We start from the raw sequence: 112,857 nt of genomic DNA, 5'->3' as shown, positions 1-112,857 counted from the left end.
GGTGAAGAACGCGCAGGAGGCGCACGAGGCGATCCGTCCGGCGGGCGACACGTTCCGGACGCCGGGTGAGACGGGCCTTTCGGGCGACCAGTTCCGGCTGTACGAGCTGATCTGGAAGCGGACGATCGCGAGCCAGATGAAGGACGCGGCCGGGCAGTCGGTGTCGATCCGGGTGACCGGGGAGTCGACGCGGGGCGAGACGGCCGAGTTCGGCGCGACCGGCAAGACGATCACGTTCCACGGGTTCCTGAAGGCGTACGTGGAGAGCGCCGACGACCCGTCGACCGACCGGGACGACCAGGAGCGGCGGCTGCCGAACCTGGCCGAGGGCGACCGGCTGAGCGGACGGGACGTCGAGGCCGAGGGGCATTCGACGCGTCCGCCCGCCCGCTACACCGAGGCGTCGCTGGTCAAGGAGCTGGAGGAGCGGGAGATCGGTCGCCCGTCGACGTACGCGTCGATCATCGGGACGATCCTCGACCGCGGCTACGTGTTCAAGAAGGGCACCGCGCTCGTCCCGTCGTTCCTGGCGTTCGCGTGGTGAACCTGCTGGAGCAGCACTTCGGGAACCTGGTCGACTACGACTTCACCGCCCACATGGAGGACGGTCTCGACGAGATCGCGAACGGGAACGCCCAGCGCGTCCCGTGGCTGAACCGGTTCTACTTCGGCGACAACGGCGCCGAGGGCCTGAAGGAGCTGGTGGGCGAGAGCGGCGACATCGACGCCAAGGGGATCAGTTCGTTCCCGCTCAAGGGCACCGACATCATGATCCGGGTCGGGCGTTACGGGCCATATCTGGACAGGGACGGCAACCGGGTCAACATCCCCGAGGACATCGCGCCGGACGAGCTGACCGCCGAGAAGGCGGAAGAGCTGTTCGCGCAGCCGAGCGGTGACCGGGAACTGGGCGTCGACCCAGAGACCGGGCACACGATCGTGGCCAAGAGCGGACGGTTCGGCCCGTACGTCACCGAGGTGCTGCCAGAGTCGCCCGCACCCGCGGAAGGCGAGAAGAAGAAGCGCACCAAGAAGGCGGACGAGCCCAAGGCGCGGACGGGTTCGTTGTTCAAGTCGATGTCGCTCGACACCGTCACCTTGGACGACGCCCTGAAGCTTCTGTCTCTGCCCAGGACGGTCGGTGAACTGGACGGCGAACCGGTCACGGCCCAGAACGGACGGTTCGGTCCGTACATCAAGAAGGGCACCGACAGCCGTTCCCTTGGGGCGGAGGACGAACTCTTCACCGTCACCCTTGAGCAGGCGAAGGAGCTGTTCGCGCAGCCGAAGCAGCGGGGCCGCCGGGCCGCCGCCGCGCCGCCGCTGCGCGAGCTGGGCAAGGACCCGGCGAGCGACAAGCCGGTGGTGGTCAAGGAGGGCCGGTTCGGCCCGTACGTGACCGACGGCGAGACGAACGCGAGCCTGCGCAAGGGCGACGAGGTCGAGTCGATCACCATCCAGCGCGCCGCCGAGCTGCTCGCGGAGCGCCGTGAGAAGGTCGCCGCGGGGGGCGGGAAGAAGAAGCCCGCGCCGCGGAAGCGGGCGCCCGCGAAGTCGTCCGCGAAGCCCGCCGCGAAGTCGTCCACGAAGTCCTCGACGAAGTCGGGGTCATAGCGACAAGGACGCCGATACTCTGACGGACATGACCAGAACGGACGCCACCCGGCCGTACCCCGCCGCGCCGCAGCCGGGCGTTTCGTCGCTCCCGGAGCCAAGGGCGTACCGGCGGCTCAGGCCGGCACTGTCGCTGTCCGCCGCCGGGCAATGGCTCACCGTGCCCGCCCTGACGGCTTCGGCCGTCGCGCTGACCCAGGGCGAGGACGTCGCCGCGCGCGCGCAGGCCGTCGGCTGCGTCCTCGGGCTGCTGCTGCTCCCGGCGGTGCTCCTCGCGCCGCTCGCGGGCCTGCTCGCCGCCCGCGTCGACCGCCGCGTCGTGCTGCTCGCGGCGGACGCGCTGCGGTTCGTGATCGTCCTGACCGTGCCGCTGCTCGACATGCTCCCCTGGACGCTCGCCGCCGCGTTCCTCGTGGGCCTGCTGGGCGCCGTGTGGACGCCGGTCGCGCTCGCGTCGCCGCCCGCGCTCGTCCCGGACGGCCTGCCGGACGACGGACCGGACGGCCCGGACGGCGGGACGAGCGGGCTGCGGGCCGCCGCGCGCCGTTCGGCCCTGCGCACGGTGTCGTCGCGGGCCCGGTCGCCGCCGCGCTGTTCACCGTCCTCGCGCTCATCGGCGCGGGGATCTTCGACGGCACCGGCGAGCGCACCGACCTCGTCCTGTACGTGACGCCGCGGTGTCCTGCTCGCGGCCGTCGCCGTCGCGCCTGCTCCAAGGCGTCCCGCGCCGCCGAGCCCGTGCACGTCCCCGTCCCCGCTCGCGCTGATGCTTCCGGGGCGGCGCGGCGGACGGACGGGCGCGCCGCACGGCCTCGGCGCCGCGACCACCGGCGCCGCCCTGGCCGCCGGTGCGGTCGTCGGCGCGGCCCGGCTGCACGCGGCCGGTCTCGGCGGCGGCGACGCCGGGTACGGCGCCGTCCTGCTCGCGCTGACCGCCGGGCTCGGCTTCGGGATCTTCCTCGGCCCGCGCGTCCTCGGCCCGTTCAGCCGCCGCCGGCTGCTGGGCCTCGCGGTCGTCGCGAGCTCGGCCTCGCGCTGATCGTGACCGCGCTGGTCGCCAACCTCCCGGTCGCGGTGTTCGCGACCGCGTTCGTGGGCGTCGCGGCGGGCGCCGCGTGGGCGTGCGGCACGTCCGTCCTGGCGCCGCCGCCCGCCGATGACGAAGAGGCCGAAGAGGCCGTCGAGGCGCCGAGCCCCGCGTACCCGCGCGCGGTCGCGCTCGTCACCGCGTTGGTCGCGGTCGCGGCCGTCCCGCCGCTGGCCGGGGCGCTCGGCGACACCCGCATCGACCTCGGCGGCGGCGTCTACGACCTCGCCGGGACGGGCGCGGCGCTGCTGATCGCGGCCGTCGTCGCGCTCCTCGCGGGCCTGCTGGCGTACCGCCGGGCGGACGACCGGCGCGGCGTCCCGCTCGTCCCGGACCTGCGGGCCGCGCTGCGCGGCGAGGTGTACGTCCCGCCGGGCGAGGAACCGGTCGAGCCGGAACAGCCCGCGGCGACCGTCCGCAACCGCGGCGTGTTCATCGCGTTCGAGGGCGGCGAGGGCGCCGGGAAGACCACCCAGGCCCGGCTCGCCGCGATCTGGCTGCGCGACCACGGCTACGACGTCGTCACCACCCAGGAACCGGGCGCCACCAAGATCGGCATGCGGCTGCGCGCGATGCTGCTGGACCGCGAGACGACCGGCCTGTCGATCCGCGCCGAGAGCCTGCTGTACGCCGCCGACCGCGCCGACCACGTCACGAACGTGATCGCCCCCGCGCTGGAGCGCGGCGCGATCGTCGTCAGCGACCGGTACATCGACTCGTCCCTCGCCTACCAGGGGTTCGGGCGGGAGCAGCCGGTCGACGAGATCGCCCGCGTCAACGAGTGGGCCACCGGCGGGCTCGTCCCGGACCTGACCGTCCTGCTGGAGGTGCCGCCGCGCACCGGCCTGAACCGGCTGTCGGCGCCCGCCGACCGCATCGAGTCCGAGCCGCAGGACTTCCACGAGCGGGTCCGCGGCGGCTTCCGGGCGCTCGCCGACGCCGAACCGGACCGCTACCTCGTGCTCGACGCGTCCCGTCCGCAGGCCGAGCTGAGCCGCGAGATCCAGTACCGCATCCGCGAGATCCTGCCCGACCCGATCCCGCTCGGCACCGAGGACGCGACGCACACCTTCCCCGCGATCAGGGACGTTTGAGCCCCGCCGGGCCCGTAGCCTTGACGCCATGAGCGTCTGGAACGACCTGGTGGGCCAGGATCCGGTCGTCGAGCAGCTGTCCGGTGCCGCGGACGGCTCCGGCGGCGTGGCGCACGCGTGGCTGTTCACCGGCCCGCCCGGTTCCGGACGGTCCGCGGCGGCGCGGGCGTCGCGGCGGCGCTGCAGTGCACCGAGATCCCGCGCGGCTGCGGGCACTGCGCGGCGTGCCACCAGGTCTTGCAGGGCACGCACGCCGATCTCGAGGTCGTCCGGCCGCAGGGCCTGTCGTACGGGATCAAGGAGACGCGGGCGCTGGTGCTGCGGGCGGGGTCGTCGCCGAGCGTGGGCCGCTGGCAGATCGTCCTGTTCGAGGACGCCGACCGGGCCACCGAGGCGCCGCGAACGCGCTGCTCAAGGCGATCGAGGAGCCGCCGCCGCGCACGCTGTGGCTGCTGTGCACGCCCGCCCCGGACGACCTGCTGATCACCATCCGGTCCCGCTGCCGGCTGGTGACGCTGCGGACGCCGCCGATCGGCGCGGTCGCGGACGTGCTCGTCCAGCGCGACGGCGTGGACCGCGAGACGGCCGACATCGTCGCGCGCGCCGCGCAGGGGCACATCGGCCGCGCGCGGCGCCTCGCCGCCCGACCCGGACGCGCGGCGCGCCGCGCGCAGGTGCTCGCCGTGCCGCGCCGCCTGACGTCCGTCGGCCCGGCCGCGATGGCGGCGGACGCGCTGGTCAAGGCCGCCGAGGCGGAGGCGAAGGCGACGACCGAGGAGCTGAACGCGCAGGAGACCGCCGAGCTGCGGCAGGCCCTCGGGGAGAGCGCGAAGGGCCGGATGCCGCGCGGCACCGCCGGCGCGCTCAAGGAACTCGAAGACCGGCAGAAATCCCGGGCGACCCGGGTGAAACGGGACTCGCTGGACCGCACGCTGCTCGACCTCGCGTCCTACTACCGGGACGTCCTCACCCTCCAGTTCGGCTCGGGCGGCGAGCTCGTCAACACCGAGCTGGGCCCCGAGCTGCGGACGGCCGCCGCCGAGACCCGTCCCGAGGGCACCCTCCGGCGCCTCGACGCGATCATGGAGTGCCGGGAACGCCTCGACGCGAACGTCAACCCGCTCCTGGCCGTCGAGGCCCTCACCATGGCGCTCCGCACCGGCTGCGCCCGGCGCGGCCGGTCGCGCGGCGGCGCCGGGCGGGAAATCGCCGGGCGCGAGCAACCCGAAGGGGCCCGCGGTGTCTCTGGGACATGAACGCTGACACGGCGCTCGCCGAGCCACGGGCGAGCACACGGGCGGACACGGCCGACGAAACGGACGCGTCCGCCGCGGTCACCGAGCTGTACCGGGGGCACGCGCTCGGGCTGACCCGCCTCGCCCTGATCATGGTCGGGGACCGCGGCACCGCCGAGGACGTCGTCCAGGACGCCTTCGCGGGCCTCTACGCGGCCTGGCCGCGGCTGCGCGACCGCGACAAGGCGCTGACCTACGTCCGGTCCGCCGTCCTCAACCGGTCGCGGACGGCGGTGCGGCGCCGCCGCCGGCCGTTCCGCACGCTCCACCAGCCCCCGGTCTGGTCCGCCGAGTCGGCGGCGATGATCGGCGAGGACCGCCGGGAGGTCCTCGCCGCGGTGCACCGGCTGCCGCGCCGCCAGCGCGAGGCGCTCGTCCTGCGCTACTACGGCGACCTGTCCGAAGCCGAGATCGCGCAGGCGATGGGCGTCAGCCTCGGCACCGTCAAGTCGACCACGTCCCGGGCGCTCGCGGCGCTCGGCCGGATCCTGGAGGAGGACAAGTGAACGGGACCGAGGAGCGCCTCAAGGACGCGCTGGACGCAGTGGCCGAGACCCTGCAGCCCGGGGACGTCCCCCCGCCCAGGTTCGCCGAGGCGCGCCGGGCCCGGACGGTCCGCCGGTTCGTCCCGATGGCGGCCGCCGGGGCGCTCGGCGCCGCGGCGTCGGCGGCGTCCTCGCGGGCGGCGTCCTCGGCGGGACGGACGGGACGGACCGGACCGCCGCACCGCTGACCGCGCCGTCGCCGTCCGCGTCCCCGCCCCAGACGGCGGCGCAGATCCACGTGTACTTCTGCATCCGCACATCGACCCGCGAACCGTGCGATGGGCGACCTGCGACGGTGCGGCAGAGGATGCTGGTCGAGAAGCGAGTGGAGACCATCCGAGGGGTGGAGCGCGTCGAGTACGAGACGAAGCGGGAGGCGTACGAGAGGTTCAAGAAGCGCTTCGAGGACTTCCCCCAGTTCGAGAAGAGCAGCGAGGTGGGCGACATTCCGGACGGGTACCGCGTCTGGTTGCGGCCCGCGGCGAACGATGCCGCCCAAGAGAAGAACGCCGCCGCCGTACAGCGGATCGTGCAGGACCTCCCCGGCGTCCAGAGGGTGACCATCGAGGTCAAGGACTGACGTCGGGCATCATGGGGGCATGCCGTACCGAGTGACGTTCGTCTGCACGGGCAACATCTGCCGGTCCCCGATGGCGGAGTCCGTGCTGCGCCACCACGTCGAGGAGGAGGGCCTGGACGTCGAGGTCGACAGTTCCGGCACGGGCAACTGGCACGTCGGGGACCCCGCCGACGACCGGACGATCGCGGCGCTGCGGCGCGCCGGATACCGTTCGGCGCACGCCGCCCGCCAGTTCGAGCCCGTCTGGTTCGCCCGCTACGACCTGATCCTCGCGCTCGACGAGGGCCACGCGCGGGCGCTCCGGTCGATGGCGCCGAGCGAGGAGGCGCGCGCGAAGGTCCGGCTGCTGCGCGAGTTCGACCCGGCCGCCCGCGGCGACCTCGACGTCCCCGACCCGTACTACGGCGGCCGCGCCGACTTCGACCTCGTCCTCGAACAGGTCGAGGCCGCGCTGCCCGGCCTGCTCGACGAGATCCGCTCCGGGCTCAAGGCCGCCTGACCGGTGCGCGCACGTCTCGAACGCCTGCTCGGGACGGACGTGGCGCGCGTCCACGACCTCGGTTCGAGCCACGCGTGGACGCTGCACCGCGCGTCCCTCGGCGACGGCCGCGAGGTGTTCGTGAGGCCGCTGCCCCGCCGTCGCCGCCGGGCCGCCGTCCGCCGGGGTGTTCGCGGCGGAGGCGGCCGGGCTCCGGTGGCTCGCCCCCGGCCCGGTGCCCGAGGTCGTCGCGTCCGACGAACACCTGATCGTCCTGCCGTGGCTGCCGTCCGCGCCGCCCGCCCCGGACGCCGCCGAACGCCTCGGCCGCGACCTCGCCGCCCTGCACACCACGGACCGTCCGGACGTCTTCGGGGCGCCGTGGGACGGGTACATCGCCGACCTCCCCCTCGACAACACGCCCGACGCCGCGCCTGGCCCCGCTGGTACGCCGAACGCCGCCTCGCCCCGTTCCTCCGCCGCGCCGCCCCGCACCTGACGGACGGCGACGTCCGGCTCGTCGAGCGGATCATGGACGCGGCCGAGGCGCTCGCCGGACCGTCCGAACCGCCCGCCCGGATCCACGGCGACCTGTGGTCGGGGAACGTCCGGTGGACCGGCGACCGCGCCCTGCTGATCGACCCGGCCGCGCACGGCGGGCACCGCGAGACCGACCTGGCGATGCTGGCGCTGTTCGGCACCCCGCTGCTCGACCGGATCCTCGCCGCCTACGACGAGGCCGCGCCGCTCGCGGACGGCTGGCGCGCCCGCGTCCCGCTGCACCAGCTGCACCCGCTGCTCGTCCACGTGGCGCTGTTCGGCGGCTCGTACCGGGCGTCCCTGCTGGACGCCGCCCGCGCCGCCGCCGCGGCCCTCGGCTGAACGCCGAAGTTCGGCCTCGAAGCGGTAACACCGCATTCCCGGCGTATTGCGCTCCGGTACATGAGATAGAAACGAGAAGTTCGTACGGAGCGGAGAGGCAGGTGCGGGTCACCCCCATGGACGGCAGGCACGAGACGCGCGAGGAACCGGCACGGGGCTCATGGCTGCGCGGGCTCGTCCCGATCGCGGTCGCCGCGGGCCTGGTGGCGGTCATCGGCGGCGGCTTCGACGTGCTCGAACGGCGGTACGGCGCCGAGCAGGCCCGCAGCGCGAAGGCCGCGTCGGACGCCGAGCAGACCGCCCCGCGCTTCGCCGTCGGCGTCGTCGCGGACGGCTCCGCGCTGGTCGTCCGCGACACCGGCACCGGTGCCGACACCGCCCTGCCCGTCGCGCCGCCGCCCGGCCGCCGCTTCACGTCCGTCGAGTCCGCCCCGGACGGCACGTACATCGTCGCGTCGTCCGGTGGCGGGACGGCGACGTTCCAGCGCCTCCGCCTCGACGACGACGGCCGTCCCGAGGAGCTCGCCCCGATCCCGAAGGCGACGATCCCGGTGGCCGACGCCCGTCCGTCCGCCCGCCTGCGGCCCGCGCTCGCCGTGACCCCGGAGGGCGACCGCCTCGCCTACGTGAGCTTCGACGGCGGCCGCGCCCGCGTCGACGTCCTCGCCCTGGACACCGGCGCGCGCAAGCGGTGGACGACCACGCTGACCGGCGTCGTCGGCAGCCCTTCCTGGTCGGGCGACACCCTCGCGTTCGTCTGGACCGGTTCCGCCGCCCGCGAAAGCCAGGTCCGGACGATCGACACCGCCGCCCCCGTCGCCGACCTCAAGCACAGCAAGGCCCTGCTGAAGCTGCCGTCCGGCGTGAGCACCGCGATCCTGCGCCCGGACGGCACCACGATCGTCACCGGCGCCGTGCGGCAGACGCGGCTCACGATCCAGACCTACGCCTCCACCGGCAAACCACAACAAACCCTCTGGGAACACCAGACCCAGGGACAATCCCAGCTCACAGCCCTCGATCCCGCCGAAAACGGTGCGCTGATCGCCCTCGCCGGGGCCTCCACACCCGCGACGGCGACCCGCTCCCCGGGAAGGACCTCGCCGACGTCGCCTGGTGACGCCTAAGGTGGACGCACGGAACCGGGCGAACGGAGCGAAACCGTGGGCATGGTGATGGCAGTCAGTTTCACCCGGTACGGACGCCTCTACTACCTCGATCCCGGCTCGCACAGCCCCAAGGTCGGCGACAAGGTGCTCGTCCCCACCGACTCCGGCCCCGAGGTCGCCGAATGCGTGTGGGCCCCGCAGTGGGTCTCCGAGGACATCGACGGCCTCCCCGAATGCGCCGGACCCGCCACCGACGAGCACCTCGCCCGCGACGAGACGAACCGCCGCCGCCGCGCCGAGGGACGCACCGTCGCCAAGCGCCTCATCCGCCGCCACGAACTCCCGATGAAGGTCATCGGCGTCGACTTCCTCGACGCCGACAACGTCGTCAAGATCTACTTCACCGCCCCGCACCGCGTCGACTTCCGGGCGCTCGTCCGCGACCTCGCCCGCACCCTCAGGCCCGCGTCGAACTCCGCCAGGTCGGCCCCCGCGACGAGGCCCGCCTGCAGGGCGGCATCGGCCCCTGCGGCCGAGACCTGTGCTGCGCCACCTTCCTCAAGGACTTCGAGCCCGTCTCCGTCCGCATGGCCAAGGAACAGGACCTCCCCGTCAACCCGCTCCGCATCGCCGGTGCCTGCGGCCGCTCATGTGCTGCCTGAAATACGAGCACCCGCTGTACATGGAGTTCAAGGAGAAGGCGCCGCGGCTCGGCTCCCGCGTCGACACCCCGGAGGGCGAGGGCCAGGTCATCGGCTACAACGTCCCCGGCGACCGCGTCACCGTGAAGGTCGGCTCCCGCCGCTGCTCCTGCCCGTCCGCCTCCGTCTGCTCCCCCCGCAAACAGCACGACGAACGCTACGGCGACGGCCTCGACGAACGCCCGTCCTGAAGAGGATTCCCGGCGCCGGTTCCCACTGAGCGAGACACCACGGTGCCGTCGGACGCCGCCGTCGTGCAGATTCCGTTGATCGGCACCTGCACCGGAGGGACCACGGCATGGCCGGCTGGAGTCATCGGTACGCGCGCATCAACGACCTCGACGTCCACTACGTGGAGCAGGGGAAAGGGCCGCTGGTCGTCCTGCTGCACGGGTTCCCGCACCTCTGGTTCAGCTGGCGCCACCAGATCGGCCCGCTCGCCGACGCCGGGTTCCGCGTCGTCGCCCCCGACATGCGCGGCATGGGCCGGACGAGCGGTCCCGCCGACCACCGCGAATACGGCGTCGACCGCATCGTGGGCGACCTCGTCGGCCTCCTCGACCACCTCGGGGAGGAGAAGGCGGTCTTCAGCGGCCTGGACTTCGGCCTGTTCGCCGCCTACGACCTCGCCCACCACCACCCGGAACGCGTCGCGGGGCTCATCGCGCTCGAGAACCCGTTCTTCACGCCGTCCAGGGAGAGTCGCCGCTGACGCTCGCCGCCCGGCAGGCCGAACGGCACTTCAACCACATCCACTACTTCGCCGCGCCCGGCGTCGCCGACCACGATCTCGCCGCCGCGCCCCGCGAGTTCCTGCGCAAGGTGTTCTACGCGCTCTCCAGCGACTACCACTACCTCGACGTGTGGAAGCGGCCCGCCGGGACGTCCTACATCGACGCCCTGCCGGAGACGCCGCCGCTCCCGTGGACGTGGCTGACGGAGACGGAACTGGAGTTCTACGTCGCCGAGTACAGCCACAGCGGCTTCACCGGCGGCCTCAACTGGTACCGCGCCATGGACCTCTCCTGGGAGCACCGCAAGTCGTACGGGAACGAGCGGACCACCGTTCCGTACTACTTCATCGGCAGCGAGCAGGACGCCGACCTCGAAGGCTGGCACGGCGACGACCCGCTGACCAAGCTCGGCGACCACCACGCCGACGTCCGCGACGTCCGGATGCTCAAGGCGGCGGGACACATGATGCAGATGGAGAAACCCGCGGAGACCACCGCGACGATGCTGGAATTCCTCAGGAGGAACGGCGAATGACCGAGAACCGGGTGGCGGTCGTCACCGGCGCCAGCCGCGGCGCCGGCAAGGGCATCGCGCTCGCGCTGGGCGCGGCGGGCATGACCGTGTACGTGACCGGACGGACCCGCGCCGAGGGCGGCGCGGACCTGCCGGGCACCGTCTCCGGCACCGCCGAGGAGATCGACGCGCGCGGCGGCACCGGCGTCCCGGTGATCTGCGACCATTCCGACGACGCCCAGGTGCGCGCGCTCTTCGAGCGGGTCGAACGCGAACACGGCGCGCTGGACGTCCTCGTCAACAACGCGTTCACGATCCCCGACGGCCTCACCGACAAGGGACCGTTCTGGGAGAAGCCCCTCGCGCTGCAGAGCATGTTCGACGTCGGCATGCGCTCGGCCTACGTGGCGAGCTACTACGCGGCGCCGCTGCTGATCGAGCGGGACACGGCACTGGTCGTCAACACCTCCTCCTTCGGCGGTCGCTGCTACATGCACGGACCCGCCTACGGCGCGGGCAAAGCGGCCGTCGACAAGATGGCCCACGACATGGCCGAGGACTTCCGCCCCCACAACGTCGCCGTGATCTCCCTCTGGATGGGGCTGCTGAAGACCGAACGCAACCGAGCCCTCTTCGACGGCGTCCCCGACCGGTACGAGTCGTTCGCCGCCGGAGCCGAAACGCCCGAGTTCAGCGGCCGGCTGATCGACGCCCTCGCCCGCTCCGCGGACCCCATGAAGTGGACGGGCCAGGTGCTGATCGGCGCCGAACTCGGTGCGGAACTCGGCGTCACCGACATCGACGGCAGCCGTCCCCGATCCCACCGCGGCATGCTCGGCGACCCGCCCACGTTCAGCGCCGCCGTCGTCAAGTAGCCGGCAGCGCGTACCGGAGGATCTTCTTCCACGTAGAGGTGACCTGCCGCGACAGCGGACCGGAGTGGTACGGCAGCCCGTACTTCTCGCACAGCGCCCGCACCCGCGGCGCGACCTCCGCGAGCCGGTTGCTCGGCATGTCCGGGAAGAGGTGGTGCTCGATCTGGTGGCTCAGATTGCCGGACATCAGATGGAGGAACCGTCCGCCGGTGATGTTCGCCGAACCCTTGATCTGCCGCACGTACCACTCGCCCCGCGACTCGCCGTCCAGCCGGTCCTCCTCGAACACCTCGACGTCCCCGGGGAAGTGCCCGCAGAAGATGATCGTGTGCGCCCACACGTTCCGGACGACGTTCGCGGTGAAGTTCGCGGCCAGCGTCGACAGGAACTGCGGGCCGCTGAGCAGCGGGAACACCAGGTAGTCCTTGCCCCACTGCCGCCCTGCCTTCTTGCCGATCTCCCGCAGCTTCCGCCGCGTCTCCTCCCGGTCGTGCGTCCCGGCCCGCACCTTGTCGATCTCCAGGTCGTGCAGCGCCACCCCGTACTCGAAGAACATCGCGAGCAGCACGTTGTACAGCGGCTGCGGCAGATAGGCCCAGTGCCACGCCTGCTCGGGCGCGACGCGCAGGATGCCGTAACCCACGTCGTTGTCCTTGCCCACGACGTTCGTGAACGTGTGGTGCACGAAGTTGTGCGAGTGCTTCCACTGTTCGGCGGGCGACACGTTGTCCCACTCCCACACCGTCGAGTGGATCTCCGGATCGCGCATCCAGTCCCACTGGCCGTGCATGACGTTGTGCCCGATCTCCATGTTCTCGAGGATCTTCGCGGCCGCCAGCGCCGCCGTCCCCGCGATCCACGCGGGCGGCAGCGCCGACGCCAGCAGCATCGCCCGTCCGCCGATCTCCAGTCCCCGCTGCCACCGGATCACCCGCCGGATGTAGCCCGCGTCGTCCTCCCCGAGCCCCTCCATGACCTCCGCCCCGATCGCGTCGAGCTCCCGGGCGATCGCTTCGAACTCCGCAGTCATCGGCGTGCTCCTCACAGTTCGATCTCCACCGGCCCGGCGGCCGCGTTCACGCACGTCTGGACGATCTCGCCCTCGTCCCCGTGCACCCGTCCCGTCCGCAGATCGCGCACCCGTCCGGCGGCGAGCCGCCCGACGCAGCCGTGGCAGATGCCCATCCGGCAGCCGCTCGGCAGCAGCGCGCCCGCGCCCTCCCCGGCGGCCAGCAACGTCGTCGCGCCGTCGGCCGCCACCTCGACGCCGCTCCGCGTGAAGCGGACGACCCCGCCGTCGCCGCCCGCCGCGGACAGCGCGGGCCGGAACCGCTCCACCCGGAGCCGCTCCGGAACACCGGCGTCGCGCCAGAGCCCCGCGAGACGCTCCAGCAGCCCCTCGGGGCCGCACGCCCAGGCGTCCCGCTCGGCCCAGTCGCCGGGAAGATCGTCCGGCGTGAACCGGCCCTCCACCAGCGTGTGCCGCTCGCGGAACCGCACCCCGGGCAGCCGCCGCAACTCGGCCCCGAAGATCACGTCGTCGGCCGTCCGCGCCGAATGCAGGAGCACGACGTCCGCCCTCGCCCCCCGCTCGGCGAGGTGCCGCAGCATGGACATCACCGGCGTGATCCCGCTGCCCGCGGTGACGAACAGCAGCCGTTCCGGCACCACCCGCGGCAGCACGAAGCCGCCCTCCGCCGCCCCCAGCCGGACGACCGCGCCCGGCCGGATCCGGTGCACCAGATGGCTCGACACGAACCCGTCCGGTGCGGCCTTCACCGTCACGGTGATCCGCCCGTCCGCGCGCGGCGGCGACGACAGCGAGAACGTCCGCCGGTGCAGCACACCGCCGATGTCCACCCCGACGCGGACCCACTGCCCCGGACGGTGCCCCCGCCACGCCCGTCCGGGCTTGATCACGAGCGTCGCCGCCCCGGGCGCCTCGTGCCGCACCGCCTCGACCCGTCCCCGCGGTTCGGCGGTGCTCCAGAGCGGATTGAGCAGCCCCAGGTAGTCGTCCGGCAGCAGCGGCGTCGTCAGCAGCCGCGTCGCTCGAAGCATGGTCACGTCGCCTCCCGAACCGGAACCTACTAGCGCGTAACCTACGGTCGCGTAACCAGGCGTCGCCCCACAAGACGCCGCCGCCGAAAGCGATCGGCATCACACCATCGCCCACCGTCCCATCGTTCAATGTAAACCTCGTCGCGGCCGTCGACCCGACCCGCCGGAAACGGGCATTCGCGAAACGGAGGGCTTCGAGCAGGGGATTCAGCGGCTCCCGGACGGCATAGAACGCCGATGCGCATCGTCGAAGTGGTGGTCCCGGCCCACCGGTAGACGTAGCGTAGGCACCGGCATACGAGCCGCAACGACGAGACGGGGGCCGGAGTGCGGGCAGCGAAGACCATCGGTGCGACGATCGCCTTGATGCTCACCGCGGTCACCGGATGTGACGGCGGGGGCGACGAGGCGACGATGGCGAGCCGCGTCCCGGAGGGCCTCGGCACCTTCTACGACCAGCGGCCCGACTGGCGCGACTGCGGCGGCGGCTTCCAGTGCGCGACCGTCCAGGTCCCGCTCGACTACGCCAAGCCCCAGAGCGAGAAGGTCGGCATCTCGGTGATCCGGCTCCCCGCCCGCGACAAGTCCGAACGCATCGGCTCGCTGTTCACGAACCCCGGCGGGCCCGGCGGTTCCGGCGTCGACTTCGTCCGCCAGGCCGCCGCCGCGTTCGGCGGCGACCTGCGCGCGCGCTTCGACATCGTCGGCTTCGACCCCCGCGGCGTCGGCGAGAGCGGCCCCGTCCGCTGCAACACCACGGACCAGCTCGACCGGTTCTTCGCCACCGACTCGTCCCCGGACGACCCGGACGAACGCAAAACCCTCGCCACACGCAGCGAACAGTTCGCGGACAACTGCGAAGCCAAGGAGAAGACCTCCCTCCCGCACGTCGGCACCGCCGACGCCGCCCGCGACATGGACGTCCTCCGCGCCGCCCTCGGCGACGACAAGCTCACCTACTACGGCGCGTCCTACGGCACCTACCTCGGCGCCTTCTACGCCGAACAGTTCCCGAAGAACGTCCGCGCGCTCGTCCTCGACGGCGCCGTCGACCCCCGCCTTTCCTCGACCGACATCCTGGTCGAGCAGGCCAAGGGCTTCGAGACCGCCTTCCGCGCCTTCGCCGAGGACTGCACCGCCCAGCCGGGCTGCCCCCTCGGCACGTCCACCGACGCGGCCGTCCAGAACCTCGAGAAGTTCCTCGCCGACACCGACCGGAAGCCCCTCACCGCCCGCGGCGACAGCCGCAAGGTCACCGAGTCCCTCGCCACGATGGGCATCGCGGCCGCCCTGTACGCCAAGGAGTACTGGCCGACCCTCCGCCAAGGTCTCACCCAGGCCATGCAGCGCGACGACGGAACCATCCTCCTCACGCTCGCCGACCAGATGGTCGACCGCGAGAACGGCTCCTACAGCAACCAGACGGACGCGAACATGGCCGTGAACTGCGTCGACAAGCCCAACCCGCCGGACGTCGACGCCTACGCCGAGGCCGTCGGGAAGGCCGAGAAGTCCGCGCCCCTCTTCGGCGAGTTCGTCGTCTGGGGCGGCCTCCCGTGCGTGTACTGGCCGACCCAGACCGACAAGGCGCCCGCCCCCGTGACCGCGAAGGGCTCCGCCCCCATCCTCGTCATCGGCACCACCCGCGACCCCGCGACCCCCTACTCGTGGGCCCAGAGCCTCGCCAGCCAGCTGCAGTCCGGCGTCCTGCTCACCCTGGACGGCGACGGCCACACCGCCTACCTGCAGGCCGATCCCTGCATCAGCCGGGCCACCGACCGGTACCTCGTCACCACCGAGCCGCCGAAGGACGGAACCGTGTGCCTCTGAAACCGGGTACGCAAGCACCCGCGAGACCCGGTAGACTTCATCCCGCCGTGCCTCGCACGGCGCGCCGCCTTAGCTCAGTCGGCAGAGCGATTCACTCGTAATGAATAGGTCATCGGTTCGATTCCGATAGGCGGCTCCACCTCAAAGCCCCCTTGCGATCACCGCAAGGGGGCTTTTGCGTGGCAGCACTCACATGCCCGGGGCGGTCGCGTCGATGGCATCCGGAAGCAGCGGACGAGGTTCGGCGCCTCCCGGATGGTGGAGGCGAGTTTCGAACTCAACTCAACGAAGGCCGATCGAGAATCTCGACGTACTGAATCTCGCCGAGGACGACGTCGAGAATGATCATTCCGCTGTCCGGCAGCAAGGCCACGCAACGATGGTGGGGACCGTACTTACCCTGCGGTGGCGGAGCCGTATAGAAGCTCTTACAGAAAGAGTCCTGGCATTCGCACCACTGCGTCAGCCGTAGGAACGGTACGGAGGCGGCGAGATCGTTCTCCCCTTCTGCGTGGAGAAGGTCAACGAGTTCACCGGTCAGCTCCGGAAACAGTTCGCCGATTCTTGGGGGCTCGTGGCTCATCGCAACGCTGTCTTCACCGCCTCACGTATGGACGTTCGGGCCGTCCTTGAGTTCGTAACCGCGTCGGTGCAGCAGTTGCATGGCGCGCAGGAGGTCTGTTTCTCCGGGCCACCAGTCCACCTTTTTCCAGTCTTCGCCGTGGTCGCGGTAAGCCCGCAGCAGGACCCCATCGGAGCGGAGTTTGAACCGTCCGAACACGAATCCGCCCGGCGGGTCTTCGTCGTAGTCGTACACCCACGTCCAGCGGGCGATTACCTCTTCCCTGTCCGCCATGACGGCGAGTTTACGCTCACGACCGTTCCGGTGCCGATGAACCGAATCCCCGAGGAAGCGACGACTTCATCGGGTCCTGATATCGCCCATCCGGGGTCGGAGAACCGCGACTTCACAGGGTGCCGTTCTCGGGGCCGGACGATCGTTCGGGCTCGGTGTCAGCGGACCGGCTCGGGTTCGAGGTGCTCGGCGAGGATCTTCAGGTGGGTGCCGCGGGCGGCGGTGTGGCGTTCGCGACCCTCTGCGGTGAGGCGGACGAACACGCCGCGGCGGTCGTCCGTGCAGATGGCGCGCTCCACCAGGCCGTGCTTCTCGAGACGGGCGACCGTGCGCGAGAGAGCGCTCTGGCTGAGGTACATGTCCGCGGCGATGTCCTGCATGCGGCGCTTCTCGCAGTTCGCCTCGACGAGCCGGTCCAGCGTCTCGTACTCGCTCATGCTGAGGCCGTGCGCCTCCTGCAAGACCCGATCGAGGTTGCACGCGACGGTGTTGTAGCAGGTCGCCAGCGTGCGCCAGCGGCTGATGAGAGCGGCCTCCGACTCCATGGCGCGCATCATACCATGCACATGCATTAGATGCGCAGGAATTTAATGCGTGGACATTGGATGCGTGTGCATGTACTGTCCTGCGGCGTGACTATCACCGACACCTCACCTGCCTCAGCCGTCCGCACACCACCCGAACAGACCTGGACTCCCCGGCTGTGGGGCGTCCTCGCCGTCCTGTGCGCCGTGCTGTTCCTCGACGGGCTCGACGTGTCCATGGTGGGCGTGGCGCTGCCTTCGATCGGCGCCGAACTCGGGCTGACCACCACATCGCTGCAGTGGATCGTGAACGGTTACGTCCTCGGGTACGGCGGCCTCCTGCTGCTGGGCGGACGGACGGCCGACCTGCTGGGCCGTCGCCGGGTCTTCCTCATCGCGCTGGCCGTCTTCGCCGTCGCGTCTTTGGTGGGCGGCCTGGTCGACAACGGCGCGCTGCTCATCGCCACCCGTTTCGTCAAGGGCCTCGCGGCGGCGTTCACCGCACCGACCGCACTGTCGATCCTGACCACCACGTTCCACGAGGGACCCGCGCGCAACCGGGCACTGTCGGTGTTCTCGGTGTTCGGCGCCAGTGGCTACTCGTCCGGATTGATCCTCGGCGGGCTGCTGACCAGCTTCGGCTGGCGCTGGACGTTCCTGACCCCGGTCCCGCTCGCCTTGGTGGCACTCGTCGCGGGCATCGCGCTGATCCCCCGTGACCGGCCCGCGGCGAACGGCGGACACGACCTCGTCGGCGCGGTGACGCTGACCGGCGGGATGCTGCTCGCCGTCTACACCGTGGTGTCGGCGCCCGAGCGCGGCTGGCTGGACCCGCTCACCGTCGTGTCCATCGTGGCGGCCGTGGCGCTGCTGGTCGGTTTCGTCGTCACCGAGAACCGGGTCCGGCACCCGCTGATCCGTCTCGGGATCCTGCGGGTCGGGACGATCGTCCGCGCGAACCTGAGCATCGTCGCGCTGTTCGGGTCATACCTGAGCTTCCAGTTCATGATGACGCTGTACCTGCAGGACGTTCTCGACTGGTCGCCGCTCAAGATGGCGATGGGGCTGCTGCCGGCCGGGCTCATCGTCGCGTTCGGCTCCCCCTTCGTCGGCCGCCTGATCGACCGGTACGGCACCGCGCCGCTGATCATCAGCTCGATGACGTCGCTGAGCCTCGGCTACGTCTGGTTCCTCGCGACCGCCGGGAACACCCCGCACTACACGTTCACCGTGCTCCCGACGATGATCCTGCTGGGCGGCGGGTTCGCGTTCGGATTCAGCTCCATCATGGGGCAGGCGACGGACGGCATCGACGACTCCGAGCAGGGACTCGCCTCCGGCCTCGTGCAGACGTCCGGACAGGTCGGCGCCGCCCTCGTCCTGGCGGGCGTCACCGCCCTGGTGGCGGGCGCCGCGCACGAGGGCGGCGACTTCGGCGGATTCCACGCCGGCGTCAACCTCGTCAGCGGGGTGGCCGTCGTCGGCCTCGCCCTCAACCTGATCCCCCTGTTCCGCGCCGCCCGAACCGCGCGCGCCTGACCGGACGAGCCCGTCGGTGCGGGTCCGGGCGAGCCCGGCCCCGCACGACGCACGCCAAGCCCGTCCCCGCCCCGACTGCAGGCGCGTCCCCGCACCGATGCCAGGCGCGTCCCGGCACCGATGCCAGGCGCGTCCCGGCACCGATGCCAGGCGCGTCCCCGCACCGATGCCAGGCGCGTCCCGGCACCGACCGCCGCACTCACGTAGCCGTCCGGCGCTCTCACCGTCTTCGCCCGATGGCCGACCGGCGCCGTGGCGAGGCCCACCCTGCCGCGAGGACGGCCGGTTCTGCGCGGCTGTCCCCAAGGCGTCCCGGCAACGCGACCGCCTCTCCACCGGCGCCCATACACGGCGCCGAGCTACCGAAGTGTCGGGCCGCGATTCGAGATGCGTCTTGCGCGGTGTCGATTCCGCAGGGGAGGCCCACCAGCGCGTTCGCGGTTTCGTTGTGGTTGTCGGCCTTTCGCTGCGGGTGCTGGTTCGGATGGAGTGTGTGGCTGCCGACTCGGGGACGGACGGTCATCGCCTGCCGCGTTTCCAGAAGGGGCGTCGAGGGGCGACGAAGTCGGAGAGGGTCTGGACGGTCCGGTCCCAGAGGGTTCGGACCTCTTCCTCGGTCGACGTGGGAGTGAGGGACTGCAGGGCGTCGCGGAGGGCGGCGAGGGGGCCGGTCTCCTGCGATTGCGCCTCCATTCGACGGACGATCGAGTCGAGCGCGGGGAGGAGTCGGTCGCGGAGGTGGGTGAGGCGGTCGTCGTGGGTTTCGGGGACGGTGCGGAGCCGTTCGAGCGCCTTGTCGATCTCCTCCCGCGGGGTGGGCGGGCGTTGGGCGAAGGCGGCGCGGGCGTCCGCCGGGGCGGGCCGGCCGGTGCGGCGTACGCCATGGGCGCAGGCGGGGCAGAGCCGGGGGCGGCCGGTGCGGGGAGTGACATCGGGGCGGCGGCCTGCAGGGTCTCGCCGCGGAGGAAGTCGGGGACGTCCATGGCGTCGCCGTGTTCCCATCCCGACGGCGATTCCACCGGCTGGACGACCTTGTGGGGTGCGCCGGCCTCCGTTACCTGGGTGTCGACGGCGACGAACGCCGTGAAGCGGCAGAGGACGCCGAACCGTAGGGATGTGTCGACGATGCGTTTTTCCAGGTTCTCGCCGACGGTGTAGCGGTCTTCGAGGTCGCGGAGGTGCGCGCGGGCCCAGAGGGCCGTGGCCGCGCGATCGGCGGTGGGGACGGCGGTCGCTCGCTGACTCCACGTTGTTCCGTCGGCGGTGTCGCCGCGGACGGTGAGGGAACCGGACGGGGCGCCGCGGTAGCGGCCCGAGATCACGAGGGGGACGCCGGGGAAGAGCGCGCCGAGTCGTGCGGGGGTCACCGAGCCGGAGACGATGTCGAGTTCGGATTCGAGGGAGAGGTTCGTCGCGATCGGGGCGGCGATCCGGTTGTGGAGGTTTTCCATCGCCTCGTCCAGGCGGTCCTCGGATTCGACCAGTTCGCAGTGGCCGCCGCCGATGGCGGCGAGGCGGTTGAGGAAGCCGGCGTTGACGGCCCGGTCGATGCCGATGGTGTGCACCCGGACCCCGCCCAGGCTCGGGGCGAGGCGGGCGATGATCTGGTCTTCGTTGCCGACCTGCCCGTCGGTGACCAGGACGAGGACGCGGTCGCGGGCGGGGTCGTCGAGCAGGGCGCCGGCCTTGGCGAGCGGTGCGAGCATCTCGGTGCCGCCGCGGGCGTCGAGGGACGCGAGGTGTTCGACGGCGCGGAACCGGTTGCGGTCGGTTCCCGCGGCGAGTGCGAGGTCGAGGCCGCGGGGGTGCTCGATGACGTTGTCGAAGGACAGGACGGCGAATCTGTCCTCGGTGCGGAGGGTGTCGACGATCCGGGCGGCGGCGCGGCGGGCGGCGACGATCTTCCAGCCCCGCATGCTGCCCGAACGGTCGAGGACGAGGACGACGTCGCGGGGTCGGGGACGGGCTTCGCCGGAGGGGAGCACGGTGAGGGTGAAGGTTCCCTCGTCGCCGGACTCGTCCGGGGCGGCGGCCAGGGCGGCGCTCTCCTGCTCGGCGTAGCGAAGGCGGAGGACGAAGTCGCGGTTCAGGCGTTCGCCGGGCCGCAGCCGGACCGTCGTTCGGCCGTTCTCGGTTTCCTCGGACACGACGTGCATGGCGGAGCCGATCTCGGTGAGTGGCAGGCCGACGGGGTCGATGTCGACGGCGATCGACAGGCGGACCGGGTTCGGGAAGCCGGGCAGGAGGACCGGCGGGCTGATCCGGGAGGCGTCCGGAACGGCGTCGGTGTCGTCGGACGTGCCGGGGCCGGCGCGTTCGTCGTCGAGCGGCGTGCCCGGGATGTAGCGGGGGGCCACCACGAGCGGGAAGCGGAAGGTCGAGTCGGTGGCGGAGTCGCGGGTGAGCGGCTGGTTCAGCCGGAGTTCGATCCTGACGCGTTCGCCCGGCTGTATGTTGCCGACCCGCATCGCGAAGACGTCGGGACGGTCCTCCTCGGCGATCGCGGCCCTGCGGCCGGAGGCGATCGCGGTGTCGTAGTCGCGTCTGGCCTGCCCGCGCTCCTTCAGGACTCCCTCGACGACCCGGCCGGCCGTTTCCATCCGCAGTGCGGTGACGGCCGCGCGGTCCGGCAGGGGGAAGATGTAGGTCGCCTCCAGCGGCACGTCGAACGGGTTGTGGAAACCCTGGGTGACGTCGATGCCGACGGCCGGGCCGGTGACGGTCGCGTGCACGTCGACACTGTCGAGCGGCAGGTTGCCCTTGCCGGTGCTGAGCGCGCCGAGCCCGCCGTCGTGGGCGTCTTGCTCGGCGGAATCGGGAAGCCGGTTGATTCGCACTGTCACTGGGACCTCCGGGGAGGAGTGGCGGATTCGGGGGACGCGATGAGGCCGCGGCGGCGCAGTTCGTCCAAGAGCGGCCGGGCGGCCGATTCGATGGCGGCGAGGTCGGCGGCGGAGAGGTCGGTCGACTCCAGTAGAAGGGTGAGGTCGGGGGCGAGGCGGACGCCTTGGACGATCGCCGGCCGGGGCGTGCGGCGGGCCGTCACGGTGGCGGGGCGGTGGGAGACGTCGGGGCGCCGACGCCAGAAGTTTTCCCGGGCCTCGCCTTCTTCGCCGGGCGCGGCGGAGGGCAGGGCGGCGATCCGTTCCAGCGCCTCGTCGGTGGCGGCGGCAGTTCGACCTGGATCTCGGCGATCGACCGCCCCGTGGCCTGGCGGCGTTTCACCGCGACGAGTTGGAGCAGGTGCCGGCGGCCGTAGAGGGCGGTGCGGCCGCGGCGGCCCAGGGGAGGGTCGATGAGGCCGATCGTGGTGTACCAGCGGATGAGCCGCTCGTTCGGCAGGTCGCGGACCCGGCCGTTGACCGGTGGGGAGTCGTGGTCGGCGAGGGCCGCGGTGGCGCGGTCCGCCAGCTCGCCGATCGTCCAGGTGCCGTCCATGTGACGATGATGACACTGTCATCGTGACAGTGTCAACTCGATCTTCGGGTCGCCCGTCACCAGTGGACAAAGTGGGTTAATTGTTACTTCCTTCGTAAAAGGAATAATGGGCTTCGAATGGAGTTCGGCACCCGGTCTGATCTAGTGAAATCGCCGGTAAAAGGACGTTGGAGCCCCTACCTTTCAGTCATGGACGACCAAGAACTGGTCGAGGCGCTGCGGGTGCGGGAACCGGACGCGCCGGCCTCGGTCTACGGCGCCTATGCCGACCGGCTGTACGCCTACTGCTGGTTCCGTACGCAGGCGCGGGACGATGCTCAGGTCGCTCTGCGCGACACTTTCGTCGCGGCGGAAGCGCACATCGACAAACTCCGTGACCCCGCACGGTTCGGGCCCTGGCTGTACGCCATTGCGCGCCTGCAGTGCGCGCGCAGGCCGCCTTCGGAAGACCGCACGCCCGATCCTCCCGTTGCGAGCCATGACCAGGAAGATGTCGATCAGCGGCTCATCTCCTGGAATGCCGTGCAGGCACTTTCGCCGATCTCGCAAGACGTTCTGGATCTGCATGTACGGCACGGGCTCCCGATCCCGGAACTGGCGGCCGTGCTGGGGCTCACGCCCGGCAACGTGCATGCGGCGCTCGTTCGCGCGCATACGGAACTCGAACAGACGCTGACGGCGGAGATGCTGGAGGGGCAAGGCCCTTACGGCTGTGCAGAGCGCGCTGCATTGCTGAAGGAAAGAAGCGGCGGGGCGGACGTGGACGGCCGTCTGCTGCGGCACGCGGAGGAGTGCTCGCAGTGTCAGGCGTTCCGTCCGCGCACCGTGTCGGCGTCCAAGGTGTTCGGCTTGCTGCCGGACGTCGCTCCGCCGGACGAACTGCAACTCCGGGTCGTGAGCTGCTTCACGGACCCCGAACTCGTCGGTTACCGGTTGTTCGTCGCGGCGGGCCTCACCGGCTTCACGGTGGCGGGCTTTCCCGTTCAGGGCGCCCAGCCCGATCGGACGTACCGTGCCGCCGCCTCGCGAAGAGCATGGAGGCGAGTCGCGTTGGTCGCCGCCACGGTCGTCGTGCTCGGAGGCGGGGGATTCGTATGGGTGTCTGCCAATGGAAGCGACCGGGACGCAGAGAGAGTCGAGACGGTCGTGGGGCCGAAACCCAGTCCCCAGCCGGGCAACAGCCGAGGGGCATCGCTTCCGGACGGCGACCCGGGGAACGCACCCGCACCGGGGCAGGAGTCACCCGAGACACCGATTCCAGGGCAGGACCCGGGTACGGACAACCGGGCTCTGGCCGGAAGCGGGTCGCCACCACCCTCCGGAGCCGGTCAAGAAGCGTCGCCACGCCCTCCCGCCGGTTCCTCGCACGTTCCCGTACCGCCGCGCCCACGCCCGTCCCCGGCCGGTCCGGCGTCGCCGTCGAAACCTCCGCCGTCCGGCGGAGACCCGCCCGTCACGACTCCGCCGCCGTCGCCCACGGACGAGCCGACGTCCCCGCCCGCGACCGGGCAGAGCCCGACACCGGCCGGTTGACGCCCGGACGACCGATTCCTGCGACGGCCGCCCACGGCACGTCCACCGCCGATGCGAGGACCCTCCCGCCGGGCGTCCCGTACGGAAGGGTCCTCATGTGCCCGGGCCGGACGATGCCGGACTGGGGAAGCAGACGGTGGGGAGTGGACGGCGGGGAGCGGATCGCGCCGTTCAGCGGCTCCCGTGCCCCTGGTGAGGCTCAGTGCTCGCCCTGCTCCACCGCGCGCTTGCGGGACCGCTCGATCTCGGCCTCGGCCTCGACGCGTCCGACCCAGCTGGCGCCCTCGACGGACTTGCCGGGCTCCAGGTCCTTGTAGACCTCGAAGAAGTGCTGGATCTCCAGGCGGTCGAACTCGGCGACGTGGTGGATGTCGCGCAGGTGCTCCATGCGGGGGTCGGTCGCGGGGACGCACAGGACCTTGTCGTCACCACCGGCCTCGTCCGTCATCCGGAACATGCCGACGGCGCGGCAGCGGATGAGGCAGCCGGGGAAGGTCGGCTCCTGCAGCAGGACGAGCGCGTCCAGGGGGTCCCCGTCCTCACCGAGGGTGTCCTCGATGAACCCGTAGTCGGCGGGATACTTGCGTCGACGTGAAGAGCATGCGGTCGAGACGGATGCGACCGCTCTCGTGGTCGATCTCGTACTTGTTCCGCTGACCCTTCGGGATCTCAATGGTGACGTCGAAATCCAAGATGTCCTCCGCTCCCTGCGCGTCGCAGTGATTAGTCTTTCGGGGGTCTGTGCGGGCGAGGCCGGCCCCCACGTTGGTGGGTGTTCCCTTATATAAGGATGTCGCACGTTGGTGAGTGCTGAGTGGGAGAGGGGTGGCGACGTGCCCGGACGGGGCCGTGCCCTCGTCTTGCTGTCACTGTCCCTCCTTAATGTTTTCGCCGTCACCGCGGCGCTCGCAGTGGTGAAACTCACACCGCCCCGGCATCTGTCGCCGCAGCCGCCGAGTGTGGCGGCGCGGGACGTCGTCCGGGTCTCGGCGGAGGTTCCCACCGAGGTCCCCGCCGCCGAGCCGGGCACGGGCCGCCCGCCGGACGCCTCCGTCCTGGCGGGACGGCTGTCCGGGGCGATCGGCGGCGCCGACACCGAGATCAGCGCCGTCGTGGTCGACGTGGCGACCGGGCAGGCGCTGTTCCGGCATCACGGCGACCGGCCGGCCACGCCCGCGTCGACGACGAAGCTGGCGACGTCGGTGGCGGCACTGGCCTCCGCCGGGCCGCGGCACCGGATCACCACCCGCGTCGTGCGCGGCGAAGGCGGCGGCATCGTACTGGTCGGAGGCGGGGATCCTACCCTGACCGCGTTCCCCGCGAGCCCAGAGGACGGCTCTCCGCGGTTCGCGTCCCTTATCGACCTGGCGCGGCAGACTGCGGCGTCGCTGAAGAAGACCGGGGACGCAGGCCAGGTTCGGGTGGACTATGACGTGTCCGCTTATCAGGGGTCGGGAGCCGCGCCTACCTGGAAGCCCAACTACATACCCGACGGTGAGGTCGCCCCCGTGTCGGCCCTGACCGTGGACAAGGGGAAGGTCGCTCCACAGGACCCGACCAAGCGGGCCCGGGTCTCCGATCCGGCGGCAGTGGCCACGGCGAAGTTCGCGAAGCTGCTCGCCGAGAACGGGGTGTCCGCCAAGGCGGGACGCAAGACGACCGCGACGGACGGGGCCGAACAGTTGGCGGCCGTGCAGTCGCCTCCTCTTTCGGTGCTCGTGGAATACCTGTTGACCGAGAGCGACAACGACGTGGCCGAGGCCGTGGCACGGCAGGTTGCGATCGACAAGGGGCTTCCTGCGTCGTTCCAAGGCGCGGCGCAGGCTGTCCAGCAGGTCTTGACCGAACTCGGCGTCGGCCAGGGCGTCACCGTCAACGACGGGAGCGGACTGTCGCCGAAGAACCGCATCGCGCCGGTCGCGCTGGCCCGGATCGTCTCGCTCGCCGCCGACGCGACCGTCCTGACCTGCGCGCCACCATCACGGGCATGCCCGTGGCCGGCTTCTCGGGCACGCTCAGCCCGCCCCGGTACACCGGACGGGCGAGCCGTGCGGGCGCCGGGGTCGTCCGCGCCAAGACGGGGACGCTCGCGGGCGTCAGCACCCTCGCGGGCCTCGTGCGCGACGCGGACGGCCGGTTGCTGGCTTTCGCGTTCATGCTGGGGGACGGGAAGGGCTACGTGAACCCGCTGACGCTCGACCGGCTGGCCGCCGAAGTCGCGCGCTGCGGCTGCTGAACGCGCGGCCGTCCGCGTGTGGGGAGTGCGCCACGGGAGATAACCAGAACGGTTGTTCGTTGAACGATCGTGCAGAGGCGCTTCGGCGCCGCGTCGAAACGTACGGTGGAGTACATGAGCGCCTCAATGATCGACTGGAACCTGGCGGTCCAGGCGGGGACCCGGCTCGTCCGTCCGGGCCCGCAGGTCAGCCACGCGGAGGCCCGTGAGGTCGTGGCGGAACTGCGCGAACTGTCCAAGCTGGCGCACGGGCACGTGCGGGAGTTCACCGGCATGTCCTCCGAACTCGACCCCGACCCGGCCACGATCGTGGACCGCCCCGGCTGGATCCGGGCGAACGTGGACGGCTTCAAGGTGGTGCTCGAACCGCTCATGGAGCAGATGTCGGAACGGCGCGGGCCGGGGCCGCTCGGGGGCGCGGGCAACCTGGTCGTGGACGCGGTCGGGTCGCGCGTGACCGGGATGCAGGTCGGCGCGATCCTCGCCTACATGGCGAGCCGTGTACTGGGACAGTACGAGCTGTTCCTCCCGCCTGACCCGGACGGACGCGCTCCCACGGGGCGGCTCACGCTCGTCGCGCCCAACATCGTCCACGTGGAACAGGAACTTCGCGTAGACCCGCGCGACTTCCGCCTGTGGGTCTGCCTCCACGAGGAGACGCACCGTGCGCAGTTCACCGCCGTGCCCTGGCTGCGCGAGTACGTGCAGAACCAGATGACCCAGTTCCTCTTGGCGTCCGACCTGGACCCGGGCGCGATGCTGGACCGGATCAAGGACGCCGCGGAGGCCGTCGCGGACGCCGTCCGGGGCGGGGAATCCAACCTCATCGACGCCATCCAGAGCCCGGAGCAGCGCGAGATCCTCGACCGGCTCACCGCCGTGATGACGCTCGCCGAGGGGCACGGCGACTACGTGATGGACGCGGTCGGCCCGGAGGTCGTGCCGTCCGTGCAGCAGATCCGGAACCGCTTCCAGGGGCGGCGCGAGGGCGGCAGCCGGATGGACAAGACGATCCGTCGCCTCCTCGGCCTCGACATGAAGATGAAGCAGTACGCGGAGGGCTCGCGGTTCGTCCGCCGGGTGGTCACCGAGGTGGGCATGACCGGTTTCAACAAGGTGTGGGACTCGCCGGAGAGCCTGCCGACCCACGTGGAGATCAAGGAACCCGACCTGTGGATCGCACGGGTCGTCGGCCCGCGCGCCATCGACGCGGTCCCGCCGGAGGCGAACGAGGCTTGAGTGGGTCCTGATCCGGCCGTCGCGACGGTACGTCTCGCGGTTCGGCGGATGCTGGCGGACCTGCCGCCGTCCCTGCCGCCGTCCCCGGGCGGACCCGCGGGAAAACCTGCGGGAGAACCCGCGGGGGCGGGTGCCGGACGGGCGACGGGACGGCCTGCGGGGATGGTGCTCGCCGCGTGCAGCGGAGGCGCGGACTCGCTGGCGCTCGCGGGGGCGCTGGCGTTCGTCGCGCCGCGGCTGGGGATTCCGGCAGGGGCCGTGACGATCGACCACGGCCTCCAGGAAGGATCCGGCGCGCGCGCTGATGCCGTCGTGCGCACGCTCGCCGACCTTGGGCTGGACCCGGTCGGGTCCGTCGCCGTCACAGTAGGAACACAGGGCGGCATGGAGAATGCGGCTCGTGACGCTCGGTACGCGGCGCTGGACGATGCTGCACTTCGTTTAGGCGCCACCGCGGTTCTTCTGGGGCACACGCTGAACGATCAGGCGGAGACCGTTCTGCTCGGGTTGGCGCGGGGTTCGGGCGCGCGGTCGCTGTCCGGTATGCCGCCCGAGTTCACGCGCCGTGCCGCCGCACCGTCCGCCGCACCGTCCGGCGAACAGGACGGCTCGGACGTCCGTTACCTGCGCCCCCTGCTCGAACTGGACCGGGCGACCACACGCCGTGCCTGCCTGGCGATGGGCCTCGAACCCTGGGACGACCCCCACAACGACGATCCCGCCTACACACGCGTGCGGGTCCGGAACGAGGCTTTGCCATCGCTGGAGAAGGCTCTGGGGCCGGGTGTCACGGAGGCGCTGGCCCGTACCGCACGGATGCTCCGTGAGGACGCGGACGTCCTGGACGATCTGGCGGCGCGCGCCTACGCGGATCTGCAGGCCCCGGAGGAGGGGTATGCCGTGGCCGTTCGCCTGGACGGGCTCGCGGGACTGCCCAGAGCCGTCCGGACGCGGGTACTGAGGGCGGCGGCGGTCAAAGCGGGCAGCCCACCGGGTACGCTCGCGGCCGTCCATATCGATGCGGTGGACCGGCTGGTCACGGCCTGGCGCGGCCAGCGGCACGTCGACCTGCCCGGGGGACTGATGGCCTGCAGGCGGTGTGGGAAGCTGCTGTTCGGCCCGGTTTGACGCCCGGTTCGCCGCGCCGCGGCGTCCGTTTTCCGCATTCTGCGGTACGTCGGCGGGTGCGCCGGACGTGCGCGATCACGACGATGAGGGTGGGGTTGTGGACGAGAAGGACCTGGGCGACGACCTGGCGAAGGTGCTGATCCCGGAGGCCGACCTGCAGGCCAAGGTGCGGGAGCTCGCCGCGCAGATCGACGCCGACTACGCGGGCCGGGACCTGCTCCTCGTCGGCGTCCTCAAGGGAGCCGTCATGATCATGGCGGACCTGGCGCGGGAGCTGCACACGCCCGCGTCGATGGACTGGATGGCGGTGTCGTCGTACGGGTCGGGCACGAAGTCGTCCGGCGTCGTGCGGATTCTGAAGGACCTGGACACCGACATCCTCGACCGCCACGTTCTGATCGTGGAGGACATCGTCGACTCGGGGCTGACGCTGTCGTGGCTGGTCAGCAACCTGCTTTCGCGTCGGCCGGCCTCCCTGGAGATCTGTGCGCTGCTGCGCAAGCCGGAGGCGGTCCAGGCCGACCTGGACGTGAAGTACATCGGGTTCGACATTCCGAACGAGTTCGTCATCGGATACGGGCTCGACTATGCGGAGCGATACCGGAATCTTCCGTTCGTCGGGACGCTCGCGCCGCACGTCTACGGCGGCGACGGGGCCTGAGCCGGACCGGGTGAACCGGCAGGAACGAGACGTCGGGGAACAAGCGGCCGTGGCGGATCGTTGCAAAGGTCGTTGACGGGTATAGGCGAAGGGCCAGGAGACAGCGCTGGCTGCGTCTGCCGCGCCCAGCGGTGTACCGTCGATGTCCCGGGCCCGTAAGGCCGGGGAGCCGAAGAAGGGGGACCGCCACGGTGGTCCGAAGCCACGGCGGGACCGTCGTTGGTCGCAGTGGCGTCCGTCCTCCGGGGCGGGCGAGGATCGCACACAGACGTTGGTCAGGAGGGACGGGCCCCGAAGGGGTAACCGGATAAATGGACGTGAAGCGCTACTTTCGCGGGCCGCTGCTGTGGATCCTGCTGTTCGGCCTCTTGATCGCCCTCGTCATGTGGGGGGTCAACCCCGGCCGCTCGTACGAGAAGGTCGACACCTCCAAGGTGGTCCAGGAGATCGCCCAGGGCAAGGTGAAGTCCGCAAAGATCATCGACAAGGATCAGCGGATCGAGATCACGCTCAAGAGCGGTGAGCAGCAGCAGGCTTCCTGGGTCAGCGGCCAGGGGCTCGAGCTCCAGAACCAGCTGCAGAAGCAGGCCGCCGCCGGCACCATGCCGGGCGGCTACGACATCGAGGTTCCGCAGCAGAGCATGTTCGTCAGCCTGCTGTTCAGCCTGTTGCCGATCGTCATCATCGTGCTGATCTTCCTGTTCATCATGAACCAGATGCAGGGCGGCGGCTCGCGGGTGATGAACTTCGGCAAGTCGAAGGCCAAACTCATCACCAAGGACACCCCGAAGACGACGTTCGCCGACGTCGCCGGGGCCGAGGAGGCCCTCGAAGAACTCGAGGAGATCAAAGACTTCCTGCAGAACCCGGCGAAGTTCCAGTCGATCGGGGCGAAGATCCCCAAGGGCGTCCTGCTGTACGGCCCGCCCGGTACCGGCAAGACGCTGCTGGCGCGCGCCGTGGCCGGTGAGGCGGGCGTGCCCTTCTACTCGATCTCCGGTTCGGACTTCGTCGAGATGTTCGTCGGCGTCGGCGCGTCCCGCGTCCGCGACCTGTTCGAGCAGGCCAAGACCAACGCCCCGTCGATCATCTTCATCGACGAGATCGACGCCGTCGGACGGCACCGCGGTGCGGGCCTCGGCGGCGGCCACGACGAGCGGGAGCAGACCCTCAACCAGCTGCTCGTCGAGATGGACGGCTTCGACGTCAAGGGCGGCGTCATCCTGATCGCCGCCACGAACCGTCCCGACATCCTGGACCCGGCGCTGCTGCGTCCCGGCCGGTTCGACCGCCAGGTCACCGTCGACCGTCCCGACCTGGAGGGCCGCAAGGGCATCCTGCGGGTGCACGGGCGCGGCAAGCCGTTCGCGCCGGACGTCGACCTCGACGTCATCGCGCGGCGCACCCCCGGGTTCACCGGCGCCGACCTGTCCAACGTGATCAACGAGGCGGCGCTGCTGACCGCGCGGTTCGACCGCAAGCTGATCGACATGGACACCCTTGAGGAGTCCATCGACCGCGTCATGGCCGGGCCGGAGCGCAAGACCCGGGTGATGTCGGAGAAGGAAAAGAAGATCATCGCCTACCACGAGGGCGGGCACGCGCTGGTGGCGCACGCGCTGCCGAACTCCGACCCCGTGCACAAGGTGACGATTCTGCCGCGCGGCCGGGCCCTGGGCTACACCATGACCCTGCCGATGGAGGACAAGTTCCTCACGACGCGTTCGGAGATGACCGACCAGCTCGCGATGCTGCTGGGCGGCCGTACCGCCGAGGAGCTCGTGTTCCACGAGCCCACGACCGGCGCGTCCAACGACATCGAGAAGGCCAGCTCGATCGCCCGCAACATGGTGACCGAGTACGGCATGAGCGAGCGTCTGGGCGCCCGTAAGTTCGGCTCGGGTCAGGGCGAGGTCTTCCTCGGCCGCGACATGGGCCACGAGCGCGACTACTCCGAGGACATCGCGTCCGCGATCGACGACGAGGTCCGCCGTTACATCGAGACGGCCCACGACACCGCCTGGGAGATCCTCACCGAGTATCGGGACGTCCTGGACGAGCTCGTGGTGAACCTCATGGAGAAGGAGACCCTCTCCAAGGACCAGGTGCTGCAGGTCTTCGCGCCGATCCAGAAGCGGCCGCACCAGAACTCCTACACCGGGTACGGCAAGCGCCTCCCGTCGGACCGCCCGCCGGTGCTGACGGCCAAGGAGCTCGCCCTGCTCGGCCCGCAGGAGGTCACCGACCTCACCAAGGGGAACGGTCAGGGCAACGGGCAGAGCAGTGTTCCGGGGCCGGAGACGACCGACCCGCTCAAGGGCGAAGGCTGACCCAGGTGACCGATCCCTTCGATGACGCTCCGCTGCCCGACGCGCCCCCAGGGTTCGATCAGGGCAGGATCGAGAAGGCCGTCCGCGAGATCCTGTTCGCGATCGGGGAGAACCCCGATCGCGACGGGCTCCGCGACACCCCGGCGCGCGTCGCGCGTGCGTACGCCGAGCAGTTCGCGGGCCTGCGGCAGCGTCCGGAAGAGGCGCTCACCACGGTGTTCGACGCTGGCCATGAGGAAATGGTCCTGGTGAAGGACATCGGGGTGTACAGCGTCTGCGAACACCACCTCGTCCCGTTCCACGGCGTGGCCCACGTCGGGTACACGCCGAACGAGAAGGGTCAGATCACCGGCCTGTCGAAGCTGGCCCGGCTGGTGGACGTGTACGCGCGTCGCCCGCAGGTGCAGGAGCGTCTGACGAGCCAGGTCGCCGACGCGCTCATGAACGTCCTGGAGCCGCGCGGCGCGATCGTGGTGATCGAGGCCGAGCATCTGTGCATGACGATGCGCGGGGTGCGCAAGCCCGGTGCGCGGACGGTGACGTCCGCCGTCCGCGGCGACTTCCGCGATCACGCCGAGACGCGCGCCGAGGCGATGAGCTTGATTCTGGGCCGCTCCTGATCTCGACTCCACTCCGAGTACCCGAACACGCCGGAACGGGCCTCAGCGACGAACTGAGGCCGTTCCGGCGTGTTCGGGGAGTGTGAGGGGCGCGGGTCGGGCGGTGGCCGGTGCGGTTCCCGGGGACTGCGCGCCGGGGGACGGCGCGTGCGGAGGGCGAGATCGAGACACCGAGACCACGACATAGGGTTGATGCCATGACCGCTGCCGACGTTCCAGGACTGCCCGCACCGGGGCGGTGCCTCGTCATGGGTGTGGTCAACGTGACCCCCGACTCCTTCTCGGACGGCGGCGCCTGGTTCGACCACGAGAAGGCGATCCACCACGGGCTGAACCTGGTCGCGGAGGGCGCCGACATCATCGACGTGGGCGGCGAGTCGACGCGTCCGGGCGCGCAGCGCGTGTCCCGCGAGGAGGAGCTGCGCCGCGTCGTCCCCGTCATCGAGGCGCTCACCGCCGAGGGCGTCCCGGTCAGCGTGGACACCATGCGCGCGGAGGTCGCCGAAGCCGCGATCGGCGCGGGCGCCCGGATCGTCAACGACGTGAGCGGCGGCCTGGCCGACCCCGACATGCCCCGTGCGGTCGCCCGGGCCGGCATCCCGTACGTCGTGATGCACTGGCGGGGCCACAGTCACGACATGCAGACCCGAGCCCTGTACCAGGACGTCGTCCGTGAAGTACGGGACGAGCTGCTGCAGAGAGTCGAGGTCGTCCTGAACGAAGGACTCGACCCGTCCAAAGTGATCCTTGATCCGGGCCTCGGTTTCGCGAAGAACCCGACGGCCGGGCACAACTGGTCCCTGCTCGCCCATCTGGACGCGTTCACGAGCACCGGCTACCCGGTTCTGGTGGGGGCATCCCGTAAGAGCTTCCTGGGACGGCTCCTCACGGACGCGGACGGAACGCCGCGTCCGTTCGGCGAATGCGACGACGCCACAGTCGCGATCACGTCGCTGGTGGCGGCCGCAGGCGGGTGGTGCGTGCGCGTGCACCGCGTCCGCCCGACCGCGACGCCGTCCGCATCGGCGGCCGCCGTGCGCGCGGCCGGGGGAACGGCGGCGGGATCAGGCAAGACCGACCGTGACGCGGCCGATGGCCGCGCCGACTCCGGGAGCGACCGACCATGAACCCTGCGGTGAACCGCGCGGACGTCGGTGAGGTGCACGCGGAGTTCTACGCCGCGTTCGAGGCCGGCGACTACGACCGGATGGCGGCCGTCTGGGCGGACGGCGAGTACGCCCCCGGCGTCTCGTGCGTCCACCCCGGCTGGACCATGCTGCGCGGACGGGAAGAGGTGCTGCGGTCGTGGGCCCTCATCATGGCCAACACCGCCTACATCCAGTTCGTCCTGACCGACGTAGAGACGGACGTCTACGGGGACCACGCGGTAGTCACCTGCAAGGAGAACGTCCTCACCGCCGACGATGAGACGGAAGCGGGATTCCTCGCAGGGGGAAGCATCGTCGCCACCAACGTGTTCGTACGGGTCGAAGAAGAATGGCGGCTTCTGCTTCATCATGGTTCGCCCGTGTTGAACGTCGCTGATACAGAGGAAGAATGAGTCTCGACCGCATCGAACTGCGCGGCCTGCGGGCCAGGGGCAGGCACGGCTGCCTCCCGGCGGAACGCGAACTCGGGCAGGAGTTCGTGGTGGACGCCGTCCTCGGCCTGGACACCCGCCCGGCGGCGGCGGGGGACGACCTGTCCCTGACCGTCGACTACGGGTCCCTCGCCGACCGTCTGGTCGCCGCGGTTTCGGGCGAGCCCGTCGACCTGATCGAAACGCTGGCCGACCGGCTGGCGAAAATATGTCTGGAAGACGCGGCGGTCTCGGAGGTCGAGATCACCGTCCACAAGCCGAACGCCCCGGTGCCGCACCCCTTCACGGACGTGGCCGTGAAGATCCAGAGGAGTCGCCCATGACCGCGCCCGACCGCATGCCCGACCGCACCGCGACCGGCGGGCACATGCTCGTCCACCACCGGGTCGTGTTCTCCCTCGGCAGCAACCTCGGCGACCGCCTGGACAACATCCAGGAGGCCGTGGACGCGCTGTTCGACGCCCCCGGACTCGACTTCGTAGCGTTCTCCCCGGTGTACGAGACCGCGCCGTACGCTCCCCCCGGCGAGACGATCCCGTCCCAGGACGACTACCTCAACATCGTGCTCGTGGCCGACACCCGGCTCCCCCCGGAGACCCTCCTGGAACGGGTGCTCAACATCGAGAACTCCATGCAGCGCGTGCGGGAGGTGCGGTGGGGGCCCCGCACTCTCGACATCGACATCGTGGTCTTCGGTGACGTCGTCTCCGACGACCCCGACCTGACGCTCCCGCACCCGCGCGCGCACGAGCGCGCGTTCGTCCTCGTCCCCTGGGCCGACATCGAGCCGGACGTGCTGCTGCCCGGGCACGGCCGTGTCGGCGACCTCGCCGAGGCGAAAGCCGCAGAGGGCGGTCCGTCGGCCGTGCACCGCCGGACGGATCTGACGCTGCAGCAGCCTGCATGAAGCCGTCGCGCCCGCTCTTCCTCGTCGGCCTGCTGGTCGTCGTCGCGGTGATCACCTGGGCGGTGCTGCGCACGGCCTACCTGTCGCTGCCGCCGGTGCCCTGGACCACGGTGCCGACGCTGCTGCTGCTGGCCCTCGCCGAGGGGATCAGCGGCTTCAACGTGCTGCGCCGCATCCGCCGCAAACCGGGCACGCGGCCGGTCGAGCCGCTCGCCGTCGCGCGGCTGGCGGCCCTCGGCAAGGCCAGCGCGCACGCCGCCGCGGTGATCGCGGGCGTGTTCGGCGGGTTCGCGATCAGCGTCGTCAACGCCCTCGACAAGCCGACGCCCCGGCACGACTTCTTCGCGAGCGGAGCGACGTTCCTGGCCGCGGCCGTCCTGGTGGGCGCCGCTTTCTTCCTTGAGTACGCCTGCCGGGTGCCCGGCGGCCCGGACGACGAGGAGGAGCGCCGCAACGGCGCCTCCCGAGCCTGAACGGCCACCGTCCCGTTGCTGCGAGCGATGGTCGCCCGCCCGTAAGGGCGCCGCACCGGCCGCCCGACGGGGCGCGCCCGTAGGGCACCCACGCCATCGTGCGCGTGGGTCGGCCTTCGGCGGGGCCCGGTAGGTGCGCCCGCTCGGATGTCCTCGGTCGGGCCTTTACGGGTGGTGTGGCGGTTACCTGGCGGCCCCTGGCGGGCCCGCCCTGCGGGGAGGGCGGGCTCCTTCGCGCGCGGCCGCAGGGCGCCCTGCGCCCGGAGGCCGTGCGGGGCGGTCCCCGGTCACTTGTCGATGTCGCCGACCACGAAGAACGTCGACCCGAGGATCGCGATCATGTCGGCGACGAGGTTGCCGGGCAGCAACTCGGCCAGCACCTGGACGTTGTTGAACGACGCGGAGCGCAACTTCAACCGCCACGGCGTCTTCTCCCCACGCGACACCAGGTAGTAGCCGTTGATGCCGAGCGGGTTTTCCGTCCACGCGTAAGTGTGGCCCTCCGGAACCTTCAAGACCTTCGGCAGGCGCTGGTTGATCGGGCCTTTGGGCAGATCGGCGAGGCGATCCAGGCACGCGTCGGCGAGGTCCAGCGACGCGTACACCTGGTCGAGGAGGCACTCGAAACGTGCCAGCGCGTCGCCCTCCGAGCGGGTCACCACGCGGACGTCCAGTTCCTCATAGGCGAGGTACGGTTCGTCCCTGCGAAGGTCGAAGTCCACACCGGACGCGCGTGCGATCGGGCCAGAGACGCCGTACTGCAGGATCTGCTCCCGGGTGAGCACCCCAACGCCCCGTGTGCGCGCGCGGAAGATCTCGTTGTCCATGATGAGGTCCGCGATGTCGCTCATCCGACCCCGCACGACCGAGACCGCGTGGCGCGCACGTCCCGTCCAGCCGGCGGGCAGGTCGTCCTTGAGCCCGCCCACCCGGTTGAACATGTAGTGCATACGGCCGCCGGAGATTTCCTCCATCACCCGTTGCAGTTCTTCACGCTCACGGAACGCGTAGAAGATGGGTGTCATCGCGCCCACTTCCAAGGGGTACGACCCAAGGAACATGAGGTGGTTGAGGATCCGGTTCAACTCGGCGAGCAGCGTCCTGGCCCATACGGCCCGGACCGGCACCTCCATGCCCAGCATCCGCTCCACCGCCAGGACGACCCCGAGTTCGCTGGAGAACGCCGACAGCCAGTCGTGCCGGTTGGCGAGCACGATGATCTGCCGGAAGTCGCGGACCTCGAACAGCTTCTCCGCACCCCGGTGCATGTATCCGATGATGGGTTCGGCCGCCGAGATCCGCTCGCCGTCCAGGGTCAGGCGGAGCCGGAGCACACCGTGCGTGGACGGGTGCTGCGGCCCGATGTTCAAGGTCATGTCCTCGGTGGCGAGCTCCTTGCCCAGGGAGTTCGAGCCCGCACCGATCCCGACGATCCGTTCCGTGGTCATGGTCGCGTCTCCGCCGCTCCGGTCACCGTGCCATGCTCCCATGGCGGCGGATGCCCGTTTCCGGTTGACTAGGGTCCGATGAACCCGAACCACGGCGGACAGCCGTACGACCCCGCCGCGCAGCCGCAGCCGCAGCCGCCGCAGGGTCCCGCGCAGGGCGAGGCCGGGCAGGCCGCGCCGGTGGACGGGCCGTATCCGCCGCCCGGAGCGGTCGCCGCACCACCCCAGTACCGTCCGGACGAGGCGTTCGCGCCCGGCGGCGGGCTCGTGTGGCGTCCCATATCCGGACGCCACACCGGGCAGCGGGCCCTCACGGCCTTGCTCTGGGCGATTCCGGTGGGCGCACTGGGCGTCTTCCTGCTGGGACGCGACGGCGGGCTGGCCCCCGCGGCCATGTGGGTGTTCGCGGTCCTGCTGGCGGCCGTCGTCGTCGGGATCGTGGCCGAACTCGATCGCCGCTCCTTCGGCTACGCCGAGCGCGCCGACGACCTCATCGTGACGCACGGCGTGTTCGTCAAGCGCCTCATCGTCGTGCCGTACGGACGGATGCAGTTCGTCGACGTGACCGCGGGGCTGCTGCAGCGCTGGATGGGCATCGCGACCGTCCGCATGCACACCGCGGCGGCCGCCACGGACGCGACCGTCCCGGGCCTGCCCGCCGCGGAGGCCGCGCTGCTGCGCGACCGTCTCGCGCAGAAGGGCGAGGAGAGGAGCATGGGCCTGTGAGCGGCCCCTACGGCCCGCCGCCCGGTGGCCCCGGCCCGTACGGTGCCTACGGGCCGCCCGGTCCGCCTGGGCCGCCCGGGCCGCCTGGACCGCAGGGACGGCCCGGGCCCTACGGCCAACCTGGTCCGTACGGCCCGCAGGGCCAGCAGCCACATCCTCCCTACGGTCCGCCCGGCCCGTACCAAGGGCCGCCTTACGGCCCGCCCCGACCGCCGTACGGCTACCCCATGCAACGCCCTCCGGTGCGGTTTTCTGTGGGCACACACAGGTTGCACTGGGCGACGGTGCCGCTGCGCGCGTTCGTGTTCCTGATCGTGTACTTCGTCTTGCTGGGCTTTCCGCTCCTGCTGACCCAGACCGAGGAAGGCATCGTCCTCGCCCTCACCCCCGAGGTGATCGCGAGGTTCTTGATCGTGTCGGTGCCCATGGCCGTGATCGCGGTCGGAACCGGCCTGTGGACGTGGCTGGCGCTGCGCTTCCGGGTCGACGGCGACGATCTCGTCGTGGAGACGGGCCTGCTGCGCAAGCGCAAACGCCGCATCCCGCTGTCGCGCATCCAGGCCGTCGACATCGTCCGCCCGCTCGTCACCCGCGTTTTCGCCCTCGCCGAGGTCCGCGTGGAGTTGGCGGGCGGCGAGCAGAGCGAGATCGTCCTGCGCTATCTGGGACGTCACTCCGCCCAGCAGTTGCGCGCGGAACTCCTCGCCCTCGCCGCCGGACTGCCCGGGCACACCCCGGAGGCTCCCGAACGGCACGTGTGGCGCGTCCCCTTCGGAGCGCTCTTCTCGTCGCTCTTCCTGCGCTGGCCCGTTATGGGGACGATCCTGCTTTTCCTGGGCTCGCTGGTGTTCATGGTGGTGTACGCAGAGGGCGGCATCCTTGCCGTCACCGTGCCGATCCTGCTCGGGCTCATCCGCGCCGTGGTCGCACCCCTGGTGATGTACGCGAACTTCCGTGTCGCCTTGTCACCGGACGGGATCAGGCTGCGATACGGGCTTCTCGAAACTCGAATGCAGACGCTCCCTCCTGGCCGTGTGCAGGCGGTCGGCATCGTCGAACCGGCGATCTGGCGGAGCCTCGGCTGGGTCCGGGTCGAGATCACCGTGGCGGGGTACGCGGGCGAACGGCAGGCCCTGTCCTCGACGCTCCTGCCGGTAGCCCCGCGTCATGTCGCGATGCACCTGGTTTCGCAGGTGTTCCCGGGGACGCACGTGGACGCCGTCCCGCTCCTCCCGGCGTCCGCGAAGGCCCTGACGATCGACCGTCCGGACGGCGCCGGGACCGACGACGTCATCTTCGTGACACGGCACGGCTGGCCCTGCCGCCGGACCGATGTGATCGCCCACGCGCGCGCGCAAAGCGTCCGTCTGACCGTGAACCCGTTCCAACGGCTCCTGGGGTTGGCGACCGTTCACGTCGACGCGCCGCCGGGATCGGTTCAGGTCGCCGCGGCCGACCGTGACCTGGGAGAGGCGCGCGCGATCGTCGAGTCGACGGCGCGCAGGGCCCGCGCGGCCCGCAAGGCGGGCGGCGACCCGTCCCATTGGGCGGCCCGCTGACACCCGCCTAGGGTTCACCCGGGTCGTTCGGAACCGGCCCCCCGTCCCTGCCGGGCGTGTACGGCGCCGGTGGCGCAGGCGATCACGGCGATCCCGCCGAGGACGGTGGTCCAAGCGAGCCGCTCGTGGAGGAACAGCGCCGCCCAGCAGAGGGTCATCACGGGCTGGACGAGCTGGACTTGACCGACGCGCGCCATCGGGCCGATCGCCAGCCCGCGATACCAGGCGAAGAAGCCGAGGAACATGCTCACGACCCCGAGATACGCGAACGCGGCCCACTCGGCCGGGCCGCCGGTCACGGGCTGCCGGGCGAGCGATGCCGCGCTGACCAGCACCATCAACGGTGCGGAGACCACGAGCGCCCAGGACACGGTCTGCCACGCGCCGAGTTCACGGGCGAGGAGGCCGCCCTCCGCGTAGCCGATCGCGGCCGCGAGCACGGCGCCGAACAGCAGCAGGTCGGAACGGTGGAGTCCGCCGAGCCCGCCGCCCTGCGACGACGCGAACGCGATCGCGGCGACGGCACCGACGGCCGCCATGATCCAGAACGGGACGGGCTGCCGTTCGTGGCCGCGGAGCGCGGCCGTCACCGCGGTCGCCGCGGGCAGCAGCGCGATCACGATCGCCCCGTGGCTCGCCGGTGCGGTGGTGAGGGCGAACGAGGTCAGCAGCGGGAAGCCGGCGACCACCCCGCCCGCGACGACCGCCACCCGCACCCACTGGGCCCCGCACGGGGGCCGTTGCCGGGTGATCGCCAGCGCGGCGGTCGCGAGTAGCGCGGCGACGACCGCGCGGCCGGAGCCGACGAACAGCGGAGACATCCCGCCGCCCGCGACGGTGACACGGGTGAACGGAACGGTGAACGAGAACGCCGCGACACCGATCAGACCCCAGTAGAGCCCGACCGTCGATAGCGGGGTGGTCTTCTGATGAGTAGCGCTACTATTAGCTGACATGTATGACGATAGCAGTGCCCGTATCGTGGCAGGGCTCCGCGAGTGGATCGCCGAGGCGGCGCCGGGCGCGAAGCTCCCGTCCACTCGGGCGCTGGTCGCCCAGTACGGCGCGAGCCCGGTCACGGTGCAGAAGGCACTGCGGACTTTGGCGTCCCAAGGGTTGGTCGAAGCGCGACCCGGTGTGGGCACGTTCGTCCGTGCCGTACGTGTCGTACGCCCGAACGACTACGGATGGCAGACCGCTGCGCTGGGGGCGCCCCAGAGCACCATGCCGCGGACTTCCACGGCGTTGCGGACGGCCCCCAACGATGTGATCGCCCTGCACTCGGGCTACCCGGACCGCGAGTTGCTGCCCGAACGCCTGGTCAAGTCGGCGTTCGCCCGCGCGGCCCGCACCGACGCCGCCGTCGCCCGTCCGCCGTCCGCCGGGCTGCCGGAGTTGCAGGCATGGTTCGCCGCCGAACTCGGCGCCGCGACCCCCGCGTGGGGTGCGCCACCGGCGCCGAGCGACGTCATCGTCTTCCCCGGCAGCCAGAGCGGGCTCGGCAGCGTGTTCCGCGCGCTCGTCGGCGCGGACCGTCCGCTGCTGGCGGAGTCCCCGACGTACTGGGGTGCGATCCTCGCCGCGGCGCAGGTCGGCGTACAGGTCGTGCCGATCCCCAGCGGACCCGGCGGACCCGATCCGGACGAACTGGCGCGCGCGTTCGAGCGGACCGGGGCCCGCGCGTTCTACGCCCAGCCGAACTTCGCCAATCCGACCGGCGCCCGATGGTCTCCCGACCTGGCCGATCGAGTGCTCGATATCGTCCGGCGGCACGGCGCGTTCCTCGTCGAAGACGACTGGGCGCACGACTTCGGCATCTCCGCGGACCCGGCTCCGGTCGCGGCCCGGGACGACGCGGGGCACGTCGTGTACCTGCGGTCGCTGACCAAGAGCGTCTCCTCCGCCGTGCGCATCGCCGGAGTCGTCGCCCGCGGTCCCGCCCGTGAACGCGTTCTCGCCGCCGCCCAGGCCGAATCGATGTACGTCAGCGGCATGTTGCAGGCCGTCGCGCTGGACGTCGTCACCCAGCCCGCCTGGCGCACGCACCTGCGCGGCGTGCGCCGCCGGCTCGCCGCCCGCCGTGACCTCCTGATCGGTGCGCTGCGGGAGCACGTCCCCGCCGCCGTCCTGGAAACCGTGCCGCAGGGAGGGCTGAACCTGTGGATACGGCTGCCCGACGCCACCGACCTCGTACGTCTGGCCCGGGACTGCGAAACCTCGGGAGTCGTCATCGCTTCGGGCGACGAGTGGTTTCCCGCCGAGCCGACCGGTGCCTTCCTGCGGCTCAACTACTCCGGCCCGAATCCCGGCGCCTTCCCGGAAGGGGCCCGTGTCATCGGCGAGATGCTCGCACGGCAGCGATCCGCATAGCGCGGAAGGTCTCGGCGGCTCGGCCGGGCGAGTCGCCGTCGATCGAGTTATCCACAGAACGAGTTTCTAGTTACTCCGGGCGCCGGCTTCACCGAGCATGAAATCGGCCGGTCCGCCCACTGGGGGGATGGGCGGGCCGGTCCCGTCGAAGAGCACGCCATCGAGCACGGAGGTGTCTGATGAGGCAGCCCGAACACGCGGCGCCCGCAGGAACGGAACGGGCATATCGTTCGAGGATGAGCGTGAAGTCCTACGATCCCTGGTCGCCCGATTTCGTGGCGGACCCCTACCCGGTGTTCGAACGGCTCCGGGAAGAACGGCCGGTGTTCTTCCACGAGCCGACGGAACAGTGGGTGATCAGCAGATACGAGGACGTCGATGCGCTCCTGCGCGACCGTCGGCTCGGACGCTCGTATCTGCACGTGGCGAGCCACGCGGAGTTCGGCAGAGAACCGGAGGCCGAGTTCCTCGAACCGTTCTGGAATCTCGTCCGGGCCGGAATGCTGGACGTCGAACCGCCCACGCACACCCGGCTGCGGCGGCTGGTGTCCAAGGCGTTCACCGCACGGATGGTCGAGGGGCTGCGCCCGACCATCGGACGGCTGGCCGGGGAACTGGCCGAGGGGCTCGCGGCCAGAGGCGGCGGCGACCTGCTCGCGGAGGTCGCCGAACCGCTCCCGGTGAACGTCATCGCCGAAATGCTCGGCGTCCCTACCGAAGACCGGCCCCTGCTGCGGCCCTGGTCGGCCGACATCTGCGGGATGTACGAACTGAACCCGTCGGAGGAGACCCAGCGGACGGCCGTCCGTGCCGCCGTCGAGTTCTCCGACTACCTGCGCGGCCTGGCTCGCTCCCGCCGCGACGAGCCGCGCGACGACCTGATCAGCGCGCTCGCACAGGTGGTCGACGATGGCGACCGGCTCACCGAGGACGAACTGATCGGCACGTGCGTCCTGCTGCTCAACGCCGGGCACGAGGCCACGGTGAACGCCACCGGCAACGGATGGTGGTCGTTGTTCCGCAACCCGGACGAGCTCGAACGGCTCCGCGCGGATCCCTCGCTCGTCCCGACGGCCGTCGAGGAGCTGCTGCGCTACGACACCCCGGCGCCGATGTTCGAACGCTGGGTGCTGGAGGACATCACCGTTGCCGGAACCGACATCCCGCGCGGCGCCGAGGTCGCACTGCTGTTCGCGTCCGCCAACCGTGATCCCGCGGTGTTCACCGACCCGAACCGTCTCGACCTGAGCAGAGACCCGAACCCGCACATCACGTTCGGGCTCGGCATCCACTACTGCCTGGGCGCACCGCTCGGCCGCATCGAAATGGCGGAGTCCTTCGGCGCCCTGCTGAGAACCGCACCGGGAATGCGACTGACCGCCGAGCCCAAGTGGAAGCCCGGCTTCGTCCTGCGCGGCTTGGAGGCCCTCCACGTCGAATGCTGAGCCGCCACGAGGCCCCCTCCGCGAACCGGCGAACGCGGCCTGAATCGGACGCCGCCGCGAACCCGCGAACCCGCGAACCCGCGAACCCGCGAACCCGCGGGCCACGTCGGGCCACGTCGGGCCACGTCGGGCCACGTGGCGCCGCGTGGTGCCACCGGCGCTCGTGCGGAACCATGGGCGTCCGTGCGGAACCACCAGCGCTCGTGCGGGACAACCGGCGCCCGTACGCGGGACAACCGGCGCCCGTGCGCGAAACCACCGGCGCCCGGGCATGTCTGTTCCGTCCGTACCTTCATGGGATCCATGCATCGTGTTTCGGTTCACGAGGCGGACGGGCCGCGAGGCCGCCGGTGCATGGGGGCTTGGTTCTGCTGGAGCCGCACCGGGCCGGGGCCTCGGCCGCCGAGGGCGTCGTCGGGATTGAGGAGGAGACACGCCTTCATCGACAGGCAGCCGCAGCCGATGCACCCGGTGAGTTCGTGTTCGAGACCTTCGATGACGCGGCGGCGTTCCTCCAGCTGTCTCTTCCACCGCCGGGAGACCCGCTGCCAGTCCTTGTGGGTGGGAGCACGATCGGTGGGCAGCCCGGCGAAGACCTCGGCGACGTCCGACAGCGGAATATGGAGGCGCTTGGCCACGATGATCAGAGAGATGCGACGGAGCATGTGCCGGGAGAAGATGCGCTGGTTGCCGCTGCTGCGCTCACTGAAGATCAGTCCTTTGCTTTCGTAGAAGTGCAGAGCGGAGGCGGGCACCCCGGTTCGGCGAATGACCTCGCCGATCGTGAGCTGGTCGTCTGGACTGGCACGCACGGATCATTCCTTGCCGATTCGGACGCCGATGGTCAGGTGGTGCGGCGCAGCGCCGCGGTGCGGCCGTAGATCAGCACGGCCACGACGATCGACAGGAGGAGACAGAGCAGGCCGACGCCCAGCTGGGTCATCTGCCACGACCAGGTGAAGGCGTTCAACTCGGCGGCTTCCGCACCGGCGGTGAGACGTCCGGCGGCGACCTCGGCGGCGCGGGACGTGCCGTCGAGCCTGGCCGAGAGGAGACCGACGAGGGACGCGCTGTACGCGGCGATCACGAGAGCCTCCGCCGCTCCCCGCAGCGTGTTGAGGAAACCGGCGGCCATGCCGACGGCATCGGCCCGGACCAGCGCCATGGCCTGGCCGTCGGTGATGCCGAAGGACGCTCCCATGCCGATGGCCCGATCAGCACGAGGGCGCCGCGACGGTTCTCACGGCGTCGTCGGCGCCGAGGGTCATCAGCCACAGGTTCCCGGCCACGACCAGCAGCAGCGCGACGAGGATCAGCGGGCGGGCCGGGACGCCCTTGTTCACGAGGGCGACGGCGGCCATCGGCATGAACAGCACGGGAGCGGTCAGCAGCAGCATCGCCATCCCCGCCGCCGCGGGGGACAGATCTGCCGCCGACTGCAGGTAGGTGGGCAGGAAGACCAGAACACCCAGGAAACCGATGGAGGTGGTCAGAGTCGCCAGGCTCCACCCCATGAAACCGCGGTCGGCGAGGAGGGCCGGCGCGAGCACCGGGGCGGCGCTGCGCCGCTGGACGACGCCGAAGACGACCAGCACCGCCAGGCCCGCGATGCCGGTGAACAGGACGACCGGATGCGCCCAGCCGAGCGCGGGTGCTTCAAGCAACGCGAACATCAGGAGCGTCAGTGCCGCGACGAACAGGACGCTGCCCGCCCAATCGGTTCGGCCGACGCCGGTCGCGCGGGACTCACGGGCACGGGTTCCGCCCGAGGCGACCAGCAGGCCGACTCCGGCGAAGACCGCGAAGCCCTCCCGCCACCCGGTGGCGCTGATCAGCAGCCCCGACAGGGTCGGGCCGATGGCGATGCCGACACCGGCCATGGTGCCCATCAGGGCGAAGGCGCGATTGCGGGCCGCGCCGTCGTAACCGGCGGCGAGGATGGCGCCGCCGGCCGCCATGATCCCGGCGCCGCCCGCGCCGGAGACGACACGGGCGATGTCGGTGACGACGATCGTCGGGCTCAGCGCCGTCCCGAGGAATCCGGCGGTGAAGACCAGTGAGGAGAGGACGAAGACCCGGCGGCGGCCGATCCGGTCGGCCGTCGAGCCCGCGATGAGCGTCATGGCCGCGAAGGTCAGGTTGTAACCGGCGACGACCCAGTTCAAGGGGGATCCGGAGGCGTCGAGATCACGACCGATGCTCGGCAGCGCCACCGCCGTGCCCGAGATGGACATCGCCACAAGGACGACACCGACCAGGATTACCGGAAGCGTCAGCCGGGACGGCCGATCCGCCGGAACCGGCGGCGGAGGAGGGGGATCGGTCGTCGTGCTGTCGGTGCTGTTCGCCATGGCTTTTCGCTTTCTGTCGTCCCGAGGCAGACGGCGAACAGCCCACCAGCTCAACTGAAGTTGAGGTCAAATGCCCTGGTCAGGACACCTCTGTACGCATCCGTCAAGGACACCGCACAGCTGCGGTCAACCGAGAGCCGGTAACGGCGTCGTCGCATCGGCGCCCGAATGCGGGCCCTGAAGCGTGCGCGAAGTGCGCGGAAGCCTGCGGGCGTGTGTGGGAGACGGTGCCATGCGAAGTGCGTGCGCGTGCGCGTAGGGGCGTACGGGGCCCGGGAAGGTGCCGTGGTGTCCGCAGGAGAGCGCGTGCGTCGTTGTGGTGATCTGCTGGGGGCCGGGTTGGAGAGGGGTGGCGCGCTGGGGCGGTCGCCTTGGAATGGCGATTCGAGGTGTCCCGGGTGGGGCTTAGCGGGGCGGGGTCGTTAGGAGGTCGGGGAGGGGGATGTGCTTGGTCTGTGTCAGCCAGCCGAAGCCGCCGAGGCCGTGCGGATCGGTGAGTTCGGCGTCCTCGCCCGCGTGGCAGAGGGCGGCGACGTAGGCGCGGGGATCGCGGTGGGCGAGGTCCAGCGGGGGGCGGGCACCGGTGAGGCCGAGGGCGCGCAGGGCGGCGCGCTGGGTGGTGAGGACGGTCGCGGTGGCGCCCGCGCGTTCGCCCTCGACGGCGCAGGCGTCCAGGGCGACGTGCGCGGTGACGTCGCAGGAGCGTCGGGGACGGCGGGGACCGTCGAGCCGTCGCGGTAGCCGGCCAGGGTGCCGTACGGGGGGCGGGAGCCCCGGGAGTGGGCGTAGTCGACGGCGATCGCGAGGCCGCGGTCCAGGCGGCGCAGGACGGCGCCCCAGGCCGCGCAGCGGGGGCGGCCGACCTCGGCGCGGTCGCCGGCCTCGGTGAGCGGCCACCAGCGGTCGAGCCAGGCGCGGTCGTCGGCGGACGGTTCCGGGCCGGGGCGTTCGGCGCCGCTGGCGGGGTCGACGAGCATCGTCCGGACACCGTCGGGGGTCTGTTCGACCACGTCGAGGGGGATGTTGTCGAGCCACTCGTTGGCTATGGCGAGGCCGGTGAAGGAGCGGGGGATGTCGGGACGCCAGGTCATGTCGGCGGGGAGGCCGGGCGGGCGGGGCGCGATCTCCACGGCGGTGGGGGCGAGGCGGGCGCGCAGATCGGAGGAGATACAGGTCAGGACGTTCGTGAGGAGGGCGCCGGACCCGGCGCCGACGTCCACCAGGTCGAGGCGGGAGGGGTGATCGAGTGCCGAGTCCACGTCGGTGAGGAGCCGGGCGATGGCGGCGGCGAAACGAGGTGACGCGTGCACCGAGGTCCGGAAGTGCTCGGCGGGGCGCTCGCCGCGCCGGTAGAACCCCTGCTCCCCGTACAGCGCGCGCTCCATCGCGGTGCGCCAGGGCAGCCACTCGGTGACCAATGCCTCCACGGGGGCGACGTTACCGTGAGCGGCCCTCTCCCGGACCATCCTCGCGGCGGAGCACCGTCAGACTTCCGGCTGATCCGATGCTGACCTGGCGGTACATAGCCTGTCCGCATGGTCGGGAGGATGTGGGAGTGGCTTCGGGGTAAGACGCCGCTGGTCGACGCGTTCCTCGCGGCGCCCCTCGTACTGTTCTCGTTGCCGGGGTTCCTCAGCGGCGCGTACGGCATGTCCATGGTCTTGTACATAGTGCTGACGGCCGCGCTGCTGCTGCCGCTGGTGCTGCGGCGGACCTACCCGCGGGCGGTCTTCGCCGTGGTCGCGTTGATCTCGGGCGTGCAGTGCGCGCTGGGGGGCATGCCGGTGCCCGCGAATTTCGCGGTCTTCATGGGGTTGTACACGGTGACGGCCGGGTTCACGCTGCGGTGGGGCGTCGCCGCGGCGCTGGTCGCGGAGGTCGGCGCGGTGATGGCGACGTTCCGATACACGGGCGGGACGGGGGATCGCCGGTACTCGTTCACGATGCTGACGGTGATCATCGCGGGGGTCTGGCTGCTGGGGCTGCACATGCGGACGCGCCGCGCGTACCTGCGCTCGCTGGAGGAGCGGGCGGAACGGCTGGAGCGGGAGCGCGACGCCGAGGTGAAGGTGGCGATGGCCGCGGAGCGGGCGGGCATCGCGCGCGAGCTGCACGACGTCGTGGCGCACAACGTCAGCGTGATCGTGGTCCAGGCGGACGGCGCGTCCTACGCGATCGAGCACGATGTGGCCCGGGCCCGGCAGGCGCTGGAGGCGATCTCCACGACCGGACGGTACGCGCTGGGCGAGATGCGGCGGCTGCTGGGCGTCCTGCGGGAGGACGACGACGCGGGGGCGTACGCGCCGCAGCCGGGGGTGGCGGAACTCGACGACCTGGTGGGTCAGGTCCGCGCGTCGGGCCTGCCGGTGACGTTCGAGGTGGCGGGCACGCCGCCGGACCTTTCGCAGGGCCGTCAGCTCACGGTCTTCCGGATCGTCCAGGAGGCGCTGACCAATACGCTCAAGCACGGCGGGCCGCGGGTGTCGGCGATGGTGCGGCTCGATTACGGACGGGACTCCGTCGAGGTCCGGGTGGACGACGATGGTCGCGGGGCCGCGGCGTCCGACGACGGGCGCGGCCACGGCCTGATGGGGATGCGGGAGCGCGCGGCGGTGTATGGCGGCACGGTGCGGGCCGCGCCCCGGCCGGGCGGTGGTTTCGAGGTGCTTGCCCGCATTCCTACCGGTGATGATGAATGACGTCGCATATCGCGACCATTCCGACGTGTTCTGGACGCCCCGCCGCATCGCGAACACGCAGAACATTGGATGAGCGGTACTAACGGAATAGAGGGGAGTTTTCGGGATGGATGCGGAGAGCGGGGCGATCAGGGTCGTTCTGGTGGACGATCAGGAACTGGTGCGGGCGGGGTTCGCGATGGTCCTGGACGCCCAGCCGGACATCGAGGTGGTGGGGGAGGCCGGTGACGGCCTCCAGGTGCTGGAGTTGCTGCGCGCCACGCGAGCGGACGTGGTGCTGATGGACGTCCGGATGCCGCGGATGGACGGGATCGAGGCGACCCGCCGGATCGTGGCGGCCGGGGAGAAGCCGAAGGTCGTCATCCTGACCACGTTCGATCTGGACGAGTACGCGTTCGCGGCGATCAAGGCGGGGGCGGGCGGGTTCCTGCTCAAGGACGCGGGGCCGGCGCATCTGATCGAGGCGATCAAGGCGGTGCACTCGGGAGACGCGGTGGTGGCGCCGAGCACGACGAAGCGGCTGCTGGACCGGTTCGCGGTGCACCTGCCCGACGCGGGGCGGGCCGTGAGCGGGGCGCTGGAGAGCCTGACCGAGCGGGAGGGGGAGGTGCTGCGGCTGGTCGCGCGGGGGATGTCGAACGCGGAGATCGCCGACCGCCTCTATGTGTCGGAGGCGACGGTAAAAACGCATATGGGGCGGATTCTGACCAAGCTTCAGTTGCGGGATCGAGTTCAGGCGGTGGTCTTCGCCTATGAGACAGGTCTGGTGAAAAGCGGTCAAAATGGTAACTGACTGTAACGACTAGATCACCCCATGATGACTTTTTGCCTTCATCGGGGCGGCTTCGATTGGCATACCCGAAAGTAGCTGAGTAACTACCGTATGCGACGCCGTCCTCCCGGGGCGGCGTCGGGCAACGTCAGCTCGGGCCCACAAAGCCCACGTACGGGAGGACTCTCGTGATCAAGAAGCTCGCCGCCACCGGCGTTCTCGGCTTCGCCGTCACCGCCTCGGCCCTCGCCGCCGCACCCGCCGCCTACGCGGGCGGCGGGCACGACGGCGGCCCGTTCTCGGGCAACGAGACGAGCGGCAACTTCAGCATCCTGGGCGGCAACCAGGTCATCGCGCCGATCTCGGTATCGGTCAACGTCTGCGGCAACGCCGTCGCGGTCGTCGGCATCGCGGCGGCCCAGTGCGAGGGCGGCTCCGAGGTCGAATTCGACTGATCCGTACGGCACCGAACGCCGGGGGTCCCGCGGGGGCCTCCGGCGTTCGCCTTTCCCTGGATCTTCCAGGGGTTTCTCCGGAGGGTTTCCCGGGGGTCGGCGGGAGGGCTGATCAAGACGTACGACTCAGGTCGTACACGGCGGCCCGAGACAGCCTCAATGCCGATGCGGAGCGTGGCCGTGAGGGCGATGGCACGGCGGCCGCGGATTCCTAGCGTGGTCAGTGGTCGTAACCGCCCATGAAGGAGTCACCGTGACCAGCACGTTCACCGGCCCCACCGGAGGGTCTCCCGCCGCAGCCGTGCCGCCGGCCGTCGTCGCCGCGGAGGTGTCGAAGGTGTACGGCTCCGGTGACGCGGCCGTGCACGCGCTGCGCGGCGTCAGCGTCGGGTTCGCCCGCGGCGCGTTCACCGCGATCATGGGTCCCTCGGGGTCCGGGAAGTCGACGCTGATGCACTGCCTCGCCGGGCTCGACACGGTGAGCGGCGGGCGGATCACCCTCGGGGACGCGGAGATCACCCGGCTCAACGACCGGCAGCTGACGATGCTGCGGCGCGAGCGGGTCGGGTTCGTCTTCCAGGCGTTCAACCTGCTGCCCACGCTCACCGCCGAGCAGAACATCCTGCTCCCGATGGACCTCGCGGGCCGCAAACCGGACCGCCAGTGGTTCGACCAGGTCGTCGATGTCGTCGGCCTGCGAGACCGGCTCGGGCACCGCCCGAACGAACTGTCCGGCGGCCAGCAGCAGCGCGTGGCGTGCGCGCGCGCACTCGTCGCCCGTCCCGAGGTCATCTTCGCCGACGAGCCCACCGGCAACCTCGACTCCCGTGCGGGCGCCGAGGTGCTGGAGTTCCTGCGCTCGTCCGTCCGGGAGATGGGGCAGACGATCGTCATGGTCACCCACGACCCGGTGGCGGCCTCGTACGCCGACCGGGTGGTGTTCCTGCGCGACGGCGAGATCGTGAGCGAGATCGCGGAGCCGACGCCGGAGACGGTGCTGGACCGGCTGAAGAGCCTGGGGGCCTGATGCTGAAGACGACGCTGGCGGGCCTGCGGGCCCACAAGCTGCGGCTCGTGCTGACGGCCGTCGCGATCACTCTCGGGGTCGGGTTCATCGCCGGGACGTTCGTTCTGACCGACACGGTCGACAAGGCGTTCGGCCAGACGTTCGCGAAGTCCGCGGGGAAGATCGACGTCGCGGTACTACCGGGGGAGGGCGCCGAGGGCGAAGGCGCCGACGGCGAGAGCGGCATTCCGCAGGACGTCCTCGAGAAGGTGCAGGCCGTTCCCGGGGTCACGAAGGCCGCCGGGCTGGTGCGGGGCGACGCCGCCCTGGTCGGCGAGGACGGCAAGGCGATCGGCGACATGCCGACGGTCGGGCTGTCGGTGCCGTCCGAGGAGCTGCTGCGGTACGGGGTCGACGAGGGGCGCGCTCCGCGCGGCGGCGGCGAGGTCGTGATCCACACGGACCTGGCCGAACGGGAGGGCTTCGAGGTCGGCGAGGCCGCGACGGTCCTGGACGCGGGAAACCGGCCGCACCGGTTCACCGTCGTCGGCCTGGTCGACTTCGGCATCGACCAGGAGGCCAGTTACCGGGGCGCCGTCGGGTTCGACACCGCGACGGCGCTGCGGATGACGGGCGAGAAGACCTATCAGGAACTGAACGTGCTCGGCGGCGACGAGGCCGCGATCGCCACGGCCGTCGGCGGCTCGCACGAGGTGCTCACCGGCGAGGAACTGGGCGCGAGGCTCGCCGAGGCGGCGGGCGCCGACACCGAGATCATCCGGACGGGGCTGCTGCTGTTCGGCATGGTCGCGATGCTGGTCTCCGCCCTCGTCATCTACAACACGTTCTCGATCCTGATCGCGCAGCGGATGCGGGAGATGGCGCTGCTGCGCTGCGTCGGCGCGACCCGCCGGCAGGTGTTCGGCAGCGTGGTGACCGAGTCGGTCGTCGTGGGGTTCGTCGGGTCGCTGCTGGGGCTGGCCGCCGGGCTCGGCCTCGGCTGGGGACTGCTGGCGCTGGTGCACCGGTTCAACGACGCCATCCCGGTGGCCGCGCCGACGCTGGCCGTCCGGACGATCGTCTTCGGGCTCGCGGTCGGCGTCGTGGTGACCGTGGTGTCCGCGCTGCTGCCGGCCCGCGCCGCCACCCGCGTCTCACCGGTGACGGCGCTGCGCGCGGAACTGGAGCCGGGCAGCGGCCGGTTCCGCCTGGGCGTCGTCCGGACGCTGTTCGCCGTCCTGTTCTGCGCGCTGGGCCTGGCCGTCGGCGGCTACGCCTCGCTCGTGATGGAGAAGGGCGAGACCGCGATGTACATGGTCGCGGGGGGCGGCTCCCTGTTCTTCTGCGGGGTGATCGCGGCGATGCCGGCGCTGGTGCGGCCGCTCGGCCGATTCGCGGGGGCGGTCCCGGCGCGGGTCGCCGGGGTCCCGGGCCGACTGGCGGTGGCGAACGCGCGGCGCTCCCCGCGCCGGACGGCGACGACGACGATCGCCCTGACGGTCGGCGTCGGGCTGATGAGCCTGTTCGCGGTCATCGCGGCGAGCGGGAAGGCGACGTCGGTCGCGCAGATCGACGAGCAGTTCCCGGTCGAGTTCCAGGTCAACACCCAGTTCGGCGGCGAGGACCAGCGGGTCCCGCACGCGCTGGCCGGGACGCTGCGGCAGCGTCCGGAGTTCTCCCACGTCATCGAGATGCGGGACGCGGAGGCGGCGGTCGGCGGCGACGAGTCGACGGTCTCGACGGTGACCGCGTCGGCCCTCGGGGCCGTGCTGAAGCCGGTGATCACGCAGGGGTCGCTGGCAGACCTGGGGCCGGGCACCGCGCTGGTGGACAAGTTCTACGTGGAGAACCACGGTCTGGCCGTCGGCGACACCACGGAGATCACCTCGAAGCGCGGCACCGCGCAGGTGAAGATCGTCGGGGTGCACGACACGCCCGCGCTCGGCGGAGTGCTCGTCCCCGAGGCCGACTTCGACCGCTACTTCAACGTCCGCGACTCCTCGACGCTCATGATCGAGATGGCCGACGGGGTGGACGCGAACACCGCCCGCAAGGCGATCGAGGACGCCGCCAAGCCGTACCCGACGGTCCGCGTCATGTCCGTCGCGGAGTTCAAGGACACCTTGAGCGACTCCGTGAACACCATGCTGATGATCTTCGGCGGGCTGCTCGGGCTGGCGATCATCATCGCGCTGTTCGGCATCGCGAACACGCTGACGCTGTCGGTGGTCGAGCGCACCCGCGAGTCGGCGCTGCTGCGCGCCCTCGGGATCACCAAGCGGCAACTGCGCCGGATGCTCTCGATCGAGGCACTGGTGATGGCGGTGATCGGCGCGCTGACCGGGGTCGTCCTCGGCGTCGCGTTCGGCTGGGCGGCGACGGAGGCGATGGGCGAAAGCTCGGTGTTCGCGCTCCCGTACGGACAGGTGGCGGCGTTCATCGTCCTCGCCGCGGTGGCCGGGGTGCTGGCCGCCGTCATGCCCGCCCGGCGCGCGGCGAAGGCGTCCATCGTCGAGTCGCTCTCCACGGAGTAAGCCGACCCCGCCCCCGGCCGGTGCGGCCCCGCCGATCGGTCGCCGCACCGGCCGGGGCCGCACGACGGCCGCGCACCCCGGACATTCCCGGGCGCGCGGCCCGTCGCCGTCCCGCCGGTGTCGTGCCCCGGTCACGCGCATGCCAGTGGCCCCGGGCATGCCAGTGGCCCCGGGCATGCCAGTGGCCCCGGGCATGTCGGTGGCCTCGGGCATGGCGGTGGTGCGGGCATGTCGGTGGCCTCGGGCATGGCGGCGGTCGTGGGTGTGGTTGTTGGAGGATGGTCGCTCAGTGGTTTGAGACCGGGGCGCCGCAAGCGGACGCAGTGGCGATTGTGTTGTGGCGTTCGGTGAAAGAAGGTCCCTGGGCCTGAGGTCGAGAGGGACGCGAAGCAAGCATGACCCGGCGGCGGACGTGGCTGGAGTTCGTGGGTACTCTGGGGCCCGCACGTCCGGTACCTACGTTTTGAGGACTGGAACGAACGATGGATTCGCACGCCATGCCTTCTGCCGCGCCCGGAAACGAGCAGCCCGCTCCGGAAGATCGTCCCGCCCGGCTCACGGTCGGGGTCGTGGGCGCGGGCCGTGTCGGTTCGGCGCTCGGTTCGGCGCTCGAACTGGCCGGGCACCGGGTCGTCGCCGCGACGGCGGTGTCGGCGCGGTCGCGGGAGCGGGCGGCCGCACGGCTGCCCGGCGCCGCCCTCACCGACCCGCAGGAAGCGGTGGCCGCCGCCGACCTGGTGCTGCTGACCGTTCCCGACGACCAGTTGCCCGATCTGGCCGCGGGGTTCGTCGCGGCGGGCGTCCAGGTCGCGGGCAAGCTGGTCGTGCACACCAGCGGCCGGTTCGGGACCGCCGTGCTGGACCCGCTGACCCGGGCGGGGGCGCTGCCGCTGGCGCTGCACCCGGTGATGACGTTCACCGGGCGTCCGGACGACGTGGACCGGCTCGCCGGGATCTCGTTCGGCGTCACGGCGCCGGAGCCGCTGCGGCCGGTCGCCGAGGCGCTCGTCGTCGAGATGGCCGGGGAGCCGGTGTGGATCCCCGAGGAGCGGCGGCCGCTGTACCACGCGGCGCTCGCCGGTGGCGCGAACCACCTGGTCACGCTGGTCGTCGAGTCGATGGATCTGCTGCGGACGGCCGGGGTGGACGAGCCGGGCGCGATGCTCGGACCGCTGCTGGGCGCCGCGCTCGACAACGCGCTGCGGCTCGGCATCGACGGGTTGACCGGGCCGGTCGCGCGCGGCGACGCCGGAACGGTCGTCGATCACGTCGCCGAGCTCGGCAAGGTGTCGCCGGAGAGCCGCCGCGCCTACATCGCGCTGGCCCGCCTCACCGCCGACCGGGCGCTCGGCGCCGGGATGCTCAAGCCGGAGGACGCCGAGCGGCTCCTCGAGGCCCTGGCGGACTGACCGCCTTGGACGAGCACGGACCCATGGCAGCAGACCGGAGTGAGTCGAGGGGAGCGTCGTGACGCCCGTCATCGTGAGGACGCGGGAGGAACTGGCCGCCGCCCGGAAGGGCGTGCCGGGCACGTTGGCGCTCGTCCCGACCATGGGGGCGCTGCACGAAGGGCACTTGTCCCTGATGCGGCAGGCGCGCGCATGTGCGGACGGTGTGGCCGTCAGCATCTTCGTGAACCCGCTGCAGTTCGCGCCCGGTGAGGACTTCGACCGGTATCCGCGCACGTTCGAGGACGACGTCGCGGCGTGCGCGCGCGCGGGCGTGGACGTGGTGTTCGCCCCGACCCGCGACGTGATGTATCCGGCGGAGCCGCAGGTGACGTTGAAGTCGGGGCCGATGGGGGCCGTGGTCGAGGGCGCCGCCCGTCCCGGCCACTTCGATGGAATGCTCACGGTCGTCCTGAAGTTGTTGAACCTGGTACGTCCCGATGTGGCCGTTTTCGGGGAGAAGGACGCACAGCAGCTCGCCCTGATCCGCCGGATGGTCGCGGACCTGAACGTGCCCGTCGAGATCGTCGGCGCGCCGACCGTCCGGGAGCCGGACGGGCTGGCGCTGTCGAGCCGGAACCGCTACCTGTCGCCGGACGAGCGCCGCACCGCGCTCGCGCTGTCGCGGGCGTTGCGGGCGGGCACGGACGCCGCCGCGGCGGGGGACGGGCCGGACGCGGTGCTCGGTGCGGCCCGCGCGGAGCTGGCCGCGGCCGTGTCCGCCGAGCCGCCGCTGGACCTGGACTACCTCGTGCTCGTCGACCCTGCGACGTTCACCGAGGTCGACGCCGACCATGCCGGGCCGGCCGTGCTCGCCGTCGCGGGCCGCGTCGGCGCCACCCACCTGATCGACAACCTTCCCCTCCAGCTCGGTAAGGAGCGCTGATGTTCCGGACGATGTTCAAGTCGAAGATCCACCGCGCCACGGTGACTCAGGCGGACCTGCACTACGTGGGGTCGCTGACCATCGACCAGGACCTGATGGACGCCGCCGATCTGCTGCCAGGTGAGCAGGTCCACATCGTCGACATCGACAACGGGGCCCGGCTGGAGACGTACCTGATCGCGGGCGAGCGCGGCTCCGGCGTGATCGGGATCAACGGGGCCGCGGCGCGCCTGGTGCAGCCCGGCGACCTGGTGATCATCATCAGCTACGCGCAGCTCAGCGATGCCGAGGCGCGCGAGTTCGTCCCGCAGGTGGTGCACGTCGACCGGTCGAACAGGATCATCTCGCTGGGCAGCGACCCGGCCGAGCCGGTCCCCGGCGGGGACGACGTCCGCGGGGACCTCGTGCAGCGCTGAGTTCGCACGCGTGGCCGGGCCCTGATCGTTGTTTCCCCGGCCACGCACCCTCGCCCGTACTGCTGCGCCACTGCGATCGCGGGCGAACGGCATGGGTCGGGAATAGTCCGCTTCGGGGTTAGTGTCACAATGACGAGAACCGAACCCCGGAGGAGGGCTCATGATCCCTTCCGCGCTGACCGCCCCCGATCCCGGCTGGACCGCCCGCACCGACGTCGTCGTCATCGGCTCCGGTATCGCCGGTCTCGTCGCCGCGCTCCGCTGCCGCGCGCACGGGCGCGTGCTGCTCGTCACGAAGGCGCTGCTGGACGCCGGGTCCACGCGCTGGGCGCAGGGCGGGATCGCCGCCGCCCTCGCCCCCGACGACACCCCGGGCGAGCACCTGACCGACACGCTCGTCGCCGGGGTCGGGCTGTGCGACGAGGACGCCGTCCGCACCCTGGTCGACGAGGGGCCGGACGCCGTCCGCGCGCTCATCGACCTCGGTGCGGCGTTCGACCGGGCCGACGGCGGCGACATCGCGCTGACCCGGGAGGGCGGGCACCGGCGGCGCCGCATCGCCGCACGCGGTGCGACGCGACGGGCGCGGAGATCAGCCGGGCGCTGCTCGCCGCGCTCAAGGACTCCGGTGTCGAGGTGATCGAGCACGCGCTGGTCCTCGATCTGCTCAAGGACGCGGACGGGCGCGCCACCGGGGTCACGCTGCACGTGATGGGGGAGGGCCAGCCCGCGGGTGTGGGTGCCGTCCGCGCGCGCGCCGTCGTGCTCGCGACCGGGGGGTTGGGGCAGGTGTTCTCCGCTACGACCAATCCCGAAGTTTCTACGGGTGATGGCGTAGCACTCGCGTTGCGTGCAGGAGCCGAGGTCACCGATCTGGAGTTCGTCCAGTTCCACCCCACGGTTCTTTGGCTCGGGGAGGGCGCGCGCGGGCAGCAGCCCCTCATCTCGGAGGCCGTGCGCGGCGAAGGGGCCCACCTGATCGACCACGCGGGCGAACGGTTCATGGTCGGACGACACGAACTGGCCGAACTCGCGCCGCGCGACGTCGTCGCCAAGGGGATCACGAACCGGATGCGGGAGACCGGCGCGTCCTGCATGCTCCTGGACGGGCGGCATTTCGGCGCCGCGATGTGGGAGGCGCGGTTCCCGACGATCCTCGCGGCGTGCAGGCACCACGGAATCGATCCGGTCACCGAGCCGATCCCGGTCGTGCCCGCCGCGCACTACGCGAGCGGCGGCGTCCGCACCGACCTGGCGGGGCGCACGTCCGTCCCCGGCCTGTACGCGTGCGGCGAGGTCGCCTGCACGGGCGTGCACGGCGCGAACCGGCTCGCGTCCAACTCACTGCTGGAGGGGCTCGTGTTCGCCGCGCGGATCGCCGACGCCCTCCCAGGCGACCTGGCGGGCGTCCCCGCGGGGGCCGACCCCGCCGACGCCGCGCCGACGCCGCCCGAGCCGGGCGGGGGCGCAGGTGTCCTGCTCGACCCGGCGCGGCGGGCGGACGTCCAGCGGATCATGACCGGGCACGCGGGCGTCCTGCGCGGCGCGGACGGCCTGGCGGCCGCCGCCCGCGAGCTGGCCGCACTGCCCGGCGCGTCCCCGACCCCGGGCGTGGACGCGTGGGAGGCCACGAACCTGCACACGGTCGCGTCCGCGATCGTCGCCGCCGCCCGGCACCGCGAGGAGACCCGCGGAAGCCACTGGCGCGAGGACTTCCCGGAACGTTCCGACGCCCGCTGGGGCGGCCACCTGGTCACCCGGCTCGTCCGGACGGCCGGGGGGCATGATCGCATCGAACTGGTCACCACCTACGAACCAGCGAAGGGGACGGACGAATGACACCCGAAACGGAGACGGCGCTGCGCGCCGCCGGGCTCGATCCACAGGCTGTGGAAAACCTGGTGCGGACGGCGCTGGCCGAGGACGGCGAGGCCGACGTCACCAGCGAGCCGATCTTCGCACCGGACGACGCCGCGGCCGGGAACTTCACCGCCCGCGAGGAGGGCGTCGTCGCGGGCGTCCCGGTCGCCGCGGTCGTGTTCGACCTCCTCGGCGTGGCGCACGAGGCGACGGCGGCCGACGGCGACCGGGTCGTCCCCGGCCAGGTGATCATGTCGGTGAGCGGGCCGACGCGGGCGGTGCTGCGCGCCGAGCGGACGGCGCTGAACCTGGTCACGCACCTGTCCGGAATCGCGACCGCGACGCGGCGGTGGGCGGACGCGATCGACGGCACCAAGGCGCGGGTCCGCGACACCCGCAAGACGCTGCCCGGCCTGCGTGCCCTGCAGAAATACGCGGTGCGGTGCGGCGGCGGCGTCAACCACCGGATGGGCCTGCACGACGCCGCGCTCATCAAGGACAACCACGTCGCCGCGGCCGGATCGGTCACCCGCGCCTTCCGGTCCGTCCGGGACGTGTACCCGGCGTTGCACGTCCAGGTGGAGTGCGACACCCTCGCACAGGTGGAGGAGGCACTTGCCGCGGGCGCGCGCGCGATCCTGCTCGACAACATGTCGGACGCCGAAATGTCGGAAGCCGTCCGTCTTGTGGCGGGGCGGGCGGAACTGGAAGCGAGCGGTGGCCTTACCCTGGAGCGGGCCCGAGACGTCGCCGTGACCGGAGTGGACTACCTTGCCGTCGGCGCGCTGACGCACTCGGCGCGCGTGTTCGACATCGGCCTTGACTTTACCTGACCAGCGGGGACCGGATGCTGCTCACCATCGACGTCGGTAACACCCAGACCGTTCTCGGCCTGTTCGAGGGCGAGGAGGTGATCGAGCACTGGCGGATCAACACCGATCCGCGGCGCACCGCCGACGAGATCGCGGTGGTGCTGCAGGGCCTGGTGCAGCAGAGCCCGCTGCTCGCCGAGACCGACATCAGCGGTATCGCCCTGTGCTCGACCGTCCCGTCCGTTCTGCACGAGATGCGGGAGATGTGTCGCCGTTACTACGGCGACGTCCAGGCGGTGATCGTCGAGCCGGGCGTCAAGACCGGGGTGCCGGTCCGGATGGACAACCCCAAGGAGGTCGGCGCCGACCGGGTGGTGAACGCGCTCGCCGCCGTGCACACCCACGGCGGTCCCGCGATCGTCGTCGACTTCGGCACCGCGACCACGTTCGACGCCGTCTCCGCCAAGGGCGAGTACGTGGGCGGCGCGATCGCCCCCGGCATCGAGATCTCGATCGACGCGCTGTCGTCGCGCGGCGCGCAGCTCCACAAGATCGAACTGGTGCGGCCGCGCAACGTGATCGCCAAGAACACCGTCGAGGCGCTGCAGTCCGGGATCATCTTCGGGTTCGCCGGCCAGGTCGACGGGATCGTCGAGCGGATGGCCGACGAACTCGCCGCCGACCCCGACGAGGTCACGGTCATCGCGACGGGCGGGCTCGCGCCGCTCGTCCTGGAGGAGTCCCGCAGCATCGACGTGTTCGAGCCGTGGCTCACCCTCATCGGGCTCCGGCTGATCTACGAGCGCAACACCGCCTGACGCGTCGCGCGCAGCAGGCATAGTGCGGCGAGCCCGGACAGGACGGTCAGGAGCAGTGCCATCGGGACGACCTCGGCCAGAACGGTCAGCAGCAGCGGCGTGAACATCCCCGCGTAGATCACCGCGTACGCGACGGCCGTGAGGCCCGCCAGCTCGTCCGGCGCGGCGATGCGGGCGGTCTCGCCCAGGCTGTAGGTCAGCACGAACCCGTAGCCGAGGCCCAGCGGGACGGCCGCGGCCGCGTTCAGCGCGGGCTCGCGCAGCACGACCGTCAGCGCGGCGGCCAGCATCCCGGCCGTCACCGCGGCCAGCCCGGCCCGCGCGACCAGCCGCGGATGCCGCGCCTCCAGCCGCCGCGCGATCGGCTGCGCCGCCATCCCCGACCCGAGGGTGACGCGCGTGATCCCGCGAGTGGACGATCGGCGCGTGCTGCACCGGGACGATCGTCGGCAGCAGCGCGAACGCGCTCGTCGGGGCGGCGAACGTCCAGATCGCCACCGGCGCGATCGCCCTGCGGAACTCGGGCCGCCGGAACCCGTCGAGCCGCAGGCCGCCTGCGGCCCCGCGCCCGCCGCCCGGCGCGCGCCGCACGTCCCGCACGTCCCGCACGTCCGGGACCCGCATCGCCGCGGGCACCGTCAACGCCATGATCACCAGATGCGGCAGGTAGGCGGTGACCAGCGGGAACGGCGCCCACTGCGCCACCAGCGCCGCCGCCAGCGGACCGGCGCCGAACCCGGCCGAGACCGCCAGCGCGGTGGCCCGCACGCCCGGCCCCGGCGCCAGCTCCTTGACCCACGCGGTGCCCGCCGCGAGGACCGCGCCCGTCACGACGCCCGCGAGCAGCCGTCCCGCGTACAGCAGCTCCGGGACCGCCGAACCGGCCATCAGGACGAGCGTGACCGGCGCGGACGCGCACGCGGACGGCAGCGCGACACGGCGGCGCCCGAACCGGTCGGACGCCGGGCCGCCGAGCGCGAGACCGGGCACGAGCCCGAGCGCGTACACGCCGAACATGGCCTGTGCGGCGCCGCCGCCGAGGTGCAGCCGCTCGGTGTAGAGGCCGAGCAGCGAGGCGAACTGGTTGGCGCCCCAGCCCACCCCGAACATGATCAGCGCCACGGGGAGCCAGCGCCCGGGGGACGCGCCCGACTTGTCCATGATCTCTGTCTATGGGGAGGACGGGCGCGCCGCCGCCCCCCTTCACGTTTCGCGAACCCCTGCGGACGGCCGCCCTTGACTCGAAGCTCAAGCGCCGCGACCGCCGCCGCTGGAGCCGGCGTGGCGGGTGGGGCGAGGCCGGATGCCGGCCGTGCCCGTCGCGGCGCGCTCGTCCGCCTCCGGCCGAGCCGCAAACGGCCGGTGCTGCTGACGCCCTAGCGTCCTTCGCCAGCGACTACCGCGGCTACGCCTACATCCCCCAGGTCTGGCGCGTCGGCCCGTTCAACGTCGCGGTCGCCCTCGCCGAAGCCCGCTGGCCGCCGCGAATGGGGGGCCGACTGACCCCGCCACCCTGCCGTTGCCGTTGGCGCTGGCGTCGGATTCGTCGGGGTTCGTGTGATGCGTGTCGCCTGGTCTCCACGTTCGCGTTCCGGGCGATTAACGTGACCGGTATGGAACTGCGTGAACTGGCGTCGTTCCTCGCGGTGGTGGAGGAAGGACGGTTCGCGCGTGCGGCCGCGCGGTTGTTCCTGTCGCCGCCCGCCGTGACCGCGCACGTGCAGCGACTCGAACGCGACCTCGGCGTCCGGTTGCTGGAACGTTCCCCGCTGCGGCTGACCGAGGCCGGGGAACGGTTCGTGCCGCACGCCCGGGCCGCGCTCGCCGCCGCGAACGCGGCGGTCGCGGCGGTCGCGGACGTCGCGGCGGACTCCGTCGAGCCGGTGTTGCGCGTCGGGGTGATGGGGCACGGGTCCGCGGAGCTGACGCCCACGATCGTGCGGGCGTTCCGCCGCGCCCGTCCGGACGTCCGCGTCACGATCGGGCCGCTCGACTTCACCGAACACGTCTCCGCGCTCGTCGAGAACCGTGTGGACGTCGCGTTCGTGCGGCCCGCGCCGGACGACGAGCGCGTCGCCGTCGACGTCCTGACGGCCGAGTCGCGCATCGTGTGCGTGCCGGCCGACGGGCCGTTCGGGGACGCGGCGGCGCTGCGTCTCGCGGACGTCCTCGACCTGCCGATCGCCCGGATACCGGACGTGACGCCGGCCGTCTTCGCCGACTACCTGTACTTCACCCGGGCGGTGAACGGCGAGCGCGGGCGGCGCGGTCCCGACCTTGTCCGCAACCCGCAGGACGTGCTGCTCAGCGTCGCCGCCGGACGCGGCGTCGGTTCGGCGCTGGAGTCGTTCGCCCGCTTCTACCCGTGGCCCGGTGTCCGGTACGTCCCGATCGTGGACGCGCCGTGGGACAGCAGCGTCCTCGCGACGCGCCGCGGCGACCCGAGCGGGCCGGTGCGGGCGTTCCGGTCCCTGGCCGCCGCGCTGGCCCGCGACGTGGGCCCCGCGCTCCTCGGACGTCCCCGGGCGGGGCGCCCGGTTCCGGACGAGTCCGGTCAAGCGGTTCGCGGGGCACTGAGCGGGATCGATAGCCTTGAGGCGTGAGTGACGAGACCCTCGATGACCTTCCGGAGCAGATGCGCGTTCGCCGGGAGAAGCTCGACCGGCTGCGCGAAAGCGGGATCGACCCCTATCCGGTGACCTTCCCGCGCACGGCGACCATCACCGAGGTCCGCGAGAAACACCCGGTCCTGGAGCCGGGCACCGAGACGGGGGAGCGGGTCGGCGTCACCGGGCGCGTCATGCTCGTCCGCAACGGCGGCAAGCTGTGCTTCGCCACGATCCGCGACGGCGGCGGCGAGATCCAGGTGATGCTGTCGCTGGCGAACGTCGGGCAGGAGCAGCTCGACTTCTGGAAGCGCGAGGTCGACCTCGGCGACCACATCGGCGTCGAGGGCGAGGTGATCACGTCCCGGCGCGGCGAGCTGTCGATCATGGCGGACCGGTTCGCGATCACGTCCAAGTGCCTGCGCCCGCTGCCGGACAAGCACGCGGGCCTGACCGATCCCGAGGCGCGGGTGCGGCAGCGGTACGTCGACCTGATCGTCAACGACGAGGCCCGCCGGATGGCGCGGATCCGCAGCGCGACCGTGCGCGCCGTCCGCGACTTCTGGCACGACGAGGGCTACCTAGAGGTCGAGACGCCGATGCTGCAGCCGGTCCACGGCGGGGCGACGGCGCGTCCGTTCAGCACGCACATCAACGCCTACGACATGGACCTCTACCTGCGGATCGCGATCGAGCTGTACCTGAAGCGGCTCGTCGTCGGCGGGATCGAGAAGGTCTTCGAGATCAACCGGAACTTCCGGAACGAAGGCGCGGATTCCACCCACAACCCCGAGTTCACGATGCTCGAGGCGTACGGGACGTATCTCGACTACAACGACATGGCCGACCTGACCCAGCGGATGTACCAGAAAGCGGTCGTCGCGGCGCTGGACACCACGGTCGTCGTCCACGACGGGCGGGAGATCGACCTCGGCGTCGCCGAGTGGCCGCGGATCACCCTGTACGGGTCGGTGTCGGAGGCGCTCGGCGAGGAGATCACCCCGCACACGCCCATCGAGGCCGTCCGCAGCTCGCGGACGCGCGGGGCGTGAGCTGGGACCCCAAGTGGGGGCAGGGCAAGCTCGTCCAGGAGATCTTCGAGGAGCTGATCGAGCACACGCTCGTCCAGCCGACGTTCGTCATGGACTTCCCGCTGGAGACCTCGCCGCTGACCCGCCAGCACCGCGAGGAGCCGCTGCTCACCGAGAAGTGGGACCTCATCGGGTTCGGCACGGAACTCGGCACCGCCTACTCGGAGCTGGTCGACCCGATCGAGCAGCGCCGCAGGCTCACCGAGCAGTCGCTGCTCGCCGCGGGCGGTGACCCCGAGGCCATGCAGCTGGACGAGGACTTCCTGCGGGCGCTCGAGTACGCGATGCCGCCGACCGGCGGGATGGGCGCCGGCATCGACCGGATGATCATGGCCTTCACCGGCAAGGGCATCCGCGAGACGATCTTGTTCCCGCTGGTCAAGCCGGAGTAGCCGGGAGAGCCGACGCCGCCCCGGCCGGGGCGGCGTCGCTTCGGGCGCCCGTCCTCAGGCGGAGTCGCGGACGACGAGCTCGGGCCGCAGGACGACCTGCCGGTGCTGGTGCGAGGAGCCCTCGCGGATCTCGGCGAGCGCCAGTTCGGCGGCCTCCCAGCCGAGTTCCCGGCGCGGCTGCCGGATCGTGGTGATCGGGACGGCCGCGCTGGCGGCGAGCTCGATGTCGTCGTAGCCGATGACCGCGATGTCGGCGGGCACCCGGACGCCCAGCCGCGTCAGCTCGTTGATCAGGCCGATCGCGAGCAGGTCGTTGGCGCAGAACACGCCGTCCGGGCGCGGCGACATGGCGAGGATCCGCTGCGCCGCGGCCCGTCCCTCGGTGATGCTCAGCGCCTCCTGCACCAGCACTGGCGGCTCGTCGAGCCCGGCCTCGACGAGCGTGCGGGACGCGCCGTCCCGGCGGTGGACGCACGGGTCGGGCTCGGGCCGTCCGGTCACGAACGTCACCCGGGTGCAGCCGGCGCCGAGCAGGTGCGCGGCCGCGATCTCGCCGCCCGCGACGTGGTCGACGCGCGCGGTGCACGCGTCCGTGACGTCCCGGTCGATCAGGACGACGCTGAGCCCGGCGGCGCGCAGTTCGGCGATGCGGCGGGGGCCGAGCCCGACCGGGATGATGAGCGCGCCCGCGACCCGGTGCTCCTCCAGCAGGTCCAGGGAGCGGCGCTCCTTCACCGACGAGTGGTCGCTGGAGATCCACAGGGCGTCGTGCCCGGCCTCGTTGAGCGCGAGCTCGGCGCCGCGCGCGACGTCGCTCGCGTACGGGTTCGTCAGGTCCTCGACGATGACGCCGAACGCCAGGCGGTTCTCGCGGCGTCCGGTGGGGGACGCCCGGCGGGCGGGATCACCGGCGGAGCCGTCCCCGGAGCCGTCCCCCGAGCCGTCCCCGGACCCGTCCACGGCGGTCGCCGCACCGGGCCGGGCGGCCGGGCGCGGGCCCTGGCGCAGCCGGCGGGCCGACTCGTTGCGGACGAAGCCGAGCTCGTCGATCGCCGCGCGTACACGGTCACGGGTGGCTTCGGCCACGAGGTCTGGCCGGTTTAGGACATTCGAAACGGTCCCAACTGAGACCCCGGCTCGCTTCGCCACCTCACGAATACTGGTCTGTGGCAACTCGCTCCTCATCCGCCCCCGGCGACGTTCTCCCAGGTAGCGGCATTCTCTATAGCGCGGGCTCGAACGGCCCGTCACACATGGCGACCATACGAGCACACAAGGCATTTGACCAGCGCTTGACGGGCCGGATCCGGCCGCCTAGCGTTCCGAGCCGAAGCGTAGCTTGAAACGATTCATGATCTTCGCCTGCGGCGGGATCACGGCGGCTCCGAGGAAGGGACGGGCGCGGATGGCTGGCGACCAAAGCCCGTGTCGTCCGGATGGCCAACGACTGAATCGTCACCCGGAGTTCCCCCGCGCATCCCCGCAATCGGCCTTTCGGCCACCTCCGGCCAAGCTCGTGAGACAGCAAGGGAACCTGATGATCTAGTCCGGAGGGCTCCGGACCCGGCAACCCGACGCGCGTACACGGCCGACGACCCGTGCCCGTGCAGCGGACGGCTGCATCCCCGCGGTCATCACCAGGGACGAGGGAGGACGGAGTGGAACAGGCCACACTCGCACGTCGTGCCACCGACGACTTCGGGCTGAACGAGGAGGAGATCCGACTGCTGGCCCAGATCGCGACCGGTGTCACCGCCGATGTGGCGGCACGCAAGCTGGAACTGAGCGCGCGGACCCTGCGCCGCCGGTTGCGCACCATCTGCGACCGGCTGGAGGTCGGGACCCCTATCGAGGCCGTGGTGTGGGCGGCCCGCAGGCAGCTCATCTAGCGGTGCTCACGACGGCGTCCGTCCGGGGAAGACGGGCGTCACCGGCAAGACCAGGCGGCATGCTCAACCGACGCGAACTCCGTCCGACCCCGCTGCGGCGCGCCGGCGTCCCGATAGGTAGGTCCCTGCGGGAGGCGCCGCCGCGGACGTTGTTCACGGCATCCGTGGCGCACGCCGCCGTTCCCCTGATCGGCCATGCCCTCGTTCAGGCCGCGGCCGTTCTTCGCGCGCCCCGCATCCCGCGAATGTTCCGCATGTTCCGAATGGCCGTCCGAGCCGGTCACGCGACGCGCACCCCGCCCGCGAACGGCCGTCCCGCCATGGGCGCGATCCGGACGACGTCGCCGGTGTGCGGCGCGTGGATCATCTTGCCGTCGCCGATGTACATGCCCATGTGGTGCAGGTCGGAGTGGAAGAAAACGAGGTCTCCGGGCTGCAGTTCGTTCCTGGACACGTGCACGCCCGAGCCGAACTGGCTGCCGGTGTAGTGCGGCAGGTTGACGCCGACCTGCCCGTAGGCCCACATCGTCAGGCCCGAGCAGTCGAACGTGCTGGGACCGGCCGCGCCCCACACGTACGGACGTCCCAGCTTGCTCATCGCGTACTGCAGCGCGCGCGCCGCCTTACCGGTGCCGACCACCGGAAGCTCGGCGAGTTTCTCGGGGGCCTGCTTGATGACCTTGCCGCGGATCTTTTCGTACTCCGCGGTGACCTTTTTGCGTTGCGCCTCGACTTTCTTCTCCAGCGCGGTCACCTGCTCTGCACGCTGCTCCGCCGCTTTTCGCGCGCGCTCAGCGGACTGCATCGCCCGCATGTACTGGACGACCTTCGTGCTCTCCTGCTTGGCGAAGTAGTTGAGGGTCGCCGCCCGGTCGAGGACGGCCTGCGGGTCCTGGGAAGCGACGAACGTGACGGTCGGGTCGCTGCCGCCCTGCATGTATCGGGTGGCGGCGAGGCGTCCGATCCGGTCGCGCAGCGCCTCGAACGCCGCGCGCTGACGGTCGGCGTCCGCCTTCGAGACCTCGGCGGCCTTCTCCGACCGCTCCAGATTCACGCGGAGGCCGTTGTACTTCTCGGTGAGCCGCTCGAATTCGTCGGCCAGCCGGAACGCCTCGGAGGTCAGGTCCCCCGTGGACGGCCCGGTGGACGGTCCCGTGGACGGCCCCGGGTCGGCGAGCACCACCGCGTTCCGTCCGGACGCGGCGACGTGCGGGGCGATCGAGACGACGGCGAGCGCCGCGGCGACCGTCGCCGTCCGGCCGAGGATGCGGGTCACGGGCCGCGCGGACTTCATGCGAACTCCTCTCCTCGTCGCCTGCCGGGGCGGCCGTCCGCGACGCTCGCGGAACGGTCCACGCGGTCTGCGGAATCACCCTGACGGTGCGGCGCCTCCGGGAACACGACCCCGGGCGCTCCCGAATTCGGAAACCCGGCCGTCCGGGCCGGTGAACGGGCCTCGGACGCGGCGGGCGGCCCGTTCTGCGGGCGGGCCGACATCAGCGCAGGACACTAACGGAACCCGTATCGGATTCCAACAAGAACATGCGAAGTCGCAGGTCAGAGCCGTGTCTTGGGCCGGACGAGCGCGGCCGGGCGCGGCCGTCGAGTGGCGGAGATCACCCCGGACGGGCCGGACGAGACGGGCGGCGCGGCCGATCCGGTCCCGCGGAGTCCGAAGCTGGGTGCGGCGTTCGGTAATGTCGCCTGTTTGTGGAAGTCGTGATCCGGCGTGCGCGCACCGCCGATGTCAAGGAGATCCGCGGGCTGGTCGACATGTACGCCGGGTCGGGCCGACGCCTGCTCAAGAAGACCGCGGTGACGCTCTATGAGGACGTCCAGGAGTTCTGGGTCGCCGAGGACGCGCAGGCGGGCGGCCGCGTCGTCGCCTGCGGGGCGCTGCACGTGATGTGGGAGGACCTCGCGGAGGTGCGGTCTGTCGCCGTGGCGCAGGGCTACGGGGGACGCGGAATCGGCCACCGGATCGTCGTCAGGTTGCTCGAAACCGCGCGGGAACTCGGCGTCCGGCGGGTGTTCTGCCTTACCTTCGAAGTGGAGTTCTTCGCCCGTCACGGTTTCCGGCAGCTTCTGGGGACTCCGGTGTCGCCAGAGGTGTACGAGGAGCTTCTCCGTTCCTACGACGAAGGCGTGGCCGAGTTCCTGGACCTCGACAGGGTGAAGCCGAATACGTTGGGCAACACCCGGATGTTGCTTCGCCTGGAGGACTGACCGAATGAGCGATTCCCCCCACCGCGGTCGCCGGTACGAGCCGCCGCAGGGACAGGGGTCCTACGGACCGCCGCCCTCGTACCAAGGTCCCCAGTGGCAGCAACCGCAGCAGCCCCAGCAGCCCGCGCGCCCCCCGGCGCGGCAGCAATGGCAGCAGCAGCCCCAGCAACAGCAGCAGTGGCAGCAGCCTGCCTATGACCCCGCCTACGGCGGTGGCTACGACTCGGGCTATGACCCCGGGTACGGGCAGCAGGGGGCGCCGTCCCAAGGAGGCTCCTACGGAGGCGTGCCGCTCGCCCCGATTCTCCGGCGCGCCGGAGCGCGAGTCATCGACAACTCGGTCGTCGCGGTGTTCGGGTTCGCGGTCGTCCTGCCGGTCGTCATCGGCACGGTCGGGCTGGACCGGGCGGGCAGTTCGGCCGAGGACGAAGGCGGAATCTGGAACTGGCCCATCATCTTCACGCTGTTCTGCGTGCTGTCGGTGCTGCCGTTCATTTATGAGGCCGTGCAACTGTCCATGTGGGGACGGACGTGGGGCAAGCGGCTCCTCGGCATCGGCGTCGTCCAGGCGCAACCGGAAGGGGAACCGCTGACGACGACGCAGGGAGTGTGGCGCGCGGGCGTCACGCACATCGCGTATCAGCTGGGCGTTTTCTTCTTCCTCGTGCTCGCCGTCATGGTGTGGAGCTACTTCGCCTACGGGATGCTGCTCGTCTGGGTGGGCATGCTCATGGCCCACCTCTGGGCGATCTGGGACCAGCCCCTGCACCAGGCCCTGCACGACCGCTTCTCCAACACCCTGGTCATCGACGAGCGCGCGCTGTACGGCGGCGGCGACCAGGGGCACGACGACCACGGGCACGGCGAGACCACCGAATTCGCGCGGTAGAACGGGAGACGACGGCGGTGGAGACGTCGCAGCCGGCCCCCGAGGAACCGAACGAGAAAGCGGCCGAGGCACCGGCGTCCGGGGGTGCGGCGGCCGGGGGCGCGCCGGTGCGGCTGCTCGCCGAACCGGGTCAGCGCCTCCTCGCCCGCATCGTCGACACGCTGATCGTCGGCCTGCCCGTCATCGTCGTCGCCCGCGAGACGGTGTCCGCCGCCGCCTTCGATCTCGTCGCACCGCCCGCGGTCGCGGGCTGCCTCCTCGTCTACGAGGCCGTCCAGCTCGCCCTCTGGGGCCGGACGCCCGGCAAGCGCTTCGCCGGGATCGAGGTCGTCCGCGCCGAGGACGTGCGGGCCGAGGCCGTCCTCGACCGCCACGACGAGGACGCCCCGCCCGATTCCCCACCGGACGCCCCGCCCGACCCGGCCCGGCTCGGCGCCCTGCGCGGCGCGCTCCGCGCGGCGATCTACGCGGTGCCGATCGTGGCGCGTCCCGTCCCCGTGGCCGGTCTCCTGGCGGGCGTGTTCTGGGTCGCGAACGCCGGCCTGCTGTTCGAGGGACGGAGCCGCCAGGCCCTCCACGACAGGCTCGCGGGCACCGTTGTGGTGAAAAGTCCGGACGCCCGTTCCGCGACGTTCTGACGGTCCCCTCGGGCGTTCGCGGGCGTTCGCGGGCGCACTCCCGCGGCGTCCGGCCGTCCGCCTTCCCGCAAGGCCTTCAGCGGCCCGCTCTCGGCCCGCTCCAGGGTCGCTGTCGGGCCCGTTCTCGCCCGGCTCTCGCCCCGCTCTTGATCTTCTCTCGATCGCCTCTCGACCTGATGCGCGCGCGTTCCCACACGTTCCCGAGCGCGCTCGCAGGCCCTGTTCCGGAGCCTCCGGTCGCACAACTACGGACGTCCCGGGGTTTTGGGGAGTGGCCCCTAGCGTTTCGGACGCCTCCGTTCGGCGGGCGAATCCCAGCTCGTTCCGGTTACGGCCGCGAATCGCGGAGGATCTGTCCCATCCCGGATGAGCCCTCCGGTTTGGGATGGGTTCGCCGGGGCACTCCAGCCGTCCATGGAACTGGGGCGGCGGGCGGGTTTGTGTCGCTTATCAACCGATTTCGGGATGCGGTGCCGGTCGCGCGCTTCGGTGTCGTCGTGGCACACCGACTTCACGCCCGCACGGAGGCAACCGATTTTCGCCTGCGGGTCGCGCGCCGTTATCGAGCGACATGCGCCGGTGACGGCCCGTACGTCCCGCCGTGCAGGGCCTCCGGGGCTTCGGGCTTTCCTGGCGGAGCGCGGTTAGTGTCGTTACGCCAGGGTTAATCGGTGCTGGGCGATGTTGGAGCGCCGTACCTGTTAAGGTCCCCCGCGGACCCTTTTTCACCTCCGCGTCCACCGCGTCCTGGGCCCGGGTCGTCCGTGAACGTTCCGCTAACGGCCCAGGTAGGCGCGGGTGGGCAGTGACGTCGGTCACGCCCGAAATCCGCCGAGCCGTACGGCCGCGCGCAAATTCATACCGTCCGGCCCGTCGCGCGACGGGCCGCCGCGGCGTGCCGTCCGGGATTCGTCTAGGGCGATTACGAAGAGTTACCAGGGGGGAAGGGGAGTTCATCGCGAGTGTTGAATTGTCATCCGCGCACATCGCGGTATATCTTTGTCAGCCAATGCAGTTTGCTCCAGCGAAAGGTCTGTCCTCATGGCACAGAAGGTTCAGGTGCTTCTCCTCGACGACCTCGACGGTGGTGAGGCGGACGAGACCGTGACGTTCTCGCTCGACGGCGCCTCGTACGAGATCGATCTGAGTGACACCAACGCAAAGAAGCTGCGGGATTCCCTGCAGCCGTTCGTGGTGAAGGCGCGCAAGGCGGGGACCGTCAGCCGCAACAAGCGGCGGCAGCGCGGCGCGTCCAGCCGCGAGCGCAGCGCCGAGATCCGGACCTGGGCCAAGAACAATGGCATCAAGGTCAATGAGCGCGGCCGCATCCCCGCGCACGTGATCGAGAAGTACGAGGCGGCCCACTGACCCGGCCGGCCGGCGGCCCGCCTCCGTCCGCGGGGCGGGCCGTTCGCGTTCCGTCCGGGAAGGGCGGAGATGCCCGTTCGCTTTTGGCGTAGCGCCGACGACGTTTCGCGACGCGCGCGGCGAGGTAGACCCGGCCGTCAAGGCACACCTTCTCCGGACTCGGCCGCGCCCTGACCGACCTGCGGAAAGCCCCCGTTCGCTTGGGGCGTAGCGGGAACATGACGCGTCGATGCGGTAGTTGGATGAGACTGAACAGCGCTTAGCTGGGGAACGTCTCCTGGTGGGAGTGCACCGGGTGGCCTCCTCGGGGCGGGCTAGCATGCGGAAGGACAGTTCCGGACGTTCCGGACTCTGCCCAACCGCTCTGTGAGGAGCGACGAGATGTTCGAGAGGTTCACCGACCGCGCGCGGCGGGTTGTCGTCTTGGCCCAAGAAGAGGCCAGGATGCTCAACCACAACTACATCGGCACCGAGCACATCCTCCTGGGTCTGATCCACGAGGGTGAGGGTGTCGCCGCAAAGGCTCTGGAGAGCCTGGGGATCAGCCTTGAGGCGGTGCGCCAGCAGGTCGAGGAGATCATCGGCCAGGGCCAGCAGCGCCGTCGGGCCACATCCCGTTCACTCCGCGCGCCAAGAAGGTCCTTGAGCTGTCACTGCGCGAGGCGCTGCAGCTGGGCCACAACTACATCGGCACCGAGCACATCCTGCTCGGCCTGATCCGCGAAGGCGAAGGCGTCGCGGCGCAGGTCCTGGTGAAGCTGGGCGCCGACCTGAACCGGGTGCGGCAGCAGGTCATCCAGTTGCTGCACGGTTACCAGGGCAAGGAGCCGGCCGCTTCGGGCGGCCCTTCGGAGGCTGCCCCCTCCACTTCCCTCGTGCTCGACCAGTTCGGCCGCAACCTGACGCAGGCCGCGCGGGAGGGCAAGCTCGACCCGGTCATCGGCCGGGACAAGGAGATCGAGCGGGTCATGCAGGTGCTGTCCCGCCGCACCAAGAACAACCCCGTCCTGGTGGGCGAGCCCGGCGTCGGTAAAACGGCCGTCGTCGAGGGCCTCTCCCAGAAGATCGTCAAGGGCGAGGTCCCGGAGACGCTGAAGGACAAGCAGCTGTACACCCTCGACCTCGGCGCCCTGGTCGCCGGGTCCCGCTACCGCGGTGACTTCGAGGAACGGCTGAAGAAGGTCCTGAAGGAGATCCGCACCCGCGGCGACATCATCCTGTTCATCGACGAGCTGCACACGCTCGTCGGGGCGGGCGCCGCCGAGGGCGCCATCGACGCCGCCAGCATCCTCAAGCCGATGCTGGCCCGCGGCGAGCTCCAGACGATCGGCGCCACCACCCTCGACGAGTACCGCAAGCACCTGGAGAAGGACGCCGCGCTCGAACGCCGGTTCCAGCCGATCCAGGTCGCCGAGCCGTCGCTGGCGCACACCATCGAGATCCTCAAGGGCCTGCGGGACCGCTACGAGGCGCACCACCGCGTGTCGATCACCGACGGCGCGCTCGTCTCGGCCGCGCAGCTCGCCGACCGCTACATCAGCGACCGGTTCCTGCCCGACAAGGCGATCGACCTCATCGACGAGGCCGGTTCGCGGATGCGGATCCGCCGCATGACCGCGCCGCCGGACCTGCGCGAGTACGACGAGAAGATCGCCGACGTCCGCCGGGACAAGGAGTCCGCGATCGACGCGCAGGACTTCGAGAAGGCCGCCGCGCTGCGCGACTCCGAGAAGCAGCTGCTCGGCTCGAAGGCGCAGCGGGAGAAGGAGTGGAAGGCCGGCGACATGGACGTCGTCGCCGAGGTCACCGACGAGCTCATCGCCGAGGTCCTCGCCACCGCCACCGGCATCCCGGTGTTCAAGCTGACCGAGGAGGAGTCCTCGCGCCTCCTGCGCATGGAGGACGAGCTCCACAAGCGGGTCATCGGCCAGGAGGACGCCATCAAGGCGCTCTCCCAGTCGATCCGCCGCACCCGCGCCGGCCTGAAGGACCCGAAGCGTCCCGGCGGCTCGTTCATCTTCGCCGGCCCGTCCGGTGTCGGTAAGACCGAGCTGTCCAAGACGCTCGCCGAGTTCCTGTTCGGCGACGAGGACGCGCTGATCCAGCTCGACATGTCCGAGTTCATGGAGAAGCACACGGTCTCCCGCCTGTTCGGCTCCCCGCCCGGCTACGTCGGGTACGAGGAGGGCGGCCAGCTGACGGAGAAGGTCCGCCGCAAGCCGTTCTCGGTCGTCCTGTTCGACGAGATCGAGAAGGCCCACCAGGACATCTTCAACAGCCTCCTGCAGATCCTGGAGGACGGCCGCCTCACCGACGCGCAGGGCCGTGTCGTGGACTTCAAGAACACCGTCATCATCATGACGACGAACCTCGGGTCCAAGGACATCTCCAAGGGCGTCTCGATGGGCTTCGCCCGCCAGAACGACGAGCAGGGCTCGTACGAGCGGATGAAGGCCAAGGTCTCCGAAGAGCTCAAGCAGCACTTCCGGCCCGAGTTCCTCAACCGTGTCGACGACACGGTCGTGTTCCACCAGCTCACCCCGAAGGAGATCATCCAGATCGTCGATCTGATGATCGCCAAGGTGGACGAGCGGCTCCGCGACCGCGACATGGGCATCGAGCTCCGCCAGGAGGCCAAGGACCTGCTCGCCGAGCGCGGCTACGACCCCGTGCTGGGCGCCCGGCCGCTGCGCCGCACGATCCAGCGCGAGATCGAGGACCAGCTGTCGGAGAAGATCCTGTACAGCGAGCTCAAGGCCGGCCAGATCGTGATCGTGGGCGTCGAGGGCACCGGCGAGGACGCGAAGTTCACCTTCAAGGGCGTCCCGAAGCCGACCACCGTCCCCGACAGCCCGCCCCCGATCGAGGGCGCGGTCAACTTCAACAAGGACTGACCGGCCCGCCGACCGGCTGACCGGCCGTCCTGCCACAGAGGCCCGCACCGCGAGGTGCGGGCCTTTTTGGTTTCCCTTGGCCAACACGTGGAGTAACCGGCCGGTAGCGTTTAGTATTCGAACATGCCATCGATCGACCACGAGCTCCCGCTGGAGATGGTGCGCAACCAGCCGAGCTTCATCGGTAGCCCGAAAACTCCTGGAGGAACACATGCAGGCCAGCGATTACGAGCTGCAGTCGGAGTTCGCCGAGTGGCGTGGTCGGGCGACAGCCGGCATGCTGACGGGCTTTTTGTAGCAGCGGAATACCCTCGTACCGAGGACGCAGGTCAAACGCATCAGTGAGTGCGAGAACCGCGAGCATCGACTACGCCGACGAGCGGTTCGTCGATGACGATCTTCAGTAGAGGAACGGCAGCCGTACCCCGGCGGCGCCCGTGAGGCCGGTGCCGTCGGTGCGGCCGGTGAGCCAGGCCAGGAGCGCCGTTGCCGGGCCGGTGACCGTGGGGGCGTCCGGGGCGCCGAAGCGGTCGCCGGTGTCGGACGCCCGCAGGTGCAGGGACGGTCCGTCCGTGCGGCTCGCGAAGGACGCCACGACGGCCCGCAGGCTTCGGGACGTCCAGTCCGCGGGCCAGTCGTCCGGTGCGAAGCCCGCGTCGAGATCGACGTGGTGCATGAGGACTTCGGTGCGGCGTGCGTCGGTCGCGCGGGCCACGGGGTGCGCGGCGCCGGACGTCCACCGCACCACCCGGTCCCAGGCGTCCGCGGGCATGAGCGTGTACGCGGCCGCGAACCGGTCGGCGCTCTCGCGCACGTCGGCGCGGAGGGCGGCCGCGCCGCGTGCGGCACCGGCCTCGATCTCGGCGGCCCGCGCCGCCATGCTCGGGTATTCGTGGGACGGGACGCCGGTGCGGGCCCACGTGAGGAGGCGGGTGCCGCCGTCGGCGTTGCGGGCGAGGTGGGTGAGGACGTGGCCGCGCGTCCAGCCGGGGAGCAGGGACGGGCGGCGCACGTCCGCGTCGTCGAGCCGGGCCGCGGTGGCGAGGAGGTCGTCGGTCGCGGCGGTGATCCTTTCGAGGGGTTCGACCGGTGTCAGGTCCACGGCAGGGGTTCCCCGGTTTCGAGCAGCGTCTTGAGGCCGGAGAGCAGTTCGGGCCAGCCTTCGCTGACCATGCCGAGCATGACGCCGTCCGGCTCGAAGCCGTCGTGGACGACGGTGAGCTTGACCTTGTCGCCGCGCGGTTCGATCTCGAACGTGACTCGGGTGCGGCGCTCGTCGCGGAGCTTGGCGAGGACGTCCCCGCCCAGCCCGGCGCCCTCGGCCCATTCGGCGGTCGGGGTGTGCCAGGTGTAGGAGAGGCGGCGGGGCGGGTCGGATTCCAGGACGACCTGTTCGGGGTCGACGATTTTCCGGCCGTTCTCCTCCCAGATCATGGTCGATCCGGGCGTCCAGTCGGTTTCGAAGGTCACGCCCCAGTAGCGGCGGGTGAAGGCGGGGTCGGTGAGGGCCTGCCAGAGGCGTTCCGGTGTGGTTTCGATGTAGGTCGTGTAGACGAAGGTGTCGCTCATGGGGTTTTCCTCCAATGCGGTTTTGAGGTCGGTGAGCGTCTGCGCGCGCGCCCGGTCGTACTGACGGATCCACCGTTCCGCGATGGCGTTGATGGGCGCGGAGTTGAGGTAGTGCAGTTTTTCCCGCCCGCGCCGGACGGGCGTGACCAGTTCGGCGTCCTCCAGTAGGGCCAGGTGCTTGCTGACCGACTGGCGGGTCATGTCCAGCCCGGCGCACAGTTCCCGCAGCGTCTGCCCGTTGCGTGTGTTGAGGCTGTCGAGCAGGCGCCGCCGGGTTGGGTCGGCCAGTGCCTTGAACACGGCGTCCATCGCGCCTCCCGGAGACATGCAACCATCTAGGTGCCTAACGATAGGCAGCCGATCGGCTGCATGTCAACGGACGCCGCGTCGCGGCACGTCCGGTGGCGGGGAGTCCGGGGGCGGGGCGTCAGCCGGGGACGTCGTCGGGGGAGAGGGTGGAGAGCTGCTCGCGGGTCGGCTCGGTTCCGGCGTTCGCGAGCTGTTCGGTGCGGCGGGCGTGGGCGGTGACGGCGGCGCGGAACAGCTTGTCGATCTCGCGGCCGTTGCCGTCCCGGTACCGGTCGCGGTGCGCGTTCAGGTGCGCCGCGAGGGCTTTGCGGGTGTTCTGCGGGACGCTGAAGTCGCCGCTCGCGCCTTGGCCAGGAAGATCGACATGAGGCCGGGGACGTCGTAGGGACGGAACTCCAGGGTGCGGGCGAACCGGGAGGCCAGGCCCGGGTTGGCGGCGATGAACCCGTCCATCTCGGCGGTGTAGCCCGCGGCGATGACCACGACCTCGTCGCGGTGGTCCTCCATGAGCTTGACGAGGGTGTCGATGGCCTCCTGCCCGAAGTCGTTGCCGCCGCCGGCGGTACGGGAGAGGGTGTACGCCTCGTCGATGAACAGGACGCCGCCGCGCGCCTGCTGGAACACGTCCGCGGTCTTCTGCGCGGTGTGCCCGACGTACTGGCCGACGAGGTCGACGCGGGCCGCCTCGACGACCTGGCCCTGGGCGAGGACGCCGAGGGCGGCGAGGAGTTCGCCGTAGAGCCGGGCCACGGTGGTCTTGCCGGTGCCCGGCGGTCCCGCGAAGACGAGATGCCCGGTGAAGGGTTCGACCTCAAGCCCGGCGGCGCGGCGGCGGCGCGCGGCGCTGAGGACGTCCAGCAGGTCGCGGATCTCGCGTTTGACGTCGTCGAGCCCGGTCATCGCCTCCAGCCGGTCGAGGACGCCGCGGACCTGCGCGGAGTCGCGGGCCTCCCCGAACCGGACGCCGAGTCCGGTCTCGACGTCGAGGTCATCGGCGCGCAGCTCGGACAGTTCGTCGCCGGACGGCAGGTCGTCGCGGTCGGCGAGGCGCTGCGCCTGCCGTTCGACCGCGGCCTCGAAGACCCGCCGAGCCGCGCGCCCGTTACCGAAGCCGGAGTCGCGCTTCACCGACGTGAAGTGCGCGAGGACCGCGTCGCGAGCGTCGCCCGACAGCCGGTAGCCGTCCCGGCTCGCGTGCAGCTCGACGATTTCGAGGAGTTCGGACGGGCTGTAGTGCTCGAAGTCGACCGTGCGGGAGATCCGGGAGGCGAGGCCGGGGTTGGCGGCCATGAACTCGCGCATCTCCGCCGAGTACCCGGCCGCGATCACGACGACCTCGTCGCGGTGGTCCTCCATCAGCTTGACGAGGGTGTCGATGGCCTCCCGCCCGAAGTCGGTGCCGGTGGTCGTGCGCGACAGCGCGTACGCCTCGTCGATGAACAGCACGCCGCCGCGCGCCTCGTTGAACATCTGCGTCGTCTTCAGCGCGGTGCCGCCGACGTTCTCGGAGACGAGCTGCGAGCGCCCGACCTCGACGAGCTGCCCGGTGGAGACGACGCCGAGCGCCGCCAGAAGCCGTCCGTAAAGTCGTGCGACGGTCGTTTTGCCGGTTCCGGGCGGTCCGGCGAACACCATGTGCCGCCCGATCGCGGGACCGGGCGGCAGGCCCGCCCGCAGCCGCTGCTCGGCGACCTTCTGCAGGTTGCGGATCTTGAGGATCTCGGCCTTGACGCCCGCGAGGCCGATCATCGCCTCCAGCTCGGCGATCAGCTCGGCCTCGATCTCCTCCCGCCGCCGCGCCTCCTCCGCTTCGGCCCCGCCCGCCTCCGGCCCCGGCTCGTCCGCCGATCCTTCGCCGGACGCCGGTGCGGTCGCCTGCTCCTCGTCGAAGCCGAACAGGTCGGGGCGTCCGTTCCGCTCGCTCGTCAGCCCCTCGATCCGGACGCGCGCGAGGTGCGACGTCGCGACGCCCGCGCCCGCCGCGTCCACGATGGTGCAGTTGCGCAGCGTCAGCTCGGCCCCCGCGCCCGCGAGCGCGCCGTCCTTGCCGCTGCCGGTGACGGTCGTCCCGTCGAACAGTCCGTTGCCGCCGTCCAGGATGTTGAGCCCGGCCCCGCCCGAACCCTCGACCCGCCCCCGGGCGAACGTGACGTGCCCGGCCTCGTAGGCGACCACGCCGTTCTGCGGCGGCGCGATGATGTCGCAGTCCTCGAACGTCCCGGACGAGCCCTTGACGAGGATCCCGTGCCGCTTCGGCGTCTCCACCCGGACCCGCCGCCCGATGACGGTCCCGCCGTCGGTGGCCCACACCGACTCCGGCCCGCGTCCTTGATCAGGCAGTCCTCGACGAGGGCGACGCCGTTGTCGGCGACGACCAGCGCCGACCCCTTCGTTCCCCGGACGGCCGTGTTGCGGATGACGGCGTCCGCGCGATCGTCCACCCGGATCGCCGACACCCCCGAGTCGCCGATCGTGCACCGCTCGATCAGCGGCCGGGCGCCCTCGGTGATCCAGATGCCGTTGCCGCCCGCCTTCTCCACCACGCACGACCGCAGGGTCACCGAGCTGCCCATCCGCAGCGCGACCGCGTTGTGCTCGGTGCCGGTGACGGTCGTGCCCTCCAGCAGCCCGGACGCGGACGCGTACACGACCACCCCGTCCTCGACCCGGCACCCCTTCAGCGCGAGCCGCCCGCCGCCCCACGCCCGCACCGCGACCGACCCGCGGCGGCTGACGAACTCGCAGTCCTCCGCGAGGACGCTGCCGTCCTTGACGTTGAGCGCGCAGCCGTCCTCGTTCCAGTTCCGGACGGTGATGCCCTGCAGGGTGACGTGCCCGGTCAGCTCCAGCGTCGCGTTGGTGGCGCCGTCCAGGGTGACGGTTCCGGGGCCGTCCATGGCGCTCAGCACGAAGTCGCTGGAGCTGCGGAACCCCGTGTTGGGATATTGCCCCGGTTCGATCAGGATGTGCCGCCCCGCCGCGGCATGCGACGTCGCCTGCAGGGCGTCCAGAATGCTCCGGAACGCCCGGGGTGAGGTCTGTGACACGACCAGACGCAGCAACGCCCCTCCTTACGGAAAACCAAGGATCACCGCCATGGTGCCATTTGGTCGAGACGCGGGGCGATACCGCTCCGGTTCGTTCATCGGACCCGGCCCGGACCCGGCCCGGGGTCGGCCCGGACCCGGCCCGGGTCGGCGCAGGGTCGGCGCCGGGTCGGTCAGCGGACGTCGCGGGGGCGGAACTGGACGCTGATGCGGGGGCCGGTCGCGCGGGCGCTCTTGGGGACGGCGTGTTCCCAGGTCCGCTGGCAACTGCCGCCCATCACGATGAGGTCGCCGTGCCCGAGGTCGCGGCGCAGCGTCCGCCCGCCGCCCCGGGGGCGCAGCAGCAGGCTGCGCGGCGTACCGACCGAAAGGATCGCGATCATCGTGTCGTGCGCGGCGCCGCGCCCGATCGTGTCGCCGTGCCAGGCGACGCTGTCGCGCCCGTCCCGGTAGAGGCACAGCCCGGCCGTCCGGAACGGTTCGCCCAGCTCGGACGTGTAGTGGGCGTCGAGCGCGGCCTTCGCGTCGGCCAGCACGGGATCGGGGAGGGCCGCGCCCTCGTCGTAGAACGCGAGCAGGCGCGGGACGTCGACGACCCGCTCGTACATGCGCCGCCGCTCGCCCCGCCACGGGACGGACGCCAGCAGCCGTTCGAACAGCGCGTCGGCGTCGGGGATCCACCCGGGGAGAACGTCGATCCACGCGCCGTGCGACAGGTTCGTGCGCCGCGCCTCGGCGAGCGGCCGCGGGCCCGTCCCGTCCGTGAAGTCCAGCAGCGACCCTTGGAACATGCGTCCCACCGTACCCGCTGGTGGCGAACATGTGTTCGAAGATCTTCGTCTGCCTGCGGCGACGACGCAGCGAATTCTGTCGGTGGCGATCCGTAGGGTTCGCGGGTGTGGAGAGAACTGCCGCGCCCGGTGCGGGCGCTCGTCGGTGTGCGCGTCCTGAACCAGCTCGGCGCCTACGTGATGCCGTTCCTCGCGGTCATCGCCGGGCCGGGCCTGGCGACGGAGGCGCTCGCGGTCTTCGGCGTCGCCGCCCTCGCCTCCCGGTGGCTGGGCGGGGTCCTGCTCGACCGGCTGCCGCCGCGCACCCTGATCGTCGGGGGCCTGGCGGCGACGGGCGCGGCCCTCCTGCTGCTCGCGGCGGCGCACGGGCCGGTCCTGGTGCTGGGCGCGGTCGCGCTCGCCGGGCTCGCGTTCGAGCTGTACGAGCCCGCCACCCAGGAGTCGCTCGCCCGGCTGACCGGGGAGGAGCGGCGCGGCGACGTCTACGGGCTGCTCGGCACGTCGCTGGTCGCGGCGGGGGCCGTCGCCGGACTGATCGCCGCGGTCCTGCTGCCGCTCGGCGCGCGCTGGCTCGCGGCCGTCGACGCGGGGACGTGCCTGGTCGCGGCGGGCGTCGCGTACGTGTACCTGGAGCGCGAGCCCGTCCGGCGTGGCGTCGTCCAAAGCGCGCGCTGGCGACCGTCCGGGACGCTCGTACGGCTCACCCTCGCGGGGACGGCGTTCGCGTGCGGCTACCTGGCCGTGCTCATGTTCATGCCGTTCGTCCTCCTGCAGCGCGGGGCGCCCGAGTGGCTGCCCGGCGTGGCGCTGACCTGCGCCGCCGTCCTGGCCCCGCTGACCGGACGGCTCGGCCGGCGCAGGCTCGACGGGTTCGCGCACGGGCGGGTCCTCGCGGTGGGCACCGCGGTCCTCGGCGTCCTCGCGTTCGCGATGGCCACCGGACGCGCGGTCCCGCTGCTCGTCGCCGCGTACGTGGCGTGGGCCGTCGTCGACAGCGTCCTGCAGGGGCGCTGGCAGGCGGTCGTCGCCGAGGACGCGCCGGAACGCGAACGTCCGCGCTGGTTCGCGTTCTTCGGGTCGTCGTGGGGCGTCGCGCAGCCCGCCGTGCCGGTGCTGGTCGCGGCGACGGGGCGGCTGATGGCGACGGCCGGGGCCGCGTTCCTCCTCGTCCCCGCGATCCTCGCCGCCCCCACCGGACGGCGCGGGCCGCGCGGCCCGTCGCGCGACCCGTCGCGCGGCCGGATGCGTCACCTCCGGAAGATGACCACCAGTACCCGCAGCGCCAGGACGGAGCACACCACGAGCATGCAGTAACCGAGGAACTGGTACAGGGAGACGACCGCGCCCATCGCCGGGCCGCCCTTCAGCCCGAGCAGCATCACCGCCATGATCCCCGCGGTCGACGCGAGGATCGTCAGCAGCACCTGCTGGAGCAGGCCGGTGACGGTGCGGCGGTCGCGCTCGTCGCCGAACAGCCGCACGTTCAGCGTCAGCCGCCCGGCCTCGGCCGCCGCGGTGATGCGGTCGAGCCTGCGCGGAAGCCGCCGCAGCATCGGCAGCATCGCCATGACCTCGTCGGACACCGCCTCCTGCAGCGACGACGGCCGCAGCCGTTCCCGCAGGTACGTCTCGCCGAACGACTGCGCCTCCGTCACGATGCCGAACCCGGGCGCCAGCTCCGTGAGCCCGCCCTCCAGCGTCGCCAGCGCCCGGAACACCGCCGCGATCTCCGGCGGCACCGCCAGCTCGTACCGCGCGACCAGCCGGAACAGCTCGGTGAACATCGTCATGTCGGGGGCGCTGCCCGGCCCGAGGTGCCGGGTCATGAACGCGCCGAGCGCCCGCGCGAGGCCCTGCTCGTCCAGTTCGTCCGGACGCGCGACCATTTCGAGGAACGCGTCGGTGACGCCCACCGTGTCCCCGCGGTTCATCGCGAGCAGCAGCCGCTGCAGGCAGGCCCGCAGCTCGGCGTCGAGCCGGCCGACCGACCCGAAGTCGATCAGGCCGAGCCGTCCGTCGTCGAGCAGCAGGATGTTCCCGGGATGCGGATCGGCGTGGAACGTGCCGTCCACGACGATCTGCCGCAGCACCGTGTCCAGCAGCGCCTGCGCGAGCTTCGACCGGTCCATGCCGCGCTCGTCGATCAGCGGCCCCGCCTTGTTCAGTGCCGTCCCCGCGAGCCGCTCCATCACCAGGATCCGGCCCGTGCACAGGTCGTCGAACGGCCGCGGGATCAGGACGTCCGAGCTGCGCGCCGCCGCGACGGACGCCATGTTGCGCGCCTCGACGCGGAAGTCGAGCTCCTCGCGCAGCGCGTCCGCGAACCCGGCGGCGAGGTCGACGACGCCGACGCCCGCGCCCACCCGGCCCGCTGGTGCAGCGTCCGCGCGAGCCGCCCGACGATGTCGAGGTCGCGCTCCACGACCGTCCGGATCCCGGGCCGCTGGACCTTCACCACGACGTCCTCGCCCGACCGCAGCCGCGCCGTGTGCACCTGCGCGACCGACGCGGCCGCCAGCGGCGTCCGGTCGAACTCCGCGAACACCTCCTCGGGCGCCGCCCAGCTCGTCCCGGACGACCCGTTCGATGTGCTCCCACGGGACGGGCGCCGCACGGTCCTGCAGCCGTCCGAGTTCGGCGACGAACTCCGGCGGCAGCACGTCCCGGCGCGTCGACAGCACCTGCCCGAGCTTGACGAACGCGACGCCGCCCTGTTCGAGGGCCCGCGTCAGCGAGCGGGCGAGCCGCACCCGCTCGTCCTCGGTGCCCGGCCCGCGCTTCGCGCGTCCGCGCAGGTAGGGGCCGAGGCCGTGGCGGAGGAAGATGAACGAGATCTGCCGGTACCGCCGCCCCCGCGAGAGCCGCGACCGGACGCTGCCGAACCAGTACAGCGGGGACGGCACCGACCCGGTCGGGACGAACGCCTCCCACAGCACCAGAACGGTCATCGCGACCAGGACCGCGCACGCGGAGCCGAGGACCACGAACCACAGCGCCGCCGTCACGTTCCGCGCGGGGTCGATCCCGGCGAACAGCGCGGCCGCGACCGGGCTCGCCACCGCCTGCCCGGCGGCGCCCGCCACGACCGTCCGGAACAGCGAGAACCGCATGTTCAGCAGCCGCCGCGCGCCGTAGGCCAGCGCCAGTGTGTTGATCAGCGTCCCGGCGGCGAACGCCAGGACCGTAGCGGCGGAATCCATGCGGGCGACATTAGCGGCGCAATCCCGGCGAACCCTCCCGCCGACGGCCGAGGCCGTCTCCCTCCGGCGGGGGAGTTCAGAACTCCTTCAGCAGCTCCCGCAGGAAGTCGACCGTCCGGGCCGGCCGGGCCGCCCGGATGGCCAGCAGGTCCATGATCTCCTGGTAGCGGGACGCCTCGTCCCCCTCGGGATACCGCGCCCCGGTGAGCTGTTCGAGGTAGACCGCGTCGTCGAGGTCGTACTGCGCGAACCGCATGATCGTGATCGGCCCGCCCGAGCGCAGTGGGCCGCCCGCCCGAAGAACGGCAGGACCTGGACGTTCACGTTGTGCATGTGCTCGGCGACGTCGATCAGGTGCGCGAGCTGGCCGCGCATCGTCGCGGGCCCGCCGATCGGACGGCGCAGCGCCGCCTCGTCGATGATCGCCCACAGCGTCGCCGCGCCGACCGGACGGTGCAGGATCGCCTGCCGGCTCATCCGGACGGTGAGGCGCCGGTCGAGCCCGTCGTGATGGGCGTCGTGGTGTTCGAGGCCGATGACCGCGCGCGCGTACTCGCGCGTCTGCAGCAGCCCCGGGACGTACTGCACCTCGTAGTTGCGGATCGTCGTCGCCGACTGCTCCAGCCCGAGGAACTGCTCGAACCAGCCCGGCACCACGTCGCCGTAGGAATTCCACCAGCCGGGCCGTTTCGCCTCCCGGACGAGCTCGACCAGCGACTCCCGCTCCGCCGGATCGTCCACGCCGTAGAGGTCGAGCAGGTCGAGCACGTCCCGTTCCTTGAACCGGTGCCGGCCCAGCTCCAGCCTGCTGATCTTGGACGCCGAACAGCGGATGGCCCGGCCCGCCTCCGCGCATCCGATGCCGTTGCGCTCCCGCAACCGCCGCAGCCGCGCGCCGATCTGCATGCGCAGCGCGGTCGGCCCCGTCTGCATTCTGTCCAGCACAAGATCTCCATTGTCCGCGACGACCAAGGGAGCTTCTCACAGGAGATGGGAGTTGCGCAGGGAACCGGCGGCCAGAGGTATGTAACTCTCACATTGTCCGGAAAATCTGGGAGTACCAAAGGACCGTTCCAATGATTCCCGATATGACCAATCGGCCATTTTGCAGCGACCGTTGAAGATCCATTCAGGGTGTCAGCAGGCCGTGCTGCAGGGCCCGCAGCACCGCCCGCGTCCGGTCCCGCACCCCCAGCTTCGCCAGCAGGCTCGACACGTGGTTCTTCACCGTGCCCTCCGCCAGACGCAGCGCGTCGGCGATCTCCCGGTTCGCGTACCCGCCCGCCAGCAGCCGCAGGATCTCCAGCTCCCGCTCCGTCAGCGGCTGCGGCGGCGGCAGATCGTCGATCGGCTCCGGCAGCCGCGGCACCGCCCGCAGCAGCCGCTCGGTCAACGCCGGCCGCACCAGCGAACCGCCGTCCGCGAGCGTCCGGATCGCCCCGACGACCTCCTGCAGCGTCACGTCCTTCAGCAGGTACCCGTCCGCCCCGGCCCGCAGCGCCCGCAGCACCAGCTCGTCGTCGTCGAACGTCGTCAGCACCAGCGTCGGCACCCCGTTGCCCCGCTCCCGCAGCGCCGTCAGCGTCGCGATCCCGTCCCGTCCGGGCATCCGCAGATCCAGCAGCAGGACGTCCGGTGCCACCTCCTCGACCACCCGCAGGGCCTCGTCCCCGTCCGCCGCCTCCGCCGCGACCGTCACCTCCTCCGACAGCTCCAGCAGATGCCGGATGCCCTGCCGCACGAGCGTCTGGTCGTCGACCACGCACACCCGGATCGTCCGCCGCGCCCCGCTCACGACGGCACCCGCACCCGCACGCCGAACCCGTCCCGGGTGTCGAACGAGACCTCCCCGCCGAGCTGCCCCACCCGCTCCCGCATGCCCGCGAGCCCGTTGCCGAGCCGCAGCACGGACGTCCCGCACCCGTCGTCCCGCGCGCTCAGCACCACCCCGTCGCCCTCCCGCATGACGTCCACCCACAGGTTCTCGGCGCCCGCGTGCCGGATCGCGTTCGTCACGACCTCCTGCACGCACCGGATCAACGCCCCCGCGCACGCCTCGTCCGGACGCACGTCGTCCACGCGCAGATGAACCCTCGGACGCGGCAGATCCACCACGATCGCCTGCAACGCCCGTTCGAGCGGCACCGACCGTCCCCGCAGCTCCCCGACCGCCGTCCGGACGTCGCCCAGCAGCTCCCGCGCGAGCCCCCGCGCCCGTTCGACATGGACCTTCTCGGGCCCGTCGCCCTTGTGCGCGGCGACCTCCAGCTCCAGCACCAGCGCGGTGAGCTGGTGCCCGACCAGGTCGTGCAGCTCCCGCGCGATCCGGAGCCGCTCCCCGGACCGGCTCGACTCCGCCAGCAGCTCCGTCGCCGCCCGCAGCTCGGCGTTCGCGACCGCGAGCCGCTCGCCCGTCTCGGCGTTCCGCCGCTCGCTCAGCACGCCCCAGACGGCCGAGCCCTGCAGCATCCCGTAGATCGCCGCGGACAGCGTGACGTCCACCAACGAGCCGTCCCGCAGGACGGCCGCGACCCCCACGACCCCGCTGTTGGCGACCAGCAGCAGCGCGACCGTCCGTTTCGTGGCGAGATGCGTGGCGATGGCGGTGACGAAGACGAGCACGATCGCCGTCCACGCGACCTGGGGCGCGAGCAGCACCGCTCCTGCGGCCGTGACCGCGACCGCGGCGAGCAGCGGCCCCGGACGTTCCGCGACGAACATCGCGAACATCGCCGCGAGAAACAGGCCGTAACAAACCCACCAAAGCCAGACCGGCCCGACCGTGGGACGCTCCCCGCCCAACTGCGTCAGCGCGACCGGGCACGCGATGACGAGGCAGACGCCCAGCAAGCACGCCGTGCCCCACCGTTCCAGACGCGAGTCGGCCATAACGGAAGAGTACGGGCAATCGCCGCAGGTCACCCGTGCCAGAAGTCACGTGACCGCAGGCACCCGACAGGACGGGCCGCGCCGCCTACCGTCCGAACCATGATCGAAGTCGAATCCCTGACCAAGCGATACGGCGACGTGCTCGCCGTCGACGACATCGGCTTCACCGTCGAACCCGGCGAGATCTTCGGCATCCTGGGCCGGAACGGCGCGGGCAAGACGACCACCGTCGAGTGCATCGCGGGCCTGCGCCGTCCGGACGCCGGCCGCATCCGCGTCCTGAACCTCGACCCCGTCCGCGACCGCGCCCGCCTTCGCCGGACCGTCGGAGTCCAGCTCCAGAACAGCGTCCTCCCCGACGCGCTCAAGGTCGGCGAAGCGTTGACCCTCTACCAATCCTTCTACTCAAAAGCCGCAGACCCGGCCAGACTCATGGCCGACCTGAACCTGACGAGCCTTCGGGACAGCCCGTACGGCGCCCTCTCGGGCGGCGAAGCCCAACGCCTCTCCATCGCCCTCGCCCTCATCGGCAAGCCCCGCATAGCGATCCTGGACGAGCTCACAACCGGCCTCGACCCTCAGGCCCGCCGCGACACGTGGGACCTCATCACCCAGATCCGCGACACCGGAGTGACGATCCTCCTCGTCTCCCACTTCATGGAAGAGGCCCAACGCCTCTGCGACCGAGTCGCCATCATCGACCGCGGACGCCTGGCCGCCCTGGACACCCCCGAAGGCCTCATCGCCCGCGTGGACGCACCACAGCGCGTCCACCTGAAAACCCAAAAACCCCTAGACCTGGCAATCTTCAAAAACAACCAGCAGATCCAAGACATAACCACAACCAACACAGAAACGATAATCACCGGCACCGGCAATCTGCTCCACACGGTCACCGCGACACTCCTCGAAAACGACATCACCGCCACGGAAACACGCCAGGAAACAGCGACCCTCGAAGACGCCTTCCTCGCCTTCACCGGCCGGAGGTTCGAGTGACCCCCCGCGCATACGCCCTGCTCACCTGGACCGAGGCCAAACTCGTGGCCCGAGACACCGCAGGCCTGATCGTCCCCCTGGCCCTCCCGAGCCTCATCATGGTGATGAACGGCCTCGGCTCGTCCGAACCGACACCCGCCTTCAAGGGCCTGACAACCTTCGACGCCTACGTCCTACCCCTGACCCTCACCATGATCACGGCCCTGATCGGCATAGTGAACATGCCGTCCTTCCTGGCGGCCTACCGGAAAACCGGCATCCTCCGCCGCCTCTCAGTAACCCCCGCGAACCCGCTCGCCGTCCTAGCCGCCCAAGCGGCCGTAGCCCTGGCCCACACCCTCCTAGGCGTAACCCTGGCCCTCCTGGTGGCCCGCTTCGCCTTCAACGCAGCCCCGCCCCGCGCGCCACTGGCAGCCATCGCAGTGTTCGCCCTGGCAACAGCCGCAGTGTTCGCCGTCGGCCTCCTCGTAGCCGCCCTGGCCCCGACCCCCAACGCCGCCGTAGCGATCGGCCTGCTCCTCTTCTTCGCCACCATGGCCACCGGCGGCGGCTTCGGCCCCGCCGAAAACCTCCCCAACTGGCTGGCCGCCATAGGCACCCACCTCCCCTACGGCGCCTCCCTGGAAGCCCTATCCGCAACCTGGACAGGAGAAAGCCCACCAACCGGCGCCCTGATAGCCCTAGCCGCCACAACAGTCATAGCGGGAGCAGCAGCCACAAAAACCTTCCGCTGGACATAACGAACCCACAGACGGACGCAACGGCGATGCAAGGCCCGCACCGCAGCGCCTACGAAGACGCCCGGCCAGATCAGATCACCAGGTGACGGGCACCTCGCTGAACCCCTCCATGAATCCGCCGAGCCCCCGACGCAGCTCCGCCGCGGGGACGGCCAGCCGGATCCCGGGGAACCTGCGCAGCAGCGTCTCCGTGGCCACCTGCAACTCCATCCGCGCCAGCGCGGCCCCCACGCAGTAGTGGATGCCCGCGCCGAACGTCATGTGGTGGTTCTCCGTGCGCCGGATGTCGACCGTGAACGGGTCGTCGAACACGGCCGGGTCGGTGTTGGCGCTCTCCTTCGACAGCAGCACGCTCGTCCCGGCCGCGAGCACCGACCCGTCGGACAGCTCGATGTCCTCCAGCGCGTACCGCAGCGTCCCGACGGAGGACCCGATGAGCTGCGTCCGCAGCAGCTCCTCCACCGTCGACTCGACCAGCGACAGGTCGTCGCGCACCTGCTCGAACAGGTCGCTCCGGTGCAGCAGCACCGCCGTGCCGGTCCCGATCTGGCAGGCGGTGGTGGCGTATCCGGCGATCAGCAGGCTCTGCGTCCACACGTGCAGCTCGTGCTCCGACAACCGGCCGTCGTCCTCGTCCCGCACCTTGATCAGGCTGCTGATCAAGTCCTCGCCCGGGTTCGCGCGCTTGGCCTCGATCAGGTCGCCCAGGTACGTCCACAGGCCCCTGCGGCACTCGCCGACCTCCTCCGGCGGCAGCTTGGTCACCGACAGGAAGCCGTCCACCAGCCCGCGGAACCGCTCCCGGTCGTCGGCCGGCACACCGAGCAGCTTGCAGATCACCAGGATGGGCAACGGGAACGCCAGCGCCTCGTTCAGATCGGCCGGCTTCGGCCCGGACGCCATCGCGTCCAGCAGTTCGTCGGTGACCGACTGCGCGAACGGGCACAGCAGCTCGATCCGGCGCGCGGTGAACGCCCGTGTCACCAGCCTCCGCCGCGCCGTGTGGTGCGGCGGGTCGTTGTCGAACTCCGGGTCGACGAAGATGTCGTTGTCCTTGGAGATACGCGCCACGCCCGGACGGACGAGGTTCTTGCTCAGCCGAGCGTCGGACAGCAGCTTCCGGACGTCGGCGTAGCGCGTCACCAGCACGGCGGTGTCGCCGCTCGGGAGCCGCACGTCGACCCGGGCCCGCTCGTGCAGGCCGCGGAGCCGTCCGGGGACCTCCATCAGCGGGGTCCACTCGAAGGGGTAGGGGGTCGGGGTGCTGGAGGTCATCGGCATCCTCGCCTTTCTCATTCGCCGCCCCGGCCCGACCGCACGTCACACCGCGCGGCCCCGCGAAAGGACGTACGCGGGTTCCACTCCAGACGCTAGGGACCGCCCCTGGAGGCCCTCTGGAAGACCAAACGACCACCACCCCACGCCCGGTCGGCCGGGCGGTTCCACCGGGCCCGGTCGCCGCAGCGCCCACGTCGGCGCCCTAATCGCCCTAGTCGGCACAACAGCCATAGCAGGAGCAGCAGCCACAAAACCTTCCGCTGGACGTAACCACCTGCAGACGGACGTAGCGGCGATGCAAGGCCCGCCCCGGAGCGGCTACTTCGGCGACTTCGGACGCTTCACAGGGGCGGCCTTCCCCTCGGCCACGAACCGCTCATGCTGCTGCCACCCCTGAAGCCACTTCCACCCGGTCCCCAGCGCCGCCGTAGTGGCAGCGACCATGAACGTGGTCACCTGCGCCTCATCGAGATGAGCCCCGGGAACCAACTGGGCCACCACCCCCGCCAGCCACCCGGCGAACACGGCGAACACTGGAGTGAAGAGAGCAACCCCCCGCCCCAACCAGGACGCCTCGCTCTCCGCCTGGACGCCGCCGTCCTCAACCTCAGGTTCCGACACGAGCACCACCCCACCTCGAAAAGGGCCGCCATGAACTCGTCGGCCCACGCACATAGCGTTGTACCGAGAGCGCATGGCCGCCCCCGAACGTCCGACACCGGCCACATGACCCAAGTGCGGAGTGAAGGTACATCAGGGCTTGAGACGTGCCCAGGCCCATTTGCCCCTTACGGAGTCGGGGCAGTACCCGCACTCTGCGGCGAGCGTGGCGACGATCGGCAGGCCCCACCCGCCGTTGTTGTCCCACCGCTCCTCGGCCAGGTCGAGCGCTTCTGGAGTGAGTTCGACGACTGGACGGGCCTGCGGCGTCCCCGGAGCGTTGTCCCAGACCGCGATGAGTACCCCACCACAGTCCCGGCTGACCTGGAAGCGGATCTCGCCCCCCGCAGGCGTCGCTGTGATGGCGTTGGTCACGAGTTCGGACGCGATCATAAGCGCGTCGTCCGATATGTGTGCGCAGTTCCATTTATGCAGTCGAGCCTTCGTCAGCGTACGCGCCAAACCCGGCGCCGCTTTCGAGGCAAGCATGGACATAATCAGACAATCCGGTGTACCGATCACGGCTCGCGTCGATCCTCTCGACTTGTTTTTGTGTTTGCACGTCAAGGATCGGTAGGCCGGTTAAAGTTCATCTTGTATTCGCAGAAGCCTCAAACAAAGGGGTTCACGTGTCTACAGCAGATGATCTCGATCCACGGTCGTCGCTATATGCATGGCTGGCCCATGACCTGCGGCTTTACCGTCAGAGACATGGACTGACGGGAGAGCAGCTAGGAAAGATCATTGGCTGCGTACGGTCGCACGTTGCGAACATCGAAGCTGGTCGCGCGCGTATCGACATGAAGCAAGCCAAGATCCTCGACGAGCTCTGGAAGACGGGTGGCCACTTCCAGACACTGCTCTTCTTCGCCGAGACGGCTCATGACCCAGACTGGCTACGCTCGTACAGCCAGCACGAGGCCGCCGCAAGCGTGATCAGGATCTATCAAGGCCAGATCATCCCTCCGCCGCTCCAGACCGAGGGATACATGCGGGCGTTGCTTGCGGAGAGTGACGCCAAGGACGTCGAGCTGGCGATCCAATCGCGGATGGCCCGGCAGGACGCGATCCTCACCCGCCCCTCGCCGCCATACGTCTGGATCCTGATGGACGAGGACTCGATCACCTCTGAAATCGGTGGTCGCGAGGCCATGCGCTCGCAGCTCCGCTACCTGCTCGAGGTCGGAGTCCTCCCACACATCTCAGTGCGCATCATCCCCAAGTCGGCCGGCGCACATTTGGGCCTGGACGGCCCCTTTCGGCTTATCACCGTGCGTGACCGGCAGATCGGTTACGTCGGCGCTCGCCGAGGCGGCCGCCTGATCGAGGGACCAACGGAGATAACCGAAATTGCCGTAGATTACGAACGAATCGGGTTCAAGGCGCTGTCCGAGGACGCCACGCGGGCGCGCATCGGTGAGTTGGAGGCAACGAAGTGACCCACTGGCGCAAGAGCTCCCACAGCGGTGCGATCAACGACGAGGCCTGTGTCGAGGTAGCCGATCTCTCCGGTGGTGTCGGCGTCAGAGACTCCAACGACCCAGATGGAGACCGCCTACTGATGAGCCACAAAGCCTTCACCAAGGTCCTCCGAGCGGCGAAACTCGACGCCTTGAACATGCCGCAATGACCTGGCGCAGGAGCTCCTGCAGCGGCAGCGCCAACGACGAGATGTGCATCGAACTGGCGACCTTAAGCCCGGCATCGCGATCAGAGACTCCAAGCTCCGGACGCCCCATGGCTTGTGGTGACGGGCGAAGCGTTCGCCGGTCTGCTGCAAAGGCTTAAGGATACCCGTGTCCACCCATGGCTCTCCATTTTCCCTACTGAAGTCAAGGGGCCATTCATCGCTGGGTGGACGAGTACTGGTCGCAGCGTGATCACGGGAAGGTCGTTGACCGCCGAACGAGGTGGTTGGGTAGCGCGGAAAGGGAGACTCCTTCCGGCTGCCCGACCTTTAGCTGATCCTTGCGCGGTGCTGGGCAAACAATTCGTGGCGCTGGTGATCCTCCTGGCCTAGGAATGCTTTGAATGCTCCTAGGAGGAAAGTTGTCTCGCCGTTTGAGCGCTGCTTTTTGATCAGCTCGAAATCGTGTCCGAGGTGGACGAGGCGGCGTTCTACCTCCGGTTGTTCCAAGGGTGTCCCGTTGGCTGCAAGCTTCACAACTAGCTGCTCTATCGTTATTGGGCGCTTCCGGTCCCGAAGGATTTTGTAAACCGGATCGAGGGTCACCTTCGACGTCTCGATGAGCGGGTGTGGATCACCCTCCTTGCGGAGAGCGCACTTGATGGCGATGCCGAGCGCCTTGGCGACCGGTGGGGGAAAGGCATTGCCAATTTGGCGGTACTGGGCGGTCTTGCCCCCGAGGAACTCCCAATCAGCGAATTCTTCGCCGTGCCAGCCCTGGATGCGGGCAACCATTTCATTAGTCAGCATCGGGTGCTTGGCGCCCGTAGCCCTGGGATTCTTCGGTCCGGGAGGACCATCCGACACCCCCTTGCCGTCGATGCCCATGGCTTCCCAAGCCGCTTTAGCGCGTGTTGGGCCTAGATCGGCGCCACCGTGCTTCTTCGACCCCCCCACGATGGTGGGTGCGATACTGTTGGCCTGCATAACCCAGGCATCGAGTTTCTTCTTGCTCCAGGTTCCTTTTGCCATGAGATCGCGAAGCAGTTCACCGACGCTTTCAGGGGGATTGCTGTGCGGCTCCGGCCAGTGAAAGTACTCGGCGTACTCATGCTGAAGCGCGATCAGCACGAAGCGAGGACGGAGTTGGGAGACCCCGAACTGGTCGGCTTGGAGTAGCCGCCACTCGGCTATGTAGCCGTATTCCTGAAGGCGATCGAGTACGTGCTGCCGGTAAGCTATGAAGCGGTTCCCGCTCAAGCCTTTGACATTCTCCAGCAGGAGTGCCTTAGGCTTTATTTTGCCGCACAATTCGACCGCCCATGCGAACAGGTCGCGTTCGTCGCTGGCGCCAAGTTGCTTTCCGGCGATGCTAAATGGAGGGCAAGGGACGCCACCGGCCAGCAGGTCCACGTTTTGATGCTCGTCGGGGTTCCAGACCTCGGGATCGGCTACGTCTCCGATGCGGACGGCGTCCTCAGCTTCTTTCTCCTTGTATCCCAAAACTTTCACGAGATTGTGGCGGAGTGTCCGGGCTGCATGTCCGTCCAGTTCAACCGCGAGGCGGTGGCGGAAGCCGGCGCGCTCCAGGCCGAGTGACTGCCCGCCGGCGCCTGCGCAGATCTCGACGACCTCGAGCGAATCGTCCTCCGCTGCTCCGGACAAAATATTCTCCCTCCAGACACCCTAATGAACCGCGCACGGCTGAGCGGTACCGACCACGCGGGAATCCGCGCTTACAGCCGCTATAGCTCCGGCGCGGAAAGTCGCGCTTCAGCTACTTAGCTCTAGTCAGGCCGCGGCGAGATGGCATTTTACGGTCCTGAAGGACTGCCGTCGACATCCGCCGCGCTCTCTACCGGAGTTGCTGCTCCAACTCTGCGCTGATCTCGGCCTGCGCTTCCGGCGGCAGGCGCCGATAGGCCGACCAGACTCGGTCCAAGGGGGTGGAGACGCGGCGCTTGCGCTCGATCCAGCGTGCGAGCTTCCTCTGATCTGCCGGGTCGAGGACACGGACGTCGGCTGCGACGTCATCGGCTCGGGCCGCAGAGTCCGAGGAGCCGGCTCGACACCGCTTGCACTCGGTTGCCAACAGCACCTGCTCTCTACCGTCCGGCATGAGGGTGGTACGCCGGGTCACTGACAGGACGGCTGTCCGGTTGGGGTCGTCCGGGTACTCCTCACCACCGGAGATACCGCAGGTGGTGCACAGGAAGTCGTCGCGCTCCAAGACGGCCCTGATCTGCTTGGACGACAGGGCGTGTTGAGGTGCGGCAGCCCGCCTCTCCTTCGGGTCCCAGACAGCCGCGCCGACCTTGGTGAGCCGCTGCTCCTCGGTCGTCAGAGTGGCGTCCTCGGTGTTGGCAAGGATGACCCAGCCGTAGTCGCGCAGATCTCGCACCCGGCGGTCGATCTGGGAGACTCCAGGGAAGGCAGCCCGCAAACGCTCCTTGGTGAAGCTGTTGCCCTCTCCCACTTCCTGGACGAGCCAGAGAGCGGCGCGGACCATGCCGCCTGCTTTGAGAGCTGGGTCGTCCCAGGCAGGTACGTTCACTCTGCATCCCCTAACCGTCTAGCCCTGGCGGCATGCTGTCCAGCGGCCGTAGGCGCTCGCTGCCCGCAGCCCCCGGCGCTCGCTACGCTAGTCGATTGGAGGGACATTATTTATGGCTGCAAGCTTTGGCATCCCGCCTGAGGGCGAAACGATCAGAGCGCTCGTCCAGGACCGCCTGAAGCAGGCTGTCGCTGAGGACGGCGCCAAGGTGACCGTCGACTGGCGGGACGCCGGGCAACGGCATCTCTACGTGATCACCATGCCGGTCAGCATGCTGTACTTCAACCCGGACACCCACCGCGTCCGGGCGCAGCGCACTCTCGACCCCGAGCGCAATCGAGTCCTGAACGAGCGGCCCTGGAGTGAAGAGGGGCAGGAGTACCTCCGATACCTGCTGACGCGGGATCCTAAGGATCCCGGCAAGACCGACCCGGATTACACGACCCTCCTCGACGAGCTTGAGGAGTTCGGCCAGCGCGATCCCGGGATTATCAGCCCGAACGGCATTCTGGTTGACGGGAACACCCGCTGCGCGGCACTCCGGGAACTGGGGAAGGAGTACATCCGTGTAGGAGTCCTCCCTGAGGACACCAGTCGGCATGACATCAACAGGGTCGAGCTCGCCCTCCAGCTCCGCCGCGACAAGCGCCGCGACTACTCCTACCTTAATCGGCTCATAGCAATTGAGGAGGAGCTAGCGGGAGGGCGGAAGCAGGAGGACGTCGCCAGGGAGTTCAATATCAAGCTTCCGACCCTCCAACGAGACCGGTGGGTCTACGAACTGATCAACGACGCGATCGACCGGAGCCGGACCGAAGACGGGGCGAGCCTGCGCCTAGTTGACTTCGAAGACCACCAGGAGAAGCTGCGGGAACTTGCCCGCGACTATGCCAGGCTGGCAGCGACTGACCCCGACGCGGGCGAACGGCTGAAGGAGTCGCGCCTCGCCATGGTGGTCCTCGACCTCCCCAAGACGACGCTTCGCCTTGCCGAACCAGACTTCTACGAGCGCTACCTAGAGGTGCGGCTCCCCGATTCGCTCCGTTCGGAGCCCGGCGCGGCTGCTGGTCCGGTCGGTATCCCCGGGCTCGACGACGTCGTCATCCCTGACGATGCCGACGACGTCAAAGCTGTCCGCAGTCTTACTGACATGCTACTGAAAGCCGATGCGGCCAGAAGGGCGCCAGACAAGGTCTCCCCGACAGAGGTTGCTGCAGCTAACAGTGTCTTCGACACCGCGAGAGACGTGTTCGACACCGCCACGCTCCTCGCGGGGAAGGACGCCCAGCTCCGCAAGCGGCAGACTGCCGTCCCTGAACGTGTGACGGACGCGGCGGAATACATCGACCAATGCGCCGCCGAATTCGCCGAAGCGAAGGCCAAACGGGCACTGGACGAGGATGCCTTCGACGACGCCCTGATCGCTCTGCGGGCCAGTCTTGCCCGGCTGGCCAAGCAGGCCGGTCGGGCGTTCACGTCCCCCGGCAATGGTGTGGACTGGCTGCTCAACGCGACAAAGGACCGGTGATTGTGGACGCCGGCGCCGAACCGAGTCTCGAGATCACCTTCGGGGACGATGCGATCACGGCCCGGTTCCAGACCCGCAAGGACCATGCTGCCGACCTGCGTCGGATGGCTCTGCGATTCCAGAGCGGAGTCCAACGCACACCCACCATTCTCGACGTCGAACTCGACGACCTGCTCAGCAACCTCCGCGCCCTCCAGTCATGGCCGGAACCTGAAAGCGTGCGTTGGAACCGGCATCTGGCCGACCTTGTGCGGGACTCGGCCGCCGACGCCCAGACTGTAGCCCGGGAACTCGCCTCAGAAACCACGCGGATCGGTGCTGAACTCGCTTCAGAAGAGCTCAGTGACCTCCTCGGTCCCGCGTGGACAGGCGACCTCACTTCCTTTCAGCGCCGCGATATCACCAGACTCCTGTCATTGCGCCACGGCGCGAACTTTTCTGTGCCGGGCGCTGGCAAGACCCGCGTCGGCTTGGCCGTCTTTCAGGCCCTGCGCTCGCAGGGCAAGGTCGAGCGGTTGCTGATTGTTGCCCCCAAGTCGGCGCGCGAGTCTTGGCTGTACGAGAACAAGGTGTGTTTCGCCGAGCCTCTGCGGATGTCGCTGTACAGCAACGGCTCTACCTTGGCCGCCGATGCTGTGATTATCAACTATGAGCGACTGGACGGCGCACTCGACGATCTCGGCTTTTGGCTGTCGGCGCGGCCATCCCTGCTTCTGCTTGACGAAGCTCACCGAATGAAGGCCGGCGCCCGGGGCGTCTACGGATCAGCTTGCCTGGCCCTAGGCCCGCGGGCCCGACGGCGACTCATCCTGACTGGGACGCCGGCGCCCAATGGTGCTAAGGATCTGGAAAACCTGTTTGGCTTCGTCTGGCCGGGCCATGGCCGCCAGCGGGTGATCCAAGCCGTTGGAGGCGGTGACCTCGCAAAGGCCAGCCGGGTCCTCCGGCCATTGTTCACCCGCACTACGAAGCACGAGCTCGGGCTCCCTCCGGTGACCACGCGAGTCACACCGGTCGAGCTGCCGCCCCTGCATAACGAGATCTACGAGGCTCTCCTCGGCACGTTTTCCGCACGTCCTACCGGATCGGAGGCGGATTTTCTGGCCTGGGGGAAGATCACGGTCTACCTGCTGATGGCTGCGACCAGCCCGACCCTGCTGCACGTCGGCACGACTCGCTACGAGCCACTGGAATACCAGGTACCGCCGCTGCCGGTACCCAAGGGCTCCCATCTGTCCGACCTGCTGCGTGACCTACCCAGCTATGAGTTCTCACCCAAGTACCGCGAAACGCTGGCCATCGTGGATGCGAACGCCGCGCAAGGCCGCAAGACCCTGGTGTGGTCCACCTTTATCCGCAGCCTCAACACCCTTGAGCGCATCCTTAAGAGGTTCCGGCCGGCGCTGGTCCACGGCGGCACGGAGGACCGCGAAGCGGAGATCGCTCGCTTTCGCAACGACCCCGACTGCATGGTGCTGCTGTCAAACCCCGCCACGCTGGGCGAGGGCATCAGCCTTCACCACCATTGCCATGACGCGGTTTACGTCGACCGGGACTTCGCCGCTGGCCGCTTCCTGCAGAGCCTGGACCGGATCCACCGTCTCGGCCTGGCACCCGGCACAGAAACCCGCGTCACGGTCCTGGCGTCCGAGAAGACGATTGACGATGTCGTGCAGCAACGGCTGAAGGCGAAGTTGGATTTCATGGGGGACGTACTGGACGACGCTGAGGTGAAGCAACTGTCCGATCTCGACGAGGAGCCTGCGGTTGGGGGCGGCCTCGACGAGGCCGACCTCCAGGCTCTGATGGGCCACCTCCGTGTCCGTACCTCCTGACCCTGTCCTCCTCGCTGCTGCCCGTTGGGTAGAAAAGCTGCCTGCCAATGGGCGGGCGCGGTGCCGGTCGCTGTTCTCCACCCACGTCGAATACAGCGACATCAGCCTCACGCAGTACGATGCGGCCTACAGATGGCTGCAAGAGGCTGGGATCCTGGACAACGCAGAGCAGGACCTATCAGTCGGCCAGCGTGTCTTCCGTGCAGTGCTGCTGGCCGGCGATGTCCACTGGTTCCCCGATGCTGACCTCCACGTACGGGGGCCTACTGAGTTGCCGATCGACGCAGGACGGGCCGCCGCGGCACTCGGGCTCAGCGAACTCGAGGCGTACCAGGAGATTCACACCGTTCGGGGTAAGGTCGACGTTGCAGAGCGTTCGAGGATTGGCGCCGCTGGCGAGACCGCACTCATGGACCTGCTCTCGTCATCGGTCTCCGCAAAGATCGAGCACGTTGCTGCTCACTCAGATGGCTATGGCTACGACATCGCCGTCCACGCTGACCGACGCAGCCTGCACATTGAAGCCAAGGCCACTACACGCCGCAACCGCCTGACGTTCTTCCTGTCGCGCCGCGAGTACGAGGTGATGCGGTACGACCCCCTATGGCAGCTCGTCGTCCTCCAACTCACGGACGAACTCGCGGTCGCCGCAATCGCCTCGGTCGCCAGCGCCTGGCTCGCTGCCCGACGACCGTGGCCCCTACGGTTGCTGGGAGACCTGCAGGATCGACGTTCCGCCTGGGCAGGCGACTAGCGGGATACCGCGACTCTTCCCCCTTCTGCACCAAGAAGCCTCAGCGCTACTGCGTGGCTGAGGAGCAAGCAGCGGTTCCCTTAGCCTGCTCGGCGCCTGGACTGGACCGCCTCGCAGACTGTACGGGCGCACCGGTCGGCCGATTCATGCTCCCAAAAACGCAGTACTAGCCATCCCGCCTCGGCCAGACGTTTGTCCGTGTCCCGGTCTCGCTCCATGTTGCGGCCGATCTTCCCACGCCAGTACTCCGGGTTGGTCTTGGGCAGCACGAAGTGCTGAGGACAGCCGTGCCAGAAGCAGCCGTCGACGAAGACGGCCACGCGGGTCGGCCGGAAGACCATGTCTGCGGTCCTGCGCATACCCGGGAGCGGTTTGGCTGCGACCCGGTACCGCAGTCCTGCTGCGTGGACGAGCGACCGGAGCGCAAGCTCGGGGGACGTGTCGCGGTTGCGGTTCCCGAGCATGCTGCGGCGGTTCGCGGCCGACGACGCCCATGAGCCGTCCGGAGCCTGCCAGTCCTCCCCGCTCCCCAGTGCAGGACTCACTCCTCCGCCGCGACTGCCCGAGCCCACGTCTCTTCGAACTCCTGCTCACTGATCACGTGTGGCCGGAACCCTGGCTGGGCAGCGATCTCCGCGACTGCCCCTACGGGTGCTCCCGAAAGACTGGTCTCACCGGCCTCATGGCGCTCGTCAGCGTACTGCAGGTGCCCGTCGCGAAAGACCTCTATCTTGCGGACTTCGTAGCCGTCGTCGCCGACCTCGCTGTAGATGTCAACCGGCTCCTCTCGAAAGTCATGGAACCACTCGACCCTCAAGTACCAGACCACTCGTTCGCCCCCCAGCGGACGATCCTCCTGCTGAGCCCCAGCGGCTCGCGGCTGGGGACAAGGATGACGCTTCTCCTGCACAGGACCAAGGTGAGACCCGCCATGTCTACCTCAACGTAGTGGGTGAAGCGCCATCCCAGCCAGGGGACGTTCACAAGGCGCCGGGACAGTCGCTCAGGCGGCATCGATCCAGGGGGGACATCGGAGAAGTACTGGCCGTCGCCGTAGCGCGCATCTTTCGGGTGTGTTGCGCGCAGCGAAGGAAGCAGAGCACGGCTATCGAGAATAGCGTGCAGCCCTCGCATGTCGGTGTAGTGCCAGAGGGCCGCAAAATCGTCCTGCTGACCGTTCGCCGAGTCGGAGTCGTCTTGTTCCATGGAGGCAACCCGACCAGACCGCACGCTTCTACGTCAATTTCTTCAAGCTTCTGAAATATTTCACGCGGATGCCTGCCGGTCACATCCGACGTACTTCGATGAGCTGCCAGCGCTTTCCCCTCCGCCGCCGCGGCCAGCACTTGATCAGCGCTGCACAAGCGGCGGTGCCGGTCCCGCTAGTCCTGCAAGAAAATGAAATCCAGACAATGGGGCATGAAGTGCGCCCGGCGGCTGGACGGATCGGGCATTCCGGGCTATTCTCCCTTCAGTCCGTCGACTCCTCGGGCCCTGAGACAGGAGTGCGCCTTCGGTATGGAAGAGCAGCTGCCCGCCAGTTCGATACCTTCTGAGCAGACCCTCGTGGTCAAGACGCTGGTCAGGCAATCAGGCCTCGCTGGGAAACTCATCGCTGAGGCCAGTGAGTCCACAGCAAGGGTGTATAGGGTATTGAGTCCCAGCCTGCCTGCCCGCCTGGCAGCTCCCACCATCAGCCGCATGATGAACGGTACTGGCCTGAAGAAGTTGAAGAGGTGCAACCTTCTTCTGCTTCATCTGACTATTCACTGCCTCCTGGCCCGGGAGGCCGGGGCAGGTTCGCCGTCGCAGAGTGCAGTTGAGGCGGCGAGCGAGTTCGCTGACGCTGTTCTGCTTGCGGGCGGCGGGTCTCTGGACCCTAGCGGCGGTAGTCTCTACGATCCGAATAACCCGCGCCATGCTCGAGCGGGCGACAATTTCGGTGACTATGCAATCAACTTGATTGAACGTGCAGTTTCAAATGGCGATGCCTCGTCGTTCCGGAAGCTTGCTGTCCTCCAGCGGCTTTCGGGGGACGCCGATGACGCCCGCTACTGGAACAACCGTGCAGCCAGTGCGGCCTCGGTGCCACCAGAAGTCTTGGACTTCAGTGTTGCCGCACAAGAAGCCTTCGCTGCAGGCCGATGGTACGTCTACAATGAGAAACGAGAAGTCGCCGAAGTCTATCTTGCGCTCGCAGCCCATGCAGGTCACGCGGATGCTGCTTTCCTGTTGGGTGACATACTGGAGGCGCTGCTCCGAGAGGATGAGGCTCAACGCTGGTTTTCCGTGGCGCGGAGTAACGGCCATAGCGGGGCCGGCAAGCGGGTCTCCGCTGTACAGGAAAGCAAGTAAAGACCTTACGGTGAAGGGTCATCGAGACACCTTTTCCGGGACGTACGTGGGCGGTGCGGCGGCGGAAGGCGTCGCGGTCGCAAGATTGGGTGCTTAAGCCTCACCGATATCGGGAGGCCGCGGACGTCTGCTAGTGCGTGATGATTTGGGTTAGGGCTTCGATGGCTATCGCCTGGTAGGTGCGGTCGGTGGTTAGGAGGTTGGTGGAGGGGCCGGTGGCTTGGACTTTGGGGCTTTCGGCTATCTCGCGGATGGTGGGGATGGCTGGGGCGGCGGCGGGTGAGCCGATGGTGGATAGGCGGCGGATGGCGAGTATTCCGCTTGGGGTCGGGGCAGCAGCGTCCAGTAGGTGGGGGAGGTAGCGGTCGGTGTCGTTGGTCGCCCGGTGGAGGACGGCGGCGGCGGATGCTGGGTCGTGCAGAAGGGGGACGGCTGGGGCTGCGGCTTCGGCGAGGGCGAAGAGGTGTTCGGTGGACTCGTCGTCTAGGCCGCGGCGGAGGGTGGGGGTTAGGAAGCGGAGGGGGGTGGTTGCGTCGTTGGTTATGTGCCAGATTGCCCAGGCGGCGTTTTCGCTGGTCACGCGGCCGTGTTTGCGGCCCAGGTAGCGGCGCAGGATGGGGACGGCTTCGGTTGCGGCGGGGCCGAGTGCGGCGAGTGTGCGGGCGGCGGCGGGGACGGCTTTGCGGCGTTCGAGCAGGGAGATGATCTCCGGGAGGAGGGGGAGAGCTAGGTCGCCCCAGGAGGCGAGGCCGTCCAAGACGCAGGAGAGAAGGTTCCCGGTTAGGGCGGTGCCCTTCTTCGGGTTATGCAGGAACTCGCGGACGTCCGGGAGGAGGGCGTCGGCGTGGTCGCGGAGTCCGGCGATGGCGGGTGCGGGGGAGAAGGATCGCCGGAGTTCGGCCAGCTCGGCGGCCAGGGCGGGGACGGCTCGGGCGTCGCCCGCGCGGGCGAGTGCTTCGAGCGCGCTGCCCGCGACGAGGTCGTGCGGATGGTCGAGGAGGGGCGGGATGGCGTCGGTGATGAGGGCGATGTCCGGGCCGCCTTGCTTGATCTCCCAGGCGGCGTCTGCGGCGGCTTCGGTGGTGAGCAGGGCAGCGAGGGACGGGAGGAGGGCGGCGGGGGCGGCTCGCCAGGTGCGCATGATGTGGCCGGCGCGGGCGACGGTCGCCGGGGTGGGGATGGCCAAGGCGGTGCGGGCCAGCTGAATTTGGGGGGCTGGATGGTCGTCCAGTGCGGCAGTTAGGAAGGCTTGGCGGCCGCCGTCCAGTACCCAGAGTTGGTCGTCGAGGGTGGAGACCGGGGCTTGGATCTCGTCGGCGAGGGCTTGCAGGAGGGTGTCGTCCAGGTCGTCCGCGCCGCACCAGAGGAGGGCGGTCGCGGCGGCGGCCCGTACCTCGCGGCGTGCGTCTTGGGTGCGTGCGGTCAGCCAGGCGAGGGGAGGGGCGGTGCGGTCGAAGGAGACGTCGCCGATGGCCAGGACGATGCTCGCGGCGACGCCCGGGTGGTTCTCCGCGGTGTACTTCTCGCGCAGGAGCGGTATCGGGTCGTGGTCGGGGAAGTCCGCCAGGACGAACGGGGCGGCGGCTCGGACGTCCGTGTCCTCGTCGTCGAGGAGTGCGGTCAGCGTGGGGAGGCCGGTTTCGACGGCGGTGCGTGCTTCGTGCGCCCAGCGGACTAGGTCGGTGTGGACGCCCTCGGGGTATTCGTCCTCGTGGTGTTCTTCGATGTCGGGGAGGGCGCGGGCGATGTCGGAGAGCAGTTCGAGGATCCGAGGGCGGTGGTGGACGCGCGGGTCGGACGCGAGGTCGTAGAGGATCGGGACGGCGGGGGCCGTCGCGGAGTACACGGTGCCCTGGTGGCAGATGCTGCCGAACAGGTCGTCCAGTGCGCGGGCCGCTGTGGCGGGGGAGGGCGACGCGACTCGTTCCAGGGTGGCGTGCAGCGCGGTGGCGGTGCCGTAGGCGTGGACGAGGTCGCCCCACGGGGCGACGTCATCGAATCGGTCGCTCACCCGAGGGGATGGTAGATGAGCGGTGTTCGGCCGCGATGCACAGGGTGACGACGACCGCGGCCGTCAGGCCCATCCCGAGGACGGCGCCGCCGAGCCCGGCCTCCGGGGCGGCGAACCCGAGCGCGACGACGGCGGCGGCGCCGAGGCCGACGAGCACGTGGTGGACGACCGCGCCCGCGCCCGCGAGGCGCTGCAGCGGCAGCAGGACCAGCAGGAAGACCGCCACCGGGACGGCGACGGCCAGCGCGGCGGCCCGCTCGGACACGTGCGCGTGATGCTCGGTGACGTCCAGCGCCGCCTCCAGGCCCGCGCCGATCGCGGCGATCGACGCGAACACCAGGTAGTGCCCGTAGCCCCACATCAGCGCGACGCGCAGCGACGGCAGGCGCTCCCCGGCGCCGCTGAAGTAGAGCCACCACAGCGCGAACACCAGCAGCAGCCCGCCGACCGCGATCAGCACGACCGGCGCGGAGAAGCCGTGCTCGGACGACACGGCCCGCACGCCGGTGAGCGTCGCGAGGATGACCTCGCCGAGCACGATGATCGTGAACAGGCCGTACCGTTCGGCGATGTGCCCGGGATGCCAGCTCGTCATCCGGCCGCGGCCCTCCGCCCACAGCGGCACGGCCAGCTCCGCGACGACCAGCGCCGCGAAGCCGATCATGGCGAGGTCGTCCGGCAGCCACAGCCGCCCGACCCACCCGGCCTGGACGAGCGCGACCCCGGCCGCGTAGCGGAGCGTGGCGGAACGGCCGGCCGGGTGCTCGGCGGCCGCGCGCAGCCACTGGCAGACGAGCGCGACCCGCATGACGACGTAGCCGATCGTCACGAGGGCGAAGTCGTAGTCGGTGAGGGCGTCCTCGACTCCGGCGGCGAGGACGAGGACGCCGCCCATCTGCAGCAGGGTCAGCGCGCGGTACAGGGCGTCGTCGGTGTCGTAGGCGGAGGCGAACCAGGTGAAGTTCATCCACGCCCACCAGATCGCGAAGAACACCGCGACGTAGCCGCCGAGCCCCGACCCGAGGTGCCCCTCGGCCAGCTCGTGGTGGAGCCCGGCGGCGGCCTGCGCGACCGCGACCACGAACGTCAGGTCGAACAGCAGCTCCAGCGGCGTCGCCGTCCGATGTTCCTCGCCGGGGTCGCGCGCCCGCATGGCCCGCCGCAGCGCACCGCTCTCCCCGCTCACCGACACCTCCCTCGCATGGTGTGTTTCATTGATCACTATAAGCGACCAATAAGAGTAGAACTTGTTATTGCTTCCTTGGCGCGCGGCGAGCAGGCTGTGCACATGGATTTGGTCGCACTGGAAGAGATCCGCCGGTTGAAGCACCGCTACCTGCGCTGCGTCGACCTCAAGCTGTGGGACGAGTTCGCCGAGGTCTTCACCGACGACGCCGTCGCCGAGTACGACACCCCGGTGATCGGCCGCACGCTGCGGCTGGACGGGCGGGACGCCATCGTCGCCTACATGCGCAAGAACCTCGGACCCGGGAGCATCACGACGCACACCGCCGGGCAGTCCGAGATCGACATCGACGGCGACCGGGCCACGGGGGTGTGGTCGCTGGACGACTCCATCATCATCCCCGAGGCGCGGCTGCTCATCCGGGGCGCCGCGCACTACACCGACTCCTACGTGCGCGGGAGCGACGGCCGGTGGCGGGTCGAGCGCACCGGGCACCGGCGCACGTACGAGTACACGGTGTCGCTGGACGACGTCCCGAGCCTGAAGTTCACCACCCCCCTGCCGGGCGCCGGCTGACGGCCGCGCCCGCGGGGCGCCGCCCGACCCGTTGACCCTCTGTAGAACGCGTTCTAGTATCCGGCTCACGGAGCGACGAACCGCCGTGCGCCGGCGCGCCCGTGCCGCCAACCCGAGGAGCCCGGTGACCACCGAACAGACCCCGCCCGTTTCCGCCGACGCCGACCCCGACACCGCCGCGACGCGCGACTTCGCGGCGGCGGTCGCCGAGGCGGAGCGGCTGATCCGCACCGCACCGCACGTCCGGACCGAGCAGGACCTCGCCGAGGGGCTGGACTACCTCGCGGGCAGCATCAAGGCGTCGCTGCACATGGTGGGCGCCTTCCAGCGCGACCACCCGTTCTTCGCCGCGTCGACCGGCCCGTACTCCAAGCTGGGCCTGGACAACCCCGACACGCTCTACTTCCACGCCTACATCCGCGACGACGCCGAGTACGTCGTCACCGGGCGCCGCGGCACCACCGCCGACCTGAGCTTCCAGGTGATGAACGGCGACTACTCGCCGACCGCGTCGCCCGACAGCCTCACCGCGTTCGACGACCGCGAGCTCGACATCGGCCCGGACGGCGAGTTCCGCGTGACGTTCGGGCCGCCCCGCGCGGACGCGGGCCCCGGCTACGTCGCGCTCGCGCCCGGTTCGGCGATGCTGATCGTCCGCGAGGTGTTCAGCGACTGGGCGAACGAGCGGCCGGGCGAGATCCGGATCCACCGGGCGGACACGCTCGGCACGTCCCCGCCGCCGCTGACGGCCGCCGCGATGGCCAAGCGGTTCCACATGGCGGGACGGATGCTGGTGTCCCGGATCCGCACCTTCCTCGCCTTCCCCGAGTGGCACTACCTGCGGCTTCCCGTCAACACGCTGACCGAGCCGCGCAGCACGCCCGGCGGGCTCACCACCCAGTTCTCGTCCGTCGGGCACTACGACCTCGCCGACGACGAGGTCATGGTGATCACCGTTCCGGCCGTCGAGAAGGGCACGGCGACCTACTTCGGATTCCAGCTCGGCAGCATGTGGTACGTGTCGCTGGACTACATCAACCACCAGACCAGCCTCACCCAGCACCAGGCCCGCATCGACGTCGACGGCAAGATCCGGTACGTCGTCGGCGAGCGGGACCCCGGCCTGGCGAACTGGATCGAGTGCACCGGCCACCGGCGCGGCTACCTGCAGTTCCGCTGGCAGGGACTCACCCGCGACCTCGCCCCGGACGACGGCCCGACCGTCGAGGTGATGCCGTTCGACGAACTGCCGACCGGCTGCCGCACCACGAACACCAGACGGTCGACGCGGACGAGTGGCGCGCCCGGATCGAGGCCCGTCAGGTCGCCGTCGCCCGCCGGATGCTCGGTTGACCTCCTCCCCCCGTCTAAAGGCGGGGGGAGTCCACGGGTCGCCCCGTGGGTTTCCTGCTTCGTCGCCGACCGCCCCGTCCGGGAGGACTCCCGTTGAGGTCTCACACCGGCTCCACAGGCAGACACCGCCAGCCCGGCGGCCACAATGTTGCGTGCGGCGTTGACGTCCCGGTCGTGCCGGGCACCGCAACCGCCGCATGCCCACTCCCTCACGCCCAAAGGCATCTTCTCGGCAATGGTTCCGCACTGCGAGCACGTCTTGCTGGAGGGGAACCACCGGTCGATCACCACGAGTTCGCGGCCGTACCAGTCGGCTTTGTACTCCAGCATCGCCCGCAACTCTCGCCACGCCGCGTCCGAGATCGCACGCGCGAGCGAGTGGTTCTTGACCATGTTGCGGACGTTGAGGTCCTCGATCACGACCACTTGGTTCTCGTGGACGAGCCGAGTCGACAGCTTGTGCAGGAAGTCCCGCCTGCGGTCGGTGATGCGGGCGTGGACCCGGGCGACCTTGATCCGGGCCTTCTCCCGGTTGGCCGACCCCTTCTGTTTCCGGGCCAGGTTCTTCTGCGCTCTGGCGAGGCGTTCGCGGTCGCGGCGCTCGTGCCGGGGGTTGGCGACCTTCTCCCCGGTCGACAACGTGACCAGCGAGGTGACCCCGGCGTCGAGGCCGATGGCCTTGTCCGACGGGTCCAGCCGGGTGATCGTGTCTTCGCACAGGATGGACACGAACCACCGCCCGGCCGCGTCCCGCGACACCGTTACCGTGGATGGCTCGGCGCCCTCCGGCAGCGGACGCGACCACACGATCGCCAGCGGGCCGTCCATCTTCGCGAGCGTGAGTTCCCCGTCGCGCCACTTGAACGCGCTGCGGGTGTACTCGGCCGACGCCTTGGACTTCTTGCGCGCTTTGAAACGTGGGTACTTCGCGCGCTTGTCGAAGAACGCGGCGAACGCGGCCTGCAGGTGTCGCAGCGCCTGCTGCAGCGGCACGCTGGACACCTCGTTCAGGAACGCCAGCTCGTCGGTCTTCTTCCACGCCGTAAGCGCCGCCGAGGTATCGACGTAGGTCATGCGGCGCTGCTCGGTGTACCAGGCGCGGGTGCGTTCCTCCAGCGCCCGGTTGTAGACCAGGCGCGCGCACCCGAACGTGCGGGCGAGCTCGGCCGCCTGCTCGTCGGTGGGGTGGAAGCGGTGTTTGAACGCCCGTTTCACGGTGCGCGCCATACTCACACAATACAACACGATCAGTTAAGTCTGGTGAGCGGCGGTTCGCCTGTAGGTGAATCGCCTGTTCCTAACCCTGCTCTGCAGGCGGTTGGTTTCCTTCCCGGCCTGATGGCCGGGGTATCCACGAAGGAGTTCTGATGACCGACACGGACCCGCTGTTCGCGGCGCCGCTCGCCGACCGGGTCGTCGTCGTGTCCGGTGTCGGCCCCGGCCTGGGCCGCGCCCTCGCGCTGCGCTGCGCGGCGGCGGGCGCCGACCTGGTGCTCGCCGCGCGCGACGAGAACCGGCTCGCCGAGGTCGCCGCGGAGGTCGAGAAACTCGGCCGCCGCGCCGTCGCCGTCCCGACCGACATCCGCGACGAGACGGCGTGCGTCCGCCTCGCCGACACCGCCGTCGAGACGTTCGGACGGGTCGACGGCCTGGTCAACAACGCGTTCAAGCAACCGCCGCTGGAGGACCTCGCGACGGTCGACCTGGACGCCGTCCGCGCGGGCTTCGAGACGAACGTGCTGGCCGCGCTGCACCTCACGCGGCTGCTGACGCCCGCGCTCGCCGACCGCGACGGCTCCGTCGTGATGATCAACTCGGCGGTGCTGCGGCACTCCCGCCGCACCTTCGGCGCGTACAAGATGGCGAAGACGGCGCTGCTGTCGATGGCGCAGAGCCTCGCGACGGAACTCGGGCCGCAGGGCGTCCGCGTGAACACCGTCGCGCCCGGCTACATCTGGGCGCCCAACCTCAAGTGGTACTTCAAGCAGCTCGCCAGGGAACGGGACGTCCGCACGCGCGTCATCTACGAGGAGGCGGCAGCGACCACCGACCTGCGCAGACTCCCCGAACCCGACGAGATCGCCGACACCGTCATGTTCCTGCTGTCCCCGCTCGCGCGCGCCGTCACCGGGCAATGCCTGGACGTCAACTGCGGCGAGTGGCACCACTGAGAGGAGCCGTGATGCCCGGACGCGACACCCTCGGCACCGCCGAGGACCTGCACGCCTCCGCCCGCAAGATCACCGGCCTGGACGACTTCGGCGCCGACGACTACTCCGACGGCCTCGAAGTCCTGCTCGACTCGCTCGTCCGGGACGCAGCGCTCACCCCGGCGGGCAACAAGGCGCAGCGCGCGCTTCTGCGCGGCGGCCTCGCCGCCCGGCTGTGGTCCGAGGCGGCGTGGCGGCGGCGGCCCGAACACGCGGACGCGCCACTCGACCGTCCGGTCTTCGTCACCGGACTGCCGCGCACCGGCACGACCGCGCTGCACCGGCTGCTCACCGCCGACCCCGTCCACCAGGGCCTGGAGGTGTGGCTGGCGGAGGTCCCGCAGCCGCGCCCGCCGCGCGACACGTGGGCGGACGACCCGGTCTACCAGGCGATCGACGCGCAGTACCGGCGGCACCACATCGCCAACCCCGAGTTCATGGGGGTGCACTACATCGCGGCCGACACGGTCGAGGAGTGCTGGCAGCTCCTGCGGCAGAGCATGCGGTCGATCTCGTTCGAGAGCCTCGCGCACCTGCCGACCTATTCGTCCTGGCTCGCCGGGCAGGACTGGACGCCCGCGTACCGCAGGCACCGCCGCAACCTGCAGATGATCGGGATGAACGACCCCGGGCGCCGCTGGGTGCTGAAGAACCCGAGCCACCTGTTCGCCCTCGACGCGCTCCTGGAGGTCTACCCGGACGCGCTGATCGTGCAGACGCACCGGGAGCCGCGCACCGCGATGGCGTCCATGTGCAGCCTCGCCGCGCACGTGACCGGCGGCTGGTCGGAGGCGTTCACGGGCGCGACGCTCGGCCGCGACCAGCTCGACCTGTGGGCCCGCGGGCTGGAGGCGTTCCGCGCCGAACGCGCCCGGCACGACCCCGCGCGGTTCGTCGACGTCCACTACGACGACTTCGTCGGCGACCCCATCGGGACGGTCGAGTCGATCTACGCGCGGTTCGGGCTGCCGTTCGGCGACGGCACCCGGACCGCGATGGAGCGCCTGCAGGCCGAGAGCACCGGCGGCGCCGCCCGTCCGTCGCACCGGTACTCCCTCGCGGACTTCGGCCTCGCTCCCGAGGAGGTCGACGAACGCTTCGCGGGACTGACGCCCTGACCCCGTTCGCTACTCGATCACGAGCTGCACCGGGACGTTCCCGCGCGTGGCGTTGGAGTACGGGCAGACCTGGTGCGCGCGTTCGACCAGGTCGCGGCCGTTCTCCAGGTCGTCGGGCAGTTCGACGCGCAGGACGACGGTGAGGGCGAAGCCCTGCTCGGCGTCCCCGCCGAGGCCGACCTCGGCGGTCACCGAGACGTCCCGGACGTCCTGGCGGCTCTTGCGTGCGACGGCGGCGAGGGCGCTGGCGAAGCACGCGGCGTAGCCCGCGGCGAACAGCTGCTCGGGGTTGGTGCCCTCGCCCGTCCCGCCCATCTCGCGCGGCGGGGCGAGGGTCACCGAGAGGCGGCCGTCGGAGCTGACGGCGCGGCCGTCGCGGCCGTTGGCGGTGGCGACTGCGGTGTAGCGGACGTCCATGTGCGTGCTCCTCTGGGTTGAGACGGTGTCCGACACCGTTCGCGGTGTCGGACGGGGTCAGTGGCCTAGGCGGCCGGACAGTTCGCGTGCGGAGGAGGAGACCTCCTCGATGATCTCCAGCAGCCGGCGGCCGCGGAACCCGGCGTTCACGCCGCCGAGGCTGAGCGTGGCGACGACGTCGTCCTGCGCGTCCCGGACCGGGGCGGCGACGGCGCCGACGCCGTACAGGTAGTCCTCCTCGCTGATCGCGTAGCCGTCGCGCAGGACCGCGTCGAGCCGTTCGGTGAGCTCCCGCACGTCGGTCAGCGTGTGCGAGGTGTACTCGTCGAGGTCGGGGCCGAGCCAGCGTTCGCGCAGCTCGGCGGAGTGGGCCAGCAGGACGACCGGCCCGGCGGCGGTGTGGTACGGCAGCACGGTGCCGACGCCGACCGAGTTCACCACGACCGGGTTGTTGCCCTGCGCCCGCTCGACGCAGACGGCCCCCTCCGGGCCGGGGATCATCAGGTAGGCGGTGTCGCCGAACCGGTCGGCGAGGCGGCGCAGGAACGGCTCGGCCTCGTCGCGGAGGCTGAGGTCGGCGAGCGCGACCGCGCCGACCCGGAAGGGCCGCATGGTGAGCCGGTAGGTGCCGCCGTCGCCCCTGGTCAGCCAGCCCGCCTGGATCAGCGTCGCGGCCAGCCGGTGGACCGTGGTCTTGTTCATGCCGGTGGCCGCCGTCATGGCGTTCAGCGTGAGGGCGGGGGTGTCCCGGGTGAAGCACTCCATCAGCCGGCACGCCTTGAGGACCGAGCCGACGATGTTCTTGTTCTCCGGGCCCTCCTGCTCTTCGGCGGTCATGGACGCTCACCCTGTTCCGTAATCCGGTACATGTTCCGGATCCTACCGACCGGTCGGGGCCGGTCCGGTCACGGCGTGCGTCGCCGCCGCGTACGCGTAGGTGTGGTTGCGGGCGTTCGCGAGACCGGTCACGTACCCCTTCAGTTCCCTGGTCGCGGCCGCGTTGCCGGTGGCGTAGAGGCCCGGCACCGCCCGCCCGTCCCGGCGCAGCACCCGCCCGTCTCCGTCGATCGACAGGCCGAGCGTGCCCATCCCGAACCCGACGATCGACAGCGGCAGCGCGTAGAACGGCGGGGACGCGACGGGCCCGAGGTTCGGGTTCGGAACGCGGTCCGGGTCGCCGTAGGCGCGCCGGACGAACGGCAGCGTGCCGCGCCCGAACGCGTCGTCCGTCCCGCGTTCGGCGCCCTCGTTGAAGGCGGCGACGGTCGCGGCGAAGCCGTCGGCGTCGAAGCCCGCCGCCGCGGCCAGTTCGCGCGGCGAATCCGCACGGACGATCGCGTCCGGCCAGGGCTCGCCGGGCCCGTACGGGCCGAGCCGGTAGCGGCGGCGGAACTCCTCGTCGGCGATGAACCAGCACGGATGGTTCGCCCAGCGCTTGCGGCGCCCGTCGTAGCGGCGCAGCGCGCCGATCAGCGCGCCGTAGTAGCTCTCGTCGCCGAACCGCAGCCCGTCCCGGTTGACGATCATCGAGTGCGGCAGCCCGAGGTGCTCCAGCAGCGGGCGGTGCAGCGGCACGTCCCCGGCCCGTCCGGGCTCGGCCGGATGCGTCTCGCCGGGGAAGGGGAAGCCGACGCTGAAGAACGGGTCCGCGCCGCGCACGGTGGCCGCGCCCGCCCGCTGCGCCAGTAGCAGGCCGTCGCCCTCGACCACGGGCGGGGCCGACTCGACCAGCGCCGGGACGTCCTCCAGCTCGGCGGCGTCCGGCGCGCCGCCGTACCCGCCCGCCGCGATCAGCACCCCGCGCCGCGCCCGGACCGTGATCCGCCCGTCCGGCCCCTCCAGGACGGCGCCCGCGACGGCGTCGCCGTCCATCAGCAGCTCGACGGCCCGATGGTGCAGCAGGCAGTCGACACCGCGTTCGGTCAGCGCGGCCCGGACGAACGCGCCCGCGAGGCCGGAGCCGTGCGTGAGCAGATCGCGCTCGGCGCCCTCCCGCCGCAGTTCCGCGAGCCCGGCGCGGTCGCGTGCGCGGGGCGAGTACAGGTCGTTCCGGGGCACGCCCGTCTCGTAGTACGGGCTGGGGCGGAGCAGGTCGCGCCAGCCGCCGAGGGACGCGCCGGGGACGACGCACTCCAGCAGCCGTCCCTCCTCGGTGGAGCCGGGCGCCGGGTGGTAGAGGTCGGGGCAGCCCCGGATCACCTCGAACGGGACGCCCGCGTCGCGGTACCAGCGGGTCGCCTCGATCGCGCGGTTCAGGTAGGCGCGGCGGGCCTCGCGGTCGACCGGGCGGCCCTCGCCCTGGACGTGGTCCAGGTAGGACTCGGTCGCCTGCAGGGAGTCGTCCGCGCCGCCGTCCGGCAGGCCCGACGCCCCGACCCAGACGAAGCCGCCGCTGTAGGCGGCGACGCCGCCGACCATGCCGGACCGCTCCGCGACCAGGACGTCGGCGCCCAGGTCGTGCGCCCGCACGGCGGCGGCGAGCCCGCCGAGCCCGCCGCCGACGCACAGCAGGTCGACGGTGCGGTCGGCGCTGCGGCCGGGGGCGCGGCCGGGGGCCGTCGAGCCGGTTCGGGACGTGTCCATGGAGTCCTCCTGGCCATCGTGCCACGCGGTGTCCCGAAAGGCGTTTCGGATCGCGGACTGGCGTACGGACGGGCCGGATCGCGGCGAACGGTCCGTCCGCAACCCGTTGACCAGCAACTCTTGCAGAAGGATTCGGGAAAGTGAACCCGTTGACATGCGCGGCAGGCAAATCTACTGTCGGTGCGGAATCTATTCCGTAATACGGAAAGGCGCTCCCCATGACAGCAGCCAACCGTCTCCGCGACCTCATGGCCGACGACGTGGTGTACGCCCCGGGCGTCTGGGACGGCCTGACCGCCCGGCTCGCCGAGCAGGCCGGCTTCCCCGCACTGTGCGCGTCCGGTTTCGCGATCTCCGCCGCGCTCGGCCTGCCCGACGCGGAGCTCTACACGATGTCGGAGAACCTCGACGCGGTCCGCCGGATCATGGAGGCGAGCGGCCTGCCGGTCATCGCCGACATCGACACCGGCTACGGCAACGCCGTCAACGCCGCCCGCACCGCGCGCCGGTTCGCCGACGCGGGCGTCGCCGCGGTGTTCATGGAGGACCAGGAGTCGCCCAAGCGCTGCCCCATCTGCGTCGGCGACCCGGTCCCGGTGATCGGCGTCGCGGAGGCGGCGGGCAAGATCCGGGCGGTCCGGGACGCGGTCGGCGACCGGCTCGTCGTGATCGCCCGCACCGACACCACCGGACGGGAGGCGCTGGAGCGCGCGACGGCCTACGCCGCCGCCGGGGCCGAGATGATCATGCCGGTCACCAAGACGTTCGCGTCGGCGGCGGAGTGGCGCGAGTGCCGCGACCGCGTCGGCGTCCCGCTGATGGCCACCCTCACCGCCTCGACCTGGGTGGAGCGCGACCTCACCCCCGACGTGCTGCGCGAGGTCGGGGTCCGGCTGGCGCTGCTGCCCACCCAGATCCTGCTCTCCGCGACCGGCGCCATGCGCGACACGCTGCGGCGGCTGCGGTCCGGCGAGCCGCCCGCGCGGGTCAGCGCGGACGCGCTGCCGCACCACGACTTCGTCGACCTGATCGGTTTCGCCGACGTGGAGAAGGCGCAGGAGACCTACCTGCCCGCCGCCACCGCCTGAGAAGGAGGACTTCGAGGATGACTTCCACCGGCACCGGAGGAGCCGCACCGCCGGACGCGTCCGAAGAGCGGACGATCGCCGACAGGGTTCTCGCGCCGGCCGCGAGGACCGGCGCGTCCCGGGCGTCCGGCGGGCGGACGATCACGGAGAAGATCCTCGCCCGCGCGGGCGGCCTCGACGACGTCCGCGCCGGGCAGAACCACCCGTTCCGTCCGGACCACATGGTCGCCTACGACTTCCCCGGCTACACCGACCTGATGTTCAAGCAGATGCACGACGACTTCGGGATCACCGAGGTCGACGACCCCGAGCGCTACCTCGTCTTCATCGACCACATGCTCTCCAACGGCGACGGCCGCGAGCAGGAGGTCCACGACGTCACCCGCAAGTGGGGCGACTTCTACGGGATCGAGGTGCACGAGGGCCGCGGCATCGGCCACCAGGTGGCGGCCGAGCTCGGCTACGCGCTCCCCGGCAAGTTCCTCATCCACTTCGACGGCCACATCAGCGGCCTCGGCGCGTTCGGCGCGCTCGGCTGGGGTGTGCGCCGCGACCTGCTCGAAGCGTGGGTCAGCGGGCAGATCTTCCTGAACGTGCCCGCCTCCACCCGCTTCCACCTGACCGGGACGTTCGCGCCCGGCGTCGACAACCGCGACCTCATCCACGAGATCATCGCCCGGGTCGGGGCGGACGGCTGCGCGCACCAGGTCATGGAGTTCACCGGCCCCGGGGCCGAGGCGATGAGCATCGGACGCCGCCAGGGGCTGTGCGGCATGGCGATGTTCACGGGGGCCGTCTCGGCCATCTTCGCCCCCGACGACCTCGCGCTCGACTACGCGCGGCGGGTCGCCCGCACCGGGTTCGAGCCGCTCTACAGCGACCCGGACGCCGTGTACGCCGCGACCCACGCGATCGACCTCGACGAGCTGCGGCCGCGGGTCGTCCTGCCGGGGTCGGCGCGCGCCGCGAACACGCTCGGCGTGGACGAGGCCGCCGGGACGCCCATCACGAAGGCGTTCATCGGCTCGTGCGCGAGCGGCCGCATCGAGGACATCCGGGCCGCCGCCGAGATCCTGCGGGGGCGCCGGGTCGCGCCGGGCGTGCAGCTCAACGTCGTCCCGACGTCGCAGGTCATCCACCGGCAGGCCGAGGAGGAAGGCCTGCTGGACGTCCTGCGCGACGCGGGCGCCGACATCGCCATCTCCAGTTGCGACTTCTGCTTCGGCTACGCGAAGCCGCTGCGGGACGGCGAGAACTGCATCTCCACGGGCGTCCTCAACATCTCCGGGCGGATGGGCAGCACCGGCGCCGACATCTACATGGGGTCGGCCTACACGGTCGCGGCCAGCGCCGTCGCCGGGCACATCGCCGACCCGCGGGAGGTCGTGGCATGAGCACCGGCTCCGCCGTTCCGGACGTCCTGCGCGGCCGCGTCGCGTGGATCTTCGGCGACGACTTCGACGTCGACCTGATCATCGGCGTCGAGAACATCAAGTACTACGACCCGGACAAGCTGCGCGCGGTGTGCATGCGCGCCTTCGACCCGGAGTTCGCCGACAAGGTCGAGCCGGGCGACGTGGTGGTCGGCGGGCGCAACTTCGGCTACGGGCACCCGCACTATCCGCCGCTCGTCGCGCTGCGCAACCTGGGGATCAGCGCCGTCCTCGCCGAGTCGTTCTCGCCCGGGTTCTGGCGCGGCGAGACCTACAACGGGATGCCGCTGGTGACCGTGCCGGGCATCGCGGCGGCCGTGCGGCGCTTCGACCCGGTCGAGGTCGACTGGCGGCGCGCGTCCGTCCGGCTCCCGGACGGCACGGAACTGGCCGGCGACCCGCCGAGCGACCGGACGGTGAAGGTGCTCGAAGCCGGGGGCAGCCTGAACCTGCTGCTGCGCGAGCACGCCCGCCGCGCCCCGGCCGGGGCGGAGGGCTGACATGCACGGGGACTACTTCGACACCGCGCACGGCCAGGTGCGGGCGTGGCTCACCGGCGACCGGCCGGGCGTCCTGGTGCTGCCGGGGATCCGCTGGTCGGGCCGTCCGCTGGCCGAGGACATCGTGCTCGAAGCCCCGGGCCGCGCCGTCGCCGTGGCGGACCCG

106 protein-coding genes, 1 tRNA gene and 13 pseudogenes (1 of these 120 only partly in view) are annotated in these 112,857 nt (G+C 70.6%); 75 read left to right on the top strand and 45 right to left on the bottom strand.

The annotated features are described in order from the left end of the window. From topA to BJF79_RS24795, 18 genes and pseudogenes are all read left to right on the top strand, one after another. Positions 1–1,614: pseudogene (gene topA, locus BJF79_RS24850) on the top strand (type I DNA topoisomerase); it begins 1,127 nt to the left of the window's first position. A 28-nt stretch (positions 1,615–1,642) separates the two neighbouring features. Next, entirely contained in the window at positions 1,643–2,284 is a 642-nt protein-coding gene (locus BJF79_RS55820; RefSeq protein ID WP_158079284.1) for a hypothetical protein, read from the top strand. A gap of 96 nt (positions 2,285–2,380) precedes the next feature. Beyond that, the gene (locus BJF79_RS55815; protein ID WP_158079283.1) at positions 2,381–2,653 is read left to right on the top strand and encodes a hypothetical protein; all 273 of its coding nucleotides are present in this window, start codon (positions 2,381–2,383) and stop codon (positions 2,651–2,653) included. Between the two features lie 2 nt (positions 2,654–2,655). Next, the gene (gene tmk, locus BJF79_RS55810) at positions 2,656–3,795 is read left to right on the top strand and encodes a dTMP kinase (protein ID WP_158079282.1); all 1,140 of its coding nucleotides are present in this window, start codon (positions 2,656–2,658) and stop codon (positions 3,793–3,795) included. Between the two features lie 28 nt (positions 3,796–3,823). After that, positions 3,824–4,958, top strand: a pseudogene (locus tag BJF79_RS24840) (DNA polymerase III subunit delta'); the annotation flags it as partial. A gap of 89 nt (positions 4,959–5,047) precedes the next feature. Further along, positions 5,048–5,596: a SigE family RNA polymerase sigma factor gene (locus BJF79_RS24835; protein ID WP_075900877.1), complete on the top strand. Its 549-nt coding sequence runs from the start codon at positions 5,048–5,050 to the stop codon at positions 5,594–5,596. Further along, positions 5,593–5,823, top strand: a complete 231-nt coding sequence (locus BJF79_RS24830) for a hypothetical protein (RefSeq protein ID WP_075900875.1) — start codon at positions 5,593–5,595, stop codon at positions 5,821–5,823. Before BJF79_RS24835 ends, BJF79_RS24830 begins: the two co-directional genes overlap by 4 nt. A 50-nt stretch (positions 5,824–5,873) precedes the next feature. Beyond that, positions 5,874–6,215: a permease-like cell division protein FtsX gene (locus BJF79_RS24825; protein WP_158079281.1), complete on the top strand. Its 342-nt coding sequence runs from the start codon at positions 5,874–5,876 to the stop codon at positions 6,213–6,215. A gap of 19 nt (positions 6,216–6,234) precedes the next feature. Beyond that, entirely contained in the window at positions 6,235–6,714 is a 480-nt protein-coding gene (locus BJF79_RS24820) for a low molecular weight protein-tyrosine-phosphatase (protein ID WP_075900871.1), read from the top strand. A 166-nt stretch (positions 6,715–6,880) separates the two neighbouring features. Continuing rightward, positions 6,881–7,192, top strand: coding sequence for a fructosamine kinase family protein (locus tag BJF79_RS67230; RefSeq protein ID WP_410050135.1), 312 nt, complete (start codon positions 6,881–6,883; stop codon positions 7,190–7,192). Then, positions 7,075–7,575 (top strand): fructosamine kinase family protein, encoded by a 501-nt coding sequence (locus BJF79_RS61450; RefSeq protein WP_410050134.1) that lies wholly within the window; start codon positions 7,075–7,077, stop codon positions 7,573–7,575. The genes BJF79_RS67230 and BJF79_RS61450 overlap by 118 nt, the downstream gene beginning before the upstream one ends. A gap of 101 nt (positions 7,576–7,676) precedes the next feature. Continuing rightward, a complete protein-coding gene (locus BJF79_RS24810) occupies positions 7,677–8,702 on the top strand; it encodes a hypothetical protein (protein ID WP_075900869.1) in 1,026 nt (341 codons plus the stop codon). Positions 8,703–8,744: 42 nt separating this feature from the next. After that, a pseudogene (locus BJF79_RS61445) lies at positions 8,745–9,086 on the top strand (PSP1 C-terminal domain-containing protein); the annotation flags it as partial. A gap of 104 nt (positions 9,087–9,190) precedes the next feature. Next, the gene (gene ricT, locus BJF79_RS61440; protein ID WP_262402541.1) at positions 9,191–9,346 is read left to right on the top strand and encodes a regulatory iron-sulfur-containing complex subunit RicT; all 156 of its coding nucleotides are present in this window, start codon (positions 9,191–9,193) and stop codon (positions 9,344–9,346) included. Continuing rightward, the gene (locus tag BJF79_RS61435; RefSeq protein WP_262402528.1) at positions 9,334–9,576 is read left to right on the top strand and encodes a hypothetical protein; all 243 of its coding nucleotides are present in this window, start codon (positions 9,334–9,336) and stop codon (positions 9,574–9,576) included. Before ricT ends, BJF79_RS61435 begins: the two co-directional genes overlap by 13 nt. Positions 9,577–9,683: 107 nt before the next feature. Beyond that, entirely contained in the window at positions 9,684–10,097 is a 414-nt protein-coding gene (locus BJF79_RS61430; protein WP_262402527.1) for an alpha/beta fold hydrolase, read from the top strand. A gap of 110 nt (positions 10,098–10,207) precedes the next feature. Continuing rightward, positions 10,208–10,654: an alpha/beta fold hydrolase gene (locus BJF79_RS61425; protein ID WP_262402526.1), complete on the top strand. Its 447-nt coding sequence runs from the start codon at positions 10,208–10,210 to the stop codon at positions 10,652–10,654. Then, the gene (locus tag BJF79_RS24795) at positions 10,651–11,508 is read left to right on the top strand and encodes an SDR family NAD(P)-dependent oxidoreductase (RefSeq protein ID WP_075900867.1); all 858 of its coding nucleotides are present in this window, start codon (positions 10,651–10,653) and stop codon (positions 11,506–11,508) included. Before BJF79_RS61425 ends, BJF79_RS24795 begins: the two co-directional genes overlap by 4 nt. On the opposite strand, the gene BJF79_RS24790 is transcribed toward BJF79_RS24795, so the two are convergent. Continuing rightward, the gene (locus tag BJF79_RS24790) at positions 11,501–12,538 is read right to left on the bottom strand and encodes a fatty acid desaturase family protein (RefSeq protein WP_075900865.1); all 1,038 of its coding nucleotides are present in this window, start codon (positions 12,536–12,538) and stop codon (positions 11,501–11,503) included. The two genes, BJF79_RS24795 and BJF79_RS24790, sit on opposite strands and share 8 nt — an antisense overlap. 11 nt (positions 12,539–12,549) lie before the next feature. After that, positions 12,550–13,569 (bottom strand): ferredoxin reductase, encoded by a 1,020-nt coding sequence (locus BJF79_RS24785; RefSeq protein WP_075900985.1) that lies wholly within the window; start codon positions 13,567–13,569, stop codon positions 12,550–12,552. A gap of 327 nt (positions 13,570–13,896) precedes the next feature. On the opposite strand from BJF79_RS24785, the gene BJF79_RS24780 reads away from it, so the two are divergent. Continuing rightward, a complete protein-coding gene (locus tag BJF79_RS24780) occupies positions 13,897–15,399 on the top strand; it encodes an alpha/beta hydrolase (RefSeq protein WP_262402525.1) in 1,503 nt (500 codons plus the stop codon). Between the two features lie 63 nt (positions 15,400–15,462). After that, positions 15,463–15,538 (top strand) — tRNA-Thr (locus BJF79_RS24775). A gap of 138 nt (positions 15,539–15,676) precedes the next feature. Here BJF79_RS24775 and BJF79_RS24770 read toward each other — a convergent pair. The 3 genes from BJF79_RS24770 to BJF79_RS24760 all read right to left on the bottom strand — a co-directional run bounded on the left by BJF79_RS24770 (position 15,677) and on the right by BJF79_RS24760 (position 16,800). Beyond that, the gene (locus BJF79_RS24770; protein ID WP_075900863.1) at positions 15,677–15,982 is read right to left on the bottom strand and encodes a hypothetical protein; all 306 of its coding nucleotides are present in this window, start codon (positions 15,980–15,982) and stop codon (positions 15,677–15,679) included. A 21-nt stretch (positions 15,983–16,003) separates the two neighbouring features. Further along, on the bottom strand, positions 16,004–16,255 hold the full coding sequence (locus BJF79_RS24765; protein ID WP_075900861.1) for a hypothetical protein: 252 nt from the start codon (positions 16,253–16,255) through the stop codon (positions 16,004–16,006). 158 nt (positions 16,256–16,413) lie between these two features. Beyond that, entirely contained in the window at positions 16,414–16,800 is a 387-nt protein-coding gene (locus tag BJF79_RS24760) for a MarR family winged helix-turn-helix transcriptional regulator (RefSeq protein ID WP_075900981.1), read from the bottom strand. An 87-nt stretch (positions 16,801–16,887) separates the two neighbouring features. Here BJF79_RS24760 and BJF79_RS24755 point away from each other — a divergent pair, with 87 nt between their 5' ends. Continuing rightward, the gene (locus BJF79_RS24755) at positions 16,888–18,318 is read left to right on the top strand and encodes an MFS transporter (RefSeq protein ID WP_262402524.1); all 1,431 of its coding nucleotides are present in this window, start codon (positions 16,888–16,890) and stop codon (positions 18,316–18,318) included. 359 nt (positions 18,319–18,677) lie between these two features. Here the strand turns inward: BJF79_RS24755 and BJF79_RS24750 are convergent, their stop codons facing one another. From BJF79_RS24750 to BJF79_RS24745, 3 genes are read right to left on the bottom strand one after another with little or no spacing between them, the layout of a single operon-like run. Continuing rightward, positions 18,678–21,161 (bottom strand): VIT domain-containing protein, encoded by a 2,484-nt coding sequence (locus tag BJF79_RS24750; protein WP_083733828.1) that lies wholly within the window; start codon positions 21,159–21,161, stop codon positions 18,678–18,680. After that, positions 21,158–21,364, bottom strand: a complete 207-nt coding sequence (locus BJF79_RS61420; protein ID WP_262402523.1) for a hypothetical protein — start codon at positions 21,362–21,364, stop codon at positions 21,158–21,160. The genes BJF79_RS24750 and BJF79_RS61420 overlap by 4 nt, the downstream gene beginning before the upstream one ends. Next, positions 21,361–21,756, bottom strand: a complete 396-nt coding sequence (locus BJF79_RS24745; protein WP_262402522.1) for a helix-turn-helix domain-containing protein — start codon at positions 21,754–21,756, stop codon at positions 21,361–21,363. The genes BJF79_RS61420 and BJF79_RS24745 overlap by 4 nt, the downstream gene beginning before the upstream one ends. A gap of 189 nt (positions 21,757–21,945) precedes the next feature. On the opposite strand from BJF79_RS24745, the gene BJF79_RS24740 reads away from it, so the two are divergent. After that, complete coding sequence (locus tag BJF79_RS24740) at positions 21,946–23,289, top strand: RNA polymerase sigma factor (RefSeq protein WP_075900855.1); 1,344 nt, start codon at positions 21,946–21,948, stop codon at positions 23,287–23,289. 199 nt (positions 23,290–23,488) lie between these two features. On the opposite strand, the pseudogene BJF79_RS24735 reads toward BJF79_RS24740, so the two are convergent. Beyond that, a pseudogene (locus tag BJF79_RS24735) lies at positions 23,489–23,981 on the bottom strand (inorganic diphosphatase). Between the two features lie 111 nt (positions 23,982–24,092). On the opposite strand from BJF79_RS24735, the pseudogene BJF79_RS61415 reads away from it, so the two are divergent. The 12 genes and pseudogenes from BJF79_RS61415 to BJF79_RS24680 form a co-directional block, all read left to right on the top strand. Then, positions 24,093–25,187: pseudogene (locus BJF79_RS61415) on the top strand (D-alanyl-D-alanine carboxypeptidase); the annotation flags it as partial. 89 nt (positions 25,188–25,276) lie between these two features. Beyond that, positions 25,277–25,525, top strand: coding sequence for a D-alanyl-D-alanine carboxypeptidase (locus tag BJF79_RS61410; RefSeq protein WP_262402521.1), 249 nt, complete (start codon positions 25,277–25,279; stop codon positions 25,523–25,525). 126 nt (positions 25,526–25,651) lie between these two features. Beyond that, on the top strand, positions 25,652–26,764 hold the full coding sequence (locus BJF79_RS24725; protein WP_075900853.1) for a zinc-dependent metalloprotease: 1,113 nt from the start codon (positions 25,652–25,654) through the stop codon (positions 26,762–26,764). A gap of 48 nt (positions 26,765–26,812) precedes the next feature. Then, positions 26,813–27,892 (top strand): tRNA lysidine(34) synthetase TilS, encoded by a 1,080-nt coding sequence (gene tilS, locus BJF79_RS24720; RefSeq protein WP_143220149.1) that lies wholly within the window; start codon positions 26,813–26,815, stop codon positions 27,890–27,892. 97 nt (positions 27,893–27,989) lie between these two features. Then, the gene (hpt, locus tag BJF79_RS24715) at positions 27,990–28,553 is read left to right on the top strand and encodes a hypoxanthine phosphoribosyltransferase (protein ID WP_075900849.1); all 564 of its coding nucleotides are present in this window, start codon (positions 27,990–27,992) and stop codon (positions 28,551–28,553) included. A 311-nt stretch (positions 28,554–28,864) separates the two neighbouring features. After that, complete coding sequence (gene ftsH / locus BJF79_RS24710; protein ID WP_075900847.1) at positions 28,865–30,883, top strand: ATP-dependent zinc metalloprotease FtsH; 2,019 nt, start codon at positions 28,865–28,867, stop codon at positions 30,881–30,883. 5 nt (positions 30,884–30,888) lie between these two features. Further along, on the top strand, positions 30,889–31,503 hold the full coding sequence (gene folE / locus BJF79_RS24705) for a GTP cyclohydrolase I FolE (protein ID WP_075900845.1): 615 nt from the start codon (positions 30,889–30,891) through the stop codon (positions 31,501–31,503). Positions 31,504–31,700: 197 nt separating this feature from the next. Continuing rightward, on the top strand, positions 31,701–32,630 hold the full coding sequence (gene folP / locus BJF79_RS24700) for a dihydropteroate synthase (RefSeq protein ID WP_075900843.1): 930 nt from the start codon (positions 31,701–31,703) through the stop codon (positions 32,628–32,630). Further along, on the top strand, positions 32,627–33,064 hold the full coding sequence (locus BJF79_RS24695) for a nuclear transport factor 2 family protein (protein ID WP_075900841.1): 438 nt from the start codon (positions 32,627–32,629) through the stop codon (positions 33,062–33,064). Before folP ends, BJF79_RS24695 begins: the two co-directional genes overlap by 4 nt. Then, entirely contained in the window at positions 33,061–33,426 is a 366-nt protein-coding gene (gene folB / locus BJF79_RS24690; RefSeq protein ID WP_075900839.1) for a dihydroneopterin aldolase, read from the top strand. Before BJF79_RS24695 ends, folB begins: the two co-directional genes overlap by 4 nt. 44 nt (positions 33,427–33,470) lie before the next feature. Continuing rightward, entirely contained in the window at positions 33,471–34,010 is a 540-nt protein-coding gene (gene folK, locus BJF79_RS24685) for a 2-amino-4-hydroxy-6-hydroxymethyldihydropteridine diphosphokinase (RefSeq protein WP_410050136.1), read from the top strand. After that, positions 34,007–34,483: a DUF3180 domain-containing protein gene (locus BJF79_RS24680; RefSeq protein WP_075900835.1), complete on the top strand. Its 477-nt coding sequence runs from the start codon at positions 34,007–34,009 to the stop codon at positions 34,481–34,483. The genes folK and BJF79_RS24680 overlap by 4 nt, the downstream gene beginning before the upstream one ends. 287 nt (positions 34,484–34,770) lie before the next feature. Here the strand turns inward: BJF79_RS24680 and BJF79_RS24675 are convergent, their stop codons facing one another. Continuing rightward, positions 34,771–35,931, bottom strand: coding sequence for an NADH-quinone oxidoreductase subunit D (locus tag BJF79_RS24675; RefSeq protein WP_075900833.1), 1,161 nt, complete (start codon positions 35,929–35,931; stop codon positions 34,771–34,773). Between the two features lie 78 nt (positions 35,932–36,009). On the opposite strand from BJF79_RS24675, the gene BJF79_RS24670 reads away from it, so the two are divergent. Both BJF79_RS24670 and BJF79_RS24665 read left to right on the top strand, forming a co-directional pair. Further along, on the top strand, positions 36,010–36,657 hold the full coding sequence (locus BJF79_RS24670; RefSeq protein ID WP_083733823.1) for a PH domain-containing protein: 648 nt from the start codon (positions 36,010–36,012) through the stop codon (positions 36,655–36,657). A gap of 254 nt (positions 36,658–36,911) precedes the next feature. Beyond that, positions 36,912–38,216, top strand: coding sequence for a PH domain-containing protein (locus tag BJF79_RS24665; protein WP_262402520.1), 1,305 nt, complete (start codon positions 36,912–36,914; stop codon positions 38,214–38,216). Positions 38,217–38,230: 14 nt separating this feature from the next. Here BJF79_RS24665 and BJF79_RS24660 read toward each other — a convergent pair whose 3' ends face one another. Further along, positions 38,231–39,172 carry a DMT family transporter gene (locus BJF79_RS24660; protein WP_075900831.1) on the bottom strand — a complete coding sequence of 314 codons (942 nt, stop codon included), beginning with the start codon at positions 39,170–39,172 and terminating at the stop codon, positions 38,231–38,233. A 25-nt stretch (positions 39,173–39,197) separates the two neighbouring features. Between BJF79_RS24660 and BJF79_RS24655 the strand changes: the two genes are divergently transcribed. After that, on the top strand, positions 39,198–40,586 hold the full coding sequence (locus BJF79_RS24655) for a PLP-dependent aminotransferase family protein (RefSeq protein WP_262402519.1): 1,389 nt from the start codon (positions 39,198–39,200) through the stop codon (positions 40,584–40,586). A gap of 242 nt (positions 40,587–40,828) precedes the next feature. After that, positions 40,829–42,031, top strand: coding sequence for a cytochrome P450 (locus BJF79_RS24650; RefSeq protein ID WP_262402518.1), 1,203 nt, complete (start codon positions 40,829–40,831; stop codon positions 42,029–42,031). Between the two features lie 320 nt (positions 42,032–42,351). Here the strand turns inward: BJF79_RS24650 and soxR are convergent, their stop codons facing one another. The 4 genes from soxR to BJF79_RS24635 form a co-directional block, all read right to left on the bottom strand. Beyond that, complete coding sequence (gene soxR / locus BJF79_RS24645) at positions 42,352–42,843, bottom strand: redox-sensitive transcriptional activator SoxR (protein WP_075900825.1); 492 nt, start codon at positions 42,841–42,843, stop codon at positions 42,352–42,354. 32 nt (positions 42,844–42,875) lie between these two features. Continuing rightward, a complete protein-coding gene (locus BJF79_RS51440; protein ID WP_083733821.1) occupies positions 42,876–43,232 on the bottom strand; it encodes a hypothetical protein in 357 nt (118 codons plus the stop codon). Between the two features lie 13 nt (positions 43,233–43,245). Beyond that, positions 43,246–44,382 (bottom strand): MFS transporter, encoded by a 1,137-nt coding sequence (locus BJF79_RS24640; protein ID WP_083733819.1) that lies wholly within the window; start codon positions 44,380–44,382, stop codon positions 43,246–43,248. A 458-nt stretch (positions 44,383–44,840) separates the two neighbouring features. Beyond that, complete coding sequence (locus tag BJF79_RS24635) at positions 44,841–45,809, bottom strand: SAM-dependent methyltransferase (RefSeq protein ID WP_262402517.1); 969 nt, start codon at positions 45,807–45,809, stop codon at positions 44,841–44,843. A gap of 120 nt (positions 45,810–45,929) precedes the next feature. On the opposite strand from BJF79_RS24635, the gene BJF79_RS24630 reads away from it, so the two are divergent. The 12 genes and pseudogenes from BJF79_RS24630 to BJF79_RS24580 all read left to right on the top strand — a co-directional run bounded on the left by BJF79_RS24630 (position 45,930) and on the right by BJF79_RS24580 (position 58,088). After that, the gene (locus BJF79_RS24630; protein WP_262402516.1) at positions 45,930–47,081 is read left to right on the top strand and encodes a sensor histidine kinase; all 1,152 of its coding nucleotides are present in this window, start codon (positions 45,930–45,932) and stop codon (positions 47,079–47,081) included. Positions 47,082–47,187: 106 nt separating this feature from the next. Further along, positions 47,188–47,874 carry a response regulator gene (locus BJF79_RS24625; protein ID WP_075900821.1) on the top strand — a complete coding sequence of 229 codons (687 nt, stop codon included), beginning with the start codon at positions 47,188–47,190 and terminating at the stop codon, positions 47,872–47,874. Positions 47,875–48,041: 167 nt separating this feature from the next. Next, on the top strand, positions 48,042–48,308 hold the full coding sequence (locus BJF79_RS24620) for a chaplin family protein (RefSeq protein ID WP_075900819.1): 267 nt from the start codon (positions 48,042–48,044) through the stop codon (positions 48,306–48,308). A gap of 253 nt (positions 48,309–48,561) precedes the next feature. Then, the gene (locus BJF79_RS24615; protein WP_187357052.1) at positions 48,562–49,335 is read left to right on the top strand and encodes an ABC transporter ATP-binding protein; all 774 of its coding nucleotides are present in this window, start codon (positions 48,562–48,564) and stop codon (positions 49,333–49,335) included. Continuing rightward, complete coding sequence (locus BJF79_RS24610) at positions 49,335–51,848, top strand: ABC transporter permease (protein WP_075900817.1); 2,514 nt, start codon at positions 49,335–49,337, stop codon at positions 51,846–51,848. Before BJF79_RS24615 ends, BJF79_RS24610 begins: the two co-directional genes overlap by 1 nt. A gap of 497 nt (positions 51,849–52,345) precedes the next feature. Then, positions 52,346–53,257, top strand: coding sequence for a Rossmann-like and DUF2520 domain-containing protein (locus tag BJF79_RS24605; RefSeq protein ID WP_262402515.1), 912 nt, complete (start codon positions 52,346–52,348; stop codon positions 53,255–53,257). A 58-nt stretch (positions 53,258–53,315) separates the two neighbouring features. Continuing rightward, the gene (panC, locus tag BJF79_RS24600; protein ID WP_075900813.1) at positions 53,316–54,182 is read left to right on the top strand and encodes a pantoate--beta-alanine ligase; all 867 of its coding nucleotides are present in this window, start codon (positions 53,316–53,318) and stop codon (positions 54,180–54,182) included. Then, positions 54,182–54,598 carry an aspartate 1-decarboxylase gene (gene panD, locus BJF79_RS24595; protein ID WP_075900811.1) on the top strand — a complete coding sequence of 139 codons (417 nt, stop codon included), beginning with the start codon at positions 54,182–54,184 and terminating at the stop codon, positions 54,596–54,598. The genes panC and panD overlap by 1 nt, the downstream gene beginning before the upstream one ends. A gap of 160 nt (positions 54,599–54,758) precedes the next feature. Continuing rightward, positions 54,759–55,885, top strand: a pseudogene (locus BJF79_RS67225) (FAD-dependent oxidoreductase); the annotation flags it as partial. 228 nt (positions 55,886–56,113) lie between these two features. After that, a complete protein-coding gene (locus tag BJF79_RS61395; protein WP_262402540.1) occupies positions 56,114–56,437 on the top strand; it encodes a hypothetical protein in 324 nt (107 codons plus the stop codon). After that, positions 56,434–57,291 carry a carboxylating nicotinate-nucleotide diphosphorylase gene (gene nadC / locus BJF79_RS24585; RefSeq protein WP_075900808.1) on the top strand — a complete coding sequence of 286 codons (858 nt, stop codon included), beginning with the start codon at positions 56,434–56,436 and terminating at the stop codon, positions 57,289–57,291. The genes BJF79_RS61395 and nadC overlap by 4 nt, the downstream gene beginning before the upstream one ends. Positions 57,292–57,305: 14 nt before the next feature. Beyond that, complete coding sequence (locus BJF79_RS24580; protein ID WP_075900806.1) at positions 57,306–58,088, top strand: type III pantothenate kinase; 783 nt, start codon at positions 57,306–57,308, stop codon at positions 58,086–58,088. Here BJF79_RS24580 and BJF79_RS51435 read toward each other — a convergent pair. Together BJF79_RS51435 and BJF79_RS67220 are read right to left on the bottom strand one after the other, a co-directional pair. Then, positions 58,067–58,465 (bottom strand): hypothetical protein, encoded by a 399-nt coding sequence (locus BJF79_RS51435; protein ID WP_083733817.1) that lies wholly within the window; start codon positions 58,463–58,465, stop codon positions 58,067–58,069. The two genes, BJF79_RS24580 and BJF79_RS51435, sit on opposite strands and share 22 nt — an antisense overlap. 115 nt (positions 58,466–58,580) lie before the next feature. Beyond that, a pseudogene (locus BJF79_RS67220) lies at positions 58,581–59,198 on the bottom strand (MFS transporter); the annotation flags it as partial. 503 nt (positions 59,199–59,701) lie between these two features. Between BJF79_RS67220 and BJF79_RS24570 the strand changes: the two are divergent. Together BJF79_RS24570 and lysX are read left to right on the top strand one after the other, a co-directional pair. Beyond that, entirely contained in the window at positions 59,702–60,691 is a 990-nt protein-coding gene (locus BJF79_RS24570; protein WP_075900804.1) for a LysR family transcriptional regulator, read from the top strand. 32 nt (positions 60,692–60,723) lie between these two features. Then, positions 60,724–62,177: pseudogene (gene lysX, locus BJF79_RS24565) on the top strand (bifunctional lysylphosphatidylglycerol synthetase/lysine--tRNA ligase LysX). A 54-nt stretch (positions 62,178–62,231) separates the two neighbouring features. Here the strand turns inward: lysX and BJF79_RS24560 are convergent. Then, positions 62,232–63,362 carry a LacI family DNA-binding transcriptional regulator gene (locus BJF79_RS24560; RefSeq protein ID WP_075900802.1) on the bottom strand — a complete coding sequence of 377 codons (1,131 nt, stop codon included), beginning with the start codon at positions 63,360–63,362 and terminating at the stop codon, positions 62,232–62,234. Between the two features lie 473 nt (positions 63,363–63,835). Here BJF79_RS24560 and BJF79_RS24555 point away from each other — a divergent pair, with 473 nt between their 5' ends. Next, complete coding sequence (locus BJF79_RS24555; protein WP_083733811.1) at positions 63,836–64,066, top strand: LuxR family transcriptional regulator; 231 nt, start codon at positions 63,836–63,838, stop codon at positions 64,064–64,066. A gap of 280 nt (positions 64,067–64,346) precedes the next feature. Here the strand turns inward: BJF79_RS24555 and BJF79_RS24550 are convergent, their stop codons facing one another. Next, positions 64,347–65,360 (bottom strand): NlpC/P60 family protein, encoded by a 1,014-nt coding sequence (locus BJF79_RS24550; RefSeq protein WP_083733810.1) that lies wholly within the window; start codon positions 65,358–65,360, stop codon positions 64,347–64,349. A gap of 416 nt (positions 65,361–65,776) precedes the next feature. Here BJF79_RS24550 and BJF79_RS24545 point away from each other — a divergent pair, with 416 nt between their 5' ends. The 5 genes and pseudogenes from BJF79_RS24545 to BJF79_RS24525 all read left to right on the top strand — a co-directional run bounded on the left by BJF79_RS24545 (position 65,777) and on the right by BJF79_RS24525 (position 72,081). Further along, on the top strand, positions 65,777–66,292 hold the full coding sequence (locus BJF79_RS24545; protein ID WP_316043430.1) for an amino-acid N-acetyltransferase: 516 nt from the start codon (positions 65,777–65,779) through the stop codon (positions 66,290–66,292). A 4-nt stretch (positions 66,293–66,296) separates the two neighbouring features. Next, entirely contained in the window at positions 66,297–67,181 is an 885-nt protein-coding gene (locus tag BJF79_RS24540) for an RDD family protein (protein WP_075900796.1), read from the top strand. Positions 67,182–67,198: 17 nt separating this feature from the next. After that, positions 67,199–67,819 carry an RDD family protein gene (locus BJF79_RS24535; RefSeq protein ID WP_083733808.1) on the top strand — a complete coding sequence of 207 codons (621 nt, stop codon included), beginning with the start codon at positions 67,199–67,201 and terminating at the stop codon, positions 67,817–67,819. A 1,041-nt stretch (positions 67,820–68,860) separates the two neighbouring features. After that, on the top strand, positions 68,861–69,187 hold the full coding sequence (locus BJF79_RS24530; protein ID WP_075900794.1) for a histone-like nucleoid-structuring protein Lsr2: 327 nt from the start codon (positions 68,861–68,863) through the stop codon (positions 69,185–69,187). A gap of 381 nt (positions 69,188–69,568) precedes the next feature. Next, positions 69,569–72,081: pseudogene (locus BJF79_RS24525) on the top strand (ATP-dependent Clp protease ATP-binding subunit). A 400-nt stretch (positions 72,082–72,481) separates the two neighbouring features. On the opposite strand, the gene BJF79_RS24520 reads toward BJF79_RS24525, so the two are convergent. From BJF79_RS24520 to BJF79_RS24505, 6 genes and pseudogenes are all read right to left on the bottom strand, one after another. Beyond that, positions 72,482–73,183, bottom strand: coding sequence for a maleylpyruvate isomerase family mycothiol-dependent enzyme (locus BJF79_RS24520; protein ID WP_075900792.1), 702 nt, complete (start codon positions 73,181–73,183; stop codon positions 72,482–72,484). Then, the gene (locus BJF79_RS24515) at positions 73,174–73,977 is read right to left on the bottom strand and encodes an ArsR/SmtB family transcription factor (protein ID WP_262402512.1); all 804 of its coding nucleotides are present in this window, start codon (positions 73,975–73,977) and stop codon (positions 73,174–73,176) included. The genes BJF79_RS24520 and BJF79_RS24515 overlap by 10 nt, the downstream gene beginning before the upstream one ends. 100 nt (positions 73,978–74,077) lie before the next feature. Further along, the gene (locus BJF79_RS61385; protein WP_262402539.1) at positions 74,078–74,248 is read right to left on the bottom strand and encodes a hypothetical protein; all 171 of its coding nucleotides are present in this window, start codon (positions 74,246–74,248) and stop codon (positions 74,078–74,080) included. Further along, a complete protein-coding gene (locus BJF79_RS24510) occupies positions 74,245–76,224 on the bottom strand; it encodes an AAA family ATPase (RefSeq protein ID WP_262402511.1) in 1,980 nt (659 codons plus the stop codon). Before BJF79_RS24510 ends, BJF79_RS61385 begins: the two co-directional genes overlap by 4 nt. 113 nt (positions 76,225–76,337) lie before the next feature. Then, positions 76,338–76,856 (bottom strand): annotated as a pseudogene (locus tag BJF79_RS61380) (right-handed parallel beta-helix repeat-containing protein); the annotation flags it as partial. A gap of 323 nt (positions 76,857–77,179) precedes the next feature. After that, complete coding sequence (locus tag BJF79_RS24505; protein ID WP_075900788.1) at positions 77,180–77,797, bottom strand: alpha-ketoglutarate-dependent dioxygenase AlkB; 618 nt, start codon at positions 77,795–77,797, stop codon at positions 77,180–77,182. A 105-nt stretch (positions 77,798–77,902) separates the two neighbouring features. Between BJF79_RS24505 and BJF79_RS24500 the strand changes: the two genes are divergently transcribed. Further along, positions 77,903–79,111, top strand: coding sequence for an MFS transporter (locus BJF79_RS24500; RefSeq protein ID WP_143220140.1), 1,209 nt, complete (start codon positions 77,903–77,905; stop codon positions 79,109–79,111). Here BJF79_RS24500 and BJF79_RS61375 read toward each other — a convergent pair. Continuing rightward, a complete protein-coding gene (locus BJF79_RS61375; RefSeq protein WP_262402510.1) occupies positions 79,045–80,160 on the bottom strand; it encodes an ABC1 kinase family protein in 1,116 nt (371 codons plus the stop codon). The two genes, BJF79_RS24500 and BJF79_RS61375, sit on opposite strands and share 67 nt — an antisense overlap. A gap of 68 nt (positions 80,161–80,228) precedes the next feature. Then, positions 80,229–80,342: pseudogene (locus tag BJF79_RS61370) on the bottom strand (AarF/UbiB family protein); the annotation flags it as partial. Between the two features lie 278 nt (positions 80,343–80,620). Between BJF79_RS61370 and BJF79_RS61365 the strand changes: the two are divergent. Then, entirely contained in the window at positions 80,621–80,932 is a 312-nt protein-coding gene (locus tag BJF79_RS61365; protein ID WP_262402509.1) for a hypothetical protein, read from the top strand. A gap of 141 nt (positions 80,933–81,073) precedes the next feature. On the opposite strand, the gene BJF79_RS65785 is transcribed toward BJF79_RS61365, so the two are convergent. The 4 genes and pseudogenes from BJF79_RS65785 to BJF79_RS24480 all read right to left on the bottom strand — a co-directional run bounded on the left by BJF79_RS65785 (position 81,074) and on the right by BJF79_RS24480 (position 83,886). Then, positions 81,074–81,253, bottom strand: a complete 180-nt coding sequence (locus tag BJF79_RS65785; protein ID WP_316043428.1) for a hypothetical protein — start codon at positions 81,251–81,253, stop codon at positions 81,074–81,076. A 101-nt stretch (positions 81,254–81,354) separates the two neighbouring features. Continuing rightward, positions 81,355–81,903, bottom strand: a pseudogene (locus BJF79_RS24490) (helix-turn-helix domain-containing protein); the annotation flags it as partial. A gap of 223 nt (positions 81,904–82,126) precedes the next feature. Beyond that, positions 82,127–82,792: a response regulator gene (locus BJF79_RS24485; RefSeq protein ID WP_262402508.1), complete on the bottom strand. Its 666-nt coding sequence runs from the start codon at positions 82,790–82,792 to the stop codon at positions 82,127–82,129. Continuing rightward, positions 82,789–83,886: a sensor histidine kinase gene (locus BJF79_RS24480; RefSeq protein WP_075900784.1), complete on the bottom strand. Its 1,098-nt coding sequence runs from the start codon at positions 83,884–83,886 to the stop codon at positions 82,789–82,791. The genes BJF79_RS24485 and BJF79_RS24480 overlap by 4 nt, the downstream gene beginning before the upstream one ends. A 99-nt stretch (positions 83,887–83,985) precedes the next feature. Here BJF79_RS24480 and BJF79_RS24475 point away from each other — a divergent pair, with 99 nt between their 5' ends. Together BJF79_RS24475 and BJF79_RS24470 are read left to right on the top strand one after the other, a co-directional pair. Beyond that, a complete protein-coding gene (locus BJF79_RS24475; RefSeq protein ID WP_075900782.1) occupies positions 83,986–84,885 on the top strand; it encodes an ABC transporter ATP-binding protein in 900 nt (299 codons plus the stop codon). Continuing rightward, a complete protein-coding gene (locus tag BJF79_RS24470; RefSeq protein WP_075900780.1) occupies positions 84,882–85,625 on the top strand; it encodes an ABC transporter permease in 744 nt (247 codons plus the stop codon). The genes BJF79_RS24475 and BJF79_RS24470 overlap by 4 nt, the downstream gene beginning before the upstream one ends. A gap of 75 nt (positions 85,626–85,700) precedes the next feature. Here the strand turns inward: BJF79_RS24470 and BJF79_RS24465 are convergent, their stop codons facing one another. The 3 genes from BJF79_RS24465 to BJF79_RS24455 all read right to left on the bottom strand — a co-directional run bounded on the left by BJF79_RS24465 (position 85,701) and on the right by BJF79_RS24455 (position 88,052). Next, entirely contained in the window at positions 85,701–86,900 is a 1,200-nt protein-coding gene (locus BJF79_RS24465; protein ID WP_075900778.1) for a cytochrome P450, read from the bottom strand. Between the two features lie 321 nt (positions 86,901–87,221). Then, complete coding sequence (locus tag BJF79_RS24460) at positions 87,222–87,530, bottom strand: hypothetical protein (protein WP_143220139.1); 309 nt, start codon at positions 87,528–87,530, stop codon at positions 87,222–87,224. Positions 87,531–87,656: 126 nt separating this feature from the next. After that, positions 87,657–88,052, bottom strand: a complete 396-nt coding sequence (locus tag BJF79_RS24455) for an ATP-binding protein (protein ID WP_262402538.1) — start codon at positions 88,050–88,052, stop codon at positions 87,657–87,659. A gap of 140 nt (positions 88,053–88,192) precedes the next feature. Between BJF79_RS24455 and BJF79_RS24450 the strand changes: the two genes are divergently transcribed. Further along, entirely contained in the window at positions 88,193–89,002 is an 810-nt protein-coding gene (locus tag BJF79_RS24450) for a helix-turn-helix transcriptional regulator (protein ID WP_143220137.1), read from the top strand. Then, on the top strand, positions 88,999–89,193 hold the full coding sequence (locus BJF79_RS24445; protein WP_075900770.1) for a DUF397 domain-containing protein: 195 nt from the start codon (positions 88,999–89,001) through the stop codon (positions 89,191–89,193). The genes BJF79_RS24450 and BJF79_RS24445 overlap by 4 nt, the downstream gene beginning before the upstream one ends. Positions 89,194–89,520: 327 nt before the next feature. Here BJF79_RS24445 and BJF79_RS24440 read toward each other — a convergent pair whose 3' ends face one another. Together BJF79_RS24440 and BJF79_RS24435 are read right to left on the bottom strand one after the other, a co-directional pair. Continuing rightward, complete coding sequence (locus BJF79_RS24440) at positions 89,521–90,855, bottom strand: DNA cytosine methyltransferase (RefSeq protein WP_075900768.1); 1,335 nt, start codon at positions 90,853–90,855, stop codon at positions 89,521–89,523. 190 nt (positions 90,856–91,045) lie between these two features. Then, on the bottom strand, positions 91,046–91,744 hold the full coding sequence (locus BJF79_RS24435; RefSeq protein WP_262402507.1) for a hypothetical protein: 699 nt from the start codon (positions 91,742–91,744) through the stop codon (positions 91,046–91,048). Between the two features lie 112 nt (positions 91,745–91,856). Here BJF79_RS24435 and BJF79_RS24430 point away from each other — a divergent pair, with 112 nt between their 5' ends. The 3 genes from BJF79_RS24430 to BJF79_RS24420 are packed head-to-tail and all read left to right on the top strand — an operon-like array spanning position 91,857 to position 95,861. Next, positions 91,857–93,272, top strand: coding sequence for a ParB/RepB/Spo0J family partition protein (locus BJF79_RS24430; protein ID WP_075900764.1), 1,416 nt, complete (start codon positions 91,857–91,859; stop codon positions 93,270–93,272). Positions 93,273–93,274: 2 nt separating this feature from the next. After that, entirely contained in the window at positions 93,275–95,107 is a 1,833-nt protein-coding gene (locus BJF79_RS24425) for a DEAD/DEAH box helicase (protein ID WP_262402506.1), read from the top strand. Next, positions 95,091–95,861 (top strand): protein NO VEIN domain-containing protein, encoded by a 771-nt coding sequence (locus BJF79_RS24420; RefSeq protein ID WP_075900762.1) that lies wholly within the window; start codon positions 95,091–95,093, stop codon positions 95,859–95,861. The genes BJF79_RS24425 and BJF79_RS24420 overlap by 17 nt, the downstream gene beginning before the upstream one ends. A gap of 80 nt (positions 95,862–95,941) precedes the next feature. Here BJF79_RS24420 and BJF79_RS24415 read toward each other — a convergent pair whose 3' ends face one another. Genes BJF79_RS24415 through BJF79_RS24405 form a run of 3 tightly spaced genes read right to left on the bottom strand, consistent with a single transcriptional unit; the run spans position 95,942 to position 97,067 of the window. After that, positions 95,942–96,406 (bottom strand): very short patch repair endonuclease, encoded by a 465-nt coding sequence (locus BJF79_RS24415; protein ID WP_083733805.1) that lies wholly within the window; start codon positions 96,404–96,406, stop codon positions 95,942–95,944. Beyond that, entirely contained in the window at positions 96,403–96,690 is a 288-nt protein-coding gene (locus BJF79_RS24410) for a DUF6881 domain-containing protein (protein WP_083733802.1), read from the bottom strand. Before BJF79_RS24410 ends, BJF79_RS24415 begins: the two co-directional genes overlap by 4 nt. Next, the gene (locus BJF79_RS24405) at positions 96,675–97,067 is read right to left on the bottom strand and encodes an HYD1 signature containing ADP-ribosyltransferase family protein (RefSeq protein ID WP_075900760.1); all 393 of its coding nucleotides are present in this window, start codon (positions 97,065–97,067) and stop codon (positions 96,675–96,677) included. The genes BJF79_RS24410 and BJF79_RS24405 overlap by 16 nt, the downstream gene beginning before the upstream one ends. Positions 97,068–97,379: 312 nt before the next feature. On the opposite strand from BJF79_RS24405, the gene BJF79_RS53675 reads away from it, so the two are divergent. Next, positions 97,380–98,216, top strand: coding sequence for a hypothetical protein (locus BJF79_RS53675; protein WP_143220135.1), 837 nt, complete (start codon positions 97,380–97,382; stop codon positions 98,214–98,216). 130 nt (positions 98,217–98,346) lie between these two features. Here the strand turns inward: BJF79_RS53675 and BJF79_RS24395 are convergent, their stop codons facing one another. Together BJF79_RS24395 and BJF79_RS24390 are read right to left on the bottom strand one after the other, a co-directional pair. Beyond that, a complete protein-coding gene (locus BJF79_RS24395; protein WP_075900756.1) occupies positions 98,347–100,227 on the bottom strand; it encodes a HEAT repeat domain-containing protein in 1,881 nt (626 codons plus the stop codon). Then, positions 100,208–101,413, bottom strand: coding sequence for a low temperature requirement protein A (locus BJF79_RS24390; RefSeq protein ID WP_262402505.1), 1,206 nt, complete (start codon positions 101,411–101,413; stop codon positions 100,208–100,210). The genes BJF79_RS24395 and BJF79_RS24390 overlap by 20 nt, the downstream gene beginning before the upstream one ends. Positions 101,414–101,515: 102 nt before the next feature. On the opposite strand from BJF79_RS24390, the gene BJF79_RS24385 reads away from it, so the two are divergent. Then, complete coding sequence (locus tag BJF79_RS24385; protein ID WP_075900959.1) at positions 101,516–101,989, top strand: nuclear transport factor 2 family protein; 474 nt, start codon at positions 101,516–101,518, stop codon at positions 101,987–101,989. A 124-nt stretch (positions 101,990–102,113) separates the two neighbouring features. Continuing rightward, the gene (locus tag BJF79_RS24380; RefSeq protein ID WP_262402504.1) at positions 102,114–103,439 is read left to right on the top strand and encodes a hypothetical protein; all 1,326 of its coding nucleotides are present in this window, start codon (positions 102,114–102,116) and stop codon (positions 103,437–103,439) included. On the opposite strand, the pseudogene BJF79_RS24375 reads toward BJF79_RS24380, so the two are convergent. After that, positions 103,376–104,569, bottom strand: a pseudogene (locus BJF79_RS24375) (RNA-guided endonuclease InsQ/TnpB family protein); the annotation flags it as partial. The gene BJF79_RS24380 and the pseudogene BJF79_RS24375 sit on opposite strands and share 64 nt — an antisense overlap. A 140-nt stretch (positions 104,570–104,709) precedes the next feature. Between BJF79_RS24375 and BJF79_RS24370 the strand changes: the two are divergent. Continuing rightward, positions 104,710–105,513 (top strand): SDR family oxidoreductase, encoded by an 804-nt coding sequence (locus tag BJF79_RS24370; protein WP_075900754.1) that lies wholly within the window; start codon positions 104,710–104,712, stop codon positions 105,511–105,513. A gap of 11 nt (positions 105,514–105,524) precedes the next feature. Beyond that, positions 105,525–106,670, top strand: a complete 1,146-nt coding sequence (locus BJF79_RS24365) for a sulfotransferase family protein (protein ID WP_187357051.1) — start codon at positions 105,525–105,527, stop codon at positions 106,668–106,670. Positions 106,671–106,679: 9 nt separating this feature from the next. On the opposite strand, the gene BJF79_RS24360 is transcribed toward BJF79_RS24365, so the two are convergent. The 3 genes from BJF79_RS24360 to BJF79_RS24350 are packed head-to-tail and all read right to left on the bottom strand — an operon-like array spanning position 106,680 to position 109,670. Next, positions 106,680–107,087, bottom strand: coding sequence for an organic hydroperoxide resistance protein (locus tag BJF79_RS24360; protein ID WP_075900750.1), 408 nt, complete (start codon positions 107,085–107,087; stop codon positions 106,680–106,682). Between the two features lie 57 nt (positions 107,088–107,144). Then, positions 107,145–107,924, bottom strand: coding sequence for an IclR family transcriptional regulator (locus BJF79_RS24355; protein ID WP_075900748.1), 780 nt, complete (start codon positions 107,922–107,924; stop codon positions 107,145–107,147). Positions 107,925–107,966: 42 nt separating this feature from the next. After that, positions 107,967–109,670: an FAD-binding protein gene (locus tag BJF79_RS24350; protein ID WP_075900746.1), complete on the bottom strand. Its 1,704-nt coding sequence runs from the start codon at positions 109,668–109,670 to the stop codon at positions 107,967–107,969. A 218-nt stretch (positions 109,671–109,888) separates the two neighbouring features. Between BJF79_RS24350 and BJF79_RS24345 the strand changes: the two genes are divergently transcribed. The 3 genes from BJF79_RS24345 to BJF79_RS24335 are packed head-to-tail and all read left to right on the top strand — an operon-like array spanning position 109,889 to position 112,691. Continuing rightward, positions 109,889–110,758 (top strand): oxaloacetate decarboxylase, encoded by an 870-nt coding sequence (locus BJF79_RS24345; RefSeq protein ID WP_075900744.1) that lies wholly within the window; start codon positions 109,889–109,891, stop codon positions 110,756–110,758. A gap of 17 nt (positions 110,759–110,775) precedes the next feature. Next, positions 110,776–112,152 carry a 3-isopropylmalate dehydratase large subunit gene (locus tag BJF79_RS24340; RefSeq protein WP_187357050.1) on the top strand — a complete coding sequence of 459 codons (1,377 nt, stop codon included), beginning with the start codon at positions 110,776–110,778 and terminating at the stop codon, positions 112,150–112,152. Beyond that, positions 112,149–112,691 carry a 3-isopropylmalate dehydratase gene (locus BJF79_RS24335; protein ID WP_075900742.1) on the top strand — a complete coding sequence of 181 codons (543 nt, stop codon included), beginning with the start codon at positions 112,149–112,151 and terminating at the stop codon, positions 112,689–112,691. The genes BJF79_RS24340 and BJF79_RS24335 overlap by 4 nt, the downstream gene beginning before the upstream one ends. The last annotated feature ends 166 nt before the right edge of the window (positions 112,692–112,857 follow it).

Origin of the sequence: Actinomadura sp. CNU-125 (assembly GCF_001942465.1) — a bacterium.
Taxonomy (GTDB): domain Bacteria; phylum Actinomycetota; class Actinomycetes; order Streptosporangiales; family Streptosporangiaceae; genus Spirillospora.
Note: the sequence above shows the minus strand (reverse complement) of the source record. Positions and strands in the feature narration are given on the sequence as shown.

What these genes read in the sequence shown, in the direction of transcription:
- BJF79_RS61410 (WP_262402521.1), top strand. Translation starts at nt 25,277, where the DNA reads ATGCCCGTGGCCGGCTTCTCGGGCACGCTCAGCCCGCCCCGGTACACC.
- BJF79_RS24345 (WP_075900744.1), top strand. Translation starts at nt 109,889, where the DNA reads ATGACAGCAGCCAACCGTCTCCGCGACCTCATGGCCGACGACGTGGTG.
- BJF79_RS24360 (WP_075900750.1), bottom strand. Translation starts at nt 107,087, where the DNA reads ATGGACGTCCGCTACACCGCAGTCGCCACCGCCAACGGCCGCGACGGC.
- BJF79_RS24625 (WP_075900821.1), top strand. Translation starts at nt 47,188, where the DNA reads ATGGATGCGGAGAGCGGGGCGATCAGGGTCGTTCTGGTGGACGATCAG.
- BJF79_RS24455 (WP_262402538.1), bottom strand. Translation starts at nt 88,052, where the DNA reads ATGCTTGCCTCGAAAGCGGCGCCGGGTTTGGCGCGTACGCTGACGAAG.
- BJF79_RS61435 (WP_262402528.1), top strand. Translation starts at nt 9,334, where the DNA reads ATGTGCTGCCTGAAATACGAGCACCCGCTGTACATGGAGTTCAAGGAG.
- BJF79_RS24385 (WP_075900959.1), top strand. Translation starts at nt 101,516, where the DNA reads ATGGATTTGGTCGCACTGGAAGAGATCCGCCGGTTGAAGCACCGCTAC.
- BJF79_RS24675 (WP_075900833.1), bottom strand. Translation starts at nt 35,931, where the DNA reads ATGACCACGGAACGGATCGTCGGGATCGGTGCGGGCTCGAACTCCCTG.
- BJF79_RS24835 (WP_075900877.1), top strand. Translation starts at nt 5,048, where the DNA reads ATGAACGCTGACACGGCGCTCGCCGAGCCACGGGCGAGCACACGGGCG.
- BJF79_RS24695 (WP_075900841.1), top strand. Translation starts at nt 32,627, where the DNA reads ATGAACCCTGCGGTGAACCGCGCGGACGTCGGTGAGGTGCACGCGGAG.
- BJF79_RS24630 (WP_262402516.1), top strand. Translation starts at nt 45,930, where the DNA reads ATGTGGGAGTGGCTTCGGGGTAAGACGCCGCTGGTCGACGCGTTCCTC.
- BJF79_RS53675 (WP_143220135.1), top strand. Translation starts at nt 97,380, where the DNA reads ATGGAAGAGCAGCTGCCCGCCAGTTCGATACCTTCTGAGCAGACCCTC.
- BJF79_RS24365 (WP_187357051.1), top strand. Translation starts at nt 105,525, where the DNA reads ATGCCCGGACGCGACACCCTCGGCACCGCCGAGGACCTGCACGCCTCC.
- BJF79_RS24430 (WP_075900764.1), top strand. Translation starts at nt 91,857, where the DNA reads ATGGCTGCAAGCTTTGGCATCCCGCCTGAGGGCGAAACGATCAGAGCG.
- BJF79_RS24350 (WP_075900746.1), bottom strand. Translation starts at nt 109,670, where the DNA reads ATGGACACGTCCCGAACCGGCTCGACGGCCCCCGGCCGCGCCCCCGGC.
- tilS (WP_143220149.1), top strand. Translation starts at nt 26,813, where the DNA reads ATGCTGGCGGACCTGCCGCCGTCCCTGCCGCCGTCCCCGGGCGGACCC.
- BJF79_RS61365 (WP_262402509.1), top strand. Translation starts at nt 80,621, where the DNA reads ATGAACGAGATCTGCCGGTACCGCCGCCCCCGCGAGAGCCGCGACCGG.
- panD (WP_075900811.1), top strand. Translation starts at nt 54,182, where the DNA reads ATGTTCCGGACGATGTTCAAGTCGAAGATCCACCGCGCCACGGTGACT.
- folK (WP_410050136.1), top strand. Translation starts at nt 33,471, where the DNA reads ATGCTCGTCCACCACCGGGTCGTGTTCTCCCTCGGCAGCAACCTCGGC.
- nadC (WP_075900808.1), top strand. Translation starts at nt 56,434, where the DNA reads ATGACACCCGAAACGGAGACGGCGCTGCGCGCCGCCGGGCTCGATCCA.
- BJF79_RS24660 (WP_075900831.1), bottom strand. Translation starts at nt 39,172, where the DNA reads ATGTCAGCTAATAGTAGCGCTACTCATCAGAAGACCACCCCGCTATCG.
- BJF79_RS24680 (WP_075900835.1), top strand. Translation starts at nt 34,007, where the DNA reads ATGAAGCCGTCGCGCCCGCTCTTCCTCGTCGGCCTGCTGGTCGTCGTC.
- BJF79_RS24335 (WP_075900742.1), top strand. Translation starts at nt 112,149, where the DNA reads ATGAGCACCGGCTCCGCCGTTCCGGACGTCCTGCGCGGCCGCGTCGCG.
- BJF79_RS24515 (WP_262402512.1), bottom strand. Translation starts at nt 73,977, where the DNA reads ATGTCTCCGGGAGGCGCGATGGACGCCGTGTTCAAGGCACTGGCCGAC.
- BJF79_RS24540 (WP_075900796.1), top strand. Translation starts at nt 66,297, where the DNA reads ATGAGCGATTCCCCCCACCGCGGTCGCCGGTACGAGCCGCCGCAGGGA.
- BJF79_RS65785 (WP_316043428.1), bottom strand. Translation starts at nt 81,253, where the DNA reads ATGCGGTTCGCGCAGTACGACCTCGACGACGCGGTCTACCTCGAACAG.
- BJF79_RS55815 (WP_158079283.1), top strand. Translation starts at nt 2,381, where the DNA reads ATGCTTCCGGGGCGGCGCGGCGGACGGACGGGCGCGCCGCACGGCCTC.
- BJF79_RS24745 (WP_262402522.1), bottom strand. Translation starts at nt 21,756, where the DNA reads ATGGACGGCACCTGGACGATCGGCGAGCTGGCGGACCGCGCCACCGCG.
- BJF79_RS24790 (WP_075900865.1), bottom strand. Translation starts at nt 12,538, where the DNA reads ATGACTGCGGAGTTCGAAGCGATCGCCCGGGAGCTCGACGCGATCGGG.
- folB (WP_075900839.1), top strand. Translation starts at nt 33,061, where the DNA reads ATGAGTCTCGACCGCATCGAACTGCGCGGCCTGCGGGCCAGGGGCAGG.
- BJF79_RS55820 (WP_158079284.1), top strand. Translation starts at nt 1,643, where the DNA reads ATGACCAGAACGGACGCCACCCGGCCGTACCCCGCCGCGCCGCAGCCG.
- BJF79_RS24475 (WP_075900782.1), top strand. Translation starts at nt 83,986, where the DNA reads ATGATCGAAGTCGAATCCCTGACCAAGCGATACGGCGACGTGCTCGCC.
- BJF79_RS24725 (WP_075900853.1), top strand. Translation starts at nt 25,652, where the DNA reads ATGATCGACTGGAACCTGGCGGTCCAGGCGGGGACCCGGCTCGTCCGT.
- BJF79_RS24550 (WP_083733810.1), bottom strand. Translation starts at nt 65,360, where the DNA reads ATGAAGTCCGCGCGGCCCGTGACCCGCATCCTCGGCCGGACGGCGACG.
- folP (WP_075900843.1), top strand. Translation starts at nt 31,701, where the DNA reads ATGACCGCTGCCGACGTTCCAGGACTGCCCGCACCGGGGCGGTGCCTC.
- BJF79_RS24610 (WP_075900817.1), top strand. Translation starts at nt 49,335, where the DNA reads ATGCTGAAGACGACGCTGGCGGGCCTGCGGGCCCACAAGCTGCGGCTC.
- BJF79_RS24785 (WP_075900985.1), bottom strand. Translation starts at nt 13,569, where the DNA reads ATGCTTCGAGCGACGCGGCTGCTGACGACGCCGCTGCTGCCGGACGAC.
- BJF79_RS24530 (WP_075900794.1), top strand. Translation starts at nt 68,861, where the DNA reads ATGGCACAGAAGGTTCAGGTGCTTCTCCTCGACGACCTCGACGGTGGT.
- BJF79_RS24640 (WP_083733819.1), bottom strand. Translation starts at nt 44,382, where the DNA reads ATGGCGAACAGCACCGACAGCACGACGACCGATCCCCCTCCTCCGCCG.
- BJF79_RS24770 (WP_075900863.1), bottom strand. Translation starts at nt 15,982, where the DNA reads ATGAGCCACGAGCCCCCAAGAATCGGCGAACTGTTTCCGGAGCTGACC.
- BJF79_RS24465 (WP_075900778.1), bottom strand. Translation starts at nt 86,900, where the DNA reads ATGACCTCCAGCACCCCGACCCCCTACCCCTTCGAGTGGACCCCGCTG.
- BJF79_RS24340 (WP_187357050.1), top strand. Translation starts at nt 110,776, where the DNA reads ATGACTTCCACCGGCACCGGAGGAGCCGCACCGCCGGACGCGTCCGAA.
- BJF79_RS24505 (WP_075900788.1), bottom strand. Translation starts at nt 77,797, where the DNA reads ATGTTCCAAGGGTCGCTGCTGGACTTCACGGACGGGACGGGCCCGCGG.
- BJF79_RS24740 (WP_075900855.1), top strand. Translation starts at nt 21,946, where the DNA reads ATGGACGACCAAGAACTGGTCGAGGCGCTGCGGGTGCGGGAACCGGAC.
- BJF79_RS24760 (WP_075900981.1), bottom strand. Translation starts at nt 16,800, where the DNA reads ATGGAGTCGGAGGCCGCTCTCATCAGCCGCTGGCGCACGCTGGCGACC.
- BJF79_RS51440 (WP_083733821.1), bottom strand. Translation starts at nt 43,232, where the DNA reads ATGGGAGCGTCCTTCGGCATCACCGACGGCCAGGCCATGGCGCTGGTC.
- BJF79_RS24355 (WP_075900748.1), bottom strand. Translation starts at nt 107,924, where the DNA reads ATGACCGCCGAAGAGCAGGAGGGCCCGGAGAACAAGAACATCGTCGGC.
- BJF79_RS24580 (WP_075900806.1), top strand. Translation starts at nt 57,306, where the DNA reads ATGCTGCTCACCATCGACGTCGGTAACACCCAGACCGTTCTCGGCCTG.
- BJF79_RS51435 (WP_083733817.1), bottom strand. Translation starts at nt 58,465, where the DNA reads ATGGCGGCGCAGCCGATCGCGCGGCGGCTGGAGGCGCGGCATCCGCGG.
- BJF79_RS24765 (WP_075900861.1), bottom strand. Translation starts at nt 16,255, where the DNA reads ATGGCGGACAGGGAAGAGGTAATCGCCCGCTGGACGTGGGTGTACGAC.
- BJF79_RS24820 (WP_075900871.1), top strand. Translation starts at nt 6,235, where the DNA reads ATGCCGTACCGAGTGACGTTCGTCTGCACGGGCAACATCTGCCGGTCC.
- BJF79_RS24405 (WP_075900760.1), bottom strand. Translation starts at nt 97,067, where the DNA reads ATGGAACAAGACGACTCCGACTCGGCGAACGGTCAGCAGGACGATTTT.
- BJF79_RS61395 (WP_262402540.1), top strand. Translation starts at nt 56,114, where the DNA reads ATGACCGGGCACGCGGGCGTCCTGCGCGGCGCGGACGGCCTGGCGGCC.
- BJF79_RS24605 (WP_262402515.1), top strand. Translation starts at nt 52,346, where the DNA reads ATGCCTTCTGCCGCGCCCGGAAACGAGCAGCCCGCTCCGGAAGATCGT.
- BJF79_RS24570 (WP_075900804.1), top strand. Translation starts at nt 59,702, where the DNA reads ATGGAACTGCGTGAACTGGCGTCGTTCCTCGCGGTGGTGGAGGAAGGA.
- BJF79_RS24560 (WP_075900802.1), bottom strand. Translation starts at nt 63,362, where the DNA reads ATGAGGAGCGAGTTGCCACAGACCAGTATTCGTGAGGTGGCGAAGCGA.
- BJF79_RS24370 (WP_075900754.1), top strand. Translation starts at nt 104,710, where the DNA reads ATGACCGACACGGACCCGCTGTTCGCGGCGCCGCTCGCCGACCGGGTC.
- BJF79_RS24795 (WP_075900867.1), top strand. Translation starts at nt 10,651, where the DNA reads ATGACCGAGAACCGGGTGGCGGTCGTCACCGGCGCCAGCCGCGGCGCC.
- BJF79_RS61430 (WP_262402527.1), top strand. Translation starts at nt 9,684, where the DNA reads ATGGCCGGCTGGAGTCATCGGTACGCGCGCATCAACGACCTCGACGTC.
- BJF79_RS24480 (WP_075900784.1), bottom strand. Translation starts at nt 83,886, where the DNA reads ATGGCCGACTCGCGTCTGGAACGGTGGGGCACGGCGTGCTTGCTGGGC.
- ftsH (WP_075900847.1), top strand. Translation starts at nt 28,865, where the DNA reads ATGGACGTGAAGCGCTACTTTCGCGGGCCGCTGCTGTGGATCCTGCTG.
- BJF79_RS24670 (WP_083733823.1), top strand. Translation starts at nt 36,010, where the DNA reads ATGAACCCGAACCACGGCGGACAGCCGTACGACCCCGCCGCGCAGCCG.